At 69.3% G+C, this 115343-nt stretch carries 92 protein-coding genes and 1 tRNA gene (2 of these 93 only partly in view); 44 read left to right on the top strand and 49 right to left on the bottom strand.

The window, feature by feature from the left end; genetic code table 11:
- The 4 genes from AR539_RS07750 to AR539_RS07735 form a co-directional block, all read left to right on the top strand.
- Window positions 1-1146: the 3' portion of an FAD-dependent oxidoreductase gene (locus tag AR539_RS07750; RefSeq protein WP_066434426.1), read on the top strand. 411 nt of this gene lie to the left of the window's left edge; the window shows 1146 of its 1557 coding nt (coding positions 412-1557); its start codon lies beyond the left edge, outside the window; the stop codon is at window positions 1144-1146.
- Window positions 1147-1481: 335 nt separating this feature from the next.
- On the top strand, window positions 1482-2804 hold the full coding sequence (locus tag AR539_RS07745) for a chloride channel protein (protein ID WP_231728528.1): 1323 nt from the start codon (window positions 1482-1484) through the stop codon (window positions 2802-2804).
- A 41-nt stretch (window positions 2805-2845) separates the two neighbouring features.
- Window positions 2846-3490 (top strand): hypothetical protein, encoded by a 645-nt coding sequence (locus AR539_RS07740; protein WP_231728527.1) that lies wholly within the window; start codon window positions 2846-2848, stop codon window positions 3488-3490.
- Between the two features lie 31 nt (window positions 3491-3521).
- Window positions 3522-4901, top strand: coding sequence for a glutamate decarboxylase (locus AR539_RS07735; protein WP_066434421.1), 1380 nt, complete (start codon window positions 3522-3524; stop codon window positions 4899-4901).
- 41 nt (window positions 4902-4942) lie between these two features.
- On the opposite strand, the gene AR539_RS07730 is transcribed toward AR539_RS07735, so the two are convergent.
- Window positions 4943-5329, bottom strand: a complete 387-nt coding sequence (locus AR539_RS07730) for a hypothetical protein (RefSeq protein ID WP_066434418.1) — start codon at window positions 5327-5329, stop codon at window positions 4943-4945.
- Between the two features lie 179 nt (window positions 5330-5508).
- Here AR539_RS07730 and AR539_RS07725 point away from each other — a divergent pair, with 179 nt between their 5' ends.
- Window positions 5509-6141, top strand: coding sequence for a hypothetical protein (locus AR539_RS07725; RefSeq protein WP_066434415.1), 633 nt, complete (start codon window positions 5509-5511; stop codon window positions 6139-6141).
- Window positions 6142-6208: 67 nt separating this feature from the next.
- On the top strand, window positions 6209-6898 hold the full coding sequence (locus tag AR539_RS07720) for a hypothetical protein (protein WP_066436290.1): 690 nt from the start codon (window positions 6209-6211) through the stop codon (window positions 6896-6898).
- Between the two features lie 3 nt (window positions 6899-6901).
- Here the strand turns inward: AR539_RS07720 and AR539_RS07715 are convergent, their stop codons facing one another.
- The 3 genes from AR539_RS07715 to AR539_RS07705 all read right to left on the bottom strand — a co-directional run bounded on the left by AR539_RS07715 (window position 6902) and on the right by AR539_RS07705 (window position 9674).
- Window positions 6902-7447 carry a flavodoxin domain-containing protein gene (locus AR539_RS07715; protein ID WP_066434412.1) on the bottom strand — a complete coding sequence of 182 codons (546 nt, stop codon included), beginning with the start codon at window positions 7445-7447 and terminating at the stop codon, window positions 6902-6904.
- Window positions 7448-7543: 96 nt separating this feature from the next.
- Complete coding sequence (locus tag AR539_RS07710; protein WP_066434409.1) at window positions 7544-8242, bottom strand: hypothetical protein; 699 nt, start codon at window positions 8240-8242, stop codon at window positions 7544-7546.
- A 16-nt stretch (window positions 8243-8258) separates the two neighbouring features.
- On the bottom strand, window positions 8259-9674 hold the full coding sequence (locus AR539_RS07705; RefSeq protein ID WP_066434407.1) for an NAD(P)H-quinone dehydrogenase: 1416 nt from the start codon (window positions 9672-9674) through the stop codon (window positions 8259-8261).
- 128 nt (window positions 9675-9802) lie between these two features.
- Here AR539_RS07705 and AR539_RS07700 point away from each other — a divergent pair, with 128 nt between their 5' ends.
- On the top strand, window positions 9803-10621 hold the full coding sequence (locus AR539_RS07700) for a purine-nucleoside phosphorylase (protein ID WP_066434405.1): 819 nt from the start codon (window positions 9803-9805) through the stop codon (window positions 10619-10621).
- 40 nt (window positions 10622-10661) lie between these two features.
- Here AR539_RS07700 and AR539_RS07695 read toward each other — a convergent pair whose 3' ends face one another.
- A complete protein-coding gene (locus AR539_RS07695) occupies window positions 10662-11144 on the bottom strand; it encodes an RrF2 family transcriptional regulator (RefSeq protein ID WP_066434403.1) in 483 nt (160 codons plus the stop codon).
- 143 nt (window positions 11145-11287) lie between these two features.
- Here AR539_RS07695 and AR539_RS07690 point away from each other — a divergent pair, with 143 nt between their 5' ends.
- Window positions 11288-13039 (top strand): phospho-sugar mutase, encoded by a 1752-nt coding sequence (locus tag AR539_RS07690; protein ID WP_066434399.1) that lies wholly within the window; start codon window positions 11288-11290, stop codon window positions 13037-13039.
- Window positions 13040-13128: 89 nt separating this feature from the next.
- On the opposite strand, the gene nirD is transcribed toward AR539_RS07690, so the two are convergent.
- Entirely contained in the window at window positions 13129-13506 is a 378-nt protein-coding gene (gene nirD, locus AR539_RS07685) for a nitrite reductase small subunit NirD (protein ID WP_066434396.1), read from the bottom strand.
- A gap of 268 nt (window positions 13507-13774) precedes the next feature.
- On the opposite strand from nirD, the gene nirB reads away from it, so the two are divergent.
- From nirB to AR539_RS07655, 6 genes are all read left to right on the top strand, one after another.
- Window positions 13775-16459, top strand: a complete 2685-nt coding sequence (gene nirB / locus AR539_RS07680) for a nitrite reductase large subunit NirB (RefSeq protein WP_066434392.1) — start codon at window positions 13775-13777, stop codon at window positions 16457-16459.
- A 2-nt stretch (window positions 16460-16461) separates the two neighbouring features.
- Entirely contained in the window at window positions 16462-17496 is a 1035-nt protein-coding gene (gene cobA, locus AR539_RS07675) for a uroporphyrinogen-III C-methyltransferase (RefSeq protein WP_066434390.1), read from the top strand.
- 38 nt (window positions 17497-17534) lie between these two features.
- Window positions 17535-18671, top strand: a complete 1137-nt coding sequence (locus AR539_RS07670) for a uroporphyrinogen-III synthase (RefSeq protein WP_066436285.1) — start codon at window positions 17535-17537, stop codon at window positions 18669-18671.
- A 148-nt stretch (window positions 18672-18819) separates the two neighbouring features.
- On the top strand, window positions 18820-19689 hold the full coding sequence (locus tag AR539_RS07665; protein ID WP_066434388.1) for an FAD-dependent oxidoreductase: 870 nt from the start codon (window positions 18820-18822) through the stop codon (window positions 19687-19689).
- A gap of 75 nt (window positions 19690-19764) precedes the next feature.
- Window positions 19765-20508 (top strand): deoxyribose-phosphate aldolase, encoded by a 744-nt coding sequence (gene deoC / locus AR539_RS07660; protein ID WP_197410574.1) that lies wholly within the window; start codon window positions 19765-19767, stop codon window positions 20506-20508.
- Between the two features lie 63 nt (window positions 20509-20571).
- Window positions 20572-20799 carry a hypothetical protein gene (locus AR539_RS07655; protein ID WP_066434386.1) on the top strand — a complete coding sequence of 76 codons (228 nt, stop codon included), beginning with the start codon at window positions 20572-20574 and terminating at the stop codon, window positions 20797-20799.
- A gap of 81 nt (window positions 20800-20880) precedes the next feature.
- On the opposite strand, the gene AR539_RS07650 is transcribed toward AR539_RS07655, so the two are convergent.
- From AR539_RS07650 to AR539_RS07640, 3 genes are all read right to left on the bottom strand, one after another.
- A complete protein-coding gene (locus AR539_RS07650; RefSeq protein ID WP_197410573.1) occupies window positions 20881-21714 on the bottom strand; it encodes a metal-dependent hydrolase in 834 nt (277 codons plus the stop codon).
- Window positions 21715-21717: 3 nt separating this feature from the next.
- Window positions 21718-25395, bottom strand: a complete 3678-nt coding sequence (gene mfd / locus AR539_RS07645) for a transcription-repair coupling factor (RefSeq protein WP_066434383.1) — start codon at window positions 25393-25395, stop codon at window positions 21718-21720.
- A 212-nt stretch (window positions 25396-25607) separates the two neighbouring features.
- A complete protein-coding gene (locus AR539_RS07640) occupies window positions 25608-30650 on the bottom strand; it encodes a peroxidase family protein (RefSeq protein WP_157360945.1) in 5043 nt (1680 codons plus the stop codon).
- 274 nt (window positions 30651-30924) lie between these two features.
- Here AR539_RS07640 and AR539_RS07635 point away from each other — a divergent pair, with 274 nt between their 5' ends.
- The 3 genes from AR539_RS07635 to AR539_RS07625 are packed head-to-tail and all read left to right on the top strand — an operon-like array spanning window position 30925 to window position 33195.
- Window positions 30925-32421, top strand: coding sequence for an SDR family oxidoreductase (locus tag AR539_RS07635; protein ID WP_157360944.1), 1497 nt, complete (start codon window positions 30925-30927; stop codon window positions 32419-32421).
- Between the two features lie 51 nt (window positions 32422-32472).
- The gene (locus AR539_RS07630; RefSeq protein WP_066434373.1) at window positions 32473-32970 is read left to right on the top strand and encodes a DUF2505 domain-containing protein; all 498 of its coding nucleotides are present in this window, start codon (window positions 32473-32475) and stop codon (window positions 32968-32970) included.
- A 3-nt stretch (window positions 32971-32973) separates the two neighbouring features.
- A complete protein-coding gene (locus tag AR539_RS07625) occupies window positions 32974-33195 on the top strand; it encodes an SCO4848 family membrane protein (RefSeq protein WP_066434371.1) in 222 nt (73 codons plus the stop codon).
- Window positions 33196-33284: 89 nt separating this feature from the next.
- On the opposite strand, the gene sufU is transcribed toward AR539_RS07625, so the two are convergent.
- The 11 genes from sufU to AR539_RS07570 all read right to left on the bottom strand — a co-directional run bounded on the left by sufU (window position 33285) and on the right by AR539_RS07570 (window position 51481).
- Window positions 33285-33758 carry a Fe-S cluster assembly sulfur transfer protein SufU gene (gene sufU / locus AR539_RS07620; RefSeq protein ID WP_066434369.1) on the bottom strand — a complete coding sequence of 158 codons (474 nt, stop codon included), beginning with the start codon at window positions 33756-33758 and terminating at the stop codon, window positions 33285-33287.
- A 12-nt stretch (window positions 33759-33770) separates the two neighbouring features.
- Complete coding sequence (locus AR539_RS07615) at window positions 33771-35075, bottom strand: aminotransferase class V-fold PLP-dependent enzyme (protein WP_442854404.1); 1305 nt, start codon at window positions 35073-35075, stop codon at window positions 33771-33773.
- 109 nt (window positions 35076-35184) lie between these two features.
- Entirely contained in the window at window positions 35185-37884 is a 2700-nt protein-coding gene (locus AR539_RS07610) for a LuxR C-terminal-related transcriptional regulator (protein WP_066434366.1), read from the bottom strand.
- A 62-nt stretch (window positions 37885-37946) separates the two neighbouring features.
- A complete protein-coding gene (locus AR539_RS07605; RefSeq protein ID WP_331457475.1) occupies window positions 37947-40682 on the bottom strand; it encodes a helix-turn-helix transcriptional regulator in 2736 nt (911 codons plus the stop codon).
- Window positions 40683-41643: 961 nt separating this feature from the next.
- Entirely contained in the window at window positions 41644-44343 is a 2700-nt protein-coding gene (locus AR539_RS07600; RefSeq protein WP_066434361.1) for a helix-turn-helix transcriptional regulator, read from the bottom strand.
- The gene (locus AR539_RS07595; protein ID WP_066434359.1) at window positions 44330-47074 is read right to left on the bottom strand and encodes a helix-turn-helix transcriptional regulator; all 2745 of its coding nucleotides are present in this window, start codon (window positions 47072-47074) and stop codon (window positions 44330-44332) included. The genes AR539_RS07600 and AR539_RS07595 overlap by 14 nt, the downstream gene beginning before the upstream one ends.
- Before the next feature lie 187 nt (window positions 47075-47261).
- Window positions 47262-47849, bottom strand: a complete 588-nt coding sequence (pth, locus tag AR539_RS07590) for an aminoacyl-tRNA hydrolase (protein WP_066434356.1) — start codon at window positions 47847-47849, stop codon at window positions 47262-47264.
- 113 nt (window positions 47850-47962) lie between these two features.
- Window positions 47963-48577, bottom strand: coding sequence for a 50S ribosomal protein L25/general stress protein Ctc (locus tag AR539_RS07585; RefSeq protein WP_066434351.1), 615 nt, complete (start codon window positions 48575-48577; stop codon window positions 47963-47965).
- Between the two features lie 285 nt (window positions 48578-48862).
- Window positions 48863-49843, bottom strand: coding sequence for a ribose-phosphate diphosphokinase (locus AR539_RS07580; protein ID WP_066434348.1), 981 nt, complete (start codon window positions 49841-49843; stop codon window positions 48863-48865).
- Between the two features lie 5 nt (window positions 49844-49848).
- On the bottom strand, window positions 49849-51360 hold the full coding sequence (gene glmU, locus AR539_RS07575) for a bifunctional UDP-N-acetylglucosamine diphosphorylase/glucosamine-1-phosphate N-acetyltransferase GlmU (protein WP_066436278.1): 1512 nt from the start codon (window positions 51358-51360) through the stop codon (window positions 49849-49851).
- Between the two features lie 49 nt (window positions 51361-51409).
- Window positions 51410-51481 (bottom strand) — tRNA-Gln (locus AR539_RS07570).
- Window positions 51482-51699: 218 nt separating this feature from the next.
- Between AR539_RS07570 and AR539_RS07565 the strand changes: the two genes are divergently transcribed.
- Window positions 51700-52299: a TetR/AcrR family transcriptional regulator gene (locus AR539_RS07565; RefSeq protein WP_066436275.1), complete on the top strand. Its 600-nt coding sequence runs from the start codon at window positions 51700-51702 to the stop codon at window positions 52297-52299.
- Between the two features lie 176 nt (window positions 52300-52475).
- Here the strand turns inward: AR539_RS07565 and AR539_RS07560 are convergent, their stop codons facing one another.
- The 5 genes from AR539_RS07560 to AR539_RS07540 form a co-directional block, all read right to left on the bottom strand.
- Window positions 52476-54305 carry an ABC-F family ATP-binding cassette domain-containing protein gene (locus tag AR539_RS07560; RefSeq protein WP_066434345.1) on the bottom strand — a complete coding sequence of 610 codons (1830 nt, stop codon included), beginning with the start codon at window positions 54303-54305 and terminating at the stop codon, window positions 52476-52478.
- Between the two features lie 109 nt (window positions 54306-54414).
- Window positions 54415-55377 (bottom strand): 4-(cytidine 5'-diphospho)-2-C-methyl-D-erythritol kinase, encoded by a 963-nt coding sequence (locus tag AR539_RS07555; RefSeq protein WP_066434343.1) that lies wholly within the window; start codon window positions 55375-55377, stop codon window positions 54415-54417.
- A gap of 81 nt (window positions 55378-55458) precedes the next feature.
- Window positions 55459-56334 (bottom strand): 16S rRNA (adenine(1518)-N(6)/adenine(1519)-N(6))-dimethyltransferase RsmA, encoded by an 876-nt coding sequence (rsmA, locus tag AR539_RS07550; protein WP_066434341.1) that lies wholly within the window; start codon window positions 56332-56334, stop codon window positions 55459-55461.
- 215 nt (window positions 56335-56549) lie between these two features.
- Window positions 56550-57728, bottom strand: coding sequence for a resuscitation-promoting factor (locus AR539_RS07545; RefSeq protein ID WP_231728526.1), 1179 nt, complete (start codon window positions 57726-57728; stop codon window positions 56550-56552).
- A gap of 266 nt (window positions 57729-57994) precedes the next feature.
- Window positions 57995-58900 (bottom strand): TatD family hydrolase, encoded by a 906-nt coding sequence (locus AR539_RS07540; protein ID WP_066434335.1) that lies wholly within the window; start codon window positions 58898-58900, stop codon window positions 57995-57997.
- 223 nt (window positions 58901-59123) lie between these two features.
- Here AR539_RS07540 and AR539_RS07535 point away from each other — a divergent pair, with 223 nt between their 5' ends.
- Genes AR539_RS07535 through AR539_RS07525 form a run of 3 tightly spaced genes read left to right on the top strand, consistent with a single transcriptional unit; the run spans window position 59124 to window position 64307 of the window.
- Window positions 59124-60269, top strand: a complete 1146-nt coding sequence (locus AR539_RS07535) for an AAA family ATPase (RefSeq protein WP_066434332.1) — start codon at window positions 59124-59126, stop codon at window positions 60267-60269.
- A gap of 13 nt (window positions 60270-60282) precedes the next feature.
- On the top strand, window positions 60283-61737 hold the full coding sequence (locus AR539_RS07530) for a DUF58 domain-containing protein (RefSeq protein WP_066434331.1): 1455 nt from the start codon (window positions 60283-60285) through the stop codon (window positions 61735-61737).
- Window positions 61734-64307 (top strand): transglutaminase TgpA family protein, encoded by a 2574-nt coding sequence (locus AR539_RS07525; protein ID WP_066434330.1) that lies wholly within the window; start codon window positions 61734-61736, stop codon window positions 64305-64307. Before AR539_RS07530 ends, AR539_RS07525 begins: the two co-directional genes overlap by 4 nt.
- Window positions 64308-64341: 34 nt before the next feature.
- On the opposite strand, the gene AR539_RS07520 is transcribed toward AR539_RS07525, so the two are convergent.
- Together AR539_RS07520 and rsmI are read right to left on the bottom strand one after the other, a co-directional pair.
- Entirely contained in the window at window positions 64342-65841 is a 1500-nt protein-coding gene (locus AR539_RS07520; RefSeq protein ID WP_066434329.1) for an NAD-dependent succinate-semialdehyde dehydrogenase, read from the bottom strand.
- A 205-nt stretch (window positions 65842-66046) separates the two neighbouring features.
- A complete protein-coding gene (gene rsmI / locus AR539_RS07515; RefSeq protein WP_066434327.1) occupies window positions 66047-66943 on the bottom strand; it encodes a 16S rRNA (cytidine(1402)-2'-O)-methyltransferase in 897 nt (298 codons plus the stop codon).
- 71 nt (window positions 66944-67014) lie between these two features.
- On the opposite strand from rsmI, the gene AR539_RS07510 reads away from it, so the two are divergent.
- Both AR539_RS07510 and AR539_RS07505 read left to right on the top strand, forming a co-directional pair.
- Complete coding sequence (locus tag AR539_RS07510) at window positions 67015-68727, top strand: dolichyl-phosphate-mannose--protein mannosyltransferase (protein ID WP_066434325.1); 1713 nt, start codon at window positions 67015-67017, stop codon at window positions 68725-68727.
- A 58-nt stretch (window positions 68728-68785) separates the two neighbouring features.
- Window positions 68786-70615 (top strand): AMP-dependent synthetase/ligase, encoded by a 1830-nt coding sequence (locus AR539_RS07505; RefSeq protein ID WP_066434324.1) that lies wholly within the window; start codon window positions 68786-68788, stop codon window positions 70613-70615.
- Window positions 70616-70629: 14 nt separating this feature from the next.
- Here AR539_RS07505 and AR539_RS07500 read toward each other — a convergent pair whose 3' ends face one another.
- The 5 genes from AR539_RS07500 to AR539_RS07480 all read right to left on the bottom strand — a co-directional run bounded on the left by AR539_RS07500 (window position 70630) and on the right by AR539_RS07480 (window position 75840).
- Window positions 70630-71895, bottom strand: a complete 1266-nt coding sequence (locus AR539_RS07500) for a TIGR01906 family membrane protein (RefSeq protein ID WP_082699239.1) — start codon at window positions 71893-71895, stop codon at window positions 70630-70632.
- Window positions 71896-72031: 136 nt separating this feature from the next.
- The gene (locus tag AR539_RS07495) at window positions 72032-73294 is read right to left on the bottom strand and encodes a L,D-transpeptidase (protein WP_066434320.1); all 1263 of its coding nucleotides are present in this window, start codon (window positions 73292-73294) and stop codon (window positions 72032-72034) included.
- A gap of 217 nt (window positions 73295-73511) precedes the next feature.
- Window positions 73512-74990: an adenosylhomocysteinase gene (gene ahcY / locus AR539_RS07490; RefSeq protein ID WP_066434318.1), complete on the bottom strand. Its 1479-nt coding sequence runs from the start codon at window positions 74988-74990 to the stop codon at window positions 73512-73514.
- Window positions 74991-75137: 147 nt separating this feature from the next.
- Complete coding sequence (locus tag AR539_RS07485) at window positions 75138-75368, bottom strand: Trm112 family protein (protein WP_066434315.1); 231 nt, start codon at window positions 75366-75368, stop codon at window positions 75138-75140.
- A gap of 82 nt (window positions 75369-75450) precedes the next feature.
- Window positions 75451-75840, bottom strand: a complete 390-nt coding sequence (locus tag AR539_RS07480) for a DUF3499 domain-containing protein (RefSeq protein WP_066434312.1) — start codon at window positions 75838-75840, stop codon at window positions 75451-75453.
- A 106-nt stretch (window positions 75841-75946) separates the two neighbouring features.
- Here AR539_RS07480 and AR539_RS07475 point away from each other — a divergent pair, with 106 nt between their 5' ends.
- Window positions 75947-76444, top strand: coding sequence for a metallopeptidase family protein (locus AR539_RS07475; RefSeq protein ID WP_066434310.1), 498 nt, complete (start codon window positions 75947-75949; stop codon window positions 76442-76444).
- Window positions 76445-76511: 67 nt separating this feature from the next.
- On the opposite strand, the gene AR539_RS07470 is transcribed toward AR539_RS07475, so the two are convergent.
- The 3 genes from AR539_RS07470 to AR539_RS18950 are packed head-to-tail and all read right to left on the bottom strand — an operon-like array spanning window position 76512 to window position 82133.
- Entirely contained in the window at window positions 76512-78221 is a 1710-nt protein-coding gene (locus AR539_RS07470; protein WP_066434307.1) for a DUF5719 family protein, read from the bottom strand.
- Window positions 78208-81561 carry a glycosyltransferase gene (locus AR539_RS07465; RefSeq protein ID WP_066434304.1) on the bottom strand — a complete coding sequence of 1118 codons (3354 nt, stop codon included), beginning with the start codon at window positions 81559-81561 and terminating at the stop codon, window positions 78208-78210. Before AR539_RS07465 ends, AR539_RS07470 begins: the two co-directional genes overlap by 14 nt.
- A gap of 29 nt (window positions 81562-81590) precedes the next feature.
- Complete coding sequence (locus AR539_RS18950) at window positions 81591-82133, bottom strand: WhiB family transcriptional regulator (RefSeq protein WP_082699237.1); 543 nt, start codon at window positions 82131-82133, stop codon at window positions 81591-81593.
- Window positions 82134-82481: 348 nt separating this feature from the next.
- Between AR539_RS18950 and AR539_RS07455 the strand changes: the two genes are divergently transcribed.
- Window positions 82482-83186, top strand: a complete 705-nt coding sequence (locus AR539_RS07455; RefSeq protein ID WP_066434302.1) for a TIGR03089 family protein — start codon at window positions 82482-82484, stop codon at window positions 83184-83186.
- A gap of 12 nt (window positions 83187-83198) precedes the next feature.
- On the opposite strand, the gene AR539_RS07450 is transcribed toward AR539_RS07455, so the two are convergent.
- The gene (locus AR539_RS07450; RefSeq protein ID WP_231728525.1) at window positions 83199-83813 is read right to left on the bottom strand and encodes a GtrA family protein; all 615 of its coding nucleotides are present in this window, start codon (window positions 83811-83813) and stop codon (window positions 83199-83201) included.
- Between the two features lie 200 nt (window positions 83814-84013).
- On the opposite strand from AR539_RS07450, the gene AR539_RS07445 reads away from it, so the two are divergent.
- From AR539_RS07445 to AR539_RS07425, 5 genes are read left to right on the top strand one after another with little or no spacing between them, the layout of a single operon-like run.
- A complete protein-coding gene (locus tag AR539_RS07445; protein ID WP_066434301.1) occupies window positions 84014-85162 on the top strand; it encodes a 5-(carboxyamino)imidazole ribonucleotide synthase in 1149 nt (382 codons plus the stop codon).
- The gene (gene purE / locus AR539_RS07440) at window positions 85159-85731 is read left to right on the top strand and encodes a 5-(carboxyamino)imidazole ribonucleotide mutase (protein WP_066434297.1); all 573 of its coding nucleotides are present in this window, start codon (window positions 85159-85161) and stop codon (window positions 85729-85731) included. The genes AR539_RS07445 and purE overlap by 4 nt, the downstream gene beginning before the upstream one ends.
- Window positions 85732-85741: 10 nt before the next feature.
- Window positions 85742-87385, top strand: coding sequence for an LCP family protein (locus AR539_RS07435; protein ID WP_066434294.1), 1644 nt, complete (start codon window positions 85742-85744; stop codon window positions 87383-87385).
- 56 nt (window positions 87386-87441) lie between these two features.
- Window positions 87442-88734, top strand: a complete 1293-nt coding sequence (manA, locus tag AR539_RS07430; protein WP_066434287.1) for a mannose-6-phosphate isomerase, class I — start codon at window positions 87442-87444, stop codon at window positions 88732-88734.
- Between the two features lie 4 nt (window positions 88735-88738).
- Window positions 88739-89731: a lipid II:glycine glycyltransferase FemX gene (locus AR539_RS07425; RefSeq protein WP_066434284.1), complete on the top strand. Its 993-nt coding sequence runs from the start codon at window positions 88739-88741 to the stop codon at window positions 89729-89731.
- A gap of 266 nt (window positions 89732-89997) precedes the next feature.
- Here the strand turns inward: AR539_RS07425 and galE are convergent, their stop codons facing one another.
- Window positions 89998-90972: a UDP-glucose 4-epimerase GalE gene (gene galE / locus AR539_RS07420; RefSeq protein ID WP_066434280.1), complete on the bottom strand. Its 975-nt coding sequence runs from the start codon at window positions 90970-90972 to the stop codon at window positions 89998-90000.
- Between the two features lie 110 nt (window positions 90973-91082).
- Window positions 91083-92105 carry a class II fructose-bisphosphatase gene (gene glpX, locus AR539_RS07415; protein ID WP_197410608.1) on the bottom strand — a complete coding sequence of 341 codons (1023 nt, stop codon included), beginning with the start codon at window positions 92103-92105 and terminating at the stop codon, window positions 91083-91085.
- A 225-nt stretch (window positions 92106-92330) separates the two neighbouring features.
- Between glpX and AR539_RS07410 the strand changes: the two genes are divergently transcribed.
- From AR539_RS07410 to AR539_RS07400, 3 genes are all read left to right on the top strand, one after another.
- On the top strand, window positions 92331-93047 hold the full coding sequence (locus AR539_RS07410; RefSeq protein ID WP_231728524.1) for a DUF4245 domain-containing protein: 717 nt from the start codon (window positions 92331-92333) through the stop codon (window positions 93045-93047).
- Window positions 93048-93056: 9 nt separating this feature from the next.
- Window positions 93057-93671: a carbonic anhydrase gene (locus AR539_RS07405; RefSeq protein WP_066434274.1), complete on the top strand. Its 615-nt coding sequence runs from the start codon at window positions 93057-93059 to the stop codon at window positions 93669-93671.
- Between the two features lie 71 nt (window positions 93672-93742).
- Window positions 93743-95179 carry a class II fumarate hydratase gene (locus AR539_RS07400; RefSeq protein WP_066434269.1) on the top strand — a complete coding sequence of 479 codons (1437 nt, stop codon included), beginning with the start codon at window positions 93743-93745 and terminating at the stop codon, window positions 95177-95179.
- A 110-nt stretch (window positions 95180-95289) separates the two neighbouring features.
- On the opposite strand, the gene AR539_RS07395 is transcribed toward AR539_RS07400, so the two are convergent.
- Window positions 95290-95850, bottom strand: coding sequence for a prepilin peptidase (locus tag AR539_RS07395; RefSeq protein ID WP_066434266.1), 561 nt, complete (start codon window positions 95848-95850; stop codon window positions 95290-95292).
- A 59-nt stretch (window positions 95851-95909) separates the two neighbouring features.
- On the opposite strand from AR539_RS07395, the gene AR539_RS07390 reads away from it, so the two are divergent.
- From AR539_RS07390 to lepB, 5 genes are all read left to right on the top strand, one after another.
- A complete protein-coding gene (locus tag AR539_RS07390; RefSeq protein ID WP_066436269.1) occupies window positions 95910-96746 on the top strand; it encodes a hypothetical protein in 837 nt (278 codons plus the stop codon).
- Window positions 96747-96792: 46 nt separating this feature from the next.
- Window positions 96793-97443, top strand: coding sequence for a GNAT family N-acetyltransferase (locus AR539_RS07385; RefSeq protein ID WP_066434263.1), 651 nt, complete (start codon window positions 96793-96795; stop codon window positions 97441-97443).
- A gap of 64 nt (window positions 97444-97507) precedes the next feature.
- Window positions 97508-98038, top strand: a complete 531-nt coding sequence (locus AR539_RS07380; protein ID WP_231728523.1) for a hypothetical protein — start codon at window positions 97508-97510, stop codon at window positions 98036-98038.
- A 92-nt stretch (window positions 98039-98130) separates the two neighbouring features.
- Window positions 98131-99735 (top strand): multicopper oxidase family protein, encoded by a 1605-nt coding sequence (locus AR539_RS07375; RefSeq protein WP_066434258.1) that lies wholly within the window; start codon window positions 98131-98133, stop codon window positions 99733-99735.
- A 5-nt stretch (window positions 99736-99740) separates the two neighbouring features.
- On the top strand, window positions 99741-100223 hold the full coding sequence (lepB, locus tag AR539_RS07370) for a signal peptidase I (RefSeq protein WP_066434255.1): 483 nt from the start codon (window positions 99741-99743) through the stop codon (window positions 100221-100223).
- Between the two features lie 3 nt (window positions 100224-100226).
- Here the strand turns inward: lepB and AR539_RS07365 are convergent, their stop codons facing one another.
- Both AR539_RS07365 and AR539_RS07360 read right to left on the bottom strand, forming a co-directional pair.
- Entirely contained in the window at window positions 100227-101669 is a 1443-nt protein-coding gene (locus AR539_RS07365) for a PhoH family protein (protein WP_066434251.1), read from the bottom strand.
- A gap of 233 nt (window positions 101670-101902) precedes the next feature.
- Window positions 101903-102664 (bottom strand): isoprenyl transferase, encoded by a 762-nt coding sequence (locus AR539_RS07360; RefSeq protein WP_066436265.1) that lies wholly within the window; start codon window positions 102662-102664, stop codon window positions 101903-101905.
- Window positions 102665-102914: 250 nt separating this feature from the next.
- Between AR539_RS07360 and trhA the strand changes: the two genes are divergently transcribed.
- Window positions 102915-103541: a PAQR family membrane homeostasis protein TrhA gene (trhA, locus tag AR539_RS07355; RefSeq protein ID WP_066436263.1), complete on the top strand. Its 627-nt coding sequence runs from the start codon at window positions 102915-102917 to the stop codon at window positions 103539-103541.
- A 56-nt stretch (window positions 103542-103597) separates the two neighbouring features.
- Here trhA and AR539_RS07350 read toward each other — a convergent pair whose 3' ends face one another.
- The 3 genes from AR539_RS07350 to mca all read right to left on the bottom strand — a co-directional run bounded on the left by AR539_RS07350 (window position 103598) and on the right by mca (window position 105425).
- On the bottom strand, window positions 103598-104083 hold the full coding sequence (locus AR539_RS07350; protein ID WP_082699235.1) for an HAD-IA family hydrolase: 486 nt from the start codon (window positions 104081-104083) through the stop codon (window positions 103598-103600).
- The gene (locus tag AR539_RS07345) at window positions 104080-104412 is read right to left on the bottom strand and encodes a hypothetical protein (RefSeq protein ID WP_066434248.1); all 333 of its coding nucleotides are present in this window, start codon (window positions 104410-104412) and stop codon (window positions 104080-104082) included. The genes AR539_RS07350 and AR539_RS07345 overlap by 4 nt, the downstream gene beginning before the upstream one ends.
- A 107-nt stretch (window positions 104413-104519) precedes the next feature.
- A complete protein-coding gene (gene mca, locus AR539_RS07340; protein ID WP_066434246.1) occupies window positions 104520-105425 on the bottom strand; it encodes a mycothiol conjugate amidase Mca in 906 nt (301 codons plus the stop codon).
- A gap of 144 nt (window positions 105426-105569) precedes the next feature.
- Between mca and AR539_RS07335 the strand changes: the two genes are divergently transcribed.
- Window positions 105570-106028, top strand: a complete 459-nt coding sequence (locus AR539_RS07335) for a DUF4307 domain-containing protein (RefSeq protein ID WP_066434243.1) — start codon at window positions 105570-105572, stop codon at window positions 106026-106028.
- A 200-nt stretch (window positions 106029-106228) separates the two neighbouring features.
- Window positions 106229-106723, top strand: coding sequence for a transcription elongation factor GreA (gene greA / locus AR539_RS07330; protein ID WP_066434241.1), 495 nt, complete (start codon window positions 106229-106231; stop codon window positions 106721-106723).
- Window positions 106724-106840: 117 nt separating this feature from the next.
- Here greA and AR539_RS07325 read toward each other — a convergent pair whose 3' ends face one another.
- The 4 genes from AR539_RS07325 to AR539_RS07310 form a co-directional block, all read right to left on the bottom strand.
- Window positions 106841-107464: a rhomboid family intramembrane serine protease gene (locus AR539_RS07325; protein ID WP_066434238.1), complete on the bottom strand. Its 624-nt coding sequence runs from the start codon at window positions 107462-107464 to the stop codon at window positions 106841-106843.
- A gap of 9 nt (window positions 107465-107473) precedes the next feature.
- On the bottom strand, window positions 107474-108712 hold the full coding sequence (ilvA, locus tag AR539_RS07320; protein WP_066434235.1) for a threonine ammonia-lyase: 1239 nt from the start codon (window positions 108710-108712) through the stop codon (window positions 107474-107476).
- 33 nt (window positions 108713-108745) lie between these two features.
- On the bottom strand, window positions 108746-109984 hold the full coding sequence (locus AR539_RS07315; protein WP_082699234.1) for an AI-2E family transporter: 1239 nt from the start codon (window positions 109982-109984) through the stop codon (window positions 108746-108748).
- A 76-nt stretch (window positions 109985-110060) separates the two neighbouring features.
- Complete coding sequence (locus tag AR539_RS07310; protein ID WP_082699319.1) at window positions 110061-111077, bottom strand: aldose 1-epimerase family protein; 1017 nt, start codon at window positions 111075-111077, stop codon at window positions 110061-110063.
- A gap of 88 nt (window positions 111078-111165) precedes the next feature.
- Between AR539_RS07310 and galK the strand changes: the two genes are divergently transcribed.
- Together galK and AR539_RS07300 are read left to right on the top strand one after the other, a co-directional pair.
- Window positions 111166-112326: a galactokinase gene (gene galK, locus AR539_RS07305; RefSeq protein ID WP_066434232.1), complete on the top strand. Its 1161-nt coding sequence runs from the start codon at window positions 111166-111168 to the stop codon at window positions 112324-112326.
- Between the two features lie 20 nt (window positions 112327-112346).
- The gene (locus AR539_RS07300; RefSeq protein ID WP_066434229.1) at window positions 112347-113585 is read left to right on the top strand and encodes an acetyl-CoA C-acetyltransferase; all 1239 of its coding nucleotides are present in this window, start codon (window positions 112347-112349) and stop codon (window positions 113583-113585) included.
- 89 nt (window positions 113586-113674) lie between these two features.
- Here AR539_RS07300 and AR539_RS07295 read toward each other — a convergent pair whose 3' ends face one another.
- A complete protein-coding gene (locus tag AR539_RS07295; protein ID WP_066434225.1) occupies window positions 113675-114598 on the bottom strand; it encodes a Bax inhibitor-1/YccA family protein in 924 nt (307 codons plus the stop codon).
- 528 nt (window positions 114599-115126) lie between these two features.
- Between AR539_RS07295 and AR539_RS07290 the strand changes: the two genes are divergently transcribed.
- Window positions 115127-115343, top strand: partial view of a branched-chain amino acid ABC transporter permease gene (locus AR539_RS07290; protein ID WP_197410572.1) — the start only. The gene runs 1067 nt beyond the window's last position; the window shows 217 of its 1284 coding nt (coding positions 1-217); it begins with the start codon at window positions 115127-115129; its stop codon lies beyond the right edge, outside the window.

Genomic DNA, 115343 nt, shown 5'->3' with positions numbered 1-115343 from the left:
CGGGACCTGCGCGACGCTGCGGCGCTGCAGGCGGCCGTGGCCGGGGGCAAGCGCGTGGTGGTGCTCGGCGGCGGCGTGCTGGGCCTGGAAACGGCCCTGGCCGCGGCCGAGGAGGGCGCCACCGTGACGGTGGTGCACAACGGCCCGCATCCGCTGGGCCGCAACATCGACCGGGGCGGCGGCGCCGTGCTCGCCGCATCCCTGCGGAACTGCGGCGTGCGGGTGGCCGGCAACGCCCGGTCCACCGGCGTCGAACACAACGCCCCCGGCGGCGGCTTCTCGGCGCTGCTGCTCGACGACGGCTCCGCGATCGACGGCGACCTGCTGGTGCTGTCCTGCGGCGTCCGGCCGCGGACCGAGCTCGCTGAAGGCTGCGGGCTCTCCACCGGAGCCGGGATCCTGGTGGACCACAAACTGCGGGCACACCACGAGCCCCACATCTTCGCGATCGGCGACTGCGCCGAGGTCCGCTGTCCCGATCCGGACTGCATCGAGTGCCGCACCGCGCGCGGCCCGTCAGGGCTGGTGGGCCCGGGCTGGCGGCAGGCCGAATGGCTCGCCGAATACCTGACGCTGCTGGCCGCCGGATCCCCCGGCGCCGGCTCGCTTCCTCCCCTGGCCCCGGAGCTTCCGGGCGTCATTGTGCTGAAGGCCCGCGGCATGAACATGGCGGTGGCGGGGGAAGTCCGCGCCGACCCCTGGGACGAGGAGGCGCTGACGGCCGGGGCCGTGAACGGCCGTGCCCGGCTGCAGATTGCCCAATGGGCTGATCCGGAACACGGCCGCTACGTCAAGATGACCACCCGGGCCGGTGTGCTGGAAGGCCTCGTGGTGGTGGGCATGCCCCGCACCGCGGCCGAGCTGGTGCAGCTCTTCGAACGCGGCGCCGAGCTTCCGGCGGACCGCTCGCTGCTGTTGCGCCTCGACGGCCCGGACCAGGCGTCCGTGGCCGGTGCTGCCGACCCGGAGCGCACCGTGTGCCGGTGCGCCGGGGTCAGCGGAACCACAATCGCCGCCGCGGTGTCCGCAGGCTGCGGCACGGTGGCCGAGGTCTCGGGCACCACCCGCGCAGGGACGGGCTGCGGTGGCTGCCACAACGACATCAAAGGACTCATCGAGGCCCACTTTCAGGCGGCCGTGGCCTGAGGGCAGCGCGGGCTGACAGTCCCGGAAATAATTCCCGCCTCCCGGCAACCCCACCCGGTAACGGGGTTGACCGGGCGGCGCCCCGGTTCCCTTTCACCCGCATCGGGTGATGCCTGTCCCGCCGTCGACCGTTAGTTTGGGGATCACGTGATTGACCAGCCCTCCGGCTGGCGAGACCCCACGAAGGTTCCCGCCGTCCAGCAACGGCCAGCGGAAGGGGACGGGATGCTCCACTGTGACCACGGAAAAGTGACCGGAATGCTCACGGGCCTGCCGGGTTGCCGGTGATGAGCGCGCCCGCCGCACCGCAGCCCGCTATGGACCCGGTTGCTGTGATGCGTTCCAGGCCGTATATCGCGGCTCTTCTGCTGGCGGCGGCCCTGGGCGTTCCCGTCTCGATCCTCGCGTACGGATTCCTCGCCCTGGTTGCAGCGGTGCAGCGGTTCGTCTTCGCCGGGCTGCCGGAGCAGGTCTTTGGGGGTCCGGCACCCGCGTGGTGGCCGGTACCGTGGCTGGTCCTGTGCGGGCTGTTGACGGCGCTGACCATCCGGTACCTGCCGGGCACCGGGGGCCACTCCCCTGCTTTCGGGTTCGCCGCCGGCGGCGGGCCGCCCCGCGGCCGGGAACTCCCCGGCATTGTTCTCGCCGCGCTGGCCACGCTCAGCCTGGGTGCGGTGCTGGGGCCGGAGGGTCCGCTGATCGCGATCGGCGGCGGCCTCGGGGCGCTGGCGGTGCACCTGGTGAAGAAGGACGCTCCGCCCATGGCGCTGACCGTCATGGCGTCGGCCGGCAGCTTCGCAGCGATCAGCACCCTGCTGGGGTCGCCCGTGCTCGGCGCATTCCTGATCATGGAAGCCGCCGGGATCGCCGGCAGGACGATGAGCCTGGTGGCCCTGCCCGGACTGCTGGCATCCGGCGTCGGGGCGCTGGTGTTCGTCGGCCTGGACAGCTGGACCGGGCTGGGCAGCTTCTCGCTGGCACTGCCGGTGGTGCCGCCGGCGGAGCCGCCCACCGTGGCCTCGCTCGGCTGGGCGGTGGTCATGGGTGCGGTCGGCGCGCTCCTGGGCTGGGTGATCCGCCGGGCCGCGCTGTCGCTTCGTCCGGTGGTGCATCTGAACCGCCTGCTGGTGACCTCCGCGCTCGGTTTGCTGATCGGCCTGACCGCAATGGCATACCAGCTGATCACCGGCCACAGCTTCACGCAGGTGCTGTTCTCCGGGCAGGACGCACTTCCGGAACTGGTGGAGCACGCCGCAGGCTACCCGCTTGCCGTGCTGGTCGTGCTGATTTTCTGCAAGACCGTGGTCTACAGCCTCTCGCTGAGCGCATTCCGAGGCGGGCCGGTGTTCCCGTCGATGTTCATCGGCGCGGCGCTCGGCATCGCAGCCAGCGGGTTGCCCGGCATGGATCTCGCGGCCGGAATCGGGATGGGCATGGGGGCCATGTGTGCGGCCATGCTGCGGCTGCCGTTGACGTCGACGCTGCTGGCCACGCTCCTGCTGGGAGTGGACGGTGTGGCCGTCACGCCCCAGGTGGTGGTGGCGGTGGCCGTGGCCTTCGTGATCACCAATGCGCTGCCGGTCCCGGGTCCGGGGGCGGCCGTGGCGTCCGACGACGCCGGCACGGTCCAACACCAGCCTCCCCGGAGGGCCACGTGAGCACGGGCCGTCTGACCCGACGGGACCGGTGGATCGCCTGGTTGTTCATCATTGGCTCAAGCCTGTTCGCCCTGGGCGCGGTGCCGTTTTACGCCGAGGCCGTGGGATTGCACTGGTGTGGAGCCACCTTCTTCGTCGGTTCGCTGTTCTTCACCTGCGCGGCATTCCTGCAGTACCGCGAAGCCGTTGACGCGCTCCCGGCCGTGGGTGCCACACGACGCCGGTCAGTGTGGTCATGGGCCCCGCGGAAACCAGTCTGGCTAGCTGGCGCGATCCAACTTGCCGGCACGCTGTGGTTCAACTGGAGTACGGCCAATGCGCTGCTGACCAATCTCAGCGTGGCGCTGACCGAGCAGCGGGTGTGGAGGCCCGACGCTCTAGGCTCCATCGCCTTCCTCGTCTCCAGCGGTGTGGCGCTACAGATTGCGGGCCGCAGCGCCGTTGCCGGGCAACCCCGGCCCCGGGTGTGGAAGATCGGGGTGATCAACGTGGCCGGCTCGGTGGCGTTCGGCATCTCGGCCGTCGCGGCCTTCGTCATACCGTCGAGCGGCGACCTCTTAAACGCCGAGCTGTCCAATCTCGGCACCCTCGTGGGAGCACTGTGCTTCCTCACCGGCGCGATTCTGATGCTGCGCCCGGAATCCACCGAAACCCCGGTCCCCGCAGACCGGGGCGCCCGTCAGTAATTCCTGTTCGACCCTCTCTGAAGGAGAAGTGATGTCAGCAAATTTCCAGCCGGCGGATGCCGACGTGGCGCTGTTCGGCAACCGATTCGTGACCCAGGAGGTTCCGAGCCGGGAGTTCCCGGAGACCGGCATTCCTGCCCAGGACGCTTTGCGTCTGGTGGCGGAGGACCTGGCGCTGGAGGGGGATCCGGCCCGGAACCTGGCGACCTTCGTCACGACGTGGATGGAGCCGCAGGCCCAACAGATTATCGCCGCCAACCTGCACCGCAATTTCATCGACCATGCCGAGTATCCCCGCACGGCGGAGATCGAGCAGCGCTGCATCCGGATGCTCGCTGACCTCTTCCACGCGCCCGGCGAGACGACGGGAGCCCGGACCCAGGGATCATCCGAGGCAATCATGCTCGGCGGCCTGTCCCTGAAGTGGAACTGGCGGAAGCGCCGGGAGGCGGCGGGAGCGTCGACGTCGAGCCCTAACCTGGTGTTCGGCGGAGACGTGCACGTTGTGTGGGAGAAGTTCTGTCGCTACTTCGACGTCGAGCCGCGGATCGTGCCCCTGCAGCCGGGAAAGTACACGATCGGCCCGGACGACGTGCAGCCCCAGGTCGACGAGAACACCATCGGAGTCGCCGCCGTGCTGGGGACGACGTTCACCGGGCACAAGGACGACATCGTGGGCATCAACGACCTGCTGCTGCGGATCAAGCGGGAGCAGGGCCTTGATGTGCCGTTGCATGTGGACGGGGCCAGCGGGGGGTTTGTGTGGCCCTTCCTCTACCCGGACTCGAAGTGGGACTTCCGGCTTGAGCAGGTCCGCTCGATCAACGTCTCCGGGCACAAGTTCGGCCTGGTCTACCCCGGCATCGGCTGGCTGATCTTCCGGGAGAAGGCCGATCTGGCCAAGGACCTGGTCTTTGAGGAGAACTACCTCGGCAAGACCGACTCGACCTTTACCCTGAACTTCTCTACCGGCTCGTCGATGGTGCTCGCCCAGTACTACAACTTCGTGCGCTACGGCCGGGCCGGTTACGCCTACATCATGAAAAACATGCAGACCAACGCCCGCGTCCTGGCGGAGAAGCTGGACGCCATGGGCCGGTTCGAGATTATCGGCGCCGACGAGGAACAACTTCCCCTGGTCGCGTTCCGGCTTGCCGCCGACGTCGGCTACGACGAGTTCGATATCGCCTGGCAGCTCTCGGCTGAGCGCGGCTGGATGGTGCCGGCCTACACCCTGCCCCCGAATGCCCAGGATGTGACCATCATGCGGGCCCTGGTCAAGCAGACGATGAGCCGCGAGCACGTCGACACGCTCGCCCGGGACATCGAAGAGGCGTGCACCACGCTGGCGAAGAAGGGCGGCGCGCACGAGTCCGAACGCAAGAAGATCATCACCGGACCGGGCCATTGACCCGGTGCAGCGGCACTCAGCCGGACACCTGGACGGCCGTGTTATTCCCTGGCAGTCCCGCGGCGTATGGGGGTGTCACTGAAGTACGCCGCGAGGTCGAACTCCTTCTGCCACTGCGCATGCTCGCGGCCGGCGTCCAGCCTGCGGCCGGGAGTCCACCGCGGCAGGTAGTCGGGCGCGGGGAGATCACGGGCAGGCGCCGGCCGTGCCCGGACGGGCTGGGGAGCGGGCCGTACCTGGACGGATCTGGACACGGGCCGGGACGGGACGGGCCTGGATGCACGACGGCGGTCCGGCGCCGCATGTGCCGCCGTCGTTGTCAGGAGGGCCCGCATCACGCGCACACCGACCCAAAGGACGAAGGCAACCAGGATGAATTTCCATAACAGGACCACCAGCGCGATGGCCAATAGCACGACGATCCACATGGCGACACTATTTCACATCCGACACGCCGGAGGTAGAGGCCTGGGGCCGGATTCCGGTGCATCCGGCCCCGGGCCCCTGCCTCCGGCGGGCCGCATGAAGCGGGCCTTTCTCCCCTTGGCACGGCCGCCGGCCGGGGGTGCAATGGGCTGAGGCTCCATTCGTCCGCAGGAGGCACCCCATGAACATTCCGGTCATCCTTGCCGTCAGCGCGATCCTGGTGGTCGCCGTCGTCGTGTTTCTGACCCGGGAGAAGGATCCACGGCACCGGGCCGCCGCGCTGCAGCGCACCGGCGCGTCCGTCATGGGTGTGTTCACGGTCCTCGCGGGCATCTTTATCGCCGGCTACGCGCTCCAGGATCCCGGCGGAACCAACGGGCTGCTGATTACCCTCGCATGGGTGCTGCCGATGCTGATCCTCGCCGCCGCGGCCTGGTTCTGGCCGGCCGCCACCGCTCCCCTGCTGCTGGCCCTCTCCTCTGCCTTTATCGCCGCCTGCATCTGGCTCGCGTTCGATCCCGCGGCCCTGCGCAGCTTCATCAGTGACAACGGGCCCGTCATCGCCGTCAGTGTGATTGCGCTGTCGTTCCCGGCTGCCGTCCTGGGCCTGAAGCGGGCTGCCCTGGCCGGGTGGCTGCTGGTAGCCCTGGGCGCGCTGCCGCTGCTGATCACTGTCATCGGCAGGTCGGGACCGGTCGCATCCCTCGCCGCGGCGAGCGTGGTTCCGCTGATCGCCGGCATCAGTTACCTGGTCTCCGCCCGGATGGCAGGCGGAAGCACCACCCCGGGGCACCAGCGGGCGGCTGCGGCGTAAAGGACAGGCGGACATCTGTGCGTCACAGGAATCGGGCCCGGCGCCGATGGCGGGTAGCATCGGGCCCATGAGCGCCGACGACGACGACATCACCGAAGAACTGCTGGCCGACGCCGACAAGCTGACCGGGTTGAGCCTCGAACTCCTGGGTCTCGACCCGCACCCGGATGACATGACCCCGGAGCAGCGGCTCCAGTTCGAGCCCGAAGACCTGGCCGAGATGTCCGCCGTTCCGCCGGAGGAACGCCGGAAGGCCGTCACCCAGGCCCGGCTCCTGGCCGGCCTCCTGTGGAACTCCTCTAGCATCCTCCTGGACCAGCTCTTCCGTGACCTGGGCACGCTGAACGGACTGGACGAGGTCACCGCGTCCGATGTCGCCGGGACCTCGGTGCTGTCCTCGCTGCCGCCGCAGTTCGCGGCCGGATACGACGCCAAATTCACCCAGAAGTTCATTGTGGTGGCAGCCGACGTCACGGCGTCCCTGGTCCGGGGCTGGACCGCTCCCGGCAGCCTGGCCGCCGAACTTGCCGTCCGCTGCCTGCTCGACCAGGCGGAGATCACCGAGGACATCTACGAACTGGACCTCCCGGACGGCTGGCGGACACAGGTCGAGGAACTCCTGCTGGAGGACGCCGACAGTGGAACGCTGTTCTCGGACACTCCCGGTCCCGGCGGCGACGACGGCGGGCTCGGCTTCGAGCACTGGTTCACCCCTCTCGCACCCGGCGACACTGTCCCGCCGTACGCGTACTCCTGAGCCCTACGCGCTGCCCCGCCGAGCGGCAAGGCGCACCAGGAATTCCTCAGTGAACCGCTGGACGCCGTCCCATTCGGTGTAGACGTAGTCCCGGGTGGTGTCAGTGTCGAGGGAGCCTTTGTCGCTGGCGATCTTCTTCATGACGTGCTTTTTGATGAAGCCGTAGTGGGTGTACAGCAGGGCGCCGGCGAACAACCCCACATGGGCCGGCCGCCACCCCGTTTCCGCCTCGAACTTCTCCACGTAGCCCTCGGCGCTCTCGGCGTCCCCGTGCGCGGCCAGGCTCACCGAGACCAGCGCGGACGGCAGCCGCTCAAGCTCGGCACGGTTCTTCTTCACGAAGTCCGTGACGTGCCCCTCGTGCTTGCCCATATGCACGGACGCCGCAACGATCACGGCGTCGTAGCCGTCCGGAAGGGCATCCCCGGACCGCTTGATATCCGCGGCCTCGGCCATGTGCCCGTGCGCGCGGATCAGTTCCGCGATGTATTCCGCGATCTGGGCCGTCTGCCCTTCGACGGTGCCGTACGCAATGTAGATGTTGGCCATATTCCAGTGTGTTCCCCGCTGTCTGAGGCGCTCTACGGCCGAAGGGCCCGGTGGGCACCCCCAATGCCAGCTGAAGGAATCCCGGTGCGATGCGGCTCATTTCCCCGGTTCGAACGCCACCGTTCCGGCCATCAGGATGCCCCGCTGGGGGATCCAGAAATCGCCCAGCTTTTCCTGGACCGGCAGGGCTGACGGCTTTCCCAGATCTTGTCCTCCCAGCACGGCCCGGCTGCCATCGACGATCCACATCCACCGGGGGTGGACGGCGAAAATCTGGCCGTTGGGGACCCGGCCCGTCAGCCCAATGTGTCCGGCCCCCAGGAACGGGCCGGCGACGGCACCCATGGCACTCAGGAAATGGCGGTTCCGCCAGAGCCGCTCCGGTGCCGCGCCGGACACCGCCGACATGAGCCGGGTGACTTTCGTGGGACGCAGCGTGAGCTCCCAGTGCAGAACAGCCCCGCCGTCGACGTCGACCGTTAAATTGTGGCCCCCGCTCCACGCGATGGAAATGCCGGACACCGATGCCGACTCCAGTGCGGTGCCGAAATACCGGGGGCAGGAGAGCCCGGGGGCCGCAGTGCCGTGCATTGACCACGCGCCGGCGGGGTTACGGATCCAGACTGAGGTGTACCCCGGCCCGATCGACGACGAGGCGAACCGCCGCAGAGCCAGAACGTAGCCGGAGCTGAACGGAACGCCAGTCACGCCGTACCCGACGAACCGCTCCCCGGCCCCGGCTGGCGGTTCACCCGCCCGCTCGACGGCGTCGATCAGGGCTTGGGGACTCCGCATGGCATCATCCTTCGGACTACATGTGGACGTGGAGGCGCCGGGCGGCTTCGGAGATGGAGCCGCTGAGCGAGGGGTACACCGTGAAGGTGCTGGCGACGTCGTCGACGTGCAGTTTCTGCGCCACCGCGAGGGAAATCGCAAAGATCAGCTCGGAGGCGTTCGGGCCCACCACCACACCGCCGATCACGGTGCCGGAGCCCTTCCGGGCGAAAATCTTGATGAAGCCGTCCTTGTGGTTGCGCATCTTGGCGCGGGCATTGCTGCGCAACGAAAGCTTCACGACGTCGGCCTGGTACTTGCCGGAGTCGATCTCCGCCTCGGACACACCCACGTTCGCGATTTCCGGCGAGGTGAAGATGTTGGACGCGACCTGGTGCAGCTTGAGCGGGGTGACGCTGTCGCCGAGGAAGTGCGCAATCGCGGTCCGGCCCTGCATCGCCGCGACGGACGCGAGCGCCAGCACCCCGGTGCAGTCCCCGGCGGCGTAGATGTTCGGCGCGGTGGTGCGGGAGACGCCGTCGACCTTGACGTGGCCGCTCTCGGTCAGCGCGACGCCGGCTTCCTCGAGGCCGATCCCGGCGGTGTTGGGGATGGAGCCGACGGCCACCAGGCAGTGGCTGCCGGCGACCTTGGAGCCGTCGCCCAAGGTGACGGTCACGCCGTCCGCGGTGCGCTCCACGGTCTCGGCGCGGGCCCGGGACAGGACCTTCACGCCGCGGCGTTCGAAGACGCCCTCCAGCACTTCGGCGGCGTCGGTGTCGGAGCCGGGCAGCACGCGGTCGCGGCTGGAAATCAGGGTGACCTTGGAACCGAGGCCGTTGTAGGCGGAGGCGAACTCGGCGCCGGTCACGCCGGAGCCCACGACGATCAGGTCTTCGGGCAGTTCGTCCAGGTTGTAGATCTGCGCCCAGTTCAGGATCCGGTGGCCGTCCGGGCGGGCGGTGGGCAGTTCGCGCGGGTGGGCGCCGACCGCGAGGAGGATCGCGTCCGCCTCGATGATCTCGGTGCCCTCGGCGGTGAGGACCTCGATGGTGTGGTTGTCCAGCAGCTTGCCGGAGCCGAGCATGATCCGGACGTCCTGGTTCTCCAGGCCCTTCTGGATGTCGGCGGACTGCTGCCGGGCCAGCCGCAGCAGGCGGTCGTTGATGTGCTTGAGGTCCGCGCGCATCGTCGGGGTGCAGTCGCCGCCGTCGAGGTCGAACTTGACGCCGAGTTCCCCGGCCTCGCCGACGCGGGTCATCAGATCCGCCGTCGCAATCAGGGTCTTGGACGGCACGACGTCGGTCAGCACCGCGGAGCCGCCCAGGCCGGCGCGTTCAATGATGGTGACCTTCGCGCCGAGTGAGGCGGCGACCATGGCGGCTTCGTAACCGCCAGGCCCTCCGCCGAGGATTGCGATGCGGGGTGAGCTGAAATCGGGATGCGTAGTCACAATCAGCCATTGTCCACCATCCGGACCGGCACCACCAAGAATCCGGGCCTGCATCACACCCGGCAGAACGCAGAACCGGACGCCGTGCGATGCTGGGCAGCACGCCGCCGGCAGGATAACTTGTACCGGTGAGTACAACAGAATTCCTGAACACGGACCCCTTCGACGCCGCCCGCGCCGCCGCCGACTACATCGCAGAAGAGACGGGTGTGGACGCGCACGACGTGGCCCTGGTGCTCGGCTCAGGCTGGGGCGACGCCGCCGAGCTGATCGGCGAGACCACTGCCACCCTCTCCGCTGACGAGGTCCCCGGCTTCTCCTCCCCCTCTGTGGTGGGGCATGTCGGCACCATCCGCTCCGTGCTGACCACCGAGGGCAAGCGCGCCCTCGTCCTGGGCGCCCGCACCCACTACTACGAGGGCAAGGGGGTCCGCGCGGTGGTCCACGGCGTACGCACCGCCGCTGCCGCCGGCTGCAAGACCCTGGTCCTGACCAACGGCTGCGGCGGCCTCAACGAGGACTGGACGCCCGGCACCCCCGTGCTGATCAGCGACCACATCAACCTCACCGCCACCTCGCCGCTCGAGGGTGCCACCTTCGTGGACCTCACCGACCTCTACTCCGCACGGATCCGGGGCCTGGCCCGCGAGGTGGACCCCTCCCTGGACGAGGGCGTCTACGCCCAGTTCACCGGCCCGCACTACGAAACCCCTGCCGAGGTGCAGTACGCCAAGCGGATCGGCGCCGACCTGGTGGGCATGTCCACGGCCCTCGAGGCCATCGCGGGCCGCCACGCGGGCATGGAGGTCTTCGGCATCTCGCTGGTGACCAACCTCGCCGCCGGCATCAGCCCCGTGCCGCTGAGCCACGAGGAAGTCCTCGAAGCCGGCCAGGCCGCGGGACCGCGCATCTCCAAACTGCTCGCGGAAATCATCGCCAAGCTCTGAGAGGCGCCCTGAGCGGAGCTCTAAGCGAAAACCTCAGGCGTCAGCTTCCCGGGATGAGGTAGCGCACGGCCTTCTCCCGGTCCTCCGGGAACCGGCGCTCCATCGAATCCGCGATCCCGGCGATGGTCTGCCGGGCCAGGGCCTGCCGCCAGGCGAGTTCCGCCTGGCGCATGGTCTGGGCGATCAGGCAGCTCCGGACGAAGTTCTGCTCCGTGTCCGCCTCCGGGACGTTCGCCAGGATGCCGTCGCAGCGGAACACCGGGTCCGGGCCTTCCAGGGCCAGCACGATGTCCAGGACGGTGACGTTCTCGGGCCGGCGCGCGAGGTGGAAACCCCCGCGCGGGCCCGAGACCGAGCCGAGAATCCCGGCACGGACCAGCGCCTGAAGCTGTTTGTTCAGATAGGCGCCGGGAAGCTTGTAGTACTCCGCCAGCCGGGCGCTGTTGACCGCTTCTCCGGCCGGCGTCCACGCCATGTTGACGCAGCTGTGCACGGCCCACTCCACCCCACGCCCCATCCTCATATTCCAGACGCTACGTGTCCGGAAAAATGGCTGTCAAGGGTCTGGCGCCAACACCGCCGGAACCGATTTGTGAGGCACACCACTGGGGCCGAAAAGGCTTGTCAAAAGAGGCATCCGCCGCGATTGGCGCTAGTTTGGTTCCTATGACGTCTTCTGATGCCGAACTTGCCCGCCTGCTGGACGACGCCCGGAGCTGGGCCGCGCAGGACCCGGATCCCACCACCGCCGCCGCTCTGACCGAGCTGGTCACGCTCGCCGGGGACGGCACCGCCGCCGCCCGGCAGGAACTCGCCGACAGCTTCAGCGGCACCCTGCAGTTCGGCACCGCAGGGCTGCGGGCAGCCCTCGGCGCCGGCCCCAACCGGATGAACCGCGTGGTGGTGCGCCGCGCCGCCGCCGGTTTCACGGCATTCCTGACCGGCGCCGTCGGGCAGGCCGCTCCGGGGACCCGGCCGCGCGCCGTCGTCGGCTACGACGCCCGCCACAACTCGGACATCTTCGCCGAAGAGACCGCCGCGATCCTCACCGCCGCCGGCGTCGAGACGTTCCTGATGCCTTCGGCCCTGCCCACGCCGCTGCTCGCCTACGCCGTGCGGGCGCTGGACTGCGATGGCGGCGTGATGGTCACCGCCAGCCACAACCCGCCGCAGGACAACGGTTACAAGGTCTACCTGGGCCGGCACGCCGTGGAGGAAAGCGGACGCGGGGCGCAGATCGTCGCGCCGTACGACGCGCTGATCGCCGCCGAGATCGACCGGGTGGGCACGCTGGATTCCATTCCGCTGGCCGCGGACGGGTGGACCATCCTGGATCCGTCCATCGCGGCTGACTACGAGGCCGCCGTCGCCGCCCTGGCGGAGCGGGAGCAGTTCCCTGCCCGCGACCTCAAGATCGTCCTGACCCCCATGCACGGCGTGGGCGGCGAGACCGCGGTGGCAGTGCTGCACGCGGCCGGCTTCGCGGACGTCACCCTGGTGAGCGAGCAGGCCGCCCCGGACCCCGACTTCCCCACGGTGAACTTCCCGAATCCGGAAGAGCCCGGCGCCTTGGACCTGGCCCTCGAAACCGCCCTCCGCGAAGACGCCGACATTGTGATCGCCAACGATCCCGACGCTGACCGCGCCGCGGTTGCCGCGAAGGATCCGGACACCGGCGCCTGGCGCATGCTGCGCGGCGACGAGGTGGGCGCCCTGCTGGGCGCCCACGTCGTGTCCCGGCTGGCGGCGGCCGGCGGCAACAGCTCCGAAGCCACGCCAGGGGTGTTCGCGAACTCGATCGTGTCCTCGCGGCTGCTCGCGCGGATCGCCGCGGCGGCAGGCTACGCGCATGAGGAAACCCTCACCGGCTTCAAGTGGATTGCGCGCGTGCCCGGGCTGCTCTACGGCTACGAGGAGGCGCTGGGCTACTGCGTGGCGCCCTCCCTGGTCCGGGACAAGGACGGGATCTCCGCGGCGGTGCTGATCGCGGAATGCGCGGCGGCTGCGAAAGCCGAGGGCAAAACGATTTTCGACACGCTGGATGAGCTGTACCTGGTGCACGGCCTGCATGCGAGCGACCAGCTGAGCATCCGGGTCGCGGACCTGGGCCTGCTGGACGCCATGATGAACCGGCTGCGGGTCAGCCCGCCGGAGTCCTTTGGCGGGTCCGCCGTCGAGACCGTCACGGACCTCGCCGAAGGCAGCGCCCAGCTGCCGCCCACCGACGGGCTGCTGTACCTCACGAAGGACGGCAGCCGCATCATCATCCGTCCCAGCGGGACGGAGCCCAAGCTCAAGTGCTACCTGGAGGTCATCCGCTGCGTCGGATCCGCCGCCGAACTGCCGGAGGCCCGGGCCGAGGCCCGCGCCGCACTGGACAGCGTCCTGGCGGACGTCCGCGAGGCGCTGGGCCTGTAACGCGGCCAAGGCGCCGAGTTGGCAGTTCGCGGCAGTGTTTGCGGAAAACACTGCCGTGAAATGCCAACTCGCGGGGTCTGTACCGGTTCCTAGAGTTCGACCTCAATGTACCCGCCCACAATCCGGGTACCGAAGGTCTGGAGCCGGAGCCCCGGCGTGCCCAGGCACTCGCCCGTGGCCAGGTCGTAGACCTCCTTGTGCAGCGGTGACGCCACCGTGGGCCGCGGTCCGCGCGATCCCGTGATGCCGCGGGCCATCACGAAGGCCCCCGTGGCAGGGTCCTCCTGGGCGACGGCGTACACCTCACCGGAGACGGTGCGGAACAACGCCACCTGGCGCCCAGCGATCAGCGCGGCCTCACCCCAGGCCGGCTCCAGGTCCTCCACGGCGCACACACGGTGCCAGCCGGTGCCGGCGCCCGGGTGTTCAACGAAGCTCCGCGCTGCGGTTTCAAGTACGGCAGTCATGCCGGCCCCTTTCTGTCCAGTCCTGACGGGCTCAGCCGCTCCTGCGGCCACACCTCCACGCTAGGGGCGGGGTGTTTCCACCGGGTGCGGTGAATGTGTCCGGCGGGTAAAAGAGACCTCACGCGGCCGGAAATGCGTTCGTGATGCAGAAGTTAAGACCACGAAACATTCGGGAAACTGAAGCGAAACTGCGCCTGCCTAGTCTGGACGGACACTTCGATTGAGAAGGCCGCGGAGCACCGACTGCGGCCCCTGCGAAAGGCCCACAGTGACCGGACAGACTTCAAGCCCCCAGAACCAGGGCGCAGAGCGCACCCTGCCGCCGCGCCGCGTGGTGGTTGCCGGAGGCGGCCCCGCCGCCCACCGCTTCGCCGATGCCATGCATGCCCGGGGCCTGGACGGCTGGCAGGTCACCGTCCTCACCGAGGAAGCCCACCTCCCCTACGACCGCGTCGCCCTGAGCAAAGCCCTCACCGACGCCGGCGTCGACCTCACCCTGGGCGAGGCGTCCCTGTGGGACCACGAGGCGCTCACTCTGCGGACCGGCGAGCGCGTCACCGGCATCGACACGGCGGCCAAGTCCGTCACCACCGCCGCCGGGACCGTCTACCCCTACGACGACCTGGTGGTCGCCACCGGTTCCGACGCCGCCCGCCTGCCCATCCCGGGTGCCGAGCTCACCCACGTCTACCGCACCTTGGAGGACGTCTGGGCCATCAACAAGGCCATCGCCGACCTCACGGAGAAGCTGGGCCGCAAGGTCACCGCGGTCACCATCGGCGGCGGGCTGCTGGGCCTGGAGTCCGCGGCCGGCACCGAGCAGCTCGGGGCCACCCCGGTGGTCATCAACGGCTCCCCCTGGCTGATGAACACCCAGCTGGACGAGGGAGCCGGGCAGGCCCTCGGCCGGCTCATCGAGGCCAAGGGCTTCACAGTCCACGGCGGGGTGTTCCCTTCCGAGGTCCTGGCCGACGACGCCGGCCAGGTCACCGGAGTGCTGATGGCCGACGGCCGGATCATCGACGCCGACCTGGTGATCGTGGCGATCGGCGTTAAGCCCCGCGACGAGCTGTTCCGCGCCGCCGAAGGTGAACCGCAGCAGTTCCAGCTCGGTGCGCGCGGCGGCGTCGTTATCTCGGACGACTGCTCCACGGAGGTTCCCGGCATCTGGGCCATCGGTGAGGTGGCCAACTTCGGCGGCATGTGCCTGGGACTCGTGGCCCCGGCGAACACCATGGCCGAAATCGTCGCGGACCGGCTGCACGGCGGCGACGCGACCTTCCCGGGCTTCGATACCGCCACCAAGCTCAAGCTCTCCGGCGTCGACGTCGCCAGCTTCGGCGACGCGTTCGCCCGCACGGACCACGCCCTGGAGATTGTGTACGCCGATCCGGCCCGCGGCGTGTACCAGAAGATCGTCACCACGGACGACGCCAAGACCCTGCTGGGCGGCATCTTCGTCGGCGACGCCGCCCCCTACACGTCGCTGCGCCCCATGCTGGGCCGCGAGCTCCCCGCCGAGCCGGGCGCGTACCTCACGGCGGCCGGCGGCGGGGACGCCCCCGAAACCGAACTGCCGGATGATGCCATCCTCTGCTCCTGCAACAACGTGACGGCCGGAACCATCCGCGACACCGTCAACGGCTGCGGCGCCTGCGAGGGCAACACGCCCGTCCGGGAACTGGGCGGGCTCAAGGGCTGCACCCGCGCCGGAACCAGCTGCGGCTCCTGCGTCCCGATGCTCAAGAAGCTGCTGGAAGGTGAACTGACCAAATCCGGCGTCGAAGTTTCCAAGGCCCTCTGCGAGCACATCGCGCTGTCCCGGCAGGAACTCTTCGAGACCATCCGCGTGCTGGAACTGACCTCCTTCGAGGAGATCATGGCCACGTACGGCACCGGGGACGGCTGCGACATCTGCAAGCCGACCATCGCCAACATCCTGGCCAGCCAGAACAGCGCCTACGTCCTGGACGCCGGCCGCGGCACCCTGCAGGACACCAACGACCGCGCCCTGGCCAACATGCAGAAGGACGGCACCTACTCGGTGGTGCCCCGGATCGCCGGCGGCGAAATCACGCCGAAAAAGCTCGGTGTGATCGCCGCCGTGGCCGAGAAGTACAACCTCTACACAAAGATCACCGGCGGGCAGCGGATCGACATGTTCGGCGCCCGGCTCGAGGAGCTCCCGGAGATCTGGAAGGAGCTGGTGGACGCCGGGTTCGAATCCGGCCAGGCCTACGGCAAGAGCCTGCGCACCGTGAAGTCCTGCGTCGGCTCCACCTGGTGCCGCTTCGGGGTGCAGGACTCCGTGGCCATGGCCATCGCCCTGGAGCTGCGCTACCGCGGCCTCCGCAGCCCGCACAAGCTCAAGATGGGTGTCTCCGGCTGCGCCCGCGAATGTGCCGAGGCCCGCGGCAAGGACGTCGGGGTGATCGCCACCGCGGACGGCTGGAACCTCTACGTCGGCGGCAACGGCGGCGCCACCCCGGCGCACGCCCAGCTGCTGGCCAAGGACCTGGACGACGAAACGCTCATCAAGTACATCGACCGCTACTTCATGTACTACATCCGCACCGCCGACCGGCTGCAGCGCACCGCGCGCTGGCAGGAGGAGCTCGACGGCGGCATCAAGCACGTCGAGGACGTGGTGGTGCACGACACCCTGGGCATCGCCGCGGACCTCGAGGCGGCCATGGCCAAGCACGTGGACACGTACATCGACGAATGGGCCGACACCCTGAGGGATCCCGAACGGCTGCGCCGCTTCCGCTCCTTCGTCAACGCCCCGGACCAGAAGGACGATTCCATCACCTTCGTCCCGGACGAGCGCGGCCAGATGCGCCCGGCCACGGCCGAAGAGAAGGCGCTCGCCGGGCAGCAGCCCGTCCTGATCGGGTCCTCCATCCCGGTCCGCGCGGCCACCCCGGAACTGCTTGACGAGAACGAGGTATAGCCATGCAGATCACCATTGACCTCACCGGCCGCGACGTCCTGGTCACCGGCTCGGACGCCGCCGCCCGGCAGGCCGTCCGCCGCTACCGCGCCGCCGGCGCCGTTGTCTCCCGGCTCAGCAGCCCGGCCGGCGCCCGCCACGACGGGCCGCTGCCCGAGCGCCCGTTCCTGGTCGCCGCCGTCGACGCCGGCCAGCCCGGCTGGGATGCCCTGCTGGGCCGCTGCCGCGACACCGGCATCCCGGTGGCCGTGGAACCCGCCGCCGGGCCCGCCGGGCACGTCACCCTGGTGGGCGGCGGACCGGGAACCCCCGAGCTGCTGACCGTCTCCGCCGTCAAGGCCCTGCGGGACGCCGACGTCGTGTTCTACGACCGGCTGGCCCCGTACCAGGAGCTGCCGTCCCTGACCTCGGCCGAGCTCGTGGATGTGGGCAAGAAGCCCGGCCACCACAAGGTCAGCCAGGCCGGCATCGAGGAGCTGATGGTCGACGCCGCCCTGGCCGGAAAGAACGTGGTGCGGCTCAAGGGCGGCGACCCGTACGTGTTTGGCCGCGGCGGCGAAGAGGTGGCCGCCTGCGTCAAGGCCGGTGTGCCCGTCCGGGTGATCTCCGGTGTCACCAGCGCCATCTCCGTCCCGGCCGCGGCCGGGATCCCTGTCACGCACCGCGAGGTCAGCCACATGTTCACCGTGGTCTCCGGCCACGCGCCGCTGACCGATACGGAACACCGGCACCTGACCGGGCTGGGCGGCACCATCGTGGTGCTGATGGGCATCGGAACCCTGCACCAGCTCGCCGCCGGCCTGCGCCGGGCAGGAATGCGCGCCGACATGCCGATGGCCGTGGTGGAGCGCGGCTACCGCCCCGGACAGCGGACCACCATTGCCGAGCTGGGCACCATCACCACGGCGGCTGCCGACTGCAGCAACCCGGCTGTGCTGGTGATCGGCGACGTCGTCCGGGTGGCGGAGGCCAACCGCGGCTGCGCGGAGGCGGAAGCCGAACTGGACCGCCTGGCCGCGTCCCTGATGGGAGCGTGAGGGCGGTGAGCGCGCTCGACGCGATCGCCCCGGCCGGCCTGGCCGGCACCGGCCCGGCCCCGGATCCGGGCCTGGACACCGCGGAGCTGCCGCTGGAAGGCTTCCGGATCGGTGTGACCTCGCACCGCCGGTCCCAGGACCTGATCGAGGCCCTGGAACGCCGCGGCGCCCAGGTGCTGCACGCCCCGGCCCTGAAGATCGCCCCGGTGCAGGAGGACCTGAACCTGATCGAGGACACCCGCGCCATCATCGCCGCCCGCCCTGACCTGTGCATCGCCACCACCGCCTACGGCATGCGGAGGTGGTGCGAGGCCGCGGACACCTTCGGCATCGGCGAGCAGCTGCTGGACACCCTCGGCGCCACCCGGATGTTCGTCCGCGGGCCGAAAGCCCGCGGCGCCGTCCGCGCCGCCGGGCTGGCCGACGTCGGGATCAGCAGCGACGAGACCACCGCCACGCTGGTGGACATGCTCCTCGCCGAGGGGGTGCGCGGCAAGACCGTCGCGGTGCAGCTGCACGGCTACACCGACGTCCGCCAGCTGGAACGGCTCCGGATGTCCGGGGCCACGGTCCTGACCGTCACCCCGTACCGCTGGGTCAAGCCCGACGGCGCGGACCGGCTGCCGCGGCTGATCGAGGCCGCCTGCAGCGGGAACCTGGACGTGCTGACGTTCACCAGCGCCCCCGCGGTGGACGCGATGTGGAGCACCGCGCACGAGATGGGCCTGTACAAGCAGCTGGTGGAGAGCCTCAAGACCACCGTGGCCACCGCTGTGGTCGGCCCCATCACCGCGCAGCCGCTCGTCGACGCAGGGTTGCAGCCGCTGGTCCCCGACCGGTTCCGGATGGGCGCCCTGATCCGGCTTGTCGTGGAGCACCTTGCCCTCAACCACGTCCGGCGCCTGGACACGGCGTCGGGCCGGGTGGAGCTCCGGGGCCGTTCGCTGCGGATCGACGGCGAGGCCGTGGAACTGGCACCCGCTCCGTTGCTGCTGCTGCGGGCCCTGCTGGGTGCCGGCGGCGCGGTCCTGACCCGTGAGTCGCTGTCCGAACTGCTGGAACTCCGCGGTTCCGTCCATGCCCTGGACATGACGGTCAGCCGGCTGCGCTCGGCCCTGCCGGACGGCAGGCTGGTGGAGACCGTGGTGAAGCGCGGCTACCGGATCCGCGTGTGACCCACGGCATTACTGGCCGGTAAACATTGGCGAACGGCCCGGGAAAATACTGCAACACCCGGGAAACACGCCGGAAAAAACGCCCGCCTACGCTGGTGGCATCAAGCAGTCAGGCCACACCACGGGCCACCAGCGAAAGGGCCTCACCATGTCCGCCACCTCCACCGTTTCCGCCAGCTCCACCGACTCCGCGGCCCGGCCCCGCATCGTTATCGCCGGGGCCGGGCCTGCGGCGCAGGCCCTGGTCCGCCAGCTCACGCGGACGCCTTTCGCGGGCGGCATCACTGTTCTCAGCAACCGGGACGACGCGCCCGCGGAGCTGCTGGAGCTCGCCGCCCTCCCGCAGGTTTCCGTCCGCTTCGGCCAGCCGGCCAGCTACATCGACCCCGACCGCCGCTACGTCACGACGGCGGACGGCCTCGAGTTCAGCTACGACCAGCTGGTCATCGCCACCGGGTCGTCCCCCGCCGGAGCGCCGCTGGCCGGGGAAGGCCGGTGCCTGAACTACGCAACCATCGACGACGCCGCCCGGCTGGGCGAGGCCGTCAAGGAGGTCACCCGGGTCCTGGGCCGCCGCCCGCTGGGCATCCTGGTGGGCACCGGTACGTCCGCAGGCCAGGCCGAAGCCGTGCTCCGGGCCCGCGGCGTCCGCCCCATCCGCACCACCCAGCGGCCGGCCTCGGTGGTTCCCACCCTCGCAGGCTCCCCGCTCCCGGCTGCGGGCGTGGTGTTCGAGGACGGCTCCAGCATGGCCGGAGACCTCGTGGTCCTGGCCGAGGAACCGCTGGCACGGGACGCCCTCGCGGTCAGTGCCGGGCTGGCGACGGCGCGCCAGGGCGGGATTGTCATCGACCGGAACTTCCGCACCTCGGTCCCGGGAATCTGGGCCGTCGGCGACGCCGCCGTGTTCGAGGGCGTGCGCCTGGGACTGCTGGTGGCGGCGTCCTCCGCCGCGTCCGTCTGCGCCTCCCAGGTGCTCCAGGCCGTCATGGCGGAGGACCTCGCCCGGGCCGCCTGAGCCCCGGCGCAGGCCCCGGCCGCAGGTGGGCCGTTATGGCAAGATGGACACCTGAGAAGCCACGAAGGGAACACCATGAGCAACGAAGCCCCCGTCACCGCCGGAAGCGCCACCCCTGCCGCCGGCGGAGCCGCCACCGCCCCGGGCGCCGGAACCATCGCCTCGTACATCGACCACACCCTGCTCAAGCCGGAGGCCAGCGAGGCCGAGGTCCTGAAGGTCTGTGCGGAAGCGGCCGAGTACCGCTTCAAGTCGGTGTGCGTGAACCCGGTGTGGGTCAAGTCGGTCAAGAAGGCCCTCAAGGGTTCGGGTGTCCTGACGTGCTCCGTTGTCGGTTTCCCGCTGGGTGCCACCCCCAGTGACGTCAAGGCGTTTGAGGCCCGCGGCGCCGTGCTGGACGGCGCCGAGGAAGTGGACATGGTGATCAACATCGCCGCGGCCCGTGCCAACGACAAGGGCGCCCTGGTCGATGACATCGCGGCTGTCGCCGAGGCCGTCCACGAGGGCGGCGCGATCCTGAAGGTCATCATCGAGACCGCCCTGCTGGATGATGCCCAGAAGGTGCTGGCCTGCGAGGCCGCGGTGGAAGCCGGCGCCGACTTCGTGAAGACGTCCACTGGCTTCAACGGCGGCGGGGCCACCGTTGACGACGTCGCCCTGATGCGCCGGACAGTGGGCCCTGACCTCGGTGTCAAGGCCTCGGGCGGGGTGCGGTCCCTTGCCGACGCTCAGGCTATGATTGCTGCAGGTGCAACACGAATTGGCGCCAGCTCCGGCATCGCGATCGTCAAGGGTGAACAGGGTTCCTCCGCGTACTGACCGCTATCCGGTAAGAACCGTTGCCGCCACAGTTTTGAGCCCCACGGGGCCGAGGAGGAATGAATGTCCAGCAACACCAACACCAAGACGCCGCAGAACGAGAACAGCCTTGGCTCGAGCATCATCTTGTTCGCCCTGATGATGGTCCTGTTCCTCGCGTCGATCTACTCGCTGGGCTTCCTGACCCTCGGCAACCCCTGGCCGATGGCTGTCTGCCTGGGCCTGTTCGCGCTGGCCTTCTGGATTCCCCAGACCATCACCGGCCGCTCGGACTCCGCCGGCGAAAGCTGACACCACACTCTTAAAGCACTGAAGCCCCGGGAAACCGGGGCTTCAGTGCTTTAAGGAGTACGGACCACACGCTGCACGCGGCTACGCGGCGGCGAGCAGGGCGAACAGGCTGTTGATCAGGCCGGTGCCCAGGGCGACGGCGTCCGGCCAGTGCAGCCTGGCCAGGGCCAGCGCCGCGCCGAACATGCCCACCATCGCGTAGGCGCTGACCGGGATCAGCACAAACCATTCCCGCCGCGACCCCGCCCGGCCGAGCAGCGGGATGGAGAACGCCCCGTTGGCCTTCCAGACGTTCCGGAGCAGCGGCAGCTTGCGCAGCAGTTTCGGCGGTTTGATGACGATGGGCCACAGCAGGGGCACTCCCCCGGTGGTGATCATGTCCCCCACGATGTGCACCAGCACGCCGATCAGCATGGAGACGGGCAGCCAGGTCCACTGGTGCGGCGCGAACCACGTCACCAGACCGGCCATGGTGAGTGCGAAGACCCAGTTGCTGATCCAACCGTATTTGGGGAACAGCTTGAGCGCCTTGGCCGCGATGTTGATCATGAACATGCACAGCAGGCCGGCTCCCACCGACAACAGCCCCCAGTCCGTCTGCAGCTGGAACTGCCCGGCCAGTGCTGCGAGCAGGACGAAGAACGCCGCACCCAGCAGGGAATGCGTGCCCTGCCGGTGCCCGCCGGACACGTTCTCGATGCCGACGGCGATCACATTCGACAGCGGCGGCAGCGACTGCGCCACCGTGCTGGAGCGGTGGTCCCAGTCGCAGACCAGGGCGGTTCCCGCCGTCGCCATTCCGCCGATCACAATTCCGGCCGCGTCCAGCGGATACCAGCCCAGCGTGTACGGCCCCGTCGAGGCGACCGCCACCCACGCCGCGGCTCCCGACGCGGCGTGGTGTCCTCCCATCATGGGTTAGCGTCCCGTCGGCGAGGCTGCCACCGGTTCATCCGTGAAGATGTTGCGGATGACGCCGTTGGCCCATTCCAGGATTTCGGCGTCCTGCAGGTCCCGGCCGCCGATCCGCGCGGTCTTGGGCTTGGGGATCAGCACCGCGTCCAGGGCCGGCTTGGACTGCGACCCGGGGTACATCCTGGTGAGCCGCATGAGCTTGGACTCCGGCAGCTGCGCCGGGGAGAACCGGATGAAGTTGCCCTGCAGGGCCACGTCGGACAGCCCGGCGCTGCGGGCCCCGACGCGGAAGCGGGCGACGTCGATCAGGTTCTTCGCCGGCAGCGGCAGCTCGCCGTAGCGGTCCACCAGTTCAGCAAGCACCTCGTCGATGGCCTCGGTGGTGATGGCGCTGGCGAGCTTGCGGTAGGCCTCCAGCCGCAGCCGTTCGCCCGGCACGTAGTCGTGCGGCAGGTGCGCGTTGACCGGCAGCTCGATCTTCATCTCCGCGGCCTTTTCCTCGGCCTCGCCGCGGAATTCGGACACGGCTTCGCCGACCAGGCGGATGTAGAGGTCGAAGCCGACGCCCTGGATGTGGCCGGACTGCTCGCCGCCGAGCAGGTTGCCGGCGCCGCGGATCTCGAGGTCCTTCATGGCCAGCTGCATGCCGGCGCCGAGTTCGTTGTGGGTGGCCACGGCCTTGAGCCGTTCCAGCGCCACCTCGCCCAGCGGCTTTTCGGACGGGTAGAGGAAGTAGGCGTAGGCGCGTTCACGGCCGCGGCCCACCCGCCCGCGCAGCTGGTGCAGCTGGGAGAGGCCGTACTTGTCCGCGCCGTCCACGATCAGCGTGTTGGCGTTCGAGATGTCCAGGCCGGTCTCGATGATGGTGGTGCAGACCAGGACGTCGAAGCGCTTCTCCCAGAAATCCACGATGATCTGCTCCAGCCGGCTTTCGGACATCTGCCCGTGCGCCACTTCCACCCGGGCCTCCGGGACCAGCTCGCGGATCTTCGCCGCGGTCCGGTCGATCGTGGAGACCCGGTTGTGCACCAGGAACACCTGGCCCTCGCGCATCAGCTCGCGGCGGATCGCGGCGGAGGTCTGCTTGTCCGTGTACGGGCCCACGTATGTCAGGACGGGGTGCCGTTCCTCCGGCGGGGTGGCCAGCGTGGAGGTCTCGCGGATTCCGGTCAGCGACATCTCCAGGGTCCTGGGGATCGGGGTGGCGCTCATGGCCAGGACGTCCACGTTGGTGCGCATCTTCTTCAGCGCTTCCTTGTGCTCGACGCCGAAACGCTGCTCCTCGTCCACGATCACCAGGCCGAGGTCCTTGAACGCGAAGTCCTTGGACAGCAGCCGGTGGGTGCCGATCACCACGTCCACGGAACCGGCCTTGACCCCTTCGGCGGTTTCCTTGGCCTCCTTGGCGGCCTGGAACCGGGACAGCGGCTTGACCACCAGCGGGAAGCCGGAGAACCGTTCGGTGAATGTTTCATAGTGCTGCTGGGCCAGGAGGGTGGTCGGCACCAGCACGGCCACCTGCTTGCCGTCCTGGACCGCCTTGAACGCCGCCCGGACCGCAATTTCGGTCTTGCCGTAGCCGACGTCGCCGGAGATCAGCCGGTCCATCGGGATCTCCCGTTCCATGTCCGCCTTGACCTCGTTGATGGTGGTCAGCTGGTCCGGGGTTTCCACGTACGGGAATGCTTCCTCCAGCTCGCGCTGCCACGGGGTGTCCGGGCCGAAGGCGTATCCGCGGGAGGCCATGCGTGCCGAGTAGAGCCGGATCAGCTCCCCGGCAATTTCCTTGACCGCCTTGCGGGCCTTGGACTTGGTGCTGGCCCAGTCCGCGCCGCCCATTTTGCTCAGCGCCGGGGTGTCGCCGCCGACGTAGCGGGTGACCTGGTCCAGCTGGTCCGTCGGCACAAAGAGCCGGTCGCCGGGGGCGCCGCGCTTGGACGGCGCGTACTCCAGTACGAGGTACTCGCGCACGCCGTCGCCCCCGCCTGCCACCTTCCTCTGAATCAGCTCCACGAACCGGCCGATGCCGTGCTGCTCGTGCACCACGGAGTCCCCCGCCACGAGCTGCAGCGGGTCCACCGCGTTCCGCCGCTTCGACGGCATCCGGCGCATGTCTTTCGTGGAACCGGGCGAGGTGCGGCCCAGCAGGTCAGCCTCGGTCAGCAGGGCGAGCTTCAGCGGCTCGAGGACAAAACCGCGGCCGACGCAGGCGGTGGTGACCTCGATCAGCCCGGCCTGGGGCAGCTCCTCCAGGGCCTCGACCCTGGCGCAGGGGATGTCGTTGTCGTGGAAGAGTTCGGCCAGGCGCTGCGCCGGTCCGGGCCCTTCGGTGGCGACGACGATCCGCCACTGGTCGCGCACGTGGGAGCCGATGAAGTCCATCATTTCGGCCACATCGCCCTGGTAGCCGCGGGGTTCGCGGGCGTGCAGGTTGAGGACGTCGACGTCGGGCAGCAGTTCCTCGTCGGTGGCCAGCGAGCTGATGGACCACCAGGACACCTCGTGGGCGAGGGCCGCCGTCCGGGTCTCCGTGAGCGAACGGAAGCTGGCCGAGTGCAGGGCCTCCGTGGCCTGCGCCGTCAGATCAAGGGGCGCGGCGCCGCCGTCGGAGGCCGTGGACCACGCCGCTTCCAGGAATTCCTCGTTGGTGGCGGCGAGGTCGTGGGCGCGGGTGCGGACCTTCTCGGGTTCGATCACCACCGCCATGGAGCCCGCCGGGAACTGGTCCAGGAACGGCACCATGGCGTCCACCAGCACCGGGGCCAGGGACTCCATGCCTTCCACCGCGATGCCGCCGGCGATTTTCTCAAGCATGTCCGCGGCGGCCGGCAGCTGGGATTTCAGCGTCGCGGCGCGGGACATCACCGACGGCGTGATGAGGATTTCCCGGCACGGCGGGGCGTGGAGTTCGGTGGGATGGTGCACGCCGGGCGCGGTCAACGAGCGCTGGTCCGCGACGGCGAACCAGCGCATCTGGTCCACCTCGTCACCGAAGAACTCCACCCGGATGGGGTGGTCCTCGGTGGGCGGGAAAACATCCAGCATGCCGCCGCGGACGGCGAACTCACCGCGCCGGGTGACCATGTCCACGCGGGCGTAGGCGGCGGCGGCCAGGTTCCGGACCACGTCGCTGAACGGGATCTCCTGGCCCACCTTCAGGGTCACGGGGACCAGTTCGCCCAGTCCGGCCACAATCGGCTGCACCACGGCGCGGACCGGGGCCACCACAACGCGCAGGGCGCCGGCGGTGGACGTTTCGGGGTGCGCCAGCCGGCGCAGCACGGACAGGCGCCGGCCCACCGTGTCCGAACGCGGTGAGAGCCGTTCGTGCGGGAGCGTTTCCCAGCTGGGGAACTCGGCGACGGCGTCGCTCGGCAGGAAGGCCCGCAGCGCAGCCGACAGGTCTTCGGCTTCCCTGCCGGTGGCAGTGATGGCCAGGACCACGGGCGCGGGGGCGCCGGTGCCGTCCGTGTCTTCCACCGACTGCGGTGCCCAAGACTGCGTCAGACCTTCCGCCATCTCCGCCAGCAGGGCCGGGCGCAGCCCGGCCGGGGCGCTGATCTGGTAGTCCTCGCTCCGGGCCGCGAAGCCCCGGGAGGCTTCGGCCTTGACGCGGGCGTAGTTCCGGTCCTCGGCCAGGGCCCGGCGCAGGCCGGTGAGTGAGGGTCCGTTGAGGCTCATAGCTGTGGCTCCTGAAGGGATCACGGGGGTGCAGGCAACACGAATAGCCGAAATTCGTGAGAATCCCGGGTACCCCAAGCCTACCGCGCAGCCCGTGACGGGCCGGACGCGGAAGGTCCCCCGCATCGTGAGCGATGCGGGGGACCTTCCTTCCTGCCTGCCGTGTCTGTACCCAGGACCGCCACCGGGTTGTCCGGCGGAGGTCCGGCGGGTTACAGGATCGCGGTCATGGGGCTCCAGCCTCCGCCGAGGTCGATGCGGGTGAACCAGTCACCGGCACCGTCGTTCGGGTAGAGCCACAGCTGGCCGCTGGTGTCCCGGGCGATGACGTCGGGCTTCCCGTCGCCGTCCATGTCGCCCGGAGCGGTGATGGCGTTCAGCGTGTTCCAGCCGCCGCCGAGGCTTTCCCGGGTGAACCATTCGTTCTGCCCGTTGCCCGGGTAGAGCCACAGTTCGCCGCTGGAATCGCGGGCGATCAGGTCCACCTTGCCGTCGGCGTCGAAGTCGCCGGGGGCCACGATGGAGCTCATGATGTTCCAGCCTGCGCCCAGGTCAACGCGGGTGAACCAGTCACCGGCACCGTTGTTCGGGTAGAGCCAGAGGCGTCCGCTGCTGTCCCGGGCGATCAGGTCCGCCCGGCCGTCGGCGTTGAAGTCACCCGGGGCAACGATGGAGGTCATCACGTTCCAGCCGCCGCCCAGGCTCTGCCGCTGTAGCCAGTCGCCGGTCCCGGTGCCCCGGTAGAGCCAGAGCTCCCCGTTGGTGTCCCGGGCGATCACGTCCGCGTCGCCGTCGCCGTTGAAATCGCCGGCGCTGACGATCGACGTCATCACGTTCCAGCCGCCGCCGAGGTTGATCCGGGTGAACCAGTCACCCGTCCCCGTGCCCGGGTACAGCCACAGCTGGCCGGACCCGTCCCGGGCGATCACATCGGTGTTGCCGTCACCGTTGAAGTCGTTCAGCCGCATCGACGTCGCAGGCACGGCCGGCGCGGCCGGGGTGACCTCATTCGATGCCGCGGACCGCGGGCTGGTTCCTCCGGCGTTGACTGCCTCAACCTGGAAGTTGTAGGCGGTGCCGTTGGTCAGGCCCACCACCACCAGCGACGTTTCCGTTGCCGCGACGCCTTCAATGGTGTTGACCACCGTGTTGCCGTTGCGGACCAGGATGTTGAGCGTGTCGGCACCCTCAGGTGCTGCGAAGCTCACCGTTGCCGTCGTGTTGCCGCCAACCGCAGTCGGGGCAGCCGGGGCAGCGGGCGCAACCACAGCATCCGGGACAACATTGATGGTCTGGTCCAGGAACCGCAGCCGTTCGACGTTGGTGATCCGGTCCGTGCCATCTGTTGCCCGGCCGCCGACGTGGGTCACGGTGGTGACGCCGTTGACGGTGCTGATGTCGTATTCGTCGAGGTTTCCGGAGAAGGCCGCCGTGTCGACGTCGGCCTCGCCCGGGCTGGAGAGGATCTCCCGGACGATCTTCACATTGCCGGGATCGATGGTGCCGGCCATGATGTCGGCCTGGAGCTCGGTCAGCGAAGTGGCCGTCCGGGTCTCGGCGCCGTTGCCGTCGAGAACACTGAGCCTGACGTTGAGCCACTTGTCGCCGTCGATGATGTCATCGGCGCCGTTGCCCCAGATCTCGTCGCTGCCGGAGCCGCCGATGATGATGTTGCCGGCCCCGAAGGTGGCGGCACCCGGAGGCAGCAGGTCCGCCAGCCCCCTGATCCGTGCGATGCCCGCCGCGTCGAGTTCGTTGGTCAGGCCCTCGACGTTGACTTCGTTGTTCGGCTGCGACGGAACCAGGTCGTCGCCGTAGAGCACGTCATCCTTGTCCCAGCCGGAAAGGGCCTCAACCAGGAGGAAGCGGTCCTTGAGGGCGTTGGGGCCGTCGACGATGATCATCCGCATGTCCGAGTTGGCGGCTTCCACCGAACGGGCGTGCGTGACCCAGTCGAAGCCGAAGACGCCGTGGTTGCGTTCGATGCCGGGGCCGGCGACCATAATGTCGTCGCCGCCTTCGGCGTCGTAGTCGTCTTCGCCGGAGTCGCCGATCAGGACGTCATGGCCCGGGGCGTTGATGTCGTCGAAGAACGGTGCGCCGCTGTCGCCCTGGAGCAGGTCGTTGGAGTTGCCGCCTTCCTGCCAGTCATCGCCGCCGCCGCCGAACACGGTGTCCGGACCGTCTCCGGAGAGGACCAGGTCGTTGCCTTCACCGGCGAACGTTTCGTTGCCGTTGAGGCCGCCGTTGGAGAAGTCGTCGCCCTCACCGGACATCACGATGTCCAAACCGGGTCCGGCGTCGATCGCATCGTTGCCGGGTCCGCCCTTGAGCACGTCGTCGCCGTGCGAGTCCGTGACGCGGTCCCGTCCCTCGCCGCCGAGGACGACGTCGGCGCCATCATTGCCTTCGATGATGTCGTCGCCGTTGTTGCCCCAGACGGTGTCGTTGTCGATGCCGCCCCAGATCCGGTCTGCCGCGTCGTCGCGTCCGTTGTAGGTGGACTGGGCGTTGAGCCCGGGCCGGTCGACGCTGTTGGTGACGCGGTACCGGATGGTGCCGTCCGCCATCCGCATCAGCAGCGCGGATTCATCACAGGCCGAGGCCGGGTCGTCCGCCACCGAGTTGCCGGTGGTTCCGGTGATGTTGGCCATCTCGAACTCGCAGTCAGCGACGCCGAAGACGTCAGCCTTGAGGGCCGATGCGTCGGTGTTGCGCATGATGAGCTCGGAGAGGGAGTTGCCTTCCAGCTGGGTCCGCAGGTTCAGGCCCGAGGTGCGGGAAAGGTAGTACAGGCGGTCCCCGTCCTGCAGGTCCGTCATCTGGCGCTCGAAGATGTAGTTGAACGTCGAGCCCAGCAGGCCGCCGAAGAGGTTCTGGTACTCGGCGAGACCGCCGACCCAGAGGTCCACGCTGCCCAGGCCGGTGGACCCGTCAGCCCAGGCGCCCGTGCTGTTGACGAACTCGAACGAGTCGGCCGGAGTCAGGGCATCCGCGGTGTCCATATCGAACAGCCGCTGGGCGGCCGCCCGCTTGTCCGCGATCGACGTTGCTGCCGTGATGGTCGGGTGGGTGCCGTAGGCAGCCATGAAGTTCACCACGGAATCCGGGTGCTTGAGGTTCTGGCCAAAATCCACCCAGCTGGTGTACGGCTTCAGCGAGGACTCGCCGGTGCTCGCGTACAGCTGGGCACGGAAGTTGTTCAGGGACGGGACGCCGGTGTCCCTGCCGCGGGCCAGGTTCAGCGAGGCAAGGTCCAGGGGCAGGCCCAGGACGTTGTTCCGCAGGGTGTCGGTGACGAACTCGTCGAGTTCGGCGCCCACCTGGTCCGTCATGCCCATGGCGATCGCTCCGGCGGCCTGCTTCGGGGAAAGCGTGCCGGCCGTGCTGGAGTAGTACGCCGTGGGGTTGAGGAAGGCATCCAGCAGCGGCATGCCGATGTCGGCGCCGGAGTTGGTTTTACGGTCAATCGTCTCCGTCAGCATGGAGTGCCCGAACCGGTACGTGGCGTGGGCGAACTCCGCCATGATGGAGGGGTCGATGCCGGTATCCGACTGGGTGAACACGTTGAACGGGTTGATGCCCGGCTGGATCTTGCGGGCAAAATCCTCGAAGACGATGTGCTGGTATTCCATCTCCGTGACGTAGCGGGCAGCCTGGAACAGGCGTTCGCCGTTCCACTGCCCGTTCGGGAGCTTCCACTCACTGACGTCGATGTTCTGCGTGGTGATGAGGTCCTGCATGTAGGTGACCAGCCGGTTGTGCTCCGAGTGGAACACCTGGTGGATCGCCGTCAGGCCGATGTTCTCATTCACGCGTCCGTCGCCGGCAACGAAGTGCGCCGCCAGCTGCTCGTCGTCGTAGGTGCCGGGATTGGCCAGCGGTACGGTGACCGGATTGAGGTCGGAGTCGCCGTCAGCTGCCAGCGGCAGGCCTGTCTGGGAGTTGAACGGCGCCGCGTTGTGCGCGATGTCGTCCAGGAACGCGATGCCGATGCGCTCGACGTTGGCCGGCGGCGCAACCGGCGCCGACAGGTTGCCTTCGACCCGGCCGGTGGCGGTCTCGTACTGCGGGAGCCCGTTGGGACCGCGCAGGAACCGGCCATACTGGTCAGTGGCGATCTTGGGGACGTCGGCCACATCGACATCCGACAGCTCCAGGCCGAGGAGTTCCCGGGCCTGCTCCTTGATATGCCCCCACGTGGCCATGCCGCCCGGTTCGCCTTCAATCAGCTCGCCCGTGGTGACCGGATCGCCGTTCTCGTTGAGGACGTATTCCCGTAGGAACACCTGGTGCGAGGGATGGGACGCGTAGGTCTGGCTCTGGTCCACCCACGGCGAGTCGGTGTTGGTGGCGTCCTGGATGTCGTCGGCGGTGCCGAGCACCCCGTCCGGCCCGGCCTGGTTTTCGGCCCGGTTCAGCAGCATGAAGTTGGTGCGGCCGCCCGGAACGTACAGCGGATCGTCCTCGGCCAGCGGCATCATGACGTAGTTCTTGGTCTTCTTGGTGAAGTCCACGCCGTGGTCGAAGAACTGCCCGAACAGCGCGAACATGCCGTTGTAGGGCGGAGAGAGGCCGAAGTCGGTGGTCACGTTGGGGATGTCCAGGGTGGCACCTTCGGGCACACAGTTCTCCGGCAGGCCCGCCCCATCGCAAGGCACCGCCGTCGGGCTGTCATTGACCGTGCGGTGGGCCTGGCCCGCAGCGGCCACGGCCGCGGGGTTGGTCGCCGTCTGGTCCACAATCACGTTGCTGATAAAGCGGGGATTGCTGTCAGTGACGTTGGAGTTCACCGACTGGTAGCTCTGCCCGCCGGTCGACGTGCGCCACTCGGGATCCGAGAGGCGCGGCATCGCCCGGCTCGCGGCACCAAAGTGGCCCTGGCCTTCCACCAGGTTGTTCTCCGTGCCGTCCACGGTGCGGAGGCCGTAGGGCAGCAGCGGGTTGGCGATCTGGTTGGGGCCGGAGCCCATCAGGGGCTGGCCCGGGACGTCGTTGCCCTGGGCGTCTTCCTTGGTGGCGTGGTTTTCAGCGATTTTGATCTGCTTCAGGATGAACCGGATATCGCCTGCATTGAGGGTGAAACCTTGACCGGTCGGGGCGGCCGAGACCGCCGGCGCCAGCACGGACGGGACAACCCCGGCACTGAGGATGAGGGCAAGGGCACCGGCCGCGACTTTGCGCGTGACACCCGGCGCCTTCCCTCGAACCGGAAGGCTGCCATCCCTCCTTCTGGTCTTGCGATGTTTCGCCATGATGTATTCCTCCATCGAGTCGCACCGGCTCCCCCCTGAATGTGGTCGCTCGGCTCACTGGATGGCCACAGCATTCTCCTGATGCCTTTGGAAATTCTTGGGACTCGTGCGCCGGCAGGTGCGGAGGATGGTAGAGAGAGGCTTGTTACTGGGTGTGCATGCTGAGACGGGGTGGCAACGGGAGTGACGGGCGCGGCCTGCCCGGCCGGACGGTCCGCGCCCCGGCATTGCTAAGCTTGCTGTCCAGGCTGTCCCACCCCTTCGAGGAGACTCCATGAACGGCAACCCACGTACGGTGCTCGTCACCGGCGCCACCGGCTACATCGGAGGACGGCTGGTCCCCCGGCTGCTGGAGGCGGGGCACACGGTCAAGGTACTGGTCCGGACCCCGGCCAAAATCGCAGGGGTGCCGTGGCTGTCCGACGTCGAGGTCGTCCAGAGCAGCCTCGACGACGGCGATGCCCTGAAGGCGGCGCTGGAGGGCGTCGACGTGCTCTACTACCTGGTCCACTCCATGGCGGCCGGCTCGGGCTTCGAAGCCAAGGAAAAGGCGATGGCCGAGACGGCGGCGCGGGCAGCAACCGCGGCCGGTGTGGACCGGATCGTCTACCTGGGCGGGCTGCACCCGTCCAACGCCGAACTCTCCACCCACATGAGGTCCCGCGAGGCCGTGGGCAAGGTCTTCCTCGACAGCCCGGTCGATGCCATTGTCTTCCAGGCCGGTGTGGTGATCGGCTCCGGGTCGGCGTCGTTCGAGATGATCCGGCACCTGTCCGAGACGCTGCCCCTGATGCCGGCCCCGAGCTGGGTGCGCAACAAGATCGAGGCAATCGCGGTGCGCGACGTGCTCCACTACCTGGTGGGGGCCGCCGGGCTGGAGGGACCGATCAACCGCACCTTCGACATCGGCTGCCGCCAGGTCCTCACCTACGCAGGCATGATGCAGGAGTATGCCGCGGAGGCCGGGCTGCCTTACCGTGTGGTGCTGGCACTGCCCATCCCGGCGCCCAAGCTTGCCGGAATGTGGGTCGCGCTGACCACGCCGATTCCGCTGTCGATGTCGCTGCCGCTGGTGGAGTCGCTCCAGCACGACGCGGTCACGCAGGAGCACGACATCGACGCGTACATTCCCCCGCCCGAAGGCGGGCTCACCCCGTACCGCCGGGCCGTGGCCCTGGCCCTGGGCAAGGAACGCGACGGCCAGGTGGCAACCACGTGGGCCAGCGCGGGCGCCGACGCCGATCCGCTTCCCTCCGACCCGGAGTGGGCCGGCCACCGCGTGTACCTGGATGAGCGCAGCTTCTCCAGCGACGTGGACCCCAAACACGTCTGGACCATCATCGAAGGGATCGGCGGGCAGAACGGCTGGTACTCCATGCCGCTGGCCTGGCAGGTCCGCGGCTGGCTGGACAAGCTCACCGGCGGCGCCGGGCTGCTGCGCGGCCGCCGGCACCCGCACCTGCTGGCCGAAGGCGAAGTGGTGGACTGGTGGCGGGCCGAGCGGATCGAGCGCGGCCGCCTGCTGCGGCTGCGCGCCGAGATGCGGGCGCCGGGCCGGGCCTGGCTGGAACTGTCGGTGGAGCCGGAGGGTACCGGCAGCCTCTACCGGCAGCGGGCCATCTTCTTCCCGAAGGGCCTCAGCGGGAAGCTGTACTGGCTGGCGGTGCTGCCGTTCCACAGCCTGATCTTCCCTGCCATGTCGCGGAACATCACGGCGGCGGCGAAAGCGCTCCAGGAGCAGGAATCGGAGCCCGCCGGGCACACCCCGTAAGATGTTTGGAGCCCGAAACGACCAGTTCCACCCCACGGAGGACCCCCAACCATGGCTTTGAGCGCATCCACCAACCTTCCGCACAGCGTTGACCGCGTCACCGCAGTTTTTGTCAACGAAGACTTCCTGCGCCACACGAGCGAACTCGTGGGCGGCACTCTGGAGTCCTTCGCCGTCGACGGCGACACGGCCGGTGCCTTCAGCACCACCACGGTGCGGACCATCCCCACCAACCGGATGCCGGACCTGGCCCGCAAGTTCGTCGGCGAAAGCCTCAAGGTCACCCAGCTTGAGAACTGGGACGCTCCCGCCGCTGACGGGTCCCGGCTGAGCAACATCACGCTGAAGGTCGCCGGCGCCCCGCTGGACGTCAGCGCCGTCCAGCGCCTTGTGGCCGACGGCGGCGGCACCCGGATCGAGCTGGAAGGCACCGTCACGTCCTCCGTGCCGTTCCTGGGCGGCAAGATCGCCGACGCGGCCGAGCCGATGGTGGGCAAGGCCCTGAACATCCAGTCCACGCAGGCCCAGGCCTGGCTCGAAAGCCACTAGCACATGGAGCTGCCGGCCTTCCTGGCCGTAGTCCTGATCGTGGCCGGAGTCTGGTCCCTGGTGGTCTGGCCGCAGTTCCTGCGCCGGGTCCTCAAGGATCCGCGGGCCCGTGACGCCAACGGCAAAGCCACCCGCTTCCTCACCGTCCACGTCGTCCTGGTCAGCATCTCGATGCTGCTCGGTGCGGCGACGGCGGCCATCGGGATCGCCGGCCTGCTGGGTTAGGCGAAAACAGAGTGCCCCTGAGCGCGTTCCGCGCTCAGGGGCACTCTGTTTTTAGACGATCAGCTGCCAGACGATCAGCTGCCGGACGGTCAGCTGCTGGGAGTCTGGCTGCCCGCCAGGGCCTGGGACAAGGCGTCCTCGGCTGCCACCCACGAAATCATGGCGCATTTGACCCGGGCGGCGTATTTCGAGACGCCTTCGAAGGCCGAGGCGTCGCCGAGTATTTCGGGATCGGCGGCAACTTTTCCCCGCGACCGCAGCACGTCGCGGAAATTGTCGATCACGCTGCTCAGTTCGCTGGCATCCATGCCTTCGGCCATCTCGGCCAGCACCGAGGCCGAGGCCATGGAGATGGAGCAGCCTTCCCCGTCCCAGCGCAGCTGCGCGACCTTTCCGCCGGAGACCGCCACCCGGACCGTGATCTCGTCCCCGCAGACGGGATTCAGCTGGTGGGACTGCCCCGTGGACGTCCCCGCCGGCACCGGCGCCTCCGCCAGGCCGCTGCCGGTCCGCAGTTTTGCGTGCTCCAGGATGATCTGCTGGTACAGCTGTTCGAGGCTCATGTCTGCTGGTCCTTAGGCTCCAAAGTAGGGGCGGACCTCAGCGACGGCCGCGAGGAACGCGTCCACGTCGGAGGTCGTGTTGTAAAGATAGGTACTGGCACGGGTGGTGGCGGTCAGGCCCAGCCGGCGGTGCAGCGGCTGCGCGCAGTGGTGGCCGACGCGGACCGCGATTCCCTTGCTGTCCAGGAACTGTCCGACGTCGTGCGCGTGCACGCCGGCGACGTCGAAGGACGCCAGGCCGATCCGCTCCTGCCCCGGCGCGGGGCCGAGGACGCGGATGCCGGGAATGGATGCCAGGCCTTCGACAAGGCGCTGCCCGAGGAAGGATTCCCAGGCGTGGATGCGGCCCATTCCCGTCTCGGTGAGGTAGTTGGCGGCGGCGGCGAGTGCGATGGCCTGCGAGACTTTCTGCGTGCCCGCCTCGAAGCGCTGCGGGGCCGGCAGGAAGGCGGCACGCTCCATGGTCACCGTGGTGATCATCGATCCCCCGGTGAGGAACGGCGGCAGCGCGTTCAACAGTTCGGACCGGCCGTACAGCACCCCGATGCCGGTCGGCCCCAGCATTTTGTGGCCCGAGAGGACGGCGAAGTCGACGCCGAGGTCCTGCACATCCAGCGGCAGGTGGGGCGCCGACTGGCATGCGTCCAGCACTGTCAGGGCACCGGCGTCGCGGGCCATCGCCACGAGCGTCTTGACCGGGTTAATGGTGCCGAGGACGTTGGAGGCGTGGCTGAAGGCGAGCACCCGGGTGGCCGGGTTGATGATGCCGGCGGCGGCGTCGAGGTCCAGCTGGCCTGCGTCGTCGACGGGGATGAACCGCAGGGTGGCCCCGGTCCGCTCCGCCAGCTGCTGCCACGGGATGAGGTTGGCGTGGTGTTCCATCTCGGTGACCACGATCTCGTCGCCGGCTCCGAGGGCGAACCGTGCCGCCGCCGCGCCGGCGCCGGGCAGGGACGAGTTCAGGAAGGCGTAGCTGAGCAGGTTCAGGCCCTCCGTGGCGTTGGAGGTCCAGATGATTTCATCGGCCCCCGCGCCCAGGAACGCGGCAAGAATCTCGCGGGCGTCCTCGAAGGAGTCCGTGGCTTCCACCGCCAGCAGGTGGGCGCCCCGGTGAACGGCGGCGTTCCGCTGCTCGTAGAATTCCTGCTCCGCCTCAATGACGCTCAGCGGGTTCTGGGACGTGGCGCCGGAATCCAGGTAGACCAGCGGCTGCCCGCCCACAGTCCGCGAGAGGACAGGAAAGTCGTTGCGGATCCGCAGCACCTCGTCGTCGGTCAGGGCGGGCGCGGACAGCGCCTGGGACTCTGACGTGGGCACAAAAACCACGCTGGCCTCCTCGGATCGGGTCAAATGGACTGGTATCCATCATCCCACGGAACGGCACGCCGCATTCTGCCGCCCGCGCTGCGGGCCGGCAGCGCCAGGTTCAGGGCCGGCGGGAATCGCCGCCCGTGTCGATCAGATCGACCCTCCGGCTGACACCCAGCTTGGCGAAGACCCGGTAGAGGTGCCCTTCCACGGTCCGCTGGGACACGCAGAGCTTGCTGGCGATCTCCGCGTTTGTGGCCCCGCTTGACACCAGGTCCAGGATCTCCGTTTCCCTGGCCGTCAGTTCCGCGTCCTGCTCCGGACGGACCAGGTCGATGTGGGCGGCCATTCCGGCGGCGGTCATCCGGTTCTGGATCTTGCGCTGGACGGCCAGCAGTTTCCGCTTGTCCGTGGTTTCGGCCAGGCACCGCTCCGCCTGCTGCGCCGCTTCCAGGGCCAGCAGCACGTAGCCGCCGCGCAGCGCCTTGTCGCTGATCCGGACGAGTTCGACGTCGTCGGCGTTCAGGACCGCGAGCGCGTAGTCGTGCAGCATCCCGGCCTCCCGCCCCTCGACTGCGAGGCTGCTGGCGGCCAGGCCGTCCGCCGCTCCGGTATCCCCCCGGCGCACGGCAAGCCGCCTGATGTCGGTTTCAATGCCGCGCAGCCCCTGCCGCTTGGCTTCCGCGGCAAGGCCCGCCAGCCTCCTGCTGGCCTCGCCGGCCCCGCCGGGCGCTCCGCCCGCCGCGGTGGAGTACGCCTCGGCCAGCAACGGAAGGGTTCCGGGCCCGCGGTACCTGGACCGCCGGAACGCGGCCGTGTGCTCTTCGGCCTCCCGGGTGTGGCCCACCACTGACGCTGCGTACGCGGCCACGGCATGAGCGAAGGGCAGCAGCTCCCAGGGATCGGCGATGGTCAGTTCCTCGACGCCGAGGACGAGCTCGGCGGTGCCCTCGGGCATGCGCCCCTGCCGGACACGGGCGAGGCCGCGCATCAGGTGCAGGATGCCGCCGCTGAGCAGCAGCCTCGACGGGTAGTGGGCCTCATACTCGTCGAGGGCCGCGGCGAGCGCCTCCCACTCCCCCGCCCAGTTCAGGCTCAGGCTGTAGCGCACCAGGAGGTCCTCGTAGACCAGCGGCAGCGCCAGGCCCGGGCTTTGCGCCTCGTGCCAGGCTTCCCGCGCCAGCCCCAGCCCCTCTGCAGTCCTGCCCTTGGCGCAGAGCAGTTCGGCGAGCAGCGACTCCGCCGGGATCTTGAGATCGGGCCGGCCGCCGGCGGCCGCCACCAGCTGGCTGAGCCCGCCCTCCCGGTCCGCGGCGGCGCCGGCCAACTTGCTTCCGGGGAGGCCTGCGGCGGCGGCTACCGGGCCCGCGTCCAGCCACGACGGTCCGGTGACGCCGCCCATCGGGGGGCCGCCGTTACCGCTGGGCCGCAGGGCCGCATCCGGCGCGGCGGTTAGCAGGTCCCCCGGCGAGGCGGCGGGTCCGGCACGGTCCGCCGTCGCCGGCGGCTGCCCGCGGAGGCGGGCTGACAGCAGAGCCGCCAGGTAGCTGGCGCCATGGTCCGGAAGGGGGTGGGCCAGCTGGAGGAACTTCATGGACTGGCCGGCGTCGCCCAGCAGGTACCGCGCGTAGGCCATCTGCAGCCGCGCCGCCGGAATCATCGCGGCGTCCGATACGGCCTCCGCCGCCCTGAGTGCGGCGTGCGCGTCGAGCGCGACGTTGGCGGCGTTGGCGGCTGCCAGGAGCTGCTCCGCCGAAACGGGCGCGCCGCAGTCCAGGGCCCAGCGGACTCGGTTGAGGAAGGCTTCCGGATGCACGGACGTTCCCGGAGGCAGCGACACGAAACTCGCCCGCAGCCCGGCGCTCCTGCCGGCCGGAACCCACCGGCGGATGATCTCGCCGATAAGCGGGCTCGCGGGGCGGACCGTGCGGTCGGCACCCCGGGAGACGGTGATGATGCCCGCCCGCTCCAGGGTGTCCACCGCCTTGGGCCCGCCAAAGCCCAGCAGTTGGCCCAGGGGCAGCGGACCCGCCAGCGACACGATCGCGGCGGCAGTCCGTTCCTCGGGCGACATCGACCGCAGTTCGTGGCCGATCAGGTCGGCGACCGGGACGTCGGACAAGCCGGGACGGAAGAGGAGGTACCACACGCCATGACGCAGTCCCAGTGCACCGGTGGTGCGGGCGTGGTCGATCAGGGACAGCAGCATAAAGGGATTTCCGGCGGAAGCGTCGGCCAGCACCGCGGAGGCCCAGGGCGACACATCGGCGCGGAGGACCTGTTCACAGAGCTGGTGCACCTCGGAGCGGGTCAGCGGCTCCAGATCGAACTTTGCCAGGATCCCGTCGTCCCAGAGGGCCAGGAATTCTTCCGGGATCAGCAGGCCCGGCCTGCAGGTGGCCAGGACGCTCGCGGACCCGGTAGCCACAGCCTGTGCAACCAGCTGCGTCGTCCCGCGGTCCAGGAACTGGGCATCGTCGATCACGAACAGCGGTTTGGTGGGCTGGGCTTTGATGCTGTCTGTCACGGCCTTCACCACCGCAGCGAAGGAGTCCAAATCGCGGGCGGGGAGCTGCCCGAGGTACGGCGAGAGCGCGCCGAAGGGCACGGCCGAGAGGGCGGGTGTCGCCGTGAGCTTAATCATGGCGGCATTGGGCTGGAGTTCGCGGATGACAGCCCGGGAGACTGCGGTCTTTCCGGTGCCGGGGTTGCCCACGATCAGGGCACCGGAGGTCCCTCCCTCGCGCAGGCACTTAAGGATGTCCTTCACGACGCCGGACCGGCCGACCAGTGTGGCGGACTCAGTCAGGCTTTCCACCCGCGGACCTCCCTGCGGCGCGGCTGCTCCAGGACCGCCCGGAGGATAGGGTGCCCGGCCGGTTAGCCGAGGCGCGCGTGTTCCACTGGTCCGGAGATGACATCTTTGAGTTCCGACCTGCTCGCGACGTGCAGTTTCGCGTACACCTGGTAAAGGTGACCCTCAACCGTTCGGACAGAAACATGCATCTCGTCGGCGATCTTCCGGTTGGACGTCCCCGCGGCGGCCCTGACCGCCACTTCGGACTCCCGGGCCGTCAACGTTGAGGTCAGCAGGGACAGCACACCGTTCCTAGGGTTGCCGAACCGGTCCTCGAGGGACTGCTGGGTGCGCTGGGCCATCCGGAGGGAGATCCGGTTGCCGGCGTCGTTGGCGCAGCTGACGGCTTTGCGGGTCACGTCCCGGGCGAACACGGCGTGGCCGGCGGCGTCCGCGTCCTTGGACGTGGCCAGCAACTCCTCGCTGTCGGAGTCCTTCAACCCTTCCGCCAGCCGGGCGCACAGCCCGGCGAAGTGACCGGTGACCTGCCCCGCGAGCCCGCTGAGCTTCTGGCTGGCCTGGCGGTCCCCCAGCCGGGCGACCGCCGACAGGAACTGGAGTCCGGTGGCCAGGGCCTGGGCCTCCGTGTCGCTGTCCGCCTCCATCTTCAGCGCGCGGAGGGCCTCGGTCTTCTGGCCGATTTCCGCTTTGGCGGAGAGTTCGTAGTACCGGGTGATCCGGTTGACGAGCCACGACGCACGGGGGTGCACCTCTTCGACGTCCACCAGCAGGGCAGCCGCCTTGTCCTCGTCTCCCTGGAGCGCGAAGGCGTAGGCGCAGGCCGCCGTGGCGAGGCCGGCGACGGCATCCGGATCGTGGACCCGCAGCTGCCAGACCCCGGACTGCAGCCGCTGGACGGCTCCGGCGAGCTGGCCGCGGTGCAGTTCAACGATTCCCTGCCCGATCTCGAACATGCCGCCCAGACGGGACTGTTCGTCCAGGGACTCCGTGGTGCCCGCGATGAAGTCTGCGGCCTCCCGGAACTTCGCGGACAGCAGCAGGAGCAGCAGGAACCGGCCCCTGATTTCACGCATCACACTGTCCGGCAGGTCCAGGAACCCGGCGGCGGCAATGATCTGCCGGCCCAGCGCCACAGCGCCGAGGACGTCGCCGGTGACGGCCTTCGCCTCGCACAGCAGGCTGGCCGCCATGATCTTGGCTTCGCTGCCCAGGTCCGTGGCATCCACGTCCTGGAACATCTGCAGGACGTCCCCGTACCGGCCTTCGAAAGCCGCCAGTTCGGCGTAGGCCAGCCGCACCCGGTCCCCTGCCGGACCGGGCACGGCCCCGTCGTCGCGGGACACCGTAAGTCGCAGTTCAATCTCCTGCAGCCTGGCCAGCGCGTTGGCGGCCGCGGCGGGGCTGCGCCTGTCCAGCTCCGCCCACAGCAGCTGCAGGGAGGCCCATTCATCCAGGCCCAAGGTGTCGCCGGCGCGCTGCTCGGCGTCAGCCAGGACCCGGCGGGCCGACTCGTCGTTGTGCAGGGCCATGAGCGCCCGGGCAGATTCGACGGCTACCTCCGTCAGGTTCCCGGTTCCGGCTACTTCCCGGGTGAACCTCAGGGCCGAATGCGGGTCGGACGCCTTGTTGGCCTGGCGGGCAGCGGCCAGGGCCACCTGGGGACCCACTTCCTCCCCGCAGTCCAGCGCCCATGCGACAGCAGTGGAACCGGCGTAGTCGTCGAGGTCGAGGTCCTGGAGCACAGCGCCCAGCCGGCGGCGCAGTTCGGCACTCCGGCCGGGAGGCACCACACTGGCGACAATGCCCGCCGTGACCGGGTTGGCGATGCTCACCATAGGCGGATGATCGTGGCTGACGCGGATCAGGGCCCGTTCCTGGAGGGTGTCGATATCCTGCGCCTTGGACACGCTCATCAGGGTCTGCAGGGGCAGGGCACCGGCCAGGGACAGGAGCTCGAACACGTCGCGCTGGCCGGGGCTGAGCCGGTTCAGGCGGGCTTTGAGGACATCCCGGATCTCACCGGCGAGGGCCACCGGCTTGTCCCCGAGGACCCAGGAGTCGTCGTGGCGGACAATAATGCCGAGCTTGATCTGCTCACGGGCCAGGGCGTGCAGGAAAAGGGCGTTGCCGCCGCTGGCGTTCCACAGCGCCCGTGCCGCGGTGTGGGAGAAGTGCCCGCCGTACTCCTGGGCGAGGCTGTCCACCGTTTCGCTGAAGTCGAACGGGCCAAGGTCCACCCTCCGCAGCAGGTCGTCCTTCCACAGACCCATGATGTCGCTGCCGAGGTTGGGCAGGTCCACGCACGCGGCGAGCAGGAGGACGTGGCCGCCGGCGCAGAGCTGGGCGACCATCATGGTGGAGAGCTCATCAAGGTCATGGGCATTGTCGACGAACAGCACCACGTTGCGGCCCTGGGCCCGGGTCTGGAGCAGCTGGGTCAGGCCGCGGAGCACCATAAGCGGGTGCTCAAGGTGGGAGGCGTCGAGTTCATTGAGCAGCACACTGAGGGCCCCGTACGGGAGCTTCGAGGAAATGGAGCTTCCGCGGACCTGGACCACCAGGAAGTCGTCACCGAGCTGTTCCAGGGCGCGCTGGGCAATAAACGACTTTCCGGCCCCGTGTTCCCCCACAATGACTGCCCCGCAACCGGTTCCTGAGGTCAGCGCCGCGACTACGTCAACAACGGTCTTGTGCCGTGTGTAGTGCTTTTGATGCCACCCCTTCCCCGGACGTTGGGCGGCTGAAATCACATCTGTTCTGCCGCTGCCCGCAGACAGGCCGGCTTCTTGCTGAAACATGAGAGAGACCTTCGCAATCAAAGTATTGACTACCGATAAATCCAACTTAGGGAGGTGGCGGATCATCGGGATGCGTAAGTGCTACTCGATTACCTCTCTGGTGCCCGGCTCCGGGCTACGTAGATGTACTCAGTCTCGCGGCGCACCCAGGGCTCCGAAACCAAGTAGTCGGGCCGCCCGCACCGTCCTGCGGCAGAGGGCGGGGCCGGGGGTTCCGTGGGAGGGGCGTGCCCTCATGGGATGAGCGTCGCATCAGTGCCGGAACAGGCAGCGCCGGAACAGACAGTGCCGGAACAGACAGTGCCGGCACAGTCTTGGCACGGCCGCCCGGCCTGCGGGCGGCCGAGCCAGGACTGGGGTACTGGAAGTTTAGGGAGCCGACGGCGGCTGGGGGGAGGAACCTCGGTCTCAGAAGGTTCCGACGCCGTCGGCTCCGTCAAAGGGGTTTCCGTAGCCGGAAACCATTTGGAGGAGACCCGTGCGAAGCGATTCAATGTCTGCTGTGGCCTGATGCCTAGGGCACCTGCCTGTAACTCCAGGGCGGTCCATCGTCCCCACGGCCTGCGGTCCGTGCAGCTTCATTGCTGTAGCCGGGCCGCTGGTGCGCTGATGGCTCCACGTTCAAAGTCCTTTCCTTCAAAGACTTCATTTTTCAGAGACCTCCACCTCAAGGAATTCTGGTGGTTCCTGATTCCGGGTGGTCCCTGGTTCTGAGTGGTTCCTGGTTTTGGGTGGTTCCTGGTGCTGACTACAATCTAGCGAACCGGACGGCAGCCGCACACCGGTAGTCCGTACTCGAATTCGCGGCCGCTTGGGAGCCCACCGGGAACGGTGGGTACTTGCCGCGGCGGCGGGCCCCCGACGCCGGCACCGTCCGGCTACGCGGCCCCCGTACCCGGGTAGCCGGCGGCCTACTTGCCGGGTCCCGGGAGCTACGCACTCCGGAACGCGGCCCGGGCGGCTAGGAGGTCGGGACACCCGGCAGCTGGTCCCTGCCTTTGACGTTGAGCTTGGCATAGCTGCGGTACAGGTGGCCTTCGACCGTCCGGATGGACACCTGCAGCTCTGCGGCAATCTGGCGGTCGCTGAGGCCGCGCACCGCCAGGGCCACAATGTCGCGCTCACGGCGGGTCAGCAGGCCCAGCGCATCGGTCGCAGCGTCCTCTTCCTGCCCGGCCACGCTGTCTGCCCGGTCAAGGCACCGCTTCCGCTGGGACAGCGCCATCCGCTCGCGCAGGGTGTCACCCGCGGATCGGTAGCCGTTCGCGGCCGCATCGTAGGCCAGTGCCGCGAAGCCCCACAGCTCCGCGTCCTCGCAGGCTTTTCCTGCCTCCAGATGGTCCGCCGCCTCGTCGGTGCTGACAGCCGCGGCATAGTGGCAGATCGCGGCGGCCCGGGGGCCTTCCAGCCCCGGCCGCAGTTCAAGCAGCCGGGCCGCTGCCTCCCGGTCGCCGAGGGCCAGGCACAACGCCAGCGAGTCGAACTCCAGGCCGGCCGTGGAACCATCGCCGTGCGGCCTGCCCAGCGCCCGGAGCTCGTCGACGGCGCCGGGGTAGTTTCCCAGCCGCGCCTTGCCGTAAACCACTTCCATCTCCGAGAGGACCCGGAGGTAACGGGACACCGCCCGCGGCGCGGCCTCGTATTCAGCAAGGAAAGCCGCGGCTTTGTCCTTTGCCCCGACTTCAGCGGCGGCAGCGAAGGCCATCGCGGCGGTCAGGGCGAAAAGCTGCTGGGGGTCCGCAAGCCGCAGCGACTCCAGGGCCGCACTGAGGGTGGTCATCGCCTGGGCGGCTTTGCCCTGGTAGAGCAGGATGATTCCGTGCGCGGCGTGGACTCCCCCGCCGAACGAGATCAGGTTGGGACCCGGGCCCGCCGTCACCCCGGCCAGTAGCGTGTCGGCGGCCTTCCAATCCCCGCCATGGATCGCGGCAGCGGCCGCCCGTGCCACGAGGAACTCCGCAAGGAAATACAGTTCCTCATGGCCGGCCCCTGCGGATTCCAGCGCCTGGGATGCCGCCGCGAACGCCTGCACCGCCTTGCCTTGCACCAGGAGCCGTTCCGATTCCAGGGCCAGCTTGAACGCGCCCTCCAGGACGTTGCCGGACGGCCCTGGATCCGCCGCGCCGCCGGCATCCTCCGAATACTCGCCGGCCAGCGCGAACACCATGGCATGCATGGTGGCATAGCGCTCCCGTGTGGCCGCAAGGATGCCGCCGGCATCCTCCGGATGTTCCGCGGCCAGCCGCTCCCCGGCCGCCAGGAGGGCTCCGGCCCGGGCCATGATCTCAGCCGGAGGGTGGCCCAGGGCCGCCTGCACGGCCGCCCACATCAGGGTGCCCGTCAGGAGGACAGCCACACTGAGTCCCTGGGCGAAGTCCGCCTCCAAGATGTCCCGGGCTGCGGCATAGTCCGACGTGTTGAAGAGTGTCCGCGCCGTCACGGACCGCGCCACCACCTGCAGGTCAGGATCCTTGACCAGCGCCGCGGCCTGGCGCGCCAGGTCGTCCTGGTGGAGCCTGCTGGCCAGCACGGCGGCCCGCAGCAGCTGCCGGTCATCGACCTCGGCCCCGCATTCCATCGACCAGCTGACCTGGCGGAGCAGGCCCTCCGCCGACGTCGGCTCGCTGTCCATCAGGCGTAGGAGGCTCTGCCGGAGCTGGAGGCTCCGCGCCGGAGAAATCAGGTTGCGCAGCGTGTCGCCGTAGATGGAGTGCCACAGCCGCAGCTGGGGGTGGGGCGAGGGCGTCACACGGATCAGCTCGTGCTCGATCAGGACCGCCACCGGGTCCTCGCCCACCATGGTTTCAATCAGCTCGCGGGACACGGGCTCGGCCAGGGCAACCAGGTTCAGGGTCTGGCGCTCCTCCGGCGTGCGCCTCAGCAGTTGGCGGCGGACCACATCGCTCAGGCGGTCCCCGTGGCTGTTAAGGGGGCGCGTGAGCAGCCACACGCCGTTGCGCTGGAGCAGGGTGCCGTCGCTCTTGGCGTCGTCGATCAGCCCGTTGAGCAGCAGCGGGTTGCCCTCGGAGGCTTCCCAGAGAATCTCGGCGACGTTCGGCAGGACCTGCGGTCCCAGTGCGCGGGCCAGGATGTCGCCCGTCTGCCGCTGGGTCAGGGGCCGGAGGTCGATGCGCTGTGCGATGCCTTCAAACCAGAGCTGCAGCAGCGGCTCGGGCAGGCCGGGCCGGGTGGCCGACGCCACCAGGAGTTTGGCCCACCCGGCAGCGGCCAGTTCCACGAGGATGCCCGCGGTCGCCTCGTCCAGGTCGTGGGCGTCGTCCACAATCAGCAGCAGCGGATTCCCGGTGGCTCGGCGCTCTTCCTCCAGGCGGGACCAGAACGTCCGGAGCACCGCCAGTTGCGAGGTGGCCTCCTGCACGGGGAGCCCCACGATGAAGGGGCCGAGCACTCCGTACGGGACGTTCGTCAGGGAAGGGCTGCCGTGGATGCGGACCGGCGTCACGTCGGCGCGCAGGTGGGCCACCACGGACTCCAACAGCGTGGATTTTCCGATCCCGCTGTCCCCGAGCAGGAGGACGGCGACGTGGGTGTTGCCTTTGATGGCTTCTACCGCCGAGCCCAGGTCCTCAGTGCGGCCGGTCAGGGCGTTGGATTCTTCTGCCGCCTCCGGGGCGGTGGCGCGGTTCCTAGATGAGTCCAAGCAGATCACTTCGCGAAGAAACTCCAAGCTTCGTGAACACCTGGTACAGGTGTCCTTCGACCGTCCGCACCGAGATGCCGATGGCCAGGGCAATGTCTTTGTTGGAGACCCCGTTGCCGGCAAGTGTGGCTATCTGGCGCTCGCGGTCCGTGAGCAGCGGGCCTTTGTTCCGGGGCATGATGGGCAGGGCCGGCACGGAATCGGCCAGGCTCTCGAGGATCGCATGGGCGGCGCTGGCCTTCCCGCTCAGGCCCGCGGCCTTGGCGAAGTCGAAGGCGAGGGCCGCGCACCGCGCCTGGACGGCGTCGAGCTCCATGGCTGCGGCCTGGCCCGCGGCTTCGAGCATGATGGCAGCATCCTTCTTCCGGCTGCCCACGGCGATGGTGCGGGACAGTTCCGCGAGCGGCCCCTGCCGCAGGGCCGCGATTTCTTCCATGAACTGGAAATCCTTGGTGGTGCCGTTGACCGTCGCGCCCAGCATAAAGATTCCCGCGAGGGTATAGCGGCCGTTGCGGAAATGGTCCTCCGCGGACCTCACCAGGCGGTCCTTCGCTTCCGGGTCTCCCAGCCAGCGCGAGGCCATGTCCAGGCAGAAGTCCGCGGAGCTCCGGACGGCGAAGCGTGCGGCGCCGTCGGCCGACCGGGCCCGGTCCAGGTAGACGGTGGCCTGCACGGAGTTTCCGGTCTGGGCGTAGGCGAAGGCAGTGGCGGCGTAGGCCTGGCGCAACGAGTGCAGGCTGGCCCGGACTTCGAGCTGGGCGATCGCGGCCAGCAGCGGATCGAGGGCCATGTAGCCTCGGCCCGCGTAGACGTAGGCCAGTCCCACAGCCAGGTCGGTGGGGGCGCTGCCGGAGTGCAGCCCGTGGCCGGCCCTGCCGCTGGCGTCCTTGAGCATGTCGATGCTCTGCCGCCACTGCCCGGACAGCAGGAGCACGTTGAAGGATCGCCAGGCGAAGTTCTCCCGGATCCGCGGGACGTTGGACCATTCGCCGAGCTGCCCGCCGATGTCGCGCATCAGCTGGCGGGCTTCAAGTTCCTTGCCTGTCATGCACAGCGCTTCCATCAGGATGATGCCGGACCTCAGGCGGTGCACCGGGTTGATGTCGTCCACGTCCGCCGAGGCGGCCGCCCGGAGCCGGTCCATCATGGGCGCGTAGTCGCCAATGAAGGAGAGGTAGTTGAATTCGCAGAGGTCCAGGCACAAACCGGCACGCGCCAGCTCCTCGGTTGATGCCCCCGGCTGGTCCGCGCCCAGCTCGGAAAGCCGCAGCCGGGCCTGCCGGATCAGGTCCGGGACCTGTCCGGTCCGGTCCTCGAGCCAGGCCATGCAGTCCGCTTTGGCGGCAATCAGCTCGGCGTAGGCCGCCGCGCCGAGGCCGCTGATCTGCTGGTCCGTGACATCGTCCAGGGCGGCCATGGCCTGCAGCGGCAGTCCCAGCTGCAGGTAGGCTGCGGATTTCTGCAGCTGGCCCTCCGTCCACTCCGGGTCCTCCGGCTTCAGGCTGGCGGCGCACTTGAGCGCAAACTTCGGGTCGAAGAGCCTGACGGCGGCACCGGCGGCCGCCACGGCGTGGGCCGGTGCCAGCGGCGCGTCACAGTCGTGGGTCCACGCCGCGTAGGCCAGCAGGTCCTCCACTGTCAGCTGATTAAGCTCATCCTGCTGGTGCCCCGGGACCTTGTCCCGCAGCTCGAGCCGGCGCTCGACGCTGAGCCAGTTGCGGACGATGTCACCCAGGTAGCGGTCACCGAGGGACACGAGGTGACGGCCGGTCCGGTCGACGACGATCTGGCCCGCGTCCTCCATGTCCGCGATGACTTCCGGGCTGTACATCCGGGCGAGCCTGGCCAGGGGCAGTGTCCGGGCACAGGAGAGGACTTCGATGAGTTCCCTGGCCACCGGGGTTTCGCGTGCATACCGGGCCCGCACAATGTCTTCCAGTGCGGTGCGCCCGTCAAGGACCACCTCGTCCACCAGGGTCCAGACGGACCCGGACAGCACCAGGTTGCCGCGTTCGATCTGCTCCGAGACCACCGCCTGCAACAGGGTGGGGCTGCCGCCCACCAGCTGGTGGAGCTGGCTCGCCAGTGCGCTGGAAACCCGGTGGCCGAGGGCGGCCTGGAGCACCTCCAGGGTCTCGACTTCCGTGAGGTTGGCGAGCCGCACCTCTGCCAGCTGGCCGGACGTGATCAGCCAGTAGAAGTCCGGCGGAAGGTCCGTGGTGCGCTGGGCGGTGGCGATCAGGCGCGCCGTGCGGGTCTGCATCAGGTTGAGCAGGACGCCGGTACTGAGTTCATCGAGCGCCCCGGCATTGTCCAGCAGGATGACGCACTTCCGTCCTGCGGCGTCGTCCCGGATCAGGGAGGTGAGGCCGTGCAGGATGGCCGTCGGCGAACCGAGGGAGCTCTGGGGCAGGCGGGCGAGGGTAAAGGCCAGGCATCCGTACGGGGTGGCCGAGCCGGGTCCGGTGCTGCGCAGCTGCAGGGTGTAAACGTCGGGCCCGAGGCCGGCGATTGCGGCGCGGCCCACCTGGGTCTTGCCCACGCCCCGCTCACCGGTGATGACCACACCCATGCGGTCCTCTGCGAGCAGGGCGTTGCGCACCCGGTCGGCGTCGGCATGGCGCGCGAGGCCTGACCACCTGTGCCGGTCCAGCGGACCTGCCGCAGGATCTTCTACTCCGGGTGCCAATGTAGTGGAACCATTTCCCCAGCCCAGCGATTCCCTAGACATTTTGCTTCCTTTGTACCGCTGTGCGGACAGCAAAACAGAGCCCGTCCGCTAGAAGTAGCGTATCCCTATCCACCGATATGAGAGTAGAGCGATCATAACGGGAATTCCGGAAGCTTGGAAAGGAAATGGGGTGTCGGCGGCGGCGCGTTACGCCGGGCTTTCCGGGGACGGCGCCCGCCTCTCGCGGCTAGGGCGCCTTCGCGGGATGGAACTGCTGCTGCGCCGCCAGCAGGCCTTCGCGGACCAGTGCTTCCACCGCGTCCGCGGCGGCACCGATAAGGAAGGGCAGTTCCTTCTTCTCCGCACTGGAGAAGTCCTTCAGCACGAAGTCTGCGGTGTCCATCCGGCCGGGCGGGCGCCCCACCCCGACCCGGACACGCAGGTAATCCTTTGTGGCCAGGGCCTTGGAGATGTCCCGCAATCCGTTGTGGCCGCCCTCGCCGCCGCCGAGTTTCAGCTTCACGGTGTCAAAGGGAATGTCGATCTCGTCGTGGACGGCAATGACGTGGGCCGGATCGATCCCGTAGAACTGCGCCAGCGCCGAGACCGGTCCGCCGGAGACGTTCATGTAGGACAGCGGCTTGGCGAGGACCACCCGGGGCCCTCCGATGCCAAGGCGCCCCTCGAGGACCTGGGCACGGGCCTTGTGCGACTTGAAGCCGCCGCCGGCACGGGCGGCCAGTTCGTCCAGGACCATCTGGCCGACGTTGTGCCGGTTCTGGCTGTAGTCGGGTCCGGGGTTGCCAAGGCCTACGATCAGCCAGGTGTCATTCATGCGTCAATCCTAAGTTGGTCAGGGTGTGCCCGGCCCGGGCGGCGGCTTAAGACGGCTCTGGCCGGGTCCCGCAGGGGACCCGGCCAGAGCAGGAAAATCGAGGGGTGCCGGAATTACTCGGCGGCTTCCTCGGTGGTGGCCTCGGCGGCCTCTGCGGAAGCAGCTTCCTCAGTCTCTTCTTCTTCAACAATCTCCACAGCTTCGGAGATGTTGACGACCAGCGCTTCTGCGTCGGTCAGCAGGACTGCGCCCTTCGGCAGGACCAGGTCGGAGGCGTGGACGTGCTCGCCGGCGCCGCGGCCTTCAACGTTGACCTCGACGGCGGTGGGCAGGTGGGTGGCCTCGGCTTCGAGGGAGACAACCGTGAGCTCAAGGTTCTGGACGTTGCCCGGCGCAACCTCGCCGACGACGTGGACCGGAACGTCAACGGTGACCTTCTCGCCCTTGCGGACGGTCAGGAGGTCGATGTGCTCAACGATCTGCTTGATCGGGTCGCGCTGGACGTCCTTGACGATGGCCAGGTGGCCCTCGCCGTTGATGTCCAGGGACAGCAGGGCGTTCGGGACGCGGACGGCCAGGGTGGTGGCCTTCGCCGGCAGGGTGATGTGGATCGGCTCTGCGCCGTGGCCGTAGATGACGGCCGGAATCAGGTTGGCCATGCGGGCGCGGCGGGCGAAGCCCTTGCCGAATTCGGTGCGGACTTCTGCTGCGAGCTTCTGCTCAGACATGGGTATCTCCTCGTTGGATTTCAAGCTGTGGGGCTAAACGGTGCAGCAAGGGCGGAGGTCTGTTTGCGACCTTCAACGCCGGGCGGCCGTGGCCGCCCTTCCGAAGGGAGAATCAGACCCAGTCGATAACGGAGACCAGCACTCCGGTGTGCCGTGCGAAGTTCCTGAGGAAACTTCGTTTATCACGCGCTACCGGCGCTCTCCCTCGCCAAGGTTCGGTTCAAGGCTACCAGTGCGGGCCCGCTTTGCGAAAAGCGGGCCCGCACCGGCGCACCTATAGGGGTGCTACGCGTTGCCGTCGAACAGGCTGGTGACCGAGCCGTCGTCGAACACTTCGCGGATGGCGCGGGCGATCAGCGGCGCGATGGACAGCACGGTGAGCTGCGGGAAGCGCTTGGCGGCCTCGATCGGGAGCGTGTTGGTGACTACGACCTCGCGGGCGCCGGACTCAGCCAGGCGCTGGGCCGCGGGATCGGAGAAGACGGCGTGGGTTGCCGCGATGATGACATCCTTCGCGCCGGCGTTCTTGAGTACCTGTACGGCGCCGGAGATGGTTCCGCCGGTGTCGATCATGTCGTCGATCAGGACGCAGGTGCGGCCCTCGATCTGGCCCACCACCGTCTTGGAGACGGCCTGGTTGGGGACGGTGAGGTCCCGGCTCTTGTGCACGAAGGCCAGCGGCGCGCCGCCGAGCCGCTCTGCCCACTGCTCCGCGACACGGACGCGGCCCGTGTCCGGGGAGACCACCGTGACGTTGTCCGAGCCGACCCGGGTGCGGATGTAGTCGGCCAGGAGCGGGATGGCCATCAGGTGGTCCACGGGGCCGTCGAAGAAGCCCTGGATCTGCGAGGTGTGCAGGTCCACGCTCATGATGCGGTCGGCGCCGGCGGTCTTGTACAGATCGGCGACGAGGCGGGCGGAGATCGGCTCGCGGCCGCGGCCCTTCTTGTCCTGCCGGGCGTACGGGTAGAACGGGGACACCACGGTGATCCGCTTGGCGGAGGCCCGCTTGAGCGAATCGATCATGATGAGCTGTTCCATCAGCCAGTTGTTGAGCGGGGCCGGGTGGGCCTGGATCACAAAGGCGTCGGTGCCGCGGACGCTCTCGCCGGCCCGGACGTAGATCTCGCCGTTGGCGAAGTCGTAGGCGTCCAGCGGCAGCAGCTCGGTTCCGAGCTCCTTCGCGATTTCCTTCGCCAGCTCCGGGTGCGCCCGCCCCGCGGCCAGCACCAGCTTCTTCTCGCCGTGTGCCGTAATTTCGCTCATGATTGCTAGCCCTCTTCTGTCGGTGCCGGAGTAGTGGAGGTTGTAGTGGCGGCATCCGCGGCAGCGGATTCAGCCAGGGCAGATTTGGCCAGGGCGGCGGAGACCGAACCGGGACGGTTCTCAAGGACCCAGCCTTCGGCGTTGTCCTGCTTCGCGAGGGACAGGACAAGCGCGCCGGCCGGGACGTCGCGGCGGATGACGGCGCCGGCGCCGCTGTAGGCCCCGTCCCCGACCCGGACGGGAGCCACGAACACGGTGTTGGAACCGGTGCGCACGCCGGACCCGATGACGGTGCGGTGCTTCTTCTCGCCGTCGTAGTTCGCGGTGATGTTGCCGCAGCCGATGTTGGTGTCCTCGCCGATCTCGGCGTCGCCGGCGTAGCCCAGGTGCGACAGTTTGGACCCGCGGCCGATGGTGACGTTCTTGGTCTCGTAGAACGCGCCGATCTTGCCGGTCTCGCCGAGGACGGTGCCGGGGCGGAGGTAGGTGAACGGGCCGACGCTTGCCCGGGCGCCGATGGTGGCGCCGGATCCGTGCGTGCGGAGCACTGTGGCGCCCTCCCCCACCTGGACGTCGGTGAGGGTCGTGTCGGGGCCGACGACGGCGTCGCGCGCCACGGTGGTGGTGCCGTGCAGCTGGATGTTGGGCAGCAGCCGCACGTCCTCGTCGAGGGTCACGGTGGCGTCGATCCAGGTGGTGGCGGGGTCGACGACCGTGACGCCGGCACGCATCCAGGCCTCGACGGTGCGCCGGTTGAGTTCGGCGCCGAGGGCTGAGAGCTGGACACGGTCGTTGGCGCCTTCGACCTGCCAGCGGTCTTCGGTGACGACGGCGGCGACGCGGCCGCCGGCGGCCCGGGCCAGGCCCAGCACGTCGGTGAGGTACTTCTCACCCTGGGCGTTGTCGGTGGTGACGTGGGCCAGGGCGTCGCGCAGCACGGCGGCGTCGAAGGCGTAAATGCCGGAGTTGATCTCCCGGATGTCGCGTTCGGCATCCGTGGCGTCCTTGTGTTCCCGGATGCCGGTGACCGTGCCGTCGGAAGCCCGGAGGATGCGGCCGTAGCCGGCGGGGTCCGCGAGGACGGCGGTGAGGACGGTGACGGCGTTGCGTCCGGCCTCGTGGCTGGCGACCAGTTCGGCGAGGAGGGTGCCGGTGAGCAGGGGCACGTCTCCGTAGGTAACGACGACCGTTCCGCTGAGCTGCCCGTCAGGGTGGCTCGCATCGAGGGCCTCGAGGGCGGCCTCGACGGCGCGGCCGGTGCCGGGCACCTCGTCCTGGTCGACGATCAGTGCTGCCGGGTCGATGGAGGCGATGTGGGCTGCCACAAGGTCGCGTTCATGCCGGACCACCAGGGCCAGCTCCTGCGGGTGGATGGCCCGGGCGGCGTGGAGGGCGTGCCCGACGAGGGACCGTCCGCCGATTTCGTGAAGGATTTTCGGGGTACGGGACTTCATCCGCGTACCGGCGCCTGCCGCCAGGACGATGACGGCGGCCGGGCCGGTTTTCTCGGGGCTCACGTACGGGCTCTCCTTGCTCATTGGCTTAGCTCATGCCGTTACTTTGCAGTTCCGCCCATAGGACTCGAACCTATACTCCACGGCTCCAAAGGCCGGGGTGCTGCCATTACACCAGAGCGGACCATGCCAAGGCGCTGAGCCTGCGGCACGAGAATCAATTCTGCCATACTGCGTTGCCGTTCCGTGCTGGGGGCGGCCCACGCCGGCAGGGCCGCCCCGCCCGACGTCGGCGTTCTGGGGCATGATGGACCTGTGAGTAACAGCGCAGGGGTATCCGGAGGGGCGGAGGGCCGAGGCGGCCGCCCGGTGCGGCCCGCCGGCTACGTACCCCGGATCCGGATGACGGGCCCGCAGCGCCGCAGCCAGCTCATCGGGATCGGCCGCGGCCTCTTTGCCCTCCGCGGCCTGGACGGCACCACGATTGAGGAAATCGCCGCCTCCGCGGGCGTCTCCAAGCCGGTGATCTATGAGCACTTCGGGTCGAAGGAAGGCCTCTACACCCAGGTCGTCGACTACGAGTTCCGGATCCTGCTGGGCGCCATCAACGACGCCTTGTCCGAAGAGGCCAAGCCCAGGGTCCTCGTGGAGCGGGCCGCCCTGGCCCTGCTGAACTACATCGAGGACCGCACCGACGGCTTCCGCATCCTGATGCGCGATGCCCCGCCCACGCAGCCCGAGGGCGCCTTCTCCACTCTGCTCTCCCAGGTCACGGCCCGGGTGGAGCACATCCTGGCCGACGAGTTCGCCCGCCGCGGCTTCACGGCCGCGGACGGGGCGATGTACGCCCAGATGCTGGTAGGCATGGTGGCCATGACCGGCCAGTGGTGGCTGGACAGCCGCACCCCGGACAAGCGTGACGTCGCCGCCCACCTGGTCAACCTTGCCTGGAACGGGCTCACCGGCCTGCAGAAGGACCCCGAACTCCGCAGCGGGGACTAGGCTTCGGGCGTCTGGTCGCCTCCGCGGCGCGGGCGCCCTTCGCCGTCGCTTAGACACGACGCATAGGGGCCCCTGCGGTCGCGGGGCGACCTACGGGGCCCGATGCGCCGCGATGCGCTCCTTAGCGAAGGACTCCCGCGCCGCTAGTGCCACAGGTTCCGTTACGGCCTGGCGGCTTATTCGCCGAGGACTTCCAGGGCTCCCAGCCATTCGAGTTCGAGGGCCTCGCGTTCGATGGCCAGGTCCTTGAGCTTCTTGCCGAGCGCTGCGAGGTCGCCGACGGCGGCGGGGTCGGCGGCTGCTGCGGTCATCTGGGCGTGGACTTTGTCCTCCTGCTGCTTGAGCTTGTCCAGCTGGCGGTCGATGCGGTTCTTTGCCTTGCGGGCGTCACGCTTCTCGGCTTCGGTGGGGCCGGCGGGTGCGGGGGCCGAGGAGGTGCTGGCGGCCGTGACGGGGTTGCCGCCGCCGGTGATGGTGGAGCCGGCCAGCGCCGCTTCGCGCAGTTCGAGGTACTGGTCCACGCCGCGCGGCAGGGACCGGATCTTGCCGTCGCCGAGGAGGGCCATCTGGTGGTCGGTGACGCGTTCGAGCAGGTAGCGGTCGTGGCTGACCACGACGAGTGTGCCCGGCCAGCCGTCCAGGACGTCCTCGACGGCGGCCAGGGTGTCCGTGTCGAGGTCGTTGGTGGGCTCATCGAGCATCAGCACGTTGGGCTCGCCCACGAGCAGGCGCAGGAGCTGGAGGCGCCGGCGTTCGCCGCCGGAGAGGTCCTTGACCGGGGTCCACTGCTTCTGGTTGGTGAAGCCGAGCTGCTCCACCAGCTGGCCGGCGGTGAATTCCTTGCCGCCGACGTTGAACGAGCGCTTCTCCCGCTCGATGACCTCGATGACCCGCAGGTCCTTGACGTCGTCGAGTTCTTTGACTTCCTGGGTCAGGACGGCGGTGACAACGGTTTTGCCGCGCTTGAGTTTGCCGGAGGTCGGCTGGATTTCGCCATTGAGCAGTTTAAGCAGTGTGGTCTTGCCGGCGCCGTTGACGCCCACCAGGCCCAGCCGCTCCCCCGGCGCGAGGCGCAGGGTGATGTCGTCGAACAGTTTCTGCCCGGGCTCGCCGCCGAGGAAGTCGAGCGAGACATGCTCGAGGTCCAGGACGTCCTTGCCCAGCCGGGCCGTGGCCATTTTGCTGAGCGCCGTCGAGTCGCGCGGTTCGGGGACATCGGCGATCAGGGCGTTGGCCGCCTCAATCCGGAACTTGGGCTTGGCGGTGCGGGCCGGGGCGCCGCGGCGCAGCCAGGCGAGCTCCTTCTTCACCAGCTGCTGGCGCTTGCTTTCGACGACGGCGGCCGTACGGTCGCGCTCCGCCCGGGCAAGGACGTAGGCCGCGTAGCCGCCCTCAAAGGGGTCCATGATGCCGTCGTGGATTTCCCAGGTCTTGTTGCAGACTTCGTCGAGGAACCAGCGGTCGTGGGTGACCACGAGGAAGGCGCCCTGGTTCGCCCGCCAGCGGGTCTTCAGGTGCCGGGCCAGCCAGGCGACGCCTTCGACGTCGAGGTGGTTGGTGGGCTCGTCGAGCATGATGACGTCGTGGTCCTCGATCAGCAGCTTGGCCAGCGCCACGCGCCGCTTCTGCCCGCCGGAGAGCGCGTGGACGTTGGCGTGCCAGTCGACGTCGGACACGAGTCCGCCCATGACTTCGCGGATCCGGGGGTTGCTCGCCCATTCATGGTCGGCCTGGTCGCCGACGATCGCGGCGCCGACCGTGAGGTCGCCGTCGAGCACGTCGCTCTGGTCCAGGTAGCCGATGTTGACCTCGCTGCGTTTGGTCACCCGCCCGGAGTCCGGGGTCGAGCGCAGCGCGAGCAGCCGCATGAGGGTGGACTTGCCGTCGCCGTTGCGGCCCACCATGCCGATCCGGTCGCCTTCTTCGAGGCCGAGGGTGATGCCATCGAGAACGGTACGGGTTGCATACGAGACGGTGAGGTTCTCGCCGCCGAGCAGGTGTGCCACTGGGAGCTGCTTTCCTAGAGAAAAATAAGGTCGAACAAGAATTGGCCGGGCCGGATCGTTCCAACCCCTTCAGGGCTGTGCGGACCACGGAACGCCTCAGACAATCCTATTAAAGGAGCGTATCGGAGATGATGCGCGCGCCGTGAACCGGCCCGTGCACCGCCAGGGCGTCCAGGCCGTGGTGCCGGAGGTCCTCGGCGAGTCCCTCTGCCGCCGCCGGGCTGTGGGCCAGCATCGCCACCGTGGGCCCGGACCCTGACACAATCCCGGCGATCGCCCCCAGGGATTCCCCGAGCCCGAGGGTGTCCCGGAGCCCGGGCGCCAGTTCGATGGACGCGCGCTGGAGGTCGTTGACCAGGACCCGGCTCAAGGCATCGGCGTCGCCGCCGCGCAGGGCCTGGAGGATCAGGGGGTCCACCGCCACGGGTTCCTCGACCTGCGCCTCTTCGGCAGCGCGCAGCCGGTCCAGGGTCCGGTAGACCTCGGGAGTGGGCAGGCCGTAGTCCGCGGCCACCAGCACCCAGTCAGTCTGCGCCTTGACGAGGGCCGGAGAGAGCTCGTCACCCAGGCCCAGCCCCACGGCTGTCCCGCCGAGCAGGGAAAACGGAACGTCGGCGCCAAGTTCGGCCGCCAGGTGGGCCAGTTCGTCGCGGGACAACCCGCTGTTCCACAGCGCGTCGCAGGCCAGCAGGGTGGCGGCAGCGTCGGCTGAGCCGCCGCCCATGCCGCCGGCCACGGGCACGCGCTTGGTGATTTCCAGGTGGACGCCGGTGGAGTGCTCCGAGACGTCGGCCATGATGGCGGCGGCCTTGTACGCAAGGTTCCGCTCATCCAGGGGAATGTCCACTCCGTCGAGGTTGAGGGTGCTGGCCGGGCTGATGCTGACGGTGATGTCCCCGGTGTCCGTGCTGGTGGCGGCGACTTCCTCGTAGAGGGAGACGGCGAGGTAGACGCTGGCTACGGAGTGGTACCCGTCTGCGCGCAGGGGCCCGACGTCGAGTGAGACGTTGATCTTGCCGGGAGCCTTGACCCGGACAGTCCTCGCGGCAAAGCGCCCTCTCACTGCGTTCATGGCTCCACGCTATGGCATGGCGGGGTCAGGCTCCAAGCAGGGCGCCGGGCCGGGGGCGCCCTCGCCGGCGCGCCGCAGGCCTCAGTGGGCCGGCTGTTCCCGCGCTTCCGCGATCCGGGAAAACGCGGCGATGTCGATCACTTCACCGCGGGCGGTGGGGTCGACGCCGGCAGCGCGTAGGCAGCGCTCGGCCTCTGCCGCGGTACCGGCCCATCCCGCCAAGGCGGCGCGGAGGGTCTTGCGCCGCTGGGCGAAGGCGGCGTCGATGACGGCGAACACCTGCTCCCGGGTGGCGGTGGTGGCGGGTGGTTCACGGCGGGTGAAGGCCACCAGACCGGAGTGGATCTTGGGCGCCGGCCAGAAGACGTTCATGCCGATCACACCGGCTTTGCGCATGCTGCTGTACCAGGCCGCCTTGACCGAGGGAACACCGTACGTCTTGGACCCGGGGCCGGCGGCGAGCCGGTCGGCCACCTCGTCCTGGACCATCACCAGGCCGTGCCGGAGGCTGGGAAAGTGCTGCAGCAGGTGCAGCACCACGGGGACGGCAACGTTGTAGGGCAGATTCGCCACCAGCGCGGTGGGCTCGACGGGGAGCTCGGTGACCTGCATGGCGTCGGCGAGGACCAGGTGGAAATTGTCCACGGCCTCCGGCCGCCACTGGGCGACGGTGCCGGGCAGCTTGCCGGCCAGGACCGGATCGATCTCGACGGCGACGACGGACCGGGCGGCGTCCAGGAGGCCCAGGGTGAGGGATCCCAGCCCGGGCCCGACTTCGAGGACGGTCTCGTCCGGGTGGATGTCTGCGGCGGCGACGATCCTGCGGATCGTGTTGCCGTCGATGACGAAGTTCTGGCCGAGGGTTTTGGTGGGCCGGACCCCGATTTCCTCGGCCAGCCTGCGGATGTCGGAGGCGCCCAGGAGGGGTGCCGGCGCGGAGGGGGTCGGTTCAGTCACCTAGGTATCCTATCCCGCCGCTCCGCCGGGCCTGGCGACAGCCGGGCATCAACAGCCAGCCCTCGCGACAGCCGGGTATCAACAGCCGGGCACGGCGAAGGCCGGGCCCGGAAACCGGACCCGGCCTTCGCCGGGGCGTCCGCCGCTGTGGTCAACTGCTGCGGATGCCGTGGATGCCGTCCCCCGGCAGGAGCCGGGAAGCTGGCGCTGTGCCTCTAGCGGCTGGCTGCCCAGCCGCAGCCCCAGGGCTGCAGGCCGCGCTGTGCGTAGACGCGGTTGGCGATGTCGATCTGCTGGGCCTTGGTGGCTAGGCTGGCGTTGGGGGCGTAAGCGCCGCCGCCGGATCCAAGCCAGGTCCGGATGTCGAACTGCAGTCCGCCGTAGTAGCCGTTGCCGGTGTTGCTGCTCCAGTTGCCCGTGGACTCGCACTGGGCGATCTTGTCCCACATGGCCTCGTTCATCATGGCGGGGGCTGCGGCGCCGGTGTTGGCGCCGCCGGACTGGGCGGCAGGCTTGGGCTTGGTGCCGATGGTGACCTTTTCGGTGACCGGCTGGGTGCTGACGGACTGCGCCACCAGGGTGCGGGACGCTTCCCGGCCGTCCACGAGGACCAGCTTGAAGCTCTTGTTGATGGTGCCGGCCACGCCGGCCTGGGTCACCTTTTTCTCGCCCTTGGTCAGTGCTGGGTCTTCGGTGGTGAGGGTTTCGAACGGCACGGGCTCGGTTGCCTCTGCGGTCTGGCTGACGTCCACCCGGGAAACCTTGATCACCATGTCATTGACCACAGGGGCGTTGCCCGGCTGCGACACCCGGTCGCTGGCACCGAGGGTGATGCCGGCGTCGGCAAGCACCTGGGAGACGCTGGGGGCGGTGGTGGTGGTCGTCTCGGCCTTGCCGTCAGCGACGATGCTTACGGTCTTCGGCGTCGAGATGGACACGAAGGAACCGGACACGGAGAGCTGCGCATCCTTCGGAACGGAAAGCTCCGAGGCGCTGGCGACACCGAGTTCCGTCACGAGGCCCTCGACCGTGGGCGCGGTGGTGTTGATGGTCCGCTCCGCGCCGTCCAGGCTGACCTTGACGGCCTTGGCGAGGTTGACGTTGATGACGGAACCGTCCTGTACATGGGAGTCCGTGGCTGGCGAGACCTTGTCGGAGGGCTGGAGTTCGAGGTTGGCGCCCTTGACCACCTGGCCGACGGTACCGCCGAAGGTCTGGACTGAACTCACTTTGCCGTCGACGTTGAGGGTGACCGTCTTGTTGTTGCCGACGAAGGCGACAAGACCCAGCACGAGCGCCACAAGGACGACGAGTTGGGTGCCGACTTTGACGAAGCTGAACTTGCCATCCGATGTAAAGAACTTGACCACGATTGCCCATATCTCTTGGACCATCCGGGCACGGGGAAAAGCGCACGAAACCGACTACCGCAGACAGCCCGGAGGCAGCACCGCAGGCGGTGCGTTGAGTCCGCGGCAGCTGAGTGCACTGCCAGCTCACAAACGAGAGCGCGCCCATGGTTCGTTGGCCACGATGCGCGCCCTGCAGGAGAGAAATTATCCGATGGCCTTCCCCGACCCCGGCTAATAGTTGACCACTGTAACCGGAGCGTTATAAACCAGCCAACAAATTATGCATACCCGGTATCCAATGACCGGAGTCAATTTTCGTCGTATTGGTCCCAGGATCCGTAGGCGCGCACGGTATTTTCCGTGATTCCCGCGCACAGTTCCGAGAGTTCCCATCCAGTCAATTCGGCCATGGCGCGGACGGTGTACGGGACCATGTAGCTGGCGTTCGGCCGGCCCCGGTGCGGGTGCGGCGTGAGGAACGGCGCATCGGTCTCGACCAGGATCCGTTCCGGCTCAGCGAGGGCCAGCGCGGCACGCAGGTTGGCGGCGTTTTTGAACGTTATGGTCCCGGCGAAGGACATGTACCAGCCCTCGGTGTTGCAGATCCGGGCCAGCTCCTCCCCGCCGGAGAAGCAGTGGAACACCACCCGCTCGGGGGCGCCTTCCTCCCGCAGCACCTGGACGACGTCGTCATGGGCGTCGCGGTCATGGATCTGCAGCGTCAGCCCGAGCCGCTTGGCGATGTCAATGTGGCGGCGGAAGGAGTAGCGCTGGTGGACCAGCCCCTCCCCCTCGGTGCGGAAGAAATCCAGCCCGGTCTCGCCGATCGCCCGGATCCGGGGGTGCGCCGCGAGCGCCTCGATCTCGGCCAGGGCGCCTTCGAGTTCGCCGCGGGCGGCGTACTCCGGAGCGTCATTGGGGTGGAGGGCGACGGCGCCCAGCAGCCGCCGGTCCTGCTCCACGGCCTGCACCGTGAACCGGGACGACTCAAGGTCGCATCCCACCTGCACCGCGCCGCGCACCCCGACGGCTTCGGCGGCATCCAGCGCATCGGCGATGCTGACCCGCGGCTCCCCATCCCACGGGAAATCCAGGTGGGTGTGGTTGTCCATGACCGGCACCGGGAGCGGCTCCGGCGCCGGCGGGTATCCCTGCCGGCCGGAGCCATCGCTGCCGGACGCACGGAAGGGGACGGGGGTCAGGGGATTGTGCATCCTCCTACCCTAGCGAAGGCCGCCGGAGCCGGGTAAATGCCCCCGTGCACGTATTAACGCAGCCGCGCTATTTCCGCTGTCGCTTCCCCTCCCTGCTGGCTGCCGGATATTTGCCCGGAACTCTCTGTCAGGCCCGGCAGTTGTGTGAGTACGCTGTTATTGGCAGTGGCCGTACAACCACAACTGACCCGTCCCGGGTACCACCAGGGCTGAAAGGCTACCGATGGATTACCAGCGCACCTCCCTAGACGAAGCCCTCCCCGAGGGCCAGGGCCTCAGGGACGGGTCCGCCGCGTCCGGCCGCCCGGGAACCCCGCGCCAGGGGCAGCCGCCGGCTGCCATGGACCCGGAGGCGTTCAGCTCCGCCAGCAGGGACATCCTGGCCGCCATCAATACGGTGATCGACGGCAAGGCGGATGCGGCCAAGCTGGCCCTCACCGTGCTGCTGGCCCAGGGGCACCTGCTCCTCGAGGACGTGCCCGGGGTCGGCAAGACACTGCTGGCGAAGACGCTGGCCCGCACCATTGACTGCTCGGTGAGCCGCATCCAGTTCACCCCTGACCTGCTCCCCTCCGATGTCACCGGGGTGTCCATCTACAACCAGGCTTCCCGGTCCTTTGAGTTCCGGCCCGGTGCGGTCTTCGCGAACATCGTTATCGGCGATGAAATCAACCGGGCCTCGGCGAAGACCCAGTCGGCGCTGCTGGAATGCATGGAGGAGCACCAGGTCACCGTGGACGGGAAGTCCTACAAGCTGGACGAGCCTTTTATGGTGGTGGCCACGCAGAACCCGATTGAGATGGAAGGGACCTACCCGCTCCCGGAGGCACAGCGGGACCGTTTTATGGCGCGTATCTCCATGGGGTATCCGGACAAGGAGGCCGAGATGGAGATGCTGGAGACCCACCAGGCTGCGTCCCCGCTGGCCAAGGTCACCGCCGTCGTCACCGCCGCCGAGGTGGCCGCCATGATCGAAACCGTGCGGCAGGTCTATGTCTCCCAGTCGATCAAGGACTACACGGTGTCCCTGGGCCGGGCGACGCGGGAAAGCGGCCTGCTCCGGCTGGGCGCGAGCCCCCGGTCCATGCTCCAGCTGCTCCGCGCGGCCAAAGCCACCGCGGCCCTGGACGGACGGGACTTCGTGCTGCCGGACGACGTCGTCAGCGTTGCCGAATCCGTGCTCGCCCACCGGATCATCCTGGACCGGAAAGCCGCCAGTACGGGCGAGACCCCGCAGAGCGTCATCCGCGCCATCCTGGCTCGAATCCCGGTCAGCCCGGACATGGCAGGGGCGGGGCCCGCCTCCGCCGGCCAGGGCGCCCGCGGCACGGCGGCCGCACCGGCCGCCACGCTGCAGAACCGCCGCTAGGGGTGCCCCGGCTGTGGCGCTGATCGACCGGTTCCCGAAGCACATCTTCACCAACCGCGGCTGGGGACTGTTGGGCGCCGGCGCGGTCTTCCTGCTGGCCGCCCAGATCATGGGGCGCCGGGACCTGCTGGCGCTGGCCATCCTCCTGGTGGTCCTGCCGCTGCTGTCGCTGGCCGGAACCCGCGCGCTGAAGCCGAATTTCCAGGTTTACCGCGAGTTCAGCCCCGCCAGCGTGGAGACCTCCGCCACCACCACCGTCCGGCTGGCGGTCGCCCGGACCGGAACCGGCTCCGGCCAGGCCCTCATGGAAGAGCGCCTGCCCGCCCGGTTCGGGGAGTCCCCCGTGTTCCGGTTCCCGGCCCGGACAGCCGAGGGCAGGACCAGCCGCTACGAGTACCACCTCCGCTCCGGCAAACGCGGCCAGTTCCTGATCGGTCCGGTGACGGCCGAGTTCAGCGACCCCTTCGGGCTCTCGCTGCACCGACATGCCATCGACGACGGCGACATCCTCACGGTGACCCCCGCCGCCGTCGAACTTCCGGCCACCGGCCTGGCCGGCGCCCGGGGGCATGACGGCGTCACCGCCACGCGCATCCGGGCGAACCCGAGCGATGACGACGTGATGACCAGGGAATACCGCCACGGCGACCCGATGCGCCGGGTGCACTGGGCGGCAACCGCCCGGCACGGGGAGCTGATGGTCCGCCAGGAGGAGTCGGTCACCACTCCGGAAGCGACCGTCATCCTGGACCAGCGGCTCGCCGCCTTTACCCGCGGCGCGGACCACCGGGGAGCCGACCACCGCAGTGCTGACCACCGCGGCACGTTCGGCCCGGACAGCCACGAGCTCGTCACCACCGACGCCTTCGAATGGGCCGTGACGGCCGCTGTGTCGATCGCCGCGCACCTCGCCGAGCGCAATTACGCGCTGCGCTTCCTCGACGTTGCCGGGGAGCCTGCCTTCCAGCATTCCCGGTCGGCCCCCGAGCCGGACGCCGAGGAATACGCCGGCGCGTCCGGCCTGCAGTCCGTCGCCGAGGCCCTGGCGGCGATCCAGCTGTCCGGGTCCCACCACGGCCACAGGGATCCGGCGTCCCGCCGGGCTCCCCGCCACCCCTCCGGTGCCGAGGCGGGCCCCCAGCCGTTCGATGACCGGCTGATGGACAAGCTGGCTGCGCACCGGATGCGCGGGCCGGTCCTGGCGATCCTGGGAAACCTCACGCCGGCCGAGGCCCGTGCGCTGTCCCCCGCCGCCGGGTACGCCGCCAACGCCTTTGCCCTGGTGGTCACGGAGCGGCCCGGGGACCTGGACGAGGTGCTCGGCATCCTCCGGCTCGGCGGCTGGCGTGCGGTCGCCGCGGCCCCGTCCACGCCCCTTGCTGCTGCCTGGTCTGCCTTCGACGACGGCGGGGCGGCGCCGCTGGCCGGTGCCGCCGATGTCCGGCGCGGAGCGGGGGCCCGGCGATGACACTGACACCCCAGCGCAGCGCGGGCGGGCGCCCCGGCCAGTCCGGAGCACCCGCAGAGAGCGGTTCCTTCCTCGCACCGGGGTCCCCGGGGCGGCAGCAACCCCGGACGAAGGCGGGGGCGCAGCCGTGGCTCATGGCCGTATCGGTGGCCGCCGCCGTCGCCGGGGCCGCGCTGGGACTCAACGGGGTGCTGCGCGGCTGGGCCTGGTACTCCCCCGTGCTCTCGACCGTCCTCACGGTGGCGTTCACCATGGCCGGGCTCCGCGCGCTCCGGTGGCGCAGTGTCTTTGTCACGGCCGGTGCCCTGGCGGCGATGGTGCTGATCCTGACATTTACCTTCTTCCGGCCGCACAGCATTCTTGGCTTCATCCCCTCCGGCCAGACCCTTCCGCAGGTGGGCCGGTACCTGCGCCGGGCCAGCGAAACCGTCCTGGCGGAAAGCGCCCCCGTGGCGCCCAATGCCGGGATCGTCCTGGTGGTCTGCGCCGTCCTGGGGCTCCTGGTGATCCTGATCGATGCCCTCGCCTACCCGCTGGCCCTCCCGGCGACGAGCGGGCTGGGGATCCTCGCCATCCTGGTCGTCCCCGCGATGATCAAGCCGCAAAGCGTCGGCGTGCTGGGCTTCGCCGGCGCCACCGCCGGCTTCCTGATGATCCTCGCCGTCAGCCACTGGTTCGCGCCCGACCCGCGGACCGGCGCCGACACCGCACGGAATCCCGGCCAGTTCCGCCGCGGTGCCATGACCGGGGCCCTGGCGCTGACCGTGACCCTCCTGCTGCAGCTCGTCATCCCGGGATTTGACCAGGGCACGTTCCCGCAGGGCTCCCGGCTCAACCCCTTCGGCACGGCCACCGGGCTCAACCCGATGATCAGCCTGGGCAACAGCCTGCGCAGCCCCAGCGGGGAGGGCCGCATCACCTATGCCACCAACGCGCCGGCCGCCCCCTACCTGCGGTCAGTGACCGTGGACAACTTCAACGGGGAGACCTGGGCGCCGGATGACCGCGACAGCACCCGGCGGCTGGGCACGGGCCGGATGGAAACGGGCCTGGAGCCCGCGGCAGCGGAAGTCCGTGTGGTCACCGCCGTCGACACCGGCCAGTTCACCAGCCCCTACCTGCCCGCGCCGTACGCCCCCGAGGCCGTCAACGGCCTCACCGGGCGGTGGAGCTGGGACCCCGCCACGCTGAGCATCAAGGGGGTGGATACCAACTCCCGCAACCAGCAGTACGTGGTGCTCTCCGCGTCCCCGCAGCTCACCCCGGACCTGCTGGCCCAGGCCAACGGTCCGGTGCAGGGCGTTCCCGAGCAGTTCACCGCCATCCCGGACAACGTTCCGGACATTGTGCGCACCACCGCCCAGACCGTCACGGAGGGAAGCACCACCGCCTACGCGCGGGCCATGGCCATCCAGCGGTACCTGCGGTCGATCGAATTCACCTATTCACTGCAGTCCCCGGTGCAGGGCGGCTACGACGGCAACGGGCTCTCCGTCCTGGCGGACTTCCTGAACCAGAAGAGCGGATACTGCATCCACTTCGCGTCCGCCATGGCCGTGATGGCCCGGCTGGAAGGCATCCCCAGCCGTATTGCCGTCGGCTACGCCCCGGGCCGGTCCACGGGCGGCACGGTCTCGATCGGGGGCCAGGGCGCCCTGCCCGAATACGAGGTCGACGGCCGCGACGCGCACGCGTGGCCGGAACTGTATTTCCAGGGGCTGGGCTGGGTGCCCTTTGAACCGACCCCGTCCCGCGGCGCCGTCCCGTCCTACGCCATCGAGGCCCAGGCCCCGAGCGGTGCCAGCACGAACGAAAACAATGACGGCCTGCTCCCCAGCATCAGCGCCAACCCCGCGCCGCAGCCCACAGTGGCGCCGCTGCCGCTGCCGGGTGCTGCGGCCCCGGCGGATCCGGCCGTCCGCCTGTTGCCCGTTCTGTACGGCGCCGGGGCGGTGCTGCTCCTCGGGCTGCTGCTGGCCTCCCCGCGGCTGGCGCGCACTGCGCGGCGCCGGCGCCGGCTGGGCGCTGACCAGGGCGGTGCCGCAGCCGTGCTGGGCTGGGCGGAGCTGCGGGACCTTGCCATGGACTTCGGTGTGCCGCCCCGGCCCAGTGAGACCCCGCGGCATTTCTCCGACCGGCTGCGCTCCTCCGGCGCACTCGGCGACCCGGACGGCGCGGACGCGGACAGCCACCGGGCCGTGCGGTCCCTCACCGCGGACTTTGAACGCCGCCAGTACGGGCCCCCGCCGTCGGGCGCGGACCATGTGCCTGAAACTGCTGCCCCTGAAACTGCTGCGGCCGGGACGGCCGGCGGGGGGACGGAGGCCGGGCGCCGGATCGCAGCGGTCCGGGGATCGCTGGGCGCCCATGCCAGGCCGCTGGCGCGGTTCCGAGCGGCGTGGCTGCCGCCCTCGGTGATGGCCAGCTGGCGCGCTGCCGTGGTGGCGCCGTTCCGAGCGGTCCGGCGTGCAGCGCAACGCGCAGGGCGGCGCGCAGGGCGCGGTCTCGCCGGTGTTTGGTCCAGCACCCGCGGGGCCGTGCGCCGGGAGCGCCGGTCCCGCGGGAGCTGAGCCGCCTCAGCGGCGGACCTGGCCGCCTGCGGACCTATACCGCGTAGGGGTCCGCGATGCCGATGTACTGGGTGTAGAGGTATTCCTCGATGCCCTCGAGTCCGCCCTCACGGCCCAGGCCGGACTGCTTGACCCCGCCGAAGGGGGCTGCGGCGTTGGAGACGACGCCGGCGTTGAGGCCCAGCATGCCGGTCTCGAGGCGTTCGCCCATCCGGATGCCCCGGTTGAGGTCCTTCGTGAAGACGTAGGCCACCAGCCCGTACTCGGTGTTGTTCGCCAGCCGGACGGCCTCGTCCTCGGTATCGAAGGTGATGATCGGCGCGACCGGGCCGAAGATCTCCTCGGACAGGATCCGGGTACCTTCGGTGACGCCCTTGAGGATGGTGGGCTGGTAGAAGTAGCCCGGTCCCTCGACGGCGGCGCCGCCGGTTACCGCAACGGCGCCGGCGGACACGGCGTCGGAGACCAGCTCGTGGACCTTGTCGCGGCTCTTTGCGTCGATCAGCGGGCCGACCTTGGACTCCGGCTCCGTGCCGCGCGCCGTGGTCATGTCAGCCATCTTCGCGGCGAACTTCTCCGCGAACTCATCGGCCACGGACTCGTGCACGATGAACCGGTTCGCTGCGGTGCAGGCCTCGCCCATGTTGCGGAGCTTGGCCAGCATGGCCCCGGCCACAGCGGCGTCGACGTCGGCGTCTTCAAACACCACGAACGGGGCGTTGCCGCCGAGTTCCATCGAGGTCCGCAGCACCGTCTCGGACGCGTCGGAGAGCAGCCGGCGGCCCACCTCGGTGGAGCCGGTGAAGGAGAGCTTCCGGAGCCGGGAGTCCTTGATCAGCGGACCCGTGGTGGCACCCGCCGTGGACGTGGGGATCACGTTGAGCACACCGGCGGGGAGCCCGGCTTCCAGCATGACGGCGGCGAACAGCTGGGAGGTCAGCGGCGTCAGGTTGGCGGACTTCAGCACCATGGTGCAGCCGGCGGCGACGGCGGGGGCCACCTTGCGGGTGGCCATGGCCAGCGGGAAGTTCCACGGGGTGATCAGCAGGCACGGGCCCACCGGCTTCTTCGTCACCAGCAGCCGGGACTTTCCGTCCGGGGACACCGAGTAGCGGCCGAACGCGCGGACTGCTTCCTCGGAGAACCAGCGCAGGAACTCCGCGCCGTAGGTGACTTCGCCGCGGGCTTCGGCCAGCGGCTTGCCCATCTCCAGCGTCATCAGCAGGGCGAAGTCCTCGGCCCGGGCCGTGACCATCTCGAAGGCCCGGCGCAGGATTTCGCCGCGCTCACGGGCCGGAACTTTCGCCCAGGACTCCTGTGCCTCGGCTGCCGCGTCCAGGGCGGCAGCGCCGTCCTCGGGTCCGGCGTCGGCAATGCTCAGGAGGACCTTGCCGGTGGAGGGGTCCTCCACGTCGAACGTCTTTCCGGACGCTGCGGGACGCCACTGCCCGCCGATCAGCAGACCGGTGGGAACAGAAGCCAGCAGGGCGCTCTCGCGCTCTGCGGTAACAATGGGCTGGGCAGTAACAGTCACGGTTGACTCCCTCGTCAGCGATACGGGGTGGATGGGATGGGTTCAGCGCTGTCCCGATGACTATCCGGGGCGCTGGATTTACTGCCACGGTACTGCCGGGTTCTTCAGGCTGTCTACGCATCCGCGCACTACGCGGGCCGGTGTGCCCTGTGCAGGTGCACAGCATGGGTACAGTTCAGGTGCACAGCAAAGGCTGCCTGCCCGCCTACCGGGCAGCGAGGACGGCGGAGTAGAGCTCGCGCTTGCTGACCCGGGCCTCGTCGGCGACGGCGGCCACCGCTTCCTTGAGCCGGATCCCCTGGGCAATGAGGGCGTTGACGTCCGCCACGTGGTCCTCGGGCTTGCCCGGCTCCCGTTCGGGGGCTCCGCCCACGACGACGGCGATCTCGCCGCGCACCTCGTTGGTTTCGGCCCATTCCAGGAGTTCGCGGAGGGTTCCGCGGATGACTTCTTCGTAGGTCTTGGTCAGTTCCCGGCAGACGGCGGCGCGCCGGTCGGCGCCAAACCGCTCCCGCAGGGCGCGGAGCATCGGTTCCAGGCGGTGCGGGGCCTCGAAGAAGACCATGGTGCGGCGTTCGGCGTCGAGGTCGGCGAGGCGCGAGGACCGTTCGCCGGCCTTACGCGGGAGGAACCCCTCGAAGCAGAAACGGTCGGTCGGCAGGCCGGAGAGTGCCAGCGCCGTGAGCACTGCGGACGGGCCGGGCGCTGCGGTGACGGTCAGGCCGGCCGCCACGGCCCCTTCGACCAGGCGGAAGCCGGGGTCGGAGACGGACGGCATGCCGGCGTCGGTCACCATCACGAGGGTCTTGCCGGCCCGCACCTGGTCCAGGAGTTCGCCGGTCTTGGCGGCCTCGTTGTGCTCGTGGTAGCTGATGATCCTGCCGGCCACGGTGATGCCGAGGTTCTGGACGAGGCGGTGCAGGCGCCGCGTGTCCTCGGCCGCGACGATGTCTGCCGTGGTCAGGAGTTCGATCAGCCGGTAGGTGGCGTCGCCGGTGTTGCCGATCGGGGTTCCCGCCAGCACAATCCGTCCCGGCCCTTCGGCTGCCGGGCCCGGTTGGTCGCCGGAAGGGGTCGGGGAGGTGCTGAGTTGAGGATCCACCCTTCCAGCCTACTGCCGGCGGCGGGCGCGGCGCTGCCGCCGCAACGGCAGTCACAGCCGTGAACGGTAGCATGGGCTTCGTGACGCAGACCTCCACACGGCCTGTCGACGCCGGTTCCACCGGATCGGCGCCCCCAGCCACCAGCACCGGACGCAACCTGGAGGGGCACCGCTGGATCAGCCGCCCGGCGGAGGCGTTTACGCCCGGGGCCCTCAAGGACCGCCTGATCGGCGGGCTGGGCAGCTGGCGGGAATATCCGCCCGGACTCCGCCTGTGGTTCTGGCTGATCCCCACCCTCACCGCGGTGCTCGGCGGGATCCTGCGTTTTGTGCGGCTGGATACACCCCGCAACCTGGTCTTCGACGAGACCTACTACGTCAAGGACGGCTACTCGTTCCTGGTCAGCGGCTATGAACGGTCCTGGCCGGACAAGGCCAACGAGGCGTTTGTCGCCGGCAATCCCGGCGTGCTGCTGGACACCCCGGAATACGTCGTCCACCCGCCGGTCGGGAAGTGGATGATCGCCGCGGGGATGTGGCTTTTCGGCCCCGACAATCCCTTCGGCTGGCGCTTCGGCGCGGCACTGACCGGCACGCTGTCCATCTTCCTGCTGGCGCTGATCGCCCAGAAGCTCTTCCGCTCGCTGACCCTCGGTGCCGTGGCGGGCGTGCTGCTGGCGGTGGACGGGCACCACCTGGTGATGTCCCGGACGTCCCTGCTGGACATCTTCCTGATGTTCTGGGTCCTTGCCGCGTTCGGAGCCCTGCTGATGGACCGCGACGACGGCCGCAGGCGGCTCGCTGCCCGCCTCGGCCGGCAGGCCGCCGCCGCCCCGGACGGGAGGCCCACCCTGCTCCAGCTGGCGTCCGGGCCCTGGCTCGGGATCCGCTGGTGGCGGCTCGCCGCCGGCGTGTGCCTGGGCCTGGCCGTCGGCACCAAATGGTCGGCGCTGTTCTTCCTGGCCGGCTTCGGGCTGCTGACCGTCTTCTGGGACCTCAGCGCCCGCCGGATCGCCGGGATCCACGGGTGGATCAGCGGCGGGATCCTCAAGGACGGCATCCCCGCGTTCCTCAGCATCGTTCCGGTGGCCGCCGCGGTGTACGCGGCCACGTGGACCGGCTGGTTCCGGTCCACGGACGCCTACTTCCGGAAATGGGCCCAGACCGTTCCGTCGGCGGAGTGGGGCTGGCTGCCCGACGCCGTCCGGTCCCTGGCGCACTACCATCTGGAGGCCTACAAGTTCCACCAGGGCCTCAGTTCGGACCACCCCTACGAGGCCAGCGCCTGGAGCTGGCTGGTGCTGGGCCGGCCCACGTCCTTCTTCTATGAGTCCCCCAAGCAGGGCAGCCCGGGCTGTGACACCGCCAGCTGCACCACAGCGATCCTGTCGGTCGGCAACCCGGTGATCTGGTGGGGCGCGGCGGTGTGCCTGGGTGTTCTGCTCTTCTGGTGGGCCGGGCGCCGCGACTGGCGTGCGGGGGCCGTCCTGGCGGGCGTGGCCGCCGGCTACCTGCCCTGGTTCCTGTACCCGGAACGCACCATGTTCTACTTCTACGCCGTGTCGTTCGAGCCCTTCCTGGTGCTGGCCCTGGTCTACTGCCTGGGCCTGGTCCTGGGGCAGCGCACGGACCCGCCGTGGCGGCGGCGGTCCGGGCTTTACATCGTCACGCTCTTCGTGGTCACGGCCGTTGTTGTCTCGGCGTTCTTCTATCCGGTCTGGACCGCCGAAACCATCTCCTACCAGGACTGGCGGTTCCGGATGTGGATGCCGTCCTGGATCTAGGGCAGGATTACAGGGGGCGTGAGCCTGCGCCCTGCCGGCCCGGAATGGAGAAACCGCTGTGAGAGAAGCAAGCACCGGACTGCTCGTCGAGCTCGATCCGGGCAGCAACGTGACCGACCTGCTGCTGGAGCAGCACGCCAAGGATCCGGTGCATCCCCTCTATTCCCGCAAGGGACCGTCCGGCTGGGCCGACGTGACCGCACAGCAGTTCCTGGACCAGGTCCGGGCACTGGCGAAGGGCCTCATTGCCGGCGGCATCACCCCCGGCGAAACCGTGGCGGTGATGGCCGGCACCCGGTACGAGTGGACCGTGGTGGATTTCGCCATCTGGTTCGCCGGCGGCGTGCCCGTCCCCATCTACGAAACGTCCTCGGCGAGCCAGGTCGAATGGATCCTGCACGACTCCGGCGCGCGGCGCATCTTCGCCGAAAACGAGGACAAATGCCGCCTCGTCCAGGCCGTCCTGGACAACTCCGGGCTGCTTGGAGACACCGTGCTCCCCGTGGTCCGGATGGAATACGACGGCGCCGTGCCCAACCTCGCCAGCCTGGCCGCCGCCGGCACGGGGGTCGGCGACGCCGAACTGGAACGGCACCGCTCCGCGGCCGGACTCGACGACGTCGCGTCCCTGGTCTACACCTCCGGCACCACGGGCCGGCCGAAGGGCTGCGAGATCACGCACGGCAATTTTGCCCTCGTGGCCAAAAACATCGTGCTGTTCCTTCCCGAAATCCTGCTGCAGCCCCGCACCAGGACCCTGATGTTCCTGCCGCTGGCCCACGTCCTGGCCCGCGCCGTCCAGGTCATCTGCCTCAGCGCCGGCAGCACCGTGGGGCACACCGCCTCCGCCAAGGACCTGCTGGAGGACCTGGACAGCTTTAAACCGACGTTCCTGCTCGTCGTGCCCCGTATCTTCGAGAAGATCTACGCAGGGGCGTCCCACAAAGCTGCCCTCGCGGGCAAGGAGCGGTTGTTCGGGTCGGCCGCCGCCGTCGCCGTCGACTACTCCAAGGCCCAGGACGCCGCCGCCAGGGGCACCACCCCCGGCCCCGGACTGGTGCTCCGCGCCAAGCACGCGCTCTTCGACCGGCTGTTCTACCCGAAGCTGCGCCAGGCGTTCGGCGGACAGGTCGGATACACGGTGTCCGGGGCGAGCCCGCTCGGCCTCCACGACGCCCACTTCTTCCGGGGAGCGGGTATCCCCGTCCTTGAGGGCTACGGCCTCACCGAAACCACGGCCCCGTGCACCGCGAACACGCCCACCCGGACCAAAGTGGGCACGGTGGGCATCCCGGTGCCCGGCACCACCATCCGGGTCGCGGACGACGGCGAGATCCTGGTCAAGGGCATCGGCGTGTTCAAGGGGTACCACAACAATGCCGCAGCCAATGCGGAGGCGTTCACGGACGGGTTCTTCCGCACCGGCGACCTCGGGTCCCTGGACAGCGACGGATTCCTGAGCATCACGGGCCGGAAGAAGGACCTGCTGGTCACCGCCGGCGGCAAGAACGTCGCCCCCGGCCCGCTGGAGGAAAAGATCCGCGAGCACGAGCTGGTGCTGCAGGCCGTGGTGGTCGGGGACGGCAGGCCGTTTGTGTCGGCGCTGATCAACCTGGATCCGGAAGGACTGGAGAACTGGTGCGCCGCGCGCAAGGTGCCCGTGATGAGCCCCGCCGAAGCCAGCGGCAATGATCTGGTCCGCAACGAGCTGCAGCGGGCAGTGGACATGGCGAACGCACTGGTCTCCCAGGCCGAGTCGATCCGCAGCTTCGCTGTACTGGACGCCGACTTCACCGTGGAGTCCGGGCACCTGACGCCGTCGCTGAAACTCAAGCGGGCCGCCGTCGTGCGCGATTTTGAAGCGGAGATCAACCGGATCTACGGCTGACCTCCGCCGCGCCGCTAGACGGTGCTGGAGTGTCCCCGCGCCGGCGTGCCGGGCGTCCCGGCGTCCGCGGCGCCCGAAGCCCCGCTGGCGTCCGTGTCCGGGGTGGATGCTCCTGCCGGGGCTGCGCCGCCGGCAGTGCTCGAGGTGCCGGACCTGTCCCGCCGGAAGCGGGACCGTTTGGCGGGGGCAGCGTCGACGTCAGCCTCAGTCGGAACTTCGTCAGCCCCGTCGGTGGCCGCGGAGTCCGTGGCCGCAGGGTCAGTGTTTGCAGGTTCAGTGTTTGCAGGTTCAGTGGCCGCTGCGCCGCGCTTCGGCAGCCCGCGGCGCTTGCGCGTCGGCCAGGTGAGGATGAGGGTCACCAGCGAGGCGAGCAGCACCAGACCGGCGACGGTGATGCCGCCGTCCACCCAGAACTGGCCCGGGAAGAGCCGGATGAGCGTGTCCTGCAGCGCGAACGTCCACGTGCCGGATGCGAAGAAAATGCTGTGGAACTGGGCGAAGAACTGCTCCCAGCCCAACGCGGCCAGCACGCCGAGGCTGAGGATGACGGTGAGGGCGATGACGGACCCGGCAAAGAGTCCGCGCCGCACTCCCCCGGGGGTACGGCGCCGCAGGTAGATGACTGCAATGAGGCTCAGCAGTACCAGCAGGGCACCGGCGCCGTAGGCGGACAGGATGACCACCTTGACGTCTGCCATGTGGCTGACCTCCCCATTCCCGAACAGCGGGTCGCCGCTGCGGTTGACCAGTTCGCCGAGGTAGCGCGGGCCCGCCCAGTTGCCGAGGTAGTCCACGGCGTACGAGCCGTACGTCATGCGGTCGTCAGTGCTGAAACCGTAGCCGTCGCCGGGGAAGCCGGGGCGGTTGTATTCCACCCAGAGGAACAACGGGCTGGCGACGGCGCGGACGGCCAGCACCAGCAGGATGACGGGGAAGCATACCGCCAGCAGGACCTGCATCACGCGCGGTGCCACGGGCTTGGCTTTCGCCGCGAGCTCACGCTCGGCGTTCCGGCGCTGCACTTCCTCTTCCGGCGGCCGGACCTGGAGGGCGGAGGTGGGCAGCGGCTCGCTGTAGGGGGTGCTGTCCGACTGAACTGCGCTGTCTGATGCCGGCACGACGGCGGCTTCCGCGGCCTTGCGGTCGGCGCGGCTTCCGGCCTGGGGACGCTGGTCCGCGGGCTTCGGCTTCATCCAGTCGAACGCGGGTTCGTCGGAATCGTCGGCCGGATCCAGCGGCGGATCCTGTCGGTTCGGAGGGGTGGGACTTGAGTCAGTCACTGCAGCTTCGCTTCCGTAGGTGTCCGCGCCGCCGGCCGGGGCCCGGCAACGCTACATATCTGCTTCCGAGCCTACCGCCAGAGCCTCGCCGCGGGCGAGGTGCCACCCCGTGGGGCGCGGGCGGATTCCGGCGCCGTCAGCGCTTGGCGTACTGCGCCCAAGGGATGTTCCAGTCGCCGAATCCCTCGAGCGGCTCCACGGCGGGGGCTCCGGTGTTGAGGGTCTGCACCACGTCGCCGGTCTTCATGTTGTTGAAGAACCAGGCGGCGTCCGCCGGGAGCAGGCCGACGCAGCCGTGCGAGACGTTGGCGCGGCCCACCGCACCATACGCGGAGGGGAGGGCCTGGTGGACGTAGACGCCGGAGCTTGTGAGCCGGTTGGCGTATTCGACGGTGAGGGGCGGGTAGTAGCCCTTGTCGCCGGGTTTGAGCCCGATGCTGCCGGCGTTGAAGTCGGAGGTCCGTTCCTGCTCCATGATGACGGCGAACCCGGTCGGCGAGAGCCAGTCGGCGCCCCCCAGCGTGACAGGAGCCGTTTTGACCAGCTGGCCGTCGAAGTAGACCTTCATGGTCTTGGTGATGTCGTCCACCACGGCGAGGCGCTGCGGCCCGACGTTAAAGGAAACCGTGGAGTCGGAGTTGCCGATCATCTTGTTGCCGAAATCGACGCCGAAGAGCTTCAGGTCCAAGGTGATCACACTGTTGGACGCCCAGAACGCTTCCGGCCGGATCCGGACGCGGCGGTCCGAATACCAGCGCCATGCCACGGGCTGGCCGGAGGTTGACGTCACGGTGACCGCCTTTTCCATCGCTTCCTTGTTCAGCACCGGTTCGCTGAACACAATCTCGATGGGCTGGCCGGCGCCGACGGTTGTCCCGTTCAGCGGGTACACGGCGGCATCCGCTTCATTGGCCGCGGTGACGGTGCCGAAGGTCTGTGCCTTCTTGGTCTCACGCCCGGCCTGGTCCACGATGGTGAAGCTGTACTTGTACTTCGTGTCGAACTCGAGGGGGTCCTCGGCCGTCCAGGTGGAGCCGTCGGCACTGGTGGTCCCCGGGACACGGTCGCCTCCGGCGGCCGGGACCAGCACCACGTCCTTCACCGTGCCGTTCACCGCCTTGATCGAGGGCGGGGCGGCCGGGTTGACGCCTTTGGCACCGTCGGTCGGGGTGACCCCCAGCTCCACGGGCTTCACGACGGGCGCGGCAAGGCCGGACACGTTCCGCATCGGTGCCGAGGCCTCCGAGGGCATGTCCGCGTGGGCCCAGCCGGGGGCGGTGGCGACGCCGATGCCGCCCGCGCCGACCGCCGCACAGATGGCCAGGACAGCCAGCATTTTCCCGGTGTTGCGGGGACGCTGTCCCGGCTTCCGGCGCCGGTGCCCGCTGTCTTCAGTCATGGCCACTTCCAGTATTCCCCCGCAGATTTTGCCTGCAAGCCCAGCTCAGGGCTCGCGGTTCCCTCATGCCAGCATAAGCGAAGCGGCAGCTCACCACGGCCCCGGCCGTGGCACGATCAGGTTACAAAAGGAGCCCCGGACCGGCTGGTTGGGCACGGTCCGGGGCTCGTTGTCCGCAGGCGCCGCGGCGCTGCCGGGGCCCTGGCGCGGGAGCGTCCTAGTAGCGGTAGTGCTCCGGCTTGTAGGGGCCGGAGACCTCCAGGTCCAGGTACTCCGCCTGCTCCTTCGACAGCTCGGTGAGCTCGGCGCCGAGGGCGTCGAGGTGCAGCCGGGCCACCTTCTCGTCGAGGATCTTCGGCAGCACGTAGACCTGCTTGTCGTACTCCCGTTCGCCCTCCGGCTGGTCGCGCTTGGTGAAGAGCTCGATCTGCGCGATGGTCTGGTTGGCGAAGGAGTTGCTCATCACGAAGGACGGGTGGCCGGTGGCGTTGCCGAGGTTCAGCAGGCGGCCCTCGGAGAGCACGATGATGGAACGCTGCTCCCCCGTGCCGGAGTCGAACACCCACTCGTGGACCTGCGGCTTGATCTCGACCTTCTTGATGCCGGGGATCCGGGCCAGTCCGGCCATGTCGATCTCGTTGTCGAAGTGGCCGATGTTGCCCACAATCGCCTTGTCACGCATGCCGGCCATGTGCTCGGCCATGATGACGTCCTTGTTGCCCGTGGTGGTGATGAAGATGTGGCCCTCGCTGAGGACGGATTCCAGCTTTGCCACCTGGTAGCCGTCCATGGCGGCCTGGAGCGCGCAGATGGGGTCGATTTCGGTGACGATCACGCGTGAGCCCTGGCCGCGGAAGGCCTCGGCCGCGCCCTTGCCGACGTCGCCGTAGCCGCAGACGACGGCGACCTTGCCGCCCATCAGGACGTCGGTGGCGCGGTTGATGCCGTCCGGCAGGGAGTGGCGGATGCCGTACTTGTTGTCGAACTTGCTCTTGGTGACCGAATCGTTGACGTTGATGGCCGGGAACAGCAGTTTGCCCTGCTCCGCGAGCTGGTACAGGCGGTGCACGCCGGTGGTGGTTTCCTCGGTGACGCCGAGCAGGCGGGAGCCGATCCGGGTCCACTTCTGCGGGTCGGCCTGCAGCGAGGCGCGCAGCACGTCAAGGAAGACGCGGCCTTCCTCGGACTCGTCGTCCGCGGCGGCCGGGACCGTGCCGAGGGCTTCGAACTCGACGCCCTTGTGGACCAGCATGGTGGCGTCTCCGCCGTCGTCGAGGATCATGTTCGGGCCCAGGTCCGGATTGCTGTCCGCGCCGGGCCAGGTCAGGATCTGCTCGGCCGTCCACCAGTATTCGGCCAGCGTCTCGCCCTTCCAGGCGAACACGGGCACGCCGCGGGGGTCGTCCACCGTGCCGTCGCCGACCACAACGGCGGCGGCGGCTTCGTCCTGCGTGGAGAAGATGTTGCAGGAGGCCCAGCGGACCTCGGCGCCGAGCGCGGTGAGGGTCTCGATCAGCACGGCGGTCTGCACCGTCATGTGCAGCGAGCCGGCGATCCGGGCGCCCTTGAGCGGCTGGCTGGCGCCGAATTCCTCGCGCAGGGACATCAGTCCGGGCATCTCATGCTCGGCGAGGCGGATCTGGTGGCGGCCTGCCTCGGCCAGGGAGATGTCGGCAATCTTGTAATCGAAGGTCATGGCAATCCTTTGCTGTGGCGGGCGGCCCTGGAGCTGGCTGTCCGGAAATTGGCTGTCCGGGCGCTGGCTGTCCGGCAGGCCGGTGTGCGTGCTTATCGGTGGCTGGAAGTACTTCGGTGCCGAACGGCGGAACGATGGGCCGGTGATTCAGGACCCGGAGGTGGTGCCGGCGTCGTGCTGGAAAGAGGGGGCCGCAGCGGCGGCGGGGAGCAGTTCCGGCGGGAGCAGCAGCGGGATGCCGTCCTCAATGGTGTAGCGAAGCTTCTCGCCGGAGGGCCCGGCCGTTGCGGCGACGAGTTCCTCGCCCTCCTGCGCCAGCGCGGAGCCTGTCACGGGGCATCGCAGGACAGACAACAGTTCGGGGCTGATCTTCGGCATGGTGGACGCTCCCTGGTGGACGCCGCAGCGGGCGCCGGTGGCTTACGGATTTTGCAGTTCCCAGCCTACCGCCAGTTGCACGCTAGGACGGTTCGCGCAGAACCCGGAGGTGCCCACGGCGGGTCCCCTCGGCCGGGGCCGGAGCTTCAAGGGCGGCGTGCGCACCGCGCTGGGCCGGGCCGGACTCGGGCGCGGCGGGCCGTGCGGCCGCCTCACGGACGGCGTTGGCGAGGGCCAGCAGGTCGTCAGGGCCGGGACCGGCCGGGGTGGCCGGCATGGCCAGCCGCAGCACTTCCCAGCCGCGCGGAACGGTCAGGGATCCGGCGTGCTGTTCACACAGGTCGTAACAGTGCGGTTCGGCGTAGGTGGCCAGGGGACCGAGCACCGCGGTGGAGTCGGCATAGACGTACGTCAAAGTCGCCACCGCTGAATTGCGGCAGGCTGACCTTGAACAAAGACGAATCGCACCCACGACATCACAGACTACTCCCCCGGGCCGCCGGACGCCGGGCGGCACGCTGACGGCGGGTCGGGCGGCCCATATCGCGTAAACCATGCGGCGGGTTTAGAGTCGAGATATGCAGTCATCGCACCACGATTCGGGTTTTACGGTCCGCTTGGCTGAAACGGACGCCGGACCTGCTGCGCCGAGGAGCTTCCGGCAGCGGCGGCGGAACCGGCACGGCCGCGGTCTCCGCGGCGAGCTCATGCTGCCCACCCTGCCGGGGTACCGCACCCGGTCGGACCGCTTCGATGACTTTGTCCTGGACTCGGCGGAGCGCCTTCACGACATCTGGGGCAAACCGCTGGACGGCGTCCGCTTCGCCGTCAACGAGATTCCGCCCGGGCTCGAGCAGCTCGTCGCGGACCGCGCCCCCGCCCCGATGGGCGCCTACACCCCGGCCACGCCGGACGAAGGCCCTGTTATCACCCTGTACCGCAGGGTGGTGGAGCAGGCCTGCGGCAGCCGCGACGAACTCCAGGACCTGGTGCACGACGTCGTTGTGGAGTACACGGCAGAGATGCTGGGTGTGCCGCCGGAGTCGCTGGACCCCGTCTACCGCCGCCGCTACTAGGACAGCACCGCCGCTACTAGAACCGCGCCGGTTTCACGACTGCGCCCGGCCGGCACCACTCCCCCGGTCAGTAGCCGAGGGTCACCGGGACCTGTTCCTGCCCTGCTGCCCCGGGGGCAATCGCGACGGTGGAGACGTCCGGCCGGCCGTCCTGCTGCACCAGCACGGCCCCGTACGCGGGATCCCCCGCGGCGGAGACGAGGTAGCCGACCAGCGCTGAGCCCTCCACCTCGGCCGGGACAGCGATCGAGGCGGTGGTGCCGCCGGCGATGTCGGCCGCGGCCGCGGCACGGATCTTGCCGTCCGCCGTGACCGGCGTGTAGGTGATCGTTGCACGGCCCTCGGGTGCGCCGAAGACAAGGTGGCGCTCTCCCGACCCGGGGACCGGGACGACGTGCTGGCTGCCCAGCCGTGCCGAAGCTGCGGACCACGCGAAATCGACGGGATCCGCGGCGGCCAGGCCCCGGGTGACGCGGGCTGCCGCGGTGAAGGAAACGTCCGAACTGACGGCGACCGTGTACGGCCCGGCCGGCACCCCGGAGAGCGGAATCTCAGTGACCGATCCGGCCTTGGCCGTGACGGCCCCGCCGCCCGGCAGGGCCTTCTGGCCGTCCCGTCCGAACAGCTTGACCGCCACCACCGCATCGGCAGACCCCGGCACGGTGATCTGCAGGGCAGGTCCCGCGTCCCCGAAGCCGGGTTTGCCGGTGAGATCCGCCAGCCCGGCCGGATCCTGGATGTCGACGCCGGTGACCACCTGGCGGAGGGCCGGGGCCGCTGCGGGGGCAATGAACTCGACGCCGCCCGGTGTCAGTCCCCGCAGGACGCTTTGCTGGATGGCGGCGGCCACGGGCCCGCCGGCGCTGCGCACCCGGACGCTGAGCCGCTCCTGGCCCGGCGCCAGCCCGCCCAGGATGACTGAGCGTGTGGTGCCCGGGGCGACGAGAAGTCCGCGGCTGCCCGGGGCCTGGATCTGTCCCTTGGCTCCGAACAGGTCGAGGCTGACGGTGGCCGGGCTGCTGGAGGCGTTGGTGAGGTTCAGCACGGCCGTCCGGCCCAGGGACGTGTTCGCGCCGACCAGCCAGAGATCGTTGGCGGGCTGCTGGCATGCCACGGCTGCCGACCCGCGGAGGTCGCCGTCGTCGGCGGCGTAGCGCATCACCGCGCCCGCGGCCGCCTGCCGCCCGTTCTGCGCATCGGCGCTGAGGACACTGACGCCGTCGACGCCGCGCTGGGAGACCACACCGGCGGCCTGGACGGGAGGCCCCCCGGACGGCGCGGAGCTGGCGGATTCCGGCGCGGCCGGGGCAGAGCTGCCGGATTCCGGCGCCGCCGGGGCGAGTTCCACCAGTGCGGTGCCCGCAAGCGAGGCAAGGCGGCTGCCCGGCAGGACACCGCCGCTGGAACCCAGCACCACAGCGTTCACGTCGCTGCGGGCCGTGGCGGACTCGGGGCTGAACTGCGGGTCGGTGCCCACGGGGGCGCCTTCGAGCAGCCGGGCCGGGCCCGGGCAGACGCCGATGCTGCTGCCCGCGGGGACGGCCGCGAGCGGGGCCTCGACAGGGCGGCTGCTGGCTGAGTCTTGGGGGGAAAGCGCTGCCGCAGACACCAGCCCGCCGCCGGCTGCGACCAGCACAACGGCCGTGAGGACGCCGCCCAGCCGGCCGGCGGACGGCAGCGCCTTCCGGCGTGCCGGCGACGCCGGCAGCTCCTGCGCGGAGGCCTCGGGCCCGGGTGCACCCGGGGTGGTGGTGGCGGGTGTGTCATCCCTGGGCATGGTGGCGTTCCTTCCGCAGGGACCCTTCGTCCCGGGAGAGGCCGGTGTTGGGCCGGCGGGCAGGCATGGGGATGGCGAGCAGCACGGTCAGGCCGATGATGACGGCCTGGGCAACGCCCGCCCAGACGGCCCAGGGCGCTTCGTAGCGGAGACTGAGCTGGCCTCCCTGCGGGGGCAGGGTAAAGGCCTGTGCCCAGCCGGAGGTGGTGGAGGTGAGCCGGCGGCCGTCGAGCCAGGCGCTCCAGCCGGGGTCGGCGCGTTCAGCCAGCACAACCAGGCGACCGTCCGGTCCGGCAGGGACCGCCGAGTCGGCGGACACCGTCCGGGACGGGACCAGCCCCACCGTGGCGCCCGCGGCGTCGACGATCCGTACCCGATGCGCGACGTCGGCGGCCTGGAGCGCCGGCTGGTTGAGGGGGCTGATCCGCCAGAGCCAGCCGGCGCCGGTCTTGCCGACGGCAACCAGCCCGGGGACGGCGTCCATGCGGCTCGCGGTCAGCTCCGCCGCGGTGTCAGCCGCCCGCAGGACCACAAAGCCGACGCCGAGCTGCTCGAGCTCACCGCGCGGATCAACGCCCTGGCCGGCCACGATCGTGGCCACGACGTTGCGGAGCGAGGCAACCACGGCGTCGTCGTCCCGGACTTGTTCCTCGCCCGGACCGCCCATGACCGGGCGGGCGGCGGCAATGGTGGAGAGGGCGTCGAGCGTGGTGCCGGCGCCGCGCATCAGCGTGGCGTCAAAGCTTCCGTCCTCGCCGGTGGAGATCAACAGGGTCCGGGACTGTTCCGGTCCTTCACCACGGTCGATGGCCGTCGCGGGGAGGGTGCGGGGTTCGGCCGGCTGCACCAGCCGCGGGGTGCCCAGCGAGCCGGAGCCCCCTGATGCTGTCCCGGGCAGGCCGGTGCCGGCCGCCGGCGGGAGGACATTCTGCGCGGCCCACACGGTGAGACCGGCGAGCGGGCCGGCGAGCAGGAGGACCATGGCCGTGACTGCTGTGGCGCGGACCAGGACCTTGCGGCCCGCCGTTGCCGCGGCGGCCCGGTCTGCGGCGTCCAGCAGGCCGGCGGTGCCGATCAGGGCCGCCCCCAGGAGGGCGAAGGCGGCGGCCGAGACGGCCGGTCCCGTGAAGGGGGTGACCAGCACGGTGGCGCTGGCGCCGGTGGCGACCTGGCTGCTGAGCCAGCCTCCGGCCAGCAGGAGGAGCGCGGCGGCCCACAGTGCGCGGGCGGTGCGCGCAGCCCGGCCCGGCAGGAACAGCGCGGCCCCGGCCAGGAGCAGTGCGGGGAGTCCGACCAGGAGTCCCAGCAGGAGCGCCCACGGCACCGCGGATCCGGCGCCGAACACCGGCAGTCCGGTGAGGCCGCCGTCGGCAGCGAAACGCAGCGGCTGGCCCAGGAACTGCTGCCAAAGCGGGGCGGCGTCGAATCCGAGCGGCACGCCCGGGTCCGCGAGCAGGGCGCGGGGACGGTCAAGGGTGGACATGGCGAACGGCACGAACAGTGCGAGGCTGGGCAGCAGCGCCCACCACACCGTGCGGCCGCGGCGGCCCAGCAGGGTGCCGCAGAGGGCCACGAGGACAGCGGCGGGCAGCAGCAGCGAGGGGGCCGCCGCGGAGACGACAGCCAGGGCCAGCCCCGCCGCGGCGGCGGCGGTCCAGGACGGCGTGCCGTTGATTCCGGGCTTGGCCGGGGGCGCCTCGGTAAAGCGCCGTTCGCCGGGGGCGGGCACCGCGTAGCGGCCCCGTCCCGCTGCGGTTCCGGTGGCCCGCAGCAGTGCAAGGACCAGCAGCGGCATCATGACGTGGACAATCAGCGCGCCTGTGCGGCCCTGGTTCAGTGCCACCTGCAGGGCCGGCGCGCCGGCCCAGACGAGGGCGGCCGCAAGGCGCAGGCGGCGGCGCTGCGTCAGGGCCCCTGCGGCGAACCAGGCGCCGAGGGCGGAGAGCGGCATGGCCAGCACCAGCATCCAGCCGACCGCTGCGTTGGCGTCGCCGGCGCCCAGGACACCGAGTGCCCACAGCACGTAGCCGAAGGGGTCGCCGTGCCCGGGCAGCCCGGCGCCGAGGGTGATCCACCACCCTGAGGCGTGGTTCCAGATCTCGCCCAGCTGCTGTGAGGCGGGAATCATCGCGCCGCCGGTCACGGCGCCGGCGCGGAAGATGTTCAGCAGGCCAACAAGGGACACCGCGGTGGTGATGAGGATGGCGAGCAGCGCCCCGTTGCCCACCCAGCCGCGCTCGGTGGTGGTGAGGGCGGCAAAGTCGTCGGCCGCGTCTCCCGTGGGTTGTTCGGCCAGCGGGTCGTTGGCGGCAGGGCCGTCGCCGGAGTCGTCAGCCCCGAGGGCCTCCATGAGGGAACGGCGATGCGCCCACACTTCACGCCGGGGGGTCTGCAGTCCCCTGATGACCGACCGCCGGATGCGGCGGGTCCGGGCGGCGTTGCGCCGGCCGCGGACCACGGCCGCGGGACGCCCCAGCGCCCCGATGGTGGCCAGGAGCTGCGAGAAGCCGTGCCCCGGATCCTTAACGGCGATGCTCAGGACAAGTTTGAAGATGCTGCCCAGCAGCGCCCCGGCCGCGTGCAGCGGGACCATCCATGCGGCCGCGTGTTTGAGCCGCAGGTGCACCTGCGCCTTGCGGGCCGCCGTCGCGTTGCCGAGGGCGTGCGGGCGGTGCGAAACGTGGAACATCCGGGCGCTGGGCACCACCACCACGCGGTGGCCGGCCAGCCGGTTCCGCCAGCAGAAGTCGACGTCGTCGCCGCTGCCGGGCAGGGCGGGGTCGAAGCCGTTCAGGTCCTCCCAGACGTCCCGGCGGACCAGCATGCCGGCGGAGTTGACGGCGAACGTGTCGCTCCGGCCGTCGTACTGCCCCTGGTCAAGTTCATCGGCCTCGATGAGGGTGAGGCGTTCCGCCCAGCGGCTGGTGGAGAGCCCGACGTCGATCAGCCGGCGCTCGGCATGCCAGTCCAGCTGCTTGCAGCCGGCCACGGTGACGGACGGGGCACGCTCCACGGCATGCAGCAGCTCGGCGAGGGCCTCGGGGGCGGGCGCTGCGTCGTCATGCAGCAGCCAGATCCACTCGGTGGCCGCGCCGGCACCCTTGGGTGCGCCGCCCCAGGGGGCCAGCGTGCCGAGGGCTGCCTGCACCGCGGCACCCATGCCGCTGCGGGCCTGCTCGAAGACGGTGACGTTGGCTGCGCCGAACGCCTGTTCGAGGAGCGCCGCGGAGTGGTCGCGGGATCCGGTGTCGACCCCGATGCAGGTGTCCGCGGGCCGGGTCTGGGCCGCCAATGCCGCCAAGGTTCTGGGGAGAAAATCACCGCCGTCGTGGGAAACCACGACGGCGGTGACTCGTACTTCCTGAAGAATTAGACTGCTCGCTTCCTAAGCCGGCGCCGCTCGCGCTCGGAGAGGCCGCCCCAGATGCCGAAACGCTCGTCGTTGGACAGGGCGTACTCAAGGCACTGCGAGCGGACGTTGCATGCCCCGCACACTTTTTTGGCGTCGCGGGTGGAGCCACCCTTCTCGGGGAAGAATGCCTCCGGGTCGGTCTGTGCGCACAGCGCATCCGTCTGCCAGCCCAGCTCGCCTTCATCGTCGAAGTCCTGCTGGGAGGGCAAGCCGATCCACACCGGCTGCGCCGTGGTGCCCTGCTGGGCACCCTGGAGCTCCATGGGCGGGTCGAGGGGGTCGTTGTCCGGGTCCGGACCCGACAGAAGTTCGTCATGTGCCGCGAGGAAGGCCGTGGCCTGGTCCTGCAGCGAGTCTTTGGCCTGTTCGTTGTAGCGGTCGGCTGCGTCCGGATCCGCCGGATCCACATACCAGTCGCTCGGCACCCCGCGTGAACGGTACTTTGCCGTGGCCTGTCCAGCAACGACGGCCTCTTCATGGATACGCTCTGCTAGCCCCATTGGCGTTCCTCTCTGATTTTTGCAGCCTTTGACTGACCCTCGGACACTCGGTTGTGTGCCGGTTTCTGCGCATTGGCCTTCGATACCTAATTACACGTGTGTAAGTATCCGGGAGTCAAGCCACGGCGGAGATAATAATCAACCCCGGATCCAAAACAGGGGCACGCCACGCCCGATTTTTTTTGACCCCGGCCCGGAGAACCCGCGGAATAATCAGGGTACTGAGTACTTTTGAGAATTTTTCCTGAATTCGCGGGAAAGTTCCCGGGCCGTCCGCGGCCGGCGCCGGATGACCCGCCACGGACATGACGGAGATCACACCGGTTCCCGCCGTGACAAGATGAATCCATGAGCATCCCGGCAATCGAACTGATGACAGCCCTGCGGTCCGGCCAGTCAACCTCGCCCCGCCTGACCTGGTACGGCCCCGACGCCGAGCGCGTGGAACTCTCCGGCCGGGTGCTGGAGAACTGGGTAGCAAAAACCAGCAACCTGCTGCAGGACGAACTGGACGCCGAACCCGGAACCCGGCTGCGCCTGGACCTGCCGGCGCACTGGAAGTCCGTGATCCTGGCCCTGGCGGCGTGGCAGCTCGGCATGGAGGTGGTTTTCGGGGACGCGGAGGCGGATCTCCTGGCCACCGCCGAACCGGCCGCCGGCGCCGCTCTGGGGGCGTTCGACGCCGTGGTGGCCGTGGCGCTGCCGGCCCTGGCCATGCGGTGGCCGGGCGAGCTGCCCACCGGCGTCGTCGACTACGCCGCGGAGGTGCGCTCCCACGGGGATGTATTTATGCCCCACGTTGACCCGGAGCCATCGCGGCGGGCCGTATTGACCGCTGCGGGGGCAGAGCACCTGCACGGAGGCCTGCTGGATGGCTTCGCGGCATCCCACGACGGCGGGGTGCGGCTCCTGGTGCCTGCCGGCGACGGCCTGGAGACCGTCCTGGCGAGGTCCCTGGGCGCCTGGCGCGGCGACGGCTCCGTGGTGCTGGTGCACCCCGACGTCGAGGTGACGGAAAAGCTGCTCGCGGACGAGCGCGTCAGCGCCGGCTGAGCGCAGGCCTGCCTAGGCCTGCGGGCCGGGCCGTTCCGGATCCGCCACGCCCTGCACTCCGGCGGTGTCCCTGGCGGCCTGCGTCGTGACCGCTGCTCCCTCGCTGTGTTTCTTAACGGCTGCGCCGTCGCCCTGCGGGTGCCGTTCGATGATCTCGTGGTCGTGGGAGAACTCCGGCTCTTCGTCGAGTTCCTTGTTGAAGACCAGGAAGCGGTAGGCAAAGAAACGCACCACGGTGGCGACCAGGATGCCGACCACTCCGGCCAGGAACAGCACGTTCTTGTCCGTGATTCCGAACGCGTACTTGGCGAGGGCGGTGAAGCCGGTGGAGATGCCGATGCCGATCCCGTTGATCAGGATGAACATCAGGAACTCGCGGAGCACGTTGTCCTGCCGGCGGTGGCGGAAGGTCCAGAAGCGGTTGGCGATCCACGAGAACACGGTGGCCACACTGGCCCCGACGAAGCGGGCCTTGGCCTCGCTGTCGGTCATCGGGCCGTGCATCAGGTAGTAGGTGAGCCCGTTGTCAATGACGAACGCGACGCCGCCCACGGCACCGAATTTGGCCACTTCGCGCCAGAACAGCGAGGCAAGCCCCCGCAGGCGCTCCGTAAGTGTAGTAATCATGACCCTCCGTGGCCTGTGTGAACTGTGGGCCATAAGGCCAACGGCCCATTTTAGCGCCGATTGCGCTCCGGAAGCGGCGGGAAGGCCTGCGGCACCCGGACCGGGAACACCAAAAGCCGGGATATGCCGAGGCTTTCGGTAGGCTGGGAGATGTGACTTTTCCTGTAATCGGTGTGGTTGGCGGCGGCCAGCTCGCCCGAATGATGGCCCCCGCAGCCACTGCCCTGGGCTTCGAGCTCCGCGTCCTTGCCGAAGGTGAGGACGTCTCTGCCGTCTCTGCCGTGGCCAACGCCCCGGTCGGTGATTACACCGACCTTGACCACTTGCTGGAGTTCTCCCGCGGCCTGGACGTCCTGACGTTCGACCACGAGCACGTCCCCACAGAACACCTCCGCGCCCTGCAGCGCGCCGGCGTCAACGTCCACCCCGGCCCGGATGCCCTGGTCAACGCCCAGGACAAGCTGGTGATGCGGGCCGCCGTCGACCGACTGGAGCTGCCTAATCCGCGCTGGGCCGCCGTTGACGACGTCGCCGCGCTGGTCGCTTTCGGGGACGACGCCGGCTGGCCGGTGGTACTGAAGACCCCGCGCGGCGGCTACGACGGCAAAGGTGTGCGGATCGTGGACTCCGCGGCAGACGCCGCAGAGACGGCGGACTGGTTTGAGACCATGTCGCCGCTGCTGGCCGAAGCCAAAGTCGAGTTCAGCCGCGAGCTGTCCGCCATGGTGGCGCGCACACCGGACGGCGAGGCCCGGGCGTGGCCCGTGGTGCACACGGTCCAGGTCGACGGCGTCTGCGACGAAGTGATTGCCCCCGCCCTGGACATCCCGCTGGAGGTCGCGGCCGCGGCCGAGAACGCCGCACTGCGGATCGCCAGCGAGCTCGGCGTCACGGGTGTCATGGCCGTGGAAATGTTCGAGACCCCCGGCGTGGGCGCCGGGTTCCTGATCAACGAACTCGCCATGCGCCCGCACAACACCGGCCACTGGACGCAGGACGGCTCGGTGACCAGCCAGTTCGAACAGCACCTCCGGGCCATCCTCAACCTGCCCCTGGGCGCCACGGACCTGCTCGGCCCCGTGGTGGTCATGAAGAACTTCCTCGGCGGCGAGAACCAGAACCTCTTTTCCGCCTACCCTGCGGCGCTGGCCAGTGAGCCTGCGGCGAAGGTCCACTGCTACGGCAAGGCCGTCAGGCCCGGCCGCAAGATCGGGCACGTCAACCTGGTGGGAGGCTCCGTGGCCGAGGTCGGCTCGGTCCGGGAGCGCGCCGCCACGGTCGCCAACATCATCCGCGACGGCCGGGTCCAGCCCGCCGCCGGCGCGGGAGCCCACGAGGAGAACGTATGAGCACCAGCAACATCAACAGCGCAGCCCCGATCGTCGGGCTCGTGATGGGTTCGGACTCTGACTGGCCCGTCATGGAGGCCGCCGCCCAGGCCCTCGCCGAGTTCGGCATTCCCTTCGAGGCCGACGTCGTCTCCGCCCACCGGATGCCGCTGGAAATGGTCCAGTACGGCCAGAGCGCCCACGAACGCGGCCTTCGGGTCATCATCGCCGGCGCCGGCGGCGCCGCCCACCTGCCAGGCATGCTGGCCTCCGTCACGCCCTTGCCGGTGATCGGCGTGCCCGTGCCGCTGAAAACCCTGGACGGCATGGACTCCCTGCTCTCCATCGTCCAGATGCCTGCCGGCGTTCCCGTGGCGACCGTTTCCATCGGCGGCGCCCGCAACGCGGGCCTCCTGGCGGTGCGGATGCTGGCCGCGGGGACGGACCCGCTGGCCGCGCGGCTGCGCGCGGACCTGGTGGACTTCGCCCAGGAACTCAACCAGGTGGCCACCCGGAAGGGTGCCAGCCTGCGGGACAAGGTGGCTGACGTGTTCGGCGGCGGCAACGTCGTTCCCCGGGGCAGCCGTTAAGGACCGCGAGATGACCAACAGTTACGCCCCCTCCCGTCAGCCGGCACCGCGGAACCGGACGGCCGCGCCGTCCCTCACGGACCCCGTCCGCTACCCCTCCGGGGCAGCCGCGCCGGTGCTGACCAAGCGGGCCTTCCTGCTGGTCCTGATGACGCTGCTGGTGCCCGGCAGCGCGCAGATCGTCGCCGGCAACCGGCGTCTTGGCCGGTTCGCGCTGCGGGTCACGCTCACCGTCTGGGTGCTGGCCGTCCTGGCAGCGGTCCTCCTGGTGGTCTCCCGGCCGACGCTCATCAACCTGGTCACCGGCCCGGTGACGTCGCTGCTGCTCATCGTTGGCCTGGTGGCGCTGGCCGCCGGCTGGGCGGCCCTGTTCATCAACACCCTGCGGCTGATCCGCCCGGTCCTGCTTGCGCCCAAGGCGCGCCCCGCCGTCGTCGGTGTGCTGGTCCTCGCCATGGTTCTCAGCAGCGGCTCCCTGGGCTACGCCGCCTACATGCTCAACGTCAGCCGCGCCGCCATCGGCAGCATCTTCTCCAACGGTCCGGCCATTGAGCCTTCGGAGGGCCGGTACAACTTCCTCATGATGGGCGGCGACGCCGGCGCGGACCGGACGGGCCGCCGGCCGGACAGCCTCTCGGTGATCAGCGTGGACGCCAAGACCGGCAAAACCGCCATCATCTCCGTACCCCGCAACCTCCAGAACGCACAGTTCAGCGAGGACTCGCCGATGCGGAAGATCTACCCCGACGGCTACGACTGCGGCAACGAGTGCCTCATCAACGCCATCAACACCGAGGTCACCAACGAGCACCGGGACCTCTACCCCGGTGTGGCGGACCCGGGCGCACAGGCCACGATGGAAGCGGTGTCCGGGACCCTGGGCATCAAGGTCCAGGCCTACGTGCTGGTGGACATGGACGGCTTCGCCAAGCTCATTGATGCCATGGGCGGCATCCGGATCAAGGCCGGCGGCTGGGTTCCGCTCAGCGGCGACATGGTGGATGAAGCCAACGGCATCCACGGCATGCCGATCGGCTGGATCCGCGCCGGCGAGCAGACGCTCGACGGCTACCACGCCCTCTGGTACGGCCGCTCCCGCGAGTTCGTGGACGACTACGCACGGATCCAGCGGCAGCAGTGTGTCCAGCAGGCCATGCTGAAGCAGCTGGATCCGGCCACCCTGCTGGCGAAGTTTGAGGACATCGCCAACGCGGGCACCAAGGTGGTGGACTCCAACGTCTCGGCCGGCCAGCTCGGCAGCTTCGTGGACCTCGCCATGAAGGCCAAGGGCCAGGACGTGAGCCGGCTGACCATCGGGCCACCGGACTTCGATGCCTCCTTCTCGACCGTCCCGGACTTCGACCAGATCCACCAGAAGGTGGACGCGCTCCTTGGCCCCGCCCCCGAGGCGGCCGCCGGGGACGCCATCGTTCCGCAGGACGCGGCCCCCGGCCCGCTGTCCGCAGCAGGGGCGCTGCCGCAGGCCCAGCCCGGCACCCAGCCGGCACCGTCGCCGTCGGACTTCACTCCGGTGACAACCACGCCGGACGGCGAGCCGATCACGGTGGAGATGCTCAACGAGTTCAAGCGCATCGGCGACGAACAATCCATCCGCAACCTGGTCGCCACGAACGGCCAGTGCGCTCCGTTGTAAGTCCGGCGGCCGCACTTTCCGCAGCAAACATCAGTAACAGATAGGGACACCAGGCAGTGTACGAACTCGAGAATGTCCTCCGGCCTTACGCCTGGGGTTCCACCACGGCCATCGCCGGACTGCTGGGCAGGGCGGCCTCCGGCGGGCCGGAGGCTGAACTGTGGATCGGCGCGCACCCGGACTCCCCCTCGGTCGCCCTCAGCCCGGCCGGCACCGGACGGGCCGGCGCCCATGCCGCAGCCGCTGAACACCCCGGAGGCCGGGCCCTGGACGCGCTGATCGCGGAAGACCCGGAGCACCACCTGGGCAGCGACAGCGTGGCGGAGTTCGGACCGCGGCTTCCCTTCCTGCTGAAGGTCCTGGCCGCTGACAGCCCCCTCTCGCTGCAGGTGCACCCGACCCTGGAACAGGCCCGGGAGGGGTTCGCCCGCGAGGAGGCGGCGGGCGTCGACCGCGCCGCGGCGGACCGCAACTACAAGGACGACAACCACAAGCCGGAGATGATCTTCGCCCTCACACCGTTTGAGGCGCTGTGCGGCTTCCGGCCGGCGGCAGAGGCGAAAGCGGTGTTCGAGCTGATCGCCGCCGACTTTGAACTGGCGGGCCTGGAACTGCCCGGCCTGGTCCCGCTCCTGCTGGCGGACCTGTCCCACCCCGAGGAGCACACGGCCCTGCGCTCGGCGTTTGAGCGGCTGATCGCCGGCGGCGCGGACGTCTCCGACGCGGCATCCGTGATTGTGGCCGCCCTCGTCTCCGGCGCCCCCACCGCCCCGTTCCAGGCGGAGCTGTCCACGGTGGTCAACCTCCAGGCGCAGTACCCGGGCGACCCGGGGGTGCTGATCTCGCTGCTGCTCAACCGCATTTCGCTGGCACCGGGCGAGGCCGTCTACCTTCCCGCCGGCAATGTCCATGCGTATCTCCACGGCCTGGGCATCGAGGTGATGGCGTCCTCGGACAACGTGCTGCGCGGCGGCCTGACCCCCAAGTTCGTGGACGTGCCGGAACTGCTCCGGACCATCGCCTTTGAATCCGCCGGCGTGCCCACCCTCGCTGCCGAGCCGACGATGCTGGGCCAGGAGGTCTTCCGCCCGCCGTTCCGGGAGTTCCAGCTGCAGCGCATCGAGCTCGGTCCCGGCGCGGAACCGGTCCCGGTGGCCCAGTCCGGTGCCGCGGTCATCCTTGTGGTGTCCGGCTCCATCCTCCTGGACTCCCCCAAGGGCGAGCTGCGCTTGGAGCGCGGCGGCAGCGCCTTCCTCCCCGCGGCCGAGGCCCCGGTCAATGCCCACCCCGTGTCCGGCGCTGCCGGGACAGCCGTGGCCTTCGCCGTCACAACAGCACTGAAAGCCTGAGACTGTGGACCACTTCCTGCAGAGCCCCGCGTGGGCCGATGTCCAGCGAGCCCAGGGCCGGAGCGTCCACCAGCTCTCCGGCCCGGGCTGGAGCGTCCTGGCCATCGAGGAGAGCAACCCGGCCGGGAAACTCCTGTACGCCCCCTACGGCCCGGTGGCAGAGTCCCTGGCCGCGTTCGACGCAGCCCTGGCGGCACTGGTGAAGCTGGCCCGCACCTGCGGGGCCGTGTTTGTCCGGATCGAGCCGGTGGACGCAGGCTTCACGGCGGCCGACGCCGGCACCGTGCTGCGCGCGCGGGGGCTGCGGCCGGCCCCGGCCAACCAGCAGCCCGAACTGACCTGGATTGTGGACCTGGACCGGGACTTCAAGGACGTCCTCGCCGACATGAAACCGGTGAACCGCAACCTGTACCGCAACATCCACAAAAAGGGTGTGACGTTCCGCTCCAGCCAGGACCCGGAGGAGATCTCGGTCCTGCTGGGGTTCCTGCACCTCACGGCCGCCCGCAACGGGTTCAAGCCGCAGAGCGACGAATACCTGACCCAGGTGGCGCGTGCGCTGATGCCCGCGGGCGCCGCAACCCTGTTCATTGCCGAGCTGGAGGGCCAGCCGGTGGCAGCCGCCCTGGCCTATGACTCGGCGGACACCCGCACCTACGCCCACGCCGCCCTGGACGACGCGCACCGGAAACTGAGCGCAGGCATCCCGCTGCTGGTCACGCTGATGGCCGACGCCAAGGAAAAGGGCCTGAAGCATGTGGATCTCTGGGGCGTCGCACCGGCGGACCAGCCCGACCACAAGTGGGCCGGCTTCACGGCGTTCAAGAAATCCTTCGGCGGGCGCGAGGTGGCCTACCCGGGGACATGGGACCTGCCGGTGAAGAAGCTGCGCTACGGCGGATACCAGGCGGCCCGGCTCGGGGCACAGACGGCCCGCCGCGGCCTGAAGGCAGCCCGGGCGTTGCCCGCCCGCCTCCGCGGGGCCCTCCGCCGCTGACTCCCCCACGGGACATGCCCCCTGCCTGCCCCGCCCGCTGGACATAGTGCCACTATGTCCGTTCCCGGGCGCGAAACTGGACATGTCCCGCAGTGGCGGGCGCGAACAGTGAGCATGTCCCGCAGTGGCGGGCACGAACAATGAGCATGTCCCGCAGTGACGGGCGCGAACAGTGGACATGCCCCCTGCCTGCCCCGCCCGCTGGGCATAGTGCCACTATGTCCGTTCCCGGGCGCGAACACTGGACATGTCCCCCGGTTGGGGCGCTAGTGTCCGGCGGAGACTGCCTTCTTCTGAGCCTCAAAGGCGCTGGCCACCATGTCCTCCACGGAGTGCCGCATCTTCCAGTCGAGGTCCCGCGCGGCCAGGGTGCCGTCGGCCACGATCCGGTCCGGGTCGCCGGCGCGGCGGGGGCCGATCTCCGGCTCGAAGTCGATCCCGGTGACCGCGGCCATGGCCGTCATGATCTGGCGGACGGACAGCCCATCGCCGGAACCGAGGTTGTAGACGCGCTCCAGCGGGGTGCCGGCAGCCAGGGCCCGGGCCGCCGCGACGTGCGACGTGGCCAGGTCGGCCACGTGCACGTAATCCCGCACGCAGGTGCCGTCTTCAGTGTTGTAGTCGGTGCCGTTGATGCGCGGCGTCTTTCCGCCGGTCAGCGCGCGGAGCACGATCGGGAACAGATTGTGCGGGCTCGTGTCATACAGCTCGGGCGAGCCGGAGCCGACAACGTTGAAGTAGCGCAGCGAGGTGTGCTTGAGACCCCGCGCCCTGCCCTGGTCCCGGATCAGCCATTCGCCGATGAGCTTGCTCTCGCCGTAGGGGGATTCAGGCTGCGTCGGGGTGTCTTCGGTGACGACGTCGCCGGTGGGGGTGCCGTAGGTAGCTGCGGAGGAGGAGAAGACCAGCTTGTCGACCTCGGCCAGCTCCATGGCCTTGAGCAGTTCCGCCGTGCCGGTGACGTTCTGCTCATACGTCAGCAGCGGCTCCTGCACGGAGACGCCGGCGTACTTGAAGCCGGCCAGGTGGATCACGCCGGCCACCTTGTGCTCCAGCATGGTGCGGGCCACGAGCTCCGAATCGAGAATGGTGCCGTGCACGAACGGGACGTCCTCCGGGACGAACTCGCGGTGTCCGCTGGACAGCGAGTCAATCACCACCGCCTGCATCCCGGCGTCCCGCAGAGCGGAAACCACGTGCGAACCGATATACCCTGCGCCACCTGTTACGAGCCATGTCATGGCTCCACCCTATCCAATCCGGGAGCGGCCCCGGTGCGCCCGGAAAACAGCGGATCCCGGGGCGCGGAAGCGCCCCGGGATCCGGGAGTCTGCCGGCCCGGCGGCCGCAACTAGTTCTTGCGGGCGTAGCCCTCCCACTTGCTGGCCTGGTGCTCGCCGTCGACGAAGCGGATGGTGCCGGACTTGGAGCGCATCACGATGGACTGCGTGAGGACCTTGTCCTTGGAGTAGCGGACGCCCTTGAGCAGGTCGCCGTCGGTGATGCCCGTCGCCGCGAAGTAGCAGTTGTCGCTGGAGACGAGGTCGTTGGTGGAGAGCACCCGTTCCAGGTCGTGGCCGGCGTCGATCGCCTTCTGCTTCTCGTCGTCGCTGGTGGGCCACAGCCGGCCCTGGATGACGCCGCCCAGGGACTTGATGGCGCAGGCGGCGACGATGCCTTCCGGCGTTCCGCCGATGCCCATCAGGGCGTCGACGCCGGTGCCGGAGCGGGCCGCGGCGATGGCGCCGGCGACGTCGCCGTCCATGATGAACTTGGTCCGGGCGCCGGCCTCGCGGATTTCCTCCACCAGCGGGCGGTGCCGGTCGCGGTCCAGGATCATGACGTTGAGCTGGTTGACCTTGACGCCCTTGGCTTTGGCGATCAGGTGCAGGTTCTGCTTGACCGGCAGCCGCAGGTCAACCATGTCGGCCGCTTCCGGGCCGGTGACCAGCTTTTCCATGTAGAAGACCGCGGAGGGGTCGAACATGGAGCCGCGCTCGGCGACGGCGAGGACGGCCAGGGCGTTGTTGATGCCCAGGGCGGTCAGGCGGGTGCCGTCGATCGGGTCGACGGCGACGTCACACTCGGGGCCGGTGCCGTCACCGACGTGCTCGCCGTTGAAGAGCATGGGGGCTTCGTCTTTTTCACCCTCGCCGATCACAACGACGCCGTTGAAGTGGACGGTCTGGAGGAAGGAGCGCATGGCGTCGACGGCGGCGCCGTCGGCCTTGTTCTTGTCCCCGAACCCCACCCAGTGGCCGCCGGCGATGGCGGCGGCTTCGGTGACGCGGACCAGCTCCAGTGCAAGGTTGCGGTCCGGCTCGTCGATGCCGACGGCGAGGGACGGGGAGAGCGTGGAGTACTTCTGGGTCATTGGCGCTGGTGTCACGTGAACCTCTTCTTCGAGTGGCGATCATTGAATCCGCACGGACAGGTCGATCCGTCGCGGTGATTCTTTGGTGAGTGATCTCGTCTGCTATTGATCATAGTCGTGGCGAAAAGCCGCGTCTCGGAAATGACCGGATCGTGAAACACCCGTCCCTCCCGGCGGAGCGCCGTCGAATGTGAGTTCGGGCCCGCGATGGGCGACTATAGAGGGGTGAGTGAATTGCAGGAAACGCCCCCCTCCGCCCCCGCTTCCCCTTCCGGCAGCGCCGGCCAGGGAGAGCCCGGCGCGTCCGGGCAGCAGCCCGTCAAGCCCGTCCTGACCGCCGGAGCGGCGAAGCGCGCGAACGCCTCGGTGATCGGCATGATCATTGCGCTGGTCCTGAGCATCGCCACGTTCCTGCCGATCGTCCTGCTGAATCCGTCGCCGAAATCGGACGGCTACCGGCCGGACATCAACGTCAGCGCCGTGGCGGCGAACGCAGCCGATGTGGCGGGATTCACACCGGCCGCCCCGGAAACCGGCGACACATTCCGTGCGAATTACGCGCGGTGGGAGTCCGGGACCGGCAGCGGCGTCCCCACCTGGGAGGTGGGCTACCTTACCCCCAAGGAATCCTTCATCGGCCTGGTCCAGACCCGGCAGTCCAACCCCACGTGGCTGCTCCAGCAGGTCAAGAGCGCGCCCGTCACCGGCACCCGCAGCGCCGGGGGCAGGGAGTGGGAGCTCCGCGACACCGGCAAGGGCGAAAAGAGCATGGTGCTGAACGACGCCGCCGGGACCACCGTCATCCTGACCGGGTCCGCCCAGCTGGACGAATTCACGGCCCTGGCCACCGCGGTGCTGCAGTCCCTTGAGAACGCCGGCAGCGCATCCACCGGAAACAGCGCCGGCGCAACAGTTTCGCCCTCGGCTATTCCTTCGCCGTAAGGTATTCCCGTGGCCACTTATCTCACCCCTGCCCTTGCCTGGCGCCGTCTGCGCGAAGGCAACGAACGCTTCGTCGCCGGAGAGTCGTCCCACCCCAACCAGGACGCCTCCCGCCGTTCCTCGCTCGTGGAGAACCAGCACCCCTTCGCGGTGATCTTCGGCTGCTCGGACTCGCGACTGGCCGCAGAAATCATCTTCGACCTCGGCCTCGGCGACGCCTTCGTCGTCCGGACCGCGGGCCAGGTCATCGACGACGCCGTCCTCGGCTCGCTGGAATACAGCGTCGGTGTGCTGGGCGTGCCGCTGATTGTGGTCCTCGGCCACGACAGCTGCGGCGCGGTCATCGCCACCCAGAACGCCGTGAAGACCGGAGAGATGCCGGCCGGGTTCATCCGCAGCCTGGTCGAGCGCATCACCCCGTCCGTGCTGACCTCGATCCGCAACGACCAGCACGACATCAACGACATGGTGGTCGAAAACGTCAAGCAGACCTCGCAGCGCCTCGTGGACAGCTCCCGGGTCATTTCCGACGCCGTCCAGGGCGGCCGCGCCGCGGTGATCGGACTCGCTTACCGCCTCGCCGAGGGCCGCGCCGACCTGGTCTCCGGGATCGGCGAGCTGTAGGCGCTGCCGCCGGCCCGCCCCGGCGGCTTCACGGTTTTCGGTGGGGCGCCTCCGCCCAATAAGCTAGCCCCATGACTTCCACAGACGAGTTGCACACCGAAGAATTCCGCATTGAACACGACACGATGGGCGAAGTCCGCGTCCCCGTGAACGCCCTGTACCGTGCCCAGACCCAGCGTGCTGTCGAAAACTTCCCCATTTCCGGCAAGACCCTGGAACGCGCCCACATCGAGGCCCTCGCCCGGGTTAAGAAGGCCGCAGCCCAGGCCAACGCAGAGCTGGGAGTGCTCGACGGCGAGCTCGCCCAGGCCATTGCCGGCGCCGCTGACGAGATCGCCGCCGGGAAGTACGACGGCGACTTCCCAATCGACGTCTTCCAGACCGGCTCGGGCACGTCCTCCAACATGAACGCCAACGAGGTCATCGCCGAGCTCGCCACCCGCGCCCTCAAGGCCGCCGGCAGCGACAAGGTGGTCCACCCGAACGACCACGTCAACGCCTCGCAGTCCTCCAACGACGTCTTCCCGACGTCGGTGCACGTCGCCGCCACGTCGGCCCTGATCAACGACCTGATCCCCGCCCTGGGCTACCTCGCCGACTCGCTGGACCGCAAGGCCGTCGAGTTCAAGGACGTGGTGAAGTCCGGCCGCACGCACCTGATGGATGCCACGCCGGTGACCCTGGGCCAGGAGTTCGGCGGCTACGCCGCCCAGGTCCGTTACGGCATCGAGCGCATCAACGCCTCCCTCCCCCGCGTCGCCGAGGTCCCGCTCGGCGGCACCGCCGTCGGCACCGGCATCAACACCCCGGCCGGCTTCCCGGAACGCGTCATCGAGCTGCTGGCCGCCGACACCGGCCTGCCGCTGACCGAGGCCCGCGACCACTTCGAGGCCCAGGCCAACCGTGACGGCCTCATTGAGGCGTCCAGCCAGCTGCGCAACATCGCGATCTCCTTCATGAAGATCAACAACGACCTGCGCTGGATGGGCTCCGGCCCCAACACCGGCCTCGGCGAGATCGCGATCCCCGACCTGCAGCCGGGCTCCTCGATCATGCCCGGCAAGGTGAACCCGGTGATCTGCGAGGCCTCCATCATGGTCTGCGCCCAGGTCATCGGCAACGACACCGCCATCGCCTGGTCCGGGACCAACGGCGCCTTCGAACTGAACGTCGGCATCCCCGTGATGGCCGCCAACCTGCTCGAATCCGTCCGCCTGCTGGCCAACACCAGCCGCGTCATGGCGGACAAGATGATTGACGGCATCACCGCCAACGTCGAGCGCGCCCGCTTCCTCGCCGAGGCCTCCCCCTCGATCGTTACGCCGCTGAACAAGTTCATCGGCTACGAGAACGCCGCGAGGATCGCCAAGAAGGCCGTCGCCGAAGGCCTCACCATCCGCGAGACCGTCGTGGCCATGGGCTTCCTGGAGCGCGGCGAACTGACCGAGGAGCAGCTGGACACGGCCCTGGACGTGATGTCCATGACCCGCCCGCCGCACAAGGCCTAGCCCCTGGCCTAGTTCCAGCGCGGCGCTGACAGGCGCCGCACACATGGCAGCCCCCGACGGCGGCCGGCACCTTTCCAGCGAAAGGCGCCGGCCGCCGTTTCGCGTCCCCGTCAGGCCGGCAGCAGGGCCATAGCCGCGGTGGCGCCCGCCAGCATAAACGGCCCAAAGGGGATGCTCGATTGCAGGCTCCCGCGCCGGGTCGCCAGCAGCGCCAGGCTCCACAGGCCGCCGAAGAGGAACGCGGCGAACGTCCCGGCGAACACGTGCGGCCAGCCGAGGAAGCCCAGGTACATGCCGAGCACGCCGGCCAGTTTGACGTCGCCGAACCCCATGCCGGGCGGGTACACGGCCCGCAGCAGGAAGTAGAACAGCCACAGCGCCGCTCCCCCGGCCACCACGCGGAGGCCGGGCACCCCGAAAAGCCCGGCGTCGCCGTCGGGCACGGCCGCCGACGCCGGGGCGCCCGCCGCCGCATGGACGGCCGTTGCGCCCAAGAGCAGCACCGCAGCCACGGCGTAGGACGGGAAAACGATCCGGTCCGGCAGCAGGTGGTGCCGGATGTCGATGACGGTGAGCCTCACGGCCGCGACGGCCAGATAGGCACAGGCCAGCAGCACCAGCCAGAACGCCAGCGGCGCCGCTTCACCCAGCCCGTCGAGTCGTTGGATCACCCTCGGATGCTACTGGAATTTCCCGCGGCCAGTACCGGGGCCGCGCGTAAACTGTGGATATGGCCGCATGGGACAGCTCGAACCGGCGCGGGACGCGCCAGCCCGGGAACGCCGCGGAACGGACGGCCGCCTTCCGCCACCTGTGCCGCTCCTCGCCGTGGAAGTGGCAGACCCTGCGCTTTGAGTACCTGGACCGGCCTTTCGACGGCGGACCCGGCGCCCCGGGCACCCCGCCGGACCTGGTCCGCGCGTGGCTGCGCCGTCCCGGCGCGCTGCGGCTGGAAACCGCGGACGGGCTGATCCTGGAGAGCACCACCGGCATCAACGATTCGCGCGATGTGTTCTACGTCCGCTCCACACGGAAGACCTGGCTGTTGCCGCCGCACCTGGTCACCCCGGTCTACGACGACCACGGGCTGGTCCGCCGCCGCCCGGAGGCGGCGTACGGCGAACCCGGGTTCGGGAACGGCCGCTTCGCCGCCGCCCTGGACCCTGTGGAGCTGGCCGGCAACGCCCCGGTGCCGCTCGAGTTCCCCAACGCCAACGCGGTCGAACTGGGCACCGTCACCGACGTCGTCCACGAGGGCCGTCCCGCCTTGGAGGCCACCGTGGCGCCGAACCCCGGCTACCGCCCCCTCGACCCCTCCGCCCCGCTGTGCCGGCCGGGCCGCACCCAGGTCCGGATCGATACGGGCACAGGCGTCTGCGTCGCGAGCCGCTGGCTCGACGGCGGACAGGACCAGCCCGGAGAGGACCAGCCCGAACAGGAGGAGTACGGGCACTGGATCCGGATCCTGGCCGTGGACGAGTACATGCTCGATGACCTGTTCCTCGCCGAATCCTTGAACCTCACGGACGTGCGCCGGCACATCAGCTGGGAACTACCCGCCGGCTGAGCGCCTGTGACTGGCCGCGGGCCGCGAGCGCCGCTAGGCTTCCCGGATGACCGAGCTGACCCGCTTCTGGCCGCCATTCGGCCTCACCCTGACCACGCCCCGCCTGGTGCTGCGGCCCATCCGCGACGAGGAGATCCCGGCGGCGGCGGAAGCGGCGCTGAGCGGCATCCACGAACCCGGCCGCAGCCCGTTCAGCAGGCCGTGGGCCGAGGCCCCCGCCGCGGAGCTCAGCCGCAACATGGCGCAGTGGTACTGGCGGTGCCGCGGGGACATGACCCCCGCGGAGTGGACCCTCCTGCTGGGCATCTGGCACGACGGCGCGTTCATCGGCTGCCAGGACGTCGGCGCCAAGGATTTCGCTTCCCTCAAGACGGTGTCCACCGGCTCCTGGCTGCGGCAGAGCGCACAGGGCCGCGGGTTCGGGAAGGAGATGCGTGCCGCCGTCGCCCTCTACGCGTTCGACTGGCTGGGCGCGGAAGCCGCGGAATCCGAGGCCGCCGCCTGGAACCGGCAGTCCCTGGGCGTCTCCCGCGCCCTTGGCTATGAACTCAACGGCGTGGGCCGGGCAGCCTGGGGCGGCACACGCCAGGAGGTCCAGAAGGTCCGCCTCACCCCCGCCGGGTTCATCCGCCCCGGCTGGCAGCTGCAGGTGGAGGGCCATGCCGCCACCGCGGCGTTCCTGGGGATCGACGCCTAGGCAAATTCGGACTGGGACCGCCGGTCACCGGGTTTTCCCAAGTCCGCCGGGCTTGACTGGCACCATGTCCGCCACGGGGGTTGCAGCGACGCCGCCGGAGCACGCCAGACGCCGGCGGATCATCCTTGTTCCCGTCGCCCTGCTTGCCGTCATCGGGCTGGGCCTGGCCTATCTGTTTGTCACGGCGAAACCCGAGCGCAGCGTCCCCCTCGGCGCGTCGGCGTCCGTCCCGGGCGGCATGGCCAGCATCAGCGAGATCGTCCCGGTGGAGAACGACGGCTGGGAACCGGACGACGACGACGACGCCTTTGACGCACCCCCTCCGGCGGGCAGCCACCGGGTGCGGCTGGTGGTCCGTGCCACCGCCCTGGAGCCCGGCGGGATGCGCCTGGACACCCGGAAGTTCAGCATCTCCGGACTGGGCCGGGACGTCTTCCGCCCGGTCTGGCAGTCACCGCCCATGACGGACCTCGAACAGGGCGCCTCGGTCAAGGCGACCCTGGTCTTCGAGGTCCCGGACCAGGCGGTGGCCCTCGTCCTCGACGGCCCCGGCGGCTCCCGGCTGTCGCTGGGGCTGTCCCACCACACCCCGTAGCTGTACTGCCTGGCCGGCATTCTGGAGGTTTTTCCAAGCTCCTGGGCAGACGCTGTCGGCAAAGCACCGATGGTGAAAGGAAGCTGGTCAAGATGTCGGTTACGCGGCGGCAGGCGCTCATCCTTGGCGGAATCGGAATGGTGGGGGCCGGCCTCGTGACAGTGCCCATCTCCGGGGTCAGTGCGAAGTCCGCCAGCCAGCTCAGCAAGAGCGACATGCCGCGGCCCTATGCGACGCCGCTGACCGTCCCCCCGCCGCTGGCGTACCAGACCACCGTCGGCGCCGACGGCGTGACCACCCGCCACTACACCATGACGCAGCGGCTGGGCAGCGCCAGAATCCTGTCCCGGCTGACCACCCCTATCCTGGGGTACAACGGCATCTTCCCCGGCCCCACCATCCGGATCGACCGGGGAACTCGGGCCATCGTGCGTGTCCGCAACCAGCTCCCGGCCACACACCCGACGCTGGGCTACGCCCTGCCGACGTCGACCCATCTTCACGGCTCCGCCTCGCTGCCGCAGTTCGACGGCTACGCCAACGACCTCACCCTCCCCGGGTTCTACAAGGACTACCACTATCCGAACGCCCAGCCGGCGCGGTCCCTCTGGTACCACGACCACGCGGTGCACTTCACGGCGCAGAACGTGTACTCGGGGCTGGCCGGCCAGTTCCTGATCAGCGACCCGGTGGAGAAGGCGCTGCTCCCGCAGGGCGCCTTCGACGTTCCCCTCACCATCAGCGACGCCATGTTCGCGGCCAACGGGGCGCTGGGCTTCGACGACCGGGAGCATTCAGGCCTGTGGGGCGACGTCATCCTGGTCAACGGCAAGCCCTGGCCGGTCATGAAGGTCCAGAAGCGGGTCTACCGCTTCCGGATCCTGAACGCCTCCGTGTCGCGGTCGTACAACTTCAGGCTCAGCACCGGAGACCCTGTCACCGTGGTGGCCACCGACTCCGGACTGGTTCCCGTGGCGCAGACGGTAGGGTCCTGGCGCCACGGCGGCGCTGAACGCTACGAGATCCTGATCGACTTCCGCAAATACGCCGCCGGTACCCGCATCGAACTGCGCAATTCGTCGAACGAGAACAACCGCGATTTCGACAACACCGGCAAGATCATGGCCTTCGACGTCGTCGGGGACCCCGTCAACACGGCGGACCCCACCTGGAACACCATCCCCACTACACTGGCCTCCAGCCATCCCATGAACCTCACGGCAGCCGATGCCACCAAGACCCGCAGGTTCCGGATCAAACACGACGATGACACCAACATCTGGACCATTGACGACCTGACCTGGGAGGAGGTCATCGCCAGCGGTTTCAAGCGGGTGATGGCCGCACCCGCCCTGGATACCGTGGAAATCTGGGAGCTGGAGAACAGTTCGGGCGGCTGGTTCCACCCCATGCACCTGCACCTTGTGGACTTCCAGATCCTCAGCCGCAACGGCAGTCCGCCGTTCGCGTATGAGAAGGGCCCCAAGGACGTGGTGTACCTCGGCGAGCAGGAAACGGTGCGGCTGCTGATCCACTTCGGGCCCCACCGCGGACGCTACATGGTCCACTGCCACAACCTGACCCATGAGGACCACTCCATGATGCTCCAGTTCCGGGTGGGGCTCGGAGCCGACGAGCCGGACCCGAACGATCCGATCACGGCGGCCCCGGCCGTCTGGGATCCCGTAAAGGGCTGACCGGGATGCCGGGCCGGGCACTGGCCGTCGCCGCCGCCTGCCTCGGCGGGCTGCTGGTGTTGCGGCTCTGGGTGGTGGAGCCGATCACGGTCAGTTCTACCAGCATGGAACCCACAGTCCCGGCCGGCAGCGTCGTCTGGCTCAACAAGGCAGGCCCCCAGCTGGCCGGCGTCCGCCCGGGCCAGCTGGTGGTGTTCACCGGCCCGGACGACGGCGAGATGCCCAACCAGGCGGTGCTGCTCAAACGGGTTGTCGCCACCGGCGGCCAGACCGTCGCCATCCGTGACGGCGTCCTCTACGTGGACGGGGCCGAGGCGCGGGAGCCCTACGTCAACCGGCGGACCATTGACGGAGTCTACTTCGGCACGGTGACCGTCCCGCCCGGCCAGCTGTTCGTCCTGGGCGACAACCGGGAGTCCTCAGTGGACTCCCGGGCCTTCGGCCCCATCCCCGCCGCGGCAATCCACGGCACGGTGCTGGGACAGTAACGCCTAGACCTCCGCCCCTTCCAGCAGGTCCGTCACCAGTGCCGCAATCGGCGAGCGCTCCGACCTCGTCAGCGTGACGTGGCCGAAGAGCGGGTGGCCCTTGAGCGTCTCGACGACGGCGGCCACGCCGTCGTGCCGGCCGACCCGGAGGTTGTCGCGCTGGGCGACGTCGTGGGTCAGGACGATCTTGGAGTTCTGCCCGATCCGGCTCATGACGGTGAGCAGGACGTTCTTTTCGAGCGACTGGGCCTCGTCCACGATCACGAAGGCATCGTGCAGGGACCGTCCGCGGATGTGGGTCAGCGGCATCACCTCGAGCATGCCGCGGTCCATCACTTCCTCCACCACCTCCTGGCTGACCAGGGCGCCGAGTGTGTCGAAGACGGCCTGGGCCCACGGGTTCATCTTCTCCGCCTCGGAGCCGGGCAGGTAGCCCAGTTCCTGGCCGCCCACGGCATACAGCGGCCGGAAAACGATCACCTTGCGGTGTTCCCGGCGCTCCAGCACCGCCTCAAGGCCGGCGCAGAGGGCCAGTGCCGACTTTCCCGTTCCCGCCCGCCCGCCGAGGGACACGATGCCCACGGAGGGGTCCATCAGCAGGTCGACGGCCAGCCGCTGCTCGGCCGAGCGCCCGTGCAGCCCGAACACGTCGCGGTCGCCCTTCACGAGGCGGACCTGCTTGTCGGCGCCCACCCGGCCCAGCGCGGATCCCCGCTGGGACAGCAGCACCAGGCCGGTGTTCGCCGGCATCTCCGCCGCTTCCGGGATGAAGACCGGCTCGTGGCCGTAGAGGGTGGAGACCTCCTCCTCGGTGGCGTCGATTTCCGCGACGCCGGTCCAGCCCGAGTCCTTGACCAGTTCGCTGCGGTACTCGTCGGCCTGCAGCCCCATGGCCGAGGCCTTGACGCGCATGGGGAGGTCCTTGGAGACCACAGTGACGTCGCGGCCCTCGTTGGCGAGGTTCTTGGCGACGGCGAGGATCCGGCTGTCGTTGTCCCCGCCGCGGAAGCCGGCCGGGAGCACCTCCGCGGAGATGTGGTTCAGCTCCACCATGAGGGTGCCGCCGTCGTGGCCCAGCGGGATGGGACGGTCCAGCCCGTCGTGCTCCACCCGCAGGTCATCAAGGAGCCGGAGGGCCTTGCGGGCAAAGTAGCCGAGTTCGGGGTCGTGGCGCTTGCCTTCGAGTTCGGTGATCACGACGATCGGCAGGATCACTTCATGTTCCGCGAACCGCAGCAGGGCCCGCGGGTCCGAGAGCAGCACCGAGGTGTCGATCACAAAGCTCCGGCCGCGGTCGGAGGTTGCTGCCCCTTCCCCGGAAACAGCAAAACCGGCCGCGGCGTCACTGGCCGCTGCACCGGTTGTTGAGGTGGCTCGCTTGGCGCGAGAGGTAGCTTTCTGTCCCTGGTCGGTCACGACGTCGGGCAGTTGTTCAGAAATAGCCACATCGACTCCAGCCCCGGGGCGCATGCCCGGAATTGTTATTGGTGAGGCGGCTCGGCCAGGAGGCCGGACGCGGCCTCCCATACACCCGGTGCGGACGTCCGCTCCATGTACTGGCCTCCCCGATCAGCCGGCGGTTTGCCTGCTGATGGGATTAACGTACGTCCGGTATGCGGCGTTTCCGTGCCCATTCACCGGCGATTCCTGTTGCCATCACGTGAACAGCTGTTAACGCCTCAGGAACCGTAGCGGCGCTGCCGGCCGGCGTAGTCGCGGAGGGCCCGGAGGAAGTCCACTTTCCGGAACGCCGGCCACAGGGCCTCGCAGAAATAGAACTCGCTGTAGGCGCTTTGCCACATCAGGAACCCGGAGAGCCGCTGTTCCCCGGAGGTGCGGATCACCAGGTCGGGATCCGGCTGGCCACGGGTGTAGAGGAAGCGGGAGATGTCGTCGACACTGAGGTCGTCGGCCAGTTTCCCGATGTCCGTTCCGCGGGCGACGGCGTCGTGCAGGAGTTCGCGGACGGCGTCGACGATTTCGCGGCGTCCGCCATAGCCGACGGCGACGTTGACGTGGAGTTTCTCCCGCACCGGGGTGCGGGCCGTGAGCCGGTTGAGCCTCGCGGCCAGGTAGTCCGGGAGGAGTTCCGGGGCACCCATGGCATGGACGGAAATGTCGGCGTCCTCATCCAGCCGGTCCAGGGTGTTGGCGATGATGCCCATCAGCAGGTCGAGTTCTTCCCCCGAGCGGTTCATGTTGTCCGTGGACAGCATGTAGAGGGTGACCACCTTGACGCCGAGCTCCTGGCACCAGCCGAGGAATTCGTGGATCTTGTCCGCCCCGGCCTGGTGACCCTGGCTGGTGGGGGCGTTGAACTGGCGGGCCCAGCGGCGGTTGCCGTCCACCATAACGCCGATGTGCCGGGGGATGCGCTCCGGGTCGAGTGACCGCTGGAGTTTGCGCTCGTAGAAGCCGTAGAGGAACCCGGGCATTTCCATCCGGAGTTTCACCTGGCTTCCTTGAAGAACGACTGCTGTGCAAATCCTAGGCTACCGCCCGGAGCGCGGGGCGGCGCGCAAGGGCGGTCCGATGTCACCTGCAACGTATTGTTACTCGCGGGTAACTTACTAGCCCGTAGGTTATTATGGCGGCATGGAAAGCAACACGTCCGGCCACCTCCCGGAGCAGCCTGCGGACCGTGGACACGGCCCGGTGGACGACGCCGCCGTCCGGCTCGCCGAGCTTCTGATGATCAAGCCGAAGTGGCGCGGCTGGATCCACACCGTCACGGCCCCGCTGGCGCTGGCCTCCGGCCTGGTGCTGGTTCTGCTGGCCCCGACGCCGGACCTCAAGATCGCCTGCGCCATCTACGCCTTCACCGGAGTGCTCCTGTTCGGCGTCAGTGCCGTCTACCACCGCGGGAACTGGTCCCCGCGCGTCAAGATCGTGCTGAAGCGCCTGGACCACACGAACATCATGCTGGTCATCGCCGGCAGCTACACCCCGCTGGCGTGGGCGCTCCTGGACCGGGACAAGGCCGAACTGCTGCTGTGGGTGATCTGGTCCGGGGCCATCCTGGGCGTGCTCTTCCGCCTGCTGTGGACCGACGCCCCGCGCTGGCTCTACGTGCCGATCTACATCGCCCTGGGCTGCGGCGCGCTGTTCTATCTGCCGGACTTCTTCGCCGCCAACGTGGCCTCGGCCGTGCTGGTCTGCGTCGGCGGGGCGCTCTACATCACAGGCGCCGTGTTCTACGCCCTGAAGAAGCCGAACATCAGCTACGAGCACTTCGGGTTCCATGAACTGTTCCACGCCCTGACGGTTTTCGCCTTCGCCGCCCACTACATCGCCATCGCCATCGCCGTCCTGAGCTGACTGCACCCAGGCTGATTCCACCGGGGCTGATTCCACCCGGGCTGGTTCAACGCAGCTCAGGCGGGCCGGCCGGCCTCGATGAGCCCGGGCAGCTGCCGCATGTCGGTGAAGACCGTGGTTCCGGGCCCGGAGAGCCGGTCCGCCGGGGTCACCCCGCCGGCGTATGCGAAGACGTGCATTCCGGCCGAGCGGGCGGCCTGGACGCCGTGGGCGCTGTCTTCGACAACCGCGCACCGCTCGGGTGCGGCGCCGAGCGTCCCGGCGGCGTGCAGGAACAGATCCGGGGCCGGTTTGCCGTTGGCGACGTCCGTGGCGCTGAAGATCCGCCCCTCGAAGCGGTGCCATAGCCCGGTCTGCCCGAGCGTGCGCCGCATCTTGGCATGGGTCCCGCTCGAGGCGACGCAGTGCGGGAGCCGGAGCTTATCGAGGGCTTCGACGATGCCGTCCACCGCCGTCAGCCCGTGCTCGAAGGCGTCGCGGTACCACGGCTCGTACTTCCGGTCCCACCCCGCGTCCGGCGGCCCGGACGGGCGGAGCGTCAGCGGCTGCCGGGCTCCGCCTCGCCGTTGGCCTCGGGACGGGTGCCGGGCCGGCCGGCCGGGTCGCCCGCGCCGGTAGCCTGCGGGGCGCCGCCGTCGGCCGCAGCCTCAGCGGCAGCCGCGCGTTCTTCCTCCACCTGGGCGCGGTAGCGGACCCGCCGGATGCGGCGGACCATGTCCACGATCAGCAGGGCCGTCAGCACCACGATGAAGGCGGTGAGGAGGAACCCCAGGAGGCCTGGGGTCACCTGGTCCTGGGACAGCCCGGGGCGCAGCGACGGCGTGGGGGCGGGCGCCGGGGTGGTCGCCAGGGCGATAAGCAAGGAATGCACGGTTGGGACCTTCTATGGGGCTTTGGTGGCGGCACCCGGGCCGGGCGGGGAGCTGCCGGAATCTTTTCCATGACGTCTTCTACGCGTCATAGAAATGGCCTGTCGATCTATCTTAGCCCGGCGAAGAAGTCCTTCTCGGGCAGTTCGGCGGGGACGCGGGACTGGATCAGCGAGTAGTCCTCCCAGGGCCAGACGCGGCGCTGCATGGCCGTGGAGACGGCGAAGAAGAAGCCTTCCGGGTCCACCTGGGTGCGGTGGGCCCGCAGCGCCTCGTCGCGGGCCTCGAAGAAGTCGCCGCACTCAATCTGGGTGGTTGTGGGGTGGGTCGGCGCGGGCGGGGTGTGGCCCTCGGCGTCGGCTTCCAGCCAGGCGGCGAGCCGTTCGGCATACGGCGACTGCAGCCCCGCTTCCTCCAGCGCGAAGTGCAGGGCCCGGAACCGTTCGGGGCTGAACGCACGGTCGTAGTACAGCTTGCTGGGCGTCCAGGCCTCGCCGGTGCCCGGGTAGCGGCCAGGGTCGCCGGCGGCTTCGAAGGCCTCGACGGCGACGCGGTGCGCCATGATGTGGTCCGGGTGCGGGTACCCGCCGTTCTCGTCGTAGCTGAGGATCACCTGGGGCTTGAACGCGCGGACAAGCCGGACCAGCGGGGCGGCGGCCCGCTCCAGCGGCAGGGTGGCGAATGAACCTGCCGGCAGCGGCGGCAGCGGATCGCCTTCGGGCAGCCCCGAATCAACGAAGCCCAGCCAGCGCTGGCGGACGCCCAGGACCTTGGCGGCGTGCTCCATCTCCAGCCGGCGGGCGCCGGCCATGTCGCGCTTGGGGTGCGGTGCGCCCTCCACGGCCGGGTTCTGGATGTCCCCGCGGGAACCGTCGGTGCAGGTAGCCACCAGCACGTCGACGCCGGCGGCGGCGTACATGGCCATCGTGGCGGCGCCCTTGCTCGATTCGTCGTCGGGATGAGCATGGACAGCCAGAAGCCGTAGGGGTGCTGACGGGCTGGTGGACGCTGTCATCGTGGACGGCTCCTCTTTCATCTTCAGGGACGGGACTGCGGGACGGAACGCTGGACGGGACTGCGGCACGGGACTCTGCGGCCAGGCGTGGGGACCGCGAGGGCCGCGGCGGACCCGTCCCGGGATCCACACTAAACTGGACTGGTGACTTCCAAGGATCAGCCTGCCCCGCCCGCACCGGCATCCCCCAGCCTAGCCAATCGCTACGGCGGCCAAAAGCGCACGCTGAGCGGCAAAGCCAAACGCACCATCCTCCTGCTTGCCCTTGCGGCCGGAATGGCCCTGATGGCGTGGATCTCCACATCCAACGCGACGGAAAGCGTCACGTTCAAGGACATCGGCTACAGCACCCCGGATGCCACCCTGGCGGAGATCGATTTCCAGGTCACGAAGGAACCCGCCACCGCCGCCAAGTGCTCGGTCAAGGCGCTGGATTCCAAGTTCGCCGTCGTGGGCTGGAAAGTGGTGGACATCCCGCCCAACGCTGCGGATGCCGGCACCGACGGCGGGCGCACCACGGCCCACCGGGCGACGTTGCGCACCGAGTCCCAGGCCGTCTCCGGCGTCGTCGACAGCTGTTGGATTCCCGACGGCGGAAACTAGCGGCCAGCCGCCGGGCCCGGCTGCCCCGCGGGGTAATACGGCGGTAACACGGTGTGATGCACACCGCAGTGTTCTTTGGTTTATCCACAGCATTGACTACAATGGATCAATACCTCTACCCCGCTGAGCTGGTTGCTGAGATCCATAAGTGGCCACCGTGGCGGGGTCTTTGCTTGTTTGACCATCAAAAGGAGAAGTCCGTGTCGACCACCAACAGCGCAACTGCAGCTTGGCTCACCCAGGAAGCTTTTGACCGCCTGAAGGCAGAGCTGGACCACCTCTCCGGCGCCGGCCGTGCAGACATCGTTCAGAAGATCGAAGCTGCCCGCCAGGAAGGCGACCTCAAGGAGAACGGCGGCTACCACGCTGCCAAGGAGGAGCAGGGCAAGATCGAGGCCCGCATCCGCCAGCTGACCGTGCTCCTCCGCGACGCGCACGTGGGCGAGGCTCCTGCCGACGACGGAATCGTCGAGCCCGGCATGATCGTCGTCGCGAACATCGCCGGCGACGAGGAGACCTTCCTGCTCGGCTCCCGGGAAATCGCCGGCGACTCCGATCTCGACGTCTTCAGCGAGAAGTCCCCGCTGGGCGCGGCCATCGCCGGCCACAAGGAGGGCGACAAGCTCAGCTACACCGCCCCGAACGGCAAGGACATCACGGTGGAGATCATCTCCGCCAAGCCGTACGCCGGCTGACCCGGCGGCTGTGCCGCAAGACAGCGAACGACGCCGGCCCTCCCCATGCGGGAGGGCCGGCGTCGTCCGTTGTTGGCACTGTCGCCCCTGTCGCCGCTGCCTCCGGCGGGGTAGGGGTCAGGCGCGGGGACGGGGCCGTTCCGCCCGCGGGAGGCTGAGCAGCACGGCGGCGACCACTCCCCCGATGGCCCCGCCGAGGTGCGCCTGCCAGGAAACGTAGCCCACCACCGTAGGCAGGATCCCGACCAGGATCCCGCCGTAGGTCAGGAACAGCACCACGGAGAGCAGGATCTGCCACCAGTTGCGGTTGAAGAACCCGCGCACCAGCAGGAACGAGAAGAGGCCGAAGACAAGCCCGGACGCCCCGACCGTGACGTTGAAACCGCCGATCAGCCACACCACCACCCCGGAGGCCAGCCAGCTCAGCGCCAAGGCCGTGAAGAACACCCGGCGCCCGGACAGCAGCACCAGGAAGCCGAAGATGATCAGCGGGAGCGTGTTGGAGAAGAGGTGCGCCAGGTTGGCGTGCAGCAGCGGAAACGTGAAGATGTCCAGGAGGCCGTCCAGGCTGCGCGGGCGCAGCCCGAACGTGCCGTTGAGGGAGCGCAGCGACAGGGCGTTGATGACCTCGATGACGTACAGCACCAGGACGAACGATCCCACCACCACCAACCCCTTACGGGCGCGTCCGGCGGCTGTGTCGACGGCGCGCGGCGTGCCGTCCCTGGTGGAATCGAGCATCACGTCCCCCTAATGCACCACGATCGGCTGGAAGCCCTCGGCCCGGAGTGCCGCGAGGACCTTCTCGCAGTGTTCGTGGCCCTTCGTCTCCAGGTTGACGGTGATGGACACGTCCCCCATGCTGATCGAGCCGCCCACGCGGGTGTGGTCCAGGCCCGTCACGTTGGCGTCGTTCTCGGCGATGATGCGGGCGATCGTGGCCAGCGAGCCCGGGCGGTCGTCCAGCATCATCCGGACCGTCATGTACCGTCCCGCGGCGGAGAGGCCGCGCTGGATGACCTTGAGCATCAGCATGGGGTCGATGTTGCCGCCGGAGAGCACCACGGCCACGGTGCCCGGGTTCTCGATCTTGCCTTCCATGAGCGCGGCGACGCCCACCGCGCCGGCGGGCTCGACCACCATTTTGGCGCGTTCCAGCAGGAAGATCAGCGCCCGGGCGAGGGCGTCCTCGCTGACGGTGACGACGTCGTCGACAAGTTCCCGGATGATGCTGAAGGGCAGCTGGCCGGGCCGGCCGACGGCGATGCCGTCGGCCATGGTGGAAACGCGTTTGAGCGGCACCAGCGCGTCCGCGGCGAGCGAGGGCGGGTAGGCAGCCGCGTTTTCGGCCTGGACGCCGATGATCCGGATCTCGCGGCCCAGTTCCTTGGCCCGCGCCTTGACGGCCACGGCGACGCCGGCCAGGAGCCCGCCGCCGCCCACGCCCATCAGGATGGTGTCGACAAACGGGACCTGCTCAAGGATTTCCAGTCCCACCGTGCCCTGGCCGGCGACGACGTCGACGTCGTCGAACGGGTGGACGAAGACGGCGCCGGTCTCATCCGCGTAGCGCTTCGCCTCGGCGAGCGCCTCGTCGACGTTGTGGCCGTGCAGGACCACTTCGGCGCCGTGGCTGCGGGTGGCGGCGAGTTTGGGCAGGGCGACGCCCAGCGGCATGTAGATCCGCGCCTTGATGCCCAGGCTCTTGGCCGCGACGGCCACACCCTGGGCGTGGTTGCCGGCGGATGCCGCCACAACCCCGCGCTTCTTCTCCTCCGGGGAGAGCTTGGCCATCCGGACATACGCGCCGCGGACCTTGAAGGACCCTGCGCGCTGCAGGTTCTCGCACTTGAGGAAGACCTCGCCGCCCACCATGCCGCCCAGGGCGCGGGAGGATTCAACCGGCGTCCGCGTAATAATCCCGTCGAGCAGCTTCTGCGCCTCCAGGACATCGTCCAGCGTGACGGGCAGGCTCTCAAGGGTGTTCACGAACTAGTCTCCTTTGTCGGATCAGTTGTCGGCTCAGTCGGCGGGCTGGGGGCGCGGATCCGGCTCCGGCGCCCCGCCCGGGCCCGCGGTGGCCAGCGCACTTTCATGTTCCCACGTTCTGCCGGCAATGTAGCGAATCGACGAGTTTGCTACGGCGAGGATCGGAACGGAGAACAGGGCGCCGGGAATGCCGGCGAGGTACGAACCGGCGGCGACGGCGAGGATGACGGCGACCGGGTGCAGGGACACGGCCTTGCCCATGACCAGCGGCTGGAGGATGTGGCTTTCCAGCTGCTGGACCAGCAGGACGATGCCGAGCATCACCAGGGCGTTCACCCAGCCGTTGGCGACGAGGGCCAGGAGGACGGCGACGGCGCCGGTGACGAGGGCGCCGACGATCGGGATGAAGGAACCGAGGAACACCAGCACACCCAGCGGCAGGGCCAGCGGCACGCCGATGATCGCCGCGCCGACGCCGATCCCGACGGCGTCCACGAAGGCGACGAACATCTGGATGCGGGCGTAGCTCACCATGGAGGCCCAGCCCACGCGGCCGGCCCCGTCCGTGGCGGCACGGGCTTTCCGGGGCAGCAGCCGCACCAGGAAGGACCAGATGCGGCCGCCCTCGAGCAGGAAGAAGATGAGGATAAAGAGGGCCAGGATCATGCCGGCCGCGAAGTGCCCGGCGGTGCTGCCGAAGGACAGGGCACCGCTGAGGATGCTGCTGCTGTTGTTCTGCAGCGCCTCGGTGCCGTCCTTGATGTACTGGTCGATCTGGGCCGCGGAGAGGTGCAGCGGCCCGTCCGCGAGCCAGGCCTGGATTTTCTGGATCCCGGTCAGCGCCTGGCTCCACAGTTCCGCGAACCCGGCCACGAGCTGCCGGCCCACCAGGGCCAGGGCTCCGCCGATCACGCCAATGAATCCCACGACAGTGATGGCGACGGCGAGGCCGTTGGGGACCCGGTTCCTCCGCAGCCAGTTGTTCACCGGCGAGAGCAGCCCGGCCAGCAATGCCGCCACCATCACGGGGATCAGCAGGAAGCTGACTTTGCTCAGGAGCCAGACGAGCGCGCCGGCCATCAGGAAAATGAGTCCGAGGCGCCATGACCAGGACGCGGCGATCCGCACTCCGTACGGGATGTCCTGGTCGATCTCCCGGTCGGTGACCACACGCAGCGGCGGGGCGATGCCTGGTCTGTTTCCTGGCTCCCTGCCCGGGTCCGTGCCGGCGGCACGGGGGTCTCGCGGGGCGGAATCGTCAGCAGGCGTCATAGCCCCATGATTCACCAGCACTCCCCCGTATGGGAAACGCAGATGGGAAACGCGGGATGGGAAACCGCGGCCGCTGTTACGGCTCAAGGGATGCGCTGATGCCCCACGTCATGGCGAAATGCTCTCCCGGAGCCAGCCAGCGGAGGCCGTCGCCGCTGTTGAAGGCGTTGGCCGGCCCGGTCATGGGTTCGATCGCCACCGCCTTGGACCGGCCCGGGAACTGCGTGGTCACAAAAACGTGGACGTAGCCGCAGGCCTCGTCCTGCCAGAGGCTCACGCTGCGCCCGTCCGGCGCCCGCAGCGTATGGCGGGCGATGCCGCCGTCGAACGTCAGGTCGGTGTAGGCGGAGTCGAGCTCCAGGCCGTCCACCAGCCGCCCTCCGCGGAGGTCGAAGTCGCCGGACACCGGTTCTGTGCGGCGCGGGATCAGGCGCTGGTCCGTCACCAGCCTCGTGCCGGCGCGGACCGTGAGGACCAGTTCCTCGCTGGGCACGTCCCCCAGCCGGAGGTAGGGGTGGGCGCCGAGGACGAAGGGGGCGGGTTCCTGGGAGTCGTTGACCAGCTGCTGCCGGACCACCAGGCCAAGGTCCGCGTCGAGTTCGTAGCGCACGCGGTGGCGCAGCAGGAAGGGGTAGCCGTGCTGCGGGAACACGGCCGCCTCGAGGGTGACCGAGAACTCCGACTCGTCCACCAGTTCATACGAGGCGTTGCGCAGCAGCCCGTGGCTGGCGTTGTTCCGGGACGGCTCGGTGATGTCCAGCTGCTGCTTCCTGCCCTTGAGGTGCCACACGCCGTCCTCCACCCGGTTGGCCCAGGGCGCCAGCGTGATCCCGGCCGCGCCCGGCGCGATCTCCCCGTCACCGTAGGTTTCCGTCAGGACCGTGCCGCCGCGGCTGTACAGCCGCAGCCCGGCGGCCAGTTCGGTGACGACGGCGAGCGCGTCACCGCGGCGCAGCTCGTACTGCCGGCCGGTGGCATAGCGCCGGACTGTTTCGTCCGGGCCGGCCGGGCCGAAGGAAGCGGCAGGGCTGACGTAAGCGGCAGGGCCGCTGGTCTGGGGAGCGTCGGGGGAAACGGGGGTCTGCGGGTCCATGGTCACCACCGTACCCAGCCGCGCGCCGCGGCGTATACCGTGGAGCCATGACCCGCTCCCCCGGCATGGCCTCCGCAGGCAGCCCCGCATGACGCTCCCCCTCGACGCAGAGGCCCTGGCGGCCCGGTTTGAATCCGTCTTTGGCGCGCCACCGGCCGGGGTGTGGCAGGCGCCGGGCCGGGTGAACCTGATCGGCGAGCACACCGACTACAACGAGGGCTTTGTGCTGCCGTTCGCGATCGACCGGACCGCCCGCGTGGCGGTGCGCCTGCGGACGGACTCCACCATCCGGCTCCTGTCCACCTTTGGGAACCAGGGGCTCACCACCGCGGACGCGGACTCCCTCAGCCGCGACACCGCGCGCGGGTGGACCAAGTATCCGCTGGGCGTCCTGTGGGCGCTGCAGCAGCACGGGCTCCCGGTCGGCGGGCTGGACCTGCTCCTCGACTCCGATGTTCCCCGCGGCGCCGGGCTGTCCTCGTCCCACGCCATCGAGTGCGCCGTGATCACGGCAGTCAACGAGCTGGCCGGGGCGGGCCTGGATGCCCGGGACATGGTCCTGGCCACCCAGCGGGCCGAGAACGACTTCGTCGGGGCCCCCACCGGCATCATGGACCAGTCAGCGTCCCTGCGCGGGGCGGCCGGCCACGCCCTCTTCCTGGACTGCCGGGACCAGGCCAGCCGGCTGGTGCCGTTCGACGCCGAAAGCGCCGGGCTGGTGACGCTGGTGATAGATACCAGGGTGTCGCACTCCCATGCGGGCGGCGGGTATGCCGAGCGGCACGCCTCGTGCGAGCTCGGCGCCGGGGTCCTGGGGGTACGGGCCCTGCGCGACGTCGGCCTGGGCGACCTGGAGGAGGCCAGCGGCCTGCTGGACCCGGTGACGTTCCGCCGGGTGCGGCACGTGGTGACGGAAAACGACCGGGTCCTGCAGACGGTCCAGCTCCTGGAGGGCAGCGGCCCCGGGGAGATCGGCCCGCTGCTGGATGCGTCCCATGCCTCCATGCGGGACGATTTCGAGATCTCCTGCCCCGAACTGGACCTCGCCGTGGACGTTTCCCGCTCCGCCGGCGCGGTCGGTGCCAGGATGACGGGCGGCGGCTTCGGCGGTTCGGCCATTGCGCTCACCCCGGTGGCGGCCGAGCAGCAGGTGCGCGCCGCCGTCGGGCAGGCCTTCCGCCGGGCCGGGTACCCGGCCCCGGAGATCTTTGCCGTGCGTCCCGCGGCCGGGGCGATGCGCCTGGCATAGGCGGGGCGTAGGCTGGCCGCATGCCGGACGCCGTGATTGTTTCCACTGCCAGAAGCCCCATCGGACGCGCCTTCAGAGGCTCGCTGAAGGACGAACGCCCCGACGACCTTGCGGCCGCCATGGTGTCCGCGGCGCTGGCCCGCATTCCGTCCTTCGACGCGGCGGACGGGAACGGCCGGGGCCTGGACGACCTCTACCTCGGCTGCGCCGAGCCCAGCGGCGAGGCCGGTTCCAACATGGCCCGGGTGGTCACCATCCTGGCCGGGCTCGACGACGTTCCAGCCGCCACCATCAACCGCTTCTGCGCCTCCAGCCTGCAGACGCTGCGGATGGCGTTCCATGCCATCAAGGCCGGAGAAGGGCACGCCTTCGTGGCGGCCGGGGTGGAGGCCGTGTCCCGCTACCGGGACTGGGCCGGCGCAGGCGAGACGGACGCCAGCACCCACAACCCGCGCTTTGACGCGGCGCGGCAACGCACGGCCGCCAGGGCCCGCTCCAACACCCCGTGGACCGATCCGCGGATGGGCGGACGCATGCCGGACATCTACATCGCCATGGGCCAGACCGCGGAGAACGTGGCCACCAGCTACGGCATCAGCCGGGCCGACCAGGACGCCTGGGCCGTGCTGAGCCAGAACCGCGCCGAGGCGGCCATTGCCTCGGGTTTCTATGCCCGCGAGATCACGCCCTACACCCGCAAGGACGGCACCGTAGTCGACCGCGACGATTCCCCGCGGGCCGGGGTCACCGTTGAGTCCGTCAGCGCCCTGCAGCCGGTCTTCCGCGCCGAGGGCACGGTCACCGCGGGCAATGCCTGCCCCCTGAACGACGGCGCGGCCGCCCTCGTGGTCATGAGCGACACACGGGCACACGAGCTCGGGCTGGAACCCTTGGCCCGGATTGTCTCCACGGGTGTCAGCGCCCTCTCCCCCGAGCTGATGGGCATGGGCCCGGTGGAAGCCAGCCGCCGGGCACTCAAGCTCGCCGGGCTGGGCATCCAGGACATCGACCTCGTGGAACTCAACGAGGCCTTCGCGGTGCAGGTAGTCGCCAGCGCGAAGGAACTCGGGATCGACCACGACAAGCTCAATGTCCACGGCGGCGCCATTGCCCTGGGCCACCCCTTCGGCATGACCGGCGCCCGCATGGCCACCACCCTGCTCAACGGCCTCCGGGAGCGCGACGCGTCGCTCGGCCTGGCAACACTCTGCGTGGGCGGCGGCCAGGGCATGGCCGTGGTGCTGGAGCGGCTGGCCTGAGGTACAAAAAGGGAGCCCCGCCGTCCCGAGGTGCTCGGTCCGGCGGGGCTCCCCGCTGTGGTTTTGCCGGCTGCAGTCAGCCGCGGTTGTTACTCGTCGCCGCGGAGAATGGCCAGGAGCCGGATGATCTCCACGTAGAGCCACACCAGGGTGACGGTGAGGCCGAAGGCCGCGGTCCAGGAGAAGCGCTGCGGGGCGCCGCTGCGGACGCCGGCCTCGATGCTGGTGAAGTCCATGACCAGGGAGAACGCGGCCAGGCCGATCGCCAGCACGCCGATGAAGACGCCCAGCGGGATGCCGGCAATCTGGATCTCGGTGCGCAGGCCGAACGGGGAATCAACCGCGCCGGTCCACATCATCACCATGTTGACCAGCGCAAAGACGGCGTAGCCGATGGTCGCGATCATAAAGAAGCGCATGGCCTTCGGCGTGGCCCGGACCTTGCCGTTCTTGAAGAGCACCAGCGTCACGGCGAACACGGACAGCGTGCCGACCACGGCCTGCAGGCCGACGCCCGGGAACATGTTGTCGAGGATCCGGGTCAGGCCACCGAGGAACAGGCCTTCAAGGGCGGCGTAGGCCAGGATCAGCGCCGGTGACGGCTGCTTCTTGAAGGTGTTGACCAGAGCGAGGACGAAGCCGCCCAGCGCGCCGACGATCATCAGCGTGTAGGCCAGGCTCTCGGCCACCACCAGGGTGACGGCGGCACCGGCAACCACTGCGCCAAGGCAGGCCGCGGTCTTCATGATGACGTCGTCATAGGTCATGCGTCCCGTGTCGGCGGGGCCGGCAGCGGGCTGGTTGTACATGTCCTGCAGCTGCTGCTGGGTCATGCCCTGCTGTGCAGGGTTCCAACCGGTCTGGGTCTGACCGTACTGGGCCTGGCCGAACTGGGGCTGGCCATAGGCGTTCTGGCCGTAGGGGCCCTGTCCGTAAGCCTGCGGGGCAGGCGGTGCCTGGGTTGCTCCACGGAAGTTCTTTCCGTTGAAGACTGGGTTTCCGCCAAGTGCCATTGCGGGTGTCCTCCAAATAAAGGGGGTGAATGATGGTCCGGTGATGTGCCACGGGTGCCGCTTGCACCACGCTACCAATATCAACCGCCGACGTGCAGCGATAGTTCCCGGAACAGTGCTGCCGCAACCCAACCGTGACCTCGCGGGCGCGTCCGCGGGCCCCGGGGGGGTACTGGGCGCGGCGCGGGAGCCGACTGTTTAGGCATACTCAGGATCAACAAAAGTTTACTTTAGGACCGGTAAACCACCCTGCTATCACTGCTTCACGGTTGTTACCTGATCGCGACGTTCTGCCTGCTCGCGACGGCATTCATCACCCCCATCGGGCTGTAACATGGGCCCAACAGGGTGACGGACATCACAAGCCCAACTGCTCCACCGCATCGCACCACGCACCACATCCCGTCACCCTGACCGTTCGCAGCGGTTGCAATGGCGCAACCCACACCACCCCCATGTGGAGGTTTCATTTTGAGAAGCACACCGAGAGGCCTGTCGCAGAGACGGCGCGGCAGACTGCTGAAAGTTGTGGGGGCTGTTTTTGCCGCCGTAGCCGCGCTCCTGCTGATCGTCGCGCCGGCATCCCAGGCCACGAGCCCCTCGCCGACACCATCCCCGTCGGCCACCACGTTCCAGAACAGCATCAGCGGCTTCCTGCGCGGCGATGACCGCGCGCCGATCGCCGATGTCACCATCACCGCCAAACAGGGCGACTTCACCGGGACCACGAAGTCCGGCGCCAACG

This window comes from Arthrobacter sp. EPSL27 (genome assembly GCF_001512305.1).
In the GTDB taxonomy this organism is placed as follows: Bacteria; Actinomycetota; Actinomycetes; order Actinomycetales; family Micrococcaceae; genus Arthrobacter.
This window is presented reverse-complemented; position numbering and strand designations above follow the sequence as displayed.

Coding starts and splice junctions, on each gene's coding strand:
- AR539_RS07745 (WP_231728528.1), top strand. CDS start 1,482: ATGCGTTCCAGGCCGTATATCGCGGCTCTTCTGCTGGCGGCGGCCCTG.
- AR539_RS07735 (WP_066434421.1), top strand. CDS start 3,522: ATGTCAGCAAATTTCCAGCCGGCGGATGCCGACGTGGCGCTGTTCGGC.
- AR539_RS07730 (WP_066434418.1), bottom strand. CDS start 5,329: ATGTGGATCGTCGTGCTATTGGCCATCGCGCTGGTGGTCCTGTTATGG.
- AR539_RS07725 (WP_066434415.1), top strand. CDS start 5,509: ATGAACATTCCGGTCATCCTTGCCGTCAGCGCGATCCTGGTGGTCGCC.
- AR539_RS07720 (WP_066436290.1), top strand. CDS start 6,209: ATGAGCGCCGACGACGACGACATCACCGAAGAACTGCTGGCCGACGCC.
- AR539_RS07715 (WP_066434412.1), bottom strand. CDS start 7,447: ATGGCCAACATCTACATTGCGTACGGCACCGTCGAAGGGCAGACGGCC.
- AR539_RS07710 (WP_066434409.1), bottom strand. CDS start 8,242: ATGCGGAGTCCCCAAGCCCTGATCGACGCCGTCGAGCGGGCGGGTGAA.
- AR539_RS07695 (WP_066434403.1), bottom strand. CDS start 11,144: ATGAGGATGGGGCGTGGGGTGGAGTGGGCCGTGCACAGCTGCGTCAAC.
- AR539_RS07690 (WP_066434399.1), top strand. CDS start 11,288: ATGACGTCTTCTGATGCCGAACTTGCCCGCCTGCTGGACGACGCCCGG.
- nirD (WP_066434396.1), bottom strand. CDS start 13,506: ATGACTGCCGTACTTGAAACCGCAGCGCGGAGCTTCGTTGAACACCCG.
- cobA (WP_066434390.1), top strand. CDS start 16,462: ATGCAGATCACCATTGACCTCACCGGCCGCGACGTCCTGGTCACCGGC.
- AR539_RS07665 (WP_066434388.1), top strand. CDS start 18,820: ATGTCCGCCACCTCCACCGTTTCCGCCAGCTCCACCGACTCCGCGGCC.
- deoC (WP_197410574.1), top strand. CDS start 19,765: ATGAGCAACGAAGCCCCCGTCACCGCCGGAAGCGCCACCCCTGCCGCC.
- AR539_RS07655 (WP_066434386.1), top strand. CDS start 20,572: ATGTCCAGCAACACCAACACCAAGACGCCGCAGAACGAGAACAGCCTT.
- AR539_RS07650 (WP_197410573.1), bottom strand. CDS start 21,714: ATGATGGGAGGACACCACGCCGCGTCGGGAGCCGCGGCGTGGGTGGCG.
- mfd (WP_066434383.1), bottom strand. CDS start 25,395: ATGAGCCTCAACGGACCCTCACTCACCGGCCTGCGCCGGGCCCTGGCC.
- AR539_RS07640 (WP_157360945.1), bottom strand. CDS start 30,650: ATGGCGAAACATCGCAAGACCAGAAGGAGGGATGGCAGCCTTCCGGTT.
- AR539_RS07635 (WP_157360944.1), top strand. CDS start 30,925: ATGAACGGCAACCCACGTACGGTGCTCGTCACCGGCGCCACCGGCTAC.
- AR539_RS07630 (WP_066434373.1), top strand. CDS start 32,473: ATGGCTTTGAGCGCATCCACCAACCTTCCGCACAGCGTTGACCGCGTC.
- AR539_RS07625 (WP_066434371.1), top strand. CDS start 32,974: ATGGAGCTGCCGGCCTTCCTGGCCGTAGTCCTGATCGTGGCCGGAGTC.
- sufU (WP_066434369.1), bottom strand. CDS start 33,758: ATGAGCCTCGAACAGCTGTACCAGCAGATCATCCTGGAGCACGCAAAA.
- AR539_RS07605 (WP_331457475.1), bottom strand. CDS start 40,682: ATGTTTCAGCAAGAAGCCGGCCTGTCTGCGGGCAGCGGCAGAACAGAT.
- AR539_RS07595 (WP_066434359.1), bottom strand. CDS start 47,074: ATGTCTAGGGAATCGCTGGGCTGGGGAAATGGTTCCACTACATTGGCA.
- pth (WP_066434356.1), bottom strand. CDS start 47,849: ATGAATGACACCTGGCTGATCGTAGGCCTTGGCAACCCCGGACCCGAC.
- AR539_RS07585 (WP_066434351.1), bottom strand. CDS start 48,577: ATGTCTGAGCAGAAGCTCGCAGCAGAAGTCCGCACCGAATTCGGCAAG.
- AR539_RS07580 (WP_066434348.1), bottom strand. CDS start 49,843: ATGAGCGAAATTACGGCACACGGCGAGAAGAAGCTGGTGCTGGCCGCG.
- AR539_RS07565 (WP_066436275.1), top strand. CDS start 51,700: ATGACGGGCCCGCAGCGCCGCAGCCAGCTCATCGGGATCGGCCGCGGC.
- AR539_RS07555 (WP_066434343.1), bottom strand. CDS start 55,377: ATGAACGCAGTGAGAGGGCGCTTTGCCGCGAGGACTGTCCGGGTCAAG.
- AR539_RS07545 (WP_231728526.1), bottom strand. CDS start 57,728: ATGGTCCAAGAGATATGGGCAATCGTGGTCAAGTTCTTTACATCGGAT.
- AR539_RS07540 (WP_066434335.1), bottom strand. CDS start 58,900: ATGCACAATCCCCTGACCCCCGTCCCCTTCCGTGCGTCCGGCAGCGAT.
- AR539_RS07535 (WP_066434332.1), top strand. CDS start 59,124: ATGGATTACCAGCGCACCTCCCTAGACGAAGCCCTCCCCGAGGGCCAG.
- AR539_RS07525 (WP_066434330.1), top strand. CDS start 61,734: ATGACACTGACACCCCAGCGCAGCGCGGGCGGGCGCCCCGGCCAGTCC.
- AR539_RS07510 (WP_066434325.1), top strand. CDS start 67,015: ATGGGCTTCGTGACGCAGACCTCCACACGGCCTGTCGACGCCGGTTCC.
- AR539_RS07495 (WP_066434320.1), bottom strand. CDS start 73,294: ATGACTGAAGACAGCGGGCACCGGCGCCGGAAGCCGGGACAGCGTCCC.
- ahcY (WP_066434318.1), bottom strand. CDS start 74,990: ATGACCTTCGATTACAAGATTGCCGACATCTCCCTGGCCGAGGCAGGC.
- AR539_RS07485 (WP_066434315.1), bottom strand. CDS start 75,368: ATGCCGAAGATCAGCCCCGAACTGTTGTCTGTCCTGCGATGCCCCGTG.
- AR539_RS07475 (WP_066434310.1), top strand. CDS start 75,947: ATGCAGTCATCGCACCACGATTCGGGTTTTACGGTCCGCTTGGCTGAA.
- AR539_RS07470 (WP_066434307.1), bottom strand. CDS start 78,221: ATGCCCAGGGATGACACACCCGCCACCACCACCCCGGGTGCACCCGGG.
- AR539_RS18950 (WP_082699237.1), bottom strand. CDS start 82,133: ATGGGGCTAGCAGAGCGTATCCATGAAGAGGCCGTCGTTGCTGGACAG.
- AR539_RS07455 (WP_066434302.1), top strand. CDS start 82,482: ATGAGCATCCCGGCAATCGAACTGATGACAGCCCTGCGGTCCGGCCAG.
- AR539_RS07450 (WP_231728525.1), bottom strand. CDS start 83,813: ATGATTACTACACTTACGGAGCGCCTGCGGGGGCTTGCCTCGCTGTTC.
- AR539_RS07445 (WP_066434301.1), top strand. CDS start 84,014: ATGATGGCCCCCGCAGCCACTGCCCTGGGCTTCGAGCTCCGCGTCCTT.
- purE (WP_066434297.1), top strand. CDS start 85,159: ATGAGCACCAGCAACATCAACAGCGCAGCCCCGATCGTCGGGCTCGTG.
- AR539_RS07435 (WP_066434294.1), top strand. CDS start 85,742: ATGACCAACAGTTACGCCCCCTCCCGTCAGCCGGCACCGCGGAACCGG.
- galE (WP_066434280.1), bottom strand. CDS start 90,972: ATGACATGGCTCGTAACAGGTGGCGCAGGGTATATCGGTTCGCACGTG.
- glpX (WP_197410608.1), bottom strand. CDS start 92,105: ATGACCCAGAAGTACTCCACGCTCTCCCCGTCCCTCGCCGTCGGCATC.
- AR539_RS07400 (WP_066434269.1), top strand. CDS start 93,743: ATGACTTCCACAGACGAGTTGCACACCGAAGAATTCCGCATTGAACAC.
- AR539_RS07390 (WP_066436269.1), top strand. CDS start 95,910: ATGGCCGCATGGGACAGCTCGAACCGGCGCGGGACGCGCCAGCCCGGG.
- AR539_RS07385 (WP_066434263.1), top strand. CDS start 96,793: ATGACCGAGCTGACCCGCTTCTGGCCGCCATTCGGCCTCACCCTGACC.
- AR539_RS07380 (WP_231728523.1), top strand. CDS start 97,508: ATGTCCGCCACGGGGGTTGCAGCGACGCCGCCGGAGCACGCCAGACGC.
- AR539_RS07375 (WP_066434258.1), top strand. CDS start 98,131: ATGTCGGTTACGCGGCGGCAGGCGCTCATCCTTGGCGGAATCGGAATG.
- lepB (WP_066434255.1), top strand. CDS start 99,741: ATGCCGGGCCGGGCACTGGCCGTCGCCGCCGCCTGCCTCGGCGGGCTG.
- AR539_RS07360 (WP_066436265.1), bottom strand. CDS start 102,664: ATGGAAATGCCCGGGTTCCTCTACGGCTTCTACGAGCGCAAACTCCAG.
- trhA (WP_066436263.1), top strand. CDS start 102,915: ATGATCAAGCCGAAGTGGCGCGGCTGGATCCACACCGTCACGGCCCCG.
- mca (WP_066434246.1), bottom strand. CDS start 105,425: ATGACAGCGTCCACCAGCCCGTCAGCACCCCTACGGCTTCTGGCTGTC.
- AR539_RS07325 (WP_066434238.1), bottom strand. CDS start 107,464: ATGCTCGATTCCACCAGGGACGGCACGCCGCGCGCCGTCGACACAGCC.
- AR539_RS07315 (WP_082699234.1), bottom strand. CDS start 109,984: ATGACGCCTGCTGACGATTCCGCCCCGCGAGACCCCCGTGCCGCCGGC.
- AR539_RS07310 (WP_082699319.1), bottom strand. CDS start 111,077: ATGGACCCGCAGACCCCCGTTTCCCCCGACGCTCCCCAGACCAGCGGC.
- galK (WP_066434232.1), top strand. CDS start 111,166: ATGACGCTCCCCCTCGACGCAGAGGCCCTGGCGGCCCGGTTTGAATCC.
- AR539_RS07300 (WP_066434229.1), top strand. CDS start 112,347: ATGCCGGACGCCGTGATTGTTTCCACTGCCAGAAGCCCCATCGGACGC.
- AR539_RS07295 (WP_066434225.1), bottom strand. CDS start 114,598: ATGGCACTTGGCGGAAACCCAGTCTTCAACGGAAAGAACTTCCGTGGA.